Annotated in this window: 97 protein-coding genes and 2 pseudogenes (2 of these 99 cut by a window edge); 52 read left to right on the forward strand and 47 right to left on the reverse strand. The window is 70.7% G+C overall.

What is annotated here, in order from left to right; genetic code table 11:
• The 6 genes from G3I71_RS08415 to G3I71_RS08435 all read right to left on the reverse strand — a co-directional run.
• Positions 1-2,329, reverse strand: partial view of a caspase family protein gene (locus G3I71_RS08415; RefSeq protein WP_164313314.1) — the beginning only. The gene continues 2,756 nt to the left of window position 1, outside the view; the window shows 2,329 of its 5,085 coding nt (coding positions 1-2,329); the start codon lies at positions 2,327-2,329; its stop codon lies beyond the left edge, outside the window.
• Positions 2,330-2,392: 63 nt separating this feature from the next.
• Positions 2,393-3,055: a response regulator transcription factor gene (locus G3I71_RS08420; protein WP_164313315.1), complete on the reverse strand. Its 663-nt coding sequence runs from the start codon at positions 3,053-3,055 to the stop codon at positions 2,393-2,395.
• Positions 3,056-3,265: 210 nt separating this feature from the next.
• Complete coding sequence (locus G3I71_RS50970; RefSeq protein ID WP_239149022.1) at positions 3,266-3,685, reverse strand: sensor histidine kinase; 420 nt, start codon at positions 3,683-3,685, stop codon at positions 3,266-3,268.
• A complete protein-coding gene (locus tag G3I71_RS50975) occupies positions 3,658-4,275 on the reverse strand; it encodes a hypothetical protein (protein ID WP_239149023.1) in 618 nt (205 codons plus the stop codon). Before G3I71_RS50975 ends, G3I71_RS50970 begins: the two co-directional genes overlap by 28 nt.
• Before the next feature lie 122 nt (positions 4,276-4,397).
• Positions 4,398-5,141, reverse strand: coding sequence for an IclR family transcriptional regulator (locus G3I71_RS08430; protein WP_164313316.1), 744 nt, complete (start codon positions 5,139-5,141; stop codon positions 4,398-4,400).
• 433 nt (positions 5,142-5,574) lie between these two features.
• The gene (locus G3I71_RS08435) at positions 5,575-6,114 is read right to left on the reverse strand and encodes a MarR family winged helix-turn-helix transcriptional regulator (RefSeq protein ID WP_239149025.1); all 540 of its coding nucleotides are present in this window, start codon (positions 6,112-6,114) and stop codon (positions 5,575-5,577) included.
• A 96-nt stretch (positions 6,115-6,210) separates the two neighbouring features.
• Here G3I71_RS08435 and G3I71_RS08440 point away from each other — a divergent pair, with 96 nt between their 5' ends.
• The 4 genes from G3I71_RS08440 (at position 6,211) to G3I71_RS08455 (ending at position 10,104) form a co-directional block, all read left to right on the forward strand.
• Positions 6,211-7,128 carry an SDR family oxidoreductase gene (locus G3I71_RS08440; RefSeq protein WP_164313317.1) on the forward strand — a complete coding sequence of 306 codons (918 nt, stop codon included), beginning with the start codon at positions 6,211-6,213 and terminating at the stop codon, positions 7,126-7,128.
• Between the two features lie 2 nt (positions 7,129-7,130).
• Positions 7,131-8,015 carry an amidohydrolase family protein gene (locus tag G3I71_RS08445; RefSeq protein WP_164313318.1) on the forward strand — a complete coding sequence of 295 codons (885 nt, stop codon included), beginning with the start codon at positions 7,131-7,133 and terminating at the stop codon, positions 8,013-8,015.
• Between the two features lie 68 nt (positions 8,016-8,083).
• Positions 8,084-9,589 (forward strand): o-succinylbenzoate--CoA ligase, encoded by a 1,506-nt coding sequence (gene menE / locus G3I71_RS08450; RefSeq protein ID WP_164313319.1) that lies wholly within the window; start codon positions 8,084-8,086, stop codon positions 9,587-9,589.
• A gap of 59 nt (positions 9,590-9,648) precedes the next feature.
• Positions 9,649-10,104: a MaoC family dehydratase gene (locus tag G3I71_RS08455; protein WP_164313320.1), complete on the forward strand. Its 456-nt coding sequence runs from the start codon at positions 9,649-9,651 to the stop codon at positions 10,102-10,104.
• Here the strand turns inward: G3I71_RS08455 and G3I71_RS08460 are convergent.
• From G3I71_RS08460 to G3I71_RS08500, 9 genes and pseudogenes are all read right to left on the reverse strand, one after another.
• Positions 10,095-10,943, reverse strand: a pseudogene (locus G3I71_RS08460) (PaaX family transcriptional regulator C-terminal domain-containing protein). The gene G3I71_RS08455 and the pseudogene G3I71_RS08460 overlap by 10 nt on opposite strands.
• A 32-nt stretch (positions 10,944-10,975) precedes the next feature.
• Entirely contained in the window at positions 10,976-11,836 is an 861-nt protein-coding gene (locus tag G3I71_RS08465; RefSeq protein WP_164313321.1) for a hypothetical protein, read from the reverse strand.
• A gap of 3 nt (positions 11,837-11,839) precedes the next feature.
• On the reverse strand, positions 11,840-13,513 hold the full coding sequence (locus tag G3I71_RS08470) for a PHP domain-containing protein (protein WP_164313322.1): 1,674 nt from the start codon (positions 13,511-13,513) through the stop codon (positions 11,840-11,842).
• Positions 13,514-13,625: 112 nt separating this feature from the next.
• Positions 13,626-15,485, reverse strand: a complete 1,860-nt coding sequence (locus G3I71_RS08475; protein WP_164313323.1) for a LamG-like jellyroll fold domain-containing protein — start codon at positions 15,483-15,485, stop codon at positions 13,626-13,628.
• Between the two features lie 51 nt (positions 15,486-15,536).
• Positions 15,537-18,461: a glycoside hydrolase family 2 TIM barrel-domain containing protein gene (locus G3I71_RS08480; protein WP_164313324.1), complete on the reverse strand. Its 2,925-nt coding sequence runs from the start codon at positions 18,459-18,461 to the stop codon at positions 15,537-15,539.
• Positions 18,458-19,297, reverse strand: a complete 840-nt coding sequence (locus G3I71_RS08485) for a carbohydrate ABC transporter permease (protein ID WP_164313325.1) — start codon at positions 19,295-19,297, stop codon at positions 18,458-18,460. The genes G3I71_RS08480 and G3I71_RS08485 overlap by 4 nt, the downstream gene beginning before the upstream one ends.
• Before the next feature lie 14 nt (positions 19,298-19,311).
• Complete coding sequence (locus G3I71_RS08490) at positions 19,312-20,262, reverse strand: carbohydrate ABC transporter permease (RefSeq protein WP_164313326.1); 951 nt, start codon at positions 20,260-20,262, stop codon at positions 19,312-19,314.
• Positions 20,262-21,548: an extracellular solute-binding protein gene (locus G3I71_RS08495; RefSeq protein WP_164313327.1), complete on the reverse strand. Its 1,287-nt coding sequence runs from the start codon at positions 21,546-21,548 to the stop codon at positions 20,262-20,264. Before G3I71_RS08495 ends, G3I71_RS08490 begins: the two co-directional genes overlap by 1 nt.
• Before the next feature lie 84 nt (positions 21,549-21,632).
• On the reverse strand, positions 21,633-22,637 hold the full coding sequence (locus tag G3I71_RS08500; protein WP_164313328.1) for a carbohydrate kinase family protein: 1,005 nt from the start codon (positions 22,635-22,637) through the stop codon (positions 21,633-21,635).
• Between the two features lie 136 nt (positions 22,638-22,773).
• Between G3I71_RS08500 and G3I71_RS08505 the strand changes: the two genes are divergently transcribed.
• The 4 genes from G3I71_RS08505 to G3I71_RS08520 all read left to right on the forward strand — a co-directional run bounded on the left by G3I71_RS08505 (position 22,774) and on the right by G3I71_RS08520 (position 30,065).
• The gene (locus G3I71_RS08505) at positions 22,774-23,538 is read left to right on the forward strand and encodes a DeoR/GlpR family DNA-binding transcription regulator (protein ID WP_164313329.1); all 765 of its coding nucleotides are present in this window, start codon (positions 22,774-22,776) and stop codon (positions 23,536-23,538) included.
• Entirely contained in the window at positions 23,535-24,872 is a 1,338-nt protein-coding gene (locus G3I71_RS08510; RefSeq protein WP_164313330.1) for a 6-phospho-beta-glucosidase, read from the forward strand. Before G3I71_RS08505 ends, G3I71_RS08510 begins: the two co-directional genes overlap by 4 nt.
• Positions 24,873-24,981: 109 nt before the next feature.
• On the forward strand, positions 24,982-28,026 hold the full coding sequence (locus tag G3I71_RS08515) for a glycoside hydrolase family 38 C-terminal domain-containing protein (protein WP_164313331.1): 3,045 nt from the start codon (positions 24,982-24,984) through the stop codon (positions 28,024-28,026).
• A gap of 407 nt (positions 28,027-28,433) precedes the next feature.
• Positions 28,434-30,065, forward strand: coding sequence for an IS200/IS605 family accessory protein TnpB-related protein (locus G3I71_RS08520; RefSeq protein WP_343242889.1), 1,632 nt, complete (start codon positions 28,434-28,436; stop codon positions 30,063-30,065).
• A gap of 142 nt (positions 30,066-30,207) precedes the next feature.
• Here the strand turns inward: G3I71_RS08520 and G3I71_RS08525 are convergent, their stop codons facing one another.
• Entirely contained in the window at positions 30,208-31,365 is a 1,158-nt protein-coding gene (locus G3I71_RS08525; protein ID WP_164313332.1) for an ATP-grasp domain-containing protein, read from the reverse strand.
• Between the two features lie 366 nt (positions 31,366-31,731).
• Here G3I71_RS08525 and G3I71_RS08530 point away from each other — a divergent pair, with 366 nt between their 5' ends.
• Together G3I71_RS08530 and G3I71_RS08535 are read left to right on the forward strand one after the other, a co-directional pair.
• Positions 31,732-32,640: a metallophosphoesterase gene (locus G3I71_RS08530; RefSeq protein WP_164313333.1), complete on the forward strand. Its 909-nt coding sequence runs from the start codon at positions 31,732-31,734 to the stop codon at positions 32,638-32,640.
• Positions 32,588-33,316: a 4'-phosphopantetheinyl transferase superfamily protein gene (locus G3I71_RS08535; RefSeq protein ID WP_164313334.1), complete on the forward strand. Its 729-nt coding sequence runs from the start codon at positions 32,588-32,590 to the stop codon at positions 33,314-33,316. The genes G3I71_RS08530 and G3I71_RS08535 overlap by 53 nt, the downstream gene beginning before the upstream one ends.
• Here the strand turns inward: G3I71_RS08535 and G3I71_RS08540 are convergent.
• Positions 33,291-33,518: a hypothetical protein gene (locus G3I71_RS08540; protein WP_164313335.1), complete on the reverse strand. Its 228-nt coding sequence runs from the start codon at positions 33,516-33,518 to the stop codon at positions 33,291-33,293. The two genes, G3I71_RS08535 and G3I71_RS08540, sit on opposite strands and share 26 nt — an antisense overlap.
• A 215-nt stretch (positions 33,519-33,733) precedes the next feature.
• On the opposite strand from G3I71_RS08540, the gene G3I71_RS08545 reads away from it, so the two are divergent.
• Positions 33,734-34,744, forward strand: a complete 1,011-nt coding sequence (locus G3I71_RS08545) for an alpha/beta fold hydrolase (RefSeq protein WP_164313336.1) — start codon at positions 33,734-33,736, stop codon at positions 34,742-34,744.
• A 60-nt stretch (positions 34,745-34,804) separates the two neighbouring features.
• On the opposite strand, the gene G3I71_RS08550 is transcribed toward G3I71_RS08545, so the two are convergent.
• The 3 genes from G3I71_RS08550 to G3I71_RS08560 are packed head-to-tail and all read right to left on the reverse strand — an operon-like array spanning position 34,805 to position 37,228.
• Positions 34,805-35,998 (reverse strand): MAB_1171c family putative transporter, encoded by a 1,194-nt coding sequence (locus tag G3I71_RS08550; protein WP_164313337.1) that lies wholly within the window; start codon positions 35,996-35,998, stop codon positions 34,805-34,807.
• A 13-nt stretch (positions 35,999-36,011) separates the two neighbouring features.
• On the reverse strand, positions 36,012-36,539 hold the full coding sequence (locus G3I71_RS08555) for a toxin-antitoxin system, toxin component (RefSeq protein ID WP_164313489.1): 528 nt from the start codon (positions 36,537-36,539) through the stop codon (positions 36,012-36,014).
• A gap of 32 nt (positions 36,540-36,571) precedes the next feature.
• Entirely contained in the window at positions 36,572-37,228 is a 657-nt protein-coding gene (locus G3I71_RS08560) for a helix-turn-helix transcriptional regulator (protein ID WP_164313338.1), read from the reverse strand.
• A 267-nt stretch (positions 37,229-37,495) separates the two neighbouring features.
• Between G3I71_RS08560 and G3I71_RS08565 the strand changes: the two genes are divergently transcribed.
• The gene (locus G3I71_RS08565; protein ID WP_164313339.1) at positions 37,496-38,167 is read left to right on the forward strand and encodes a hypothetical protein; all 672 of its coding nucleotides are present in this window, start codon (positions 37,496-37,498) and stop codon (positions 38,165-38,167) included.
• 90 nt (positions 38,168-38,257) lie between these two features.
• On the opposite strand, the gene G3I71_RS08570 is transcribed toward G3I71_RS08565, so the two are convergent.
• From G3I71_RS08570 to G3I71_RS08595, 6 genes and pseudogenes are all read right to left on the reverse strand, one after another.
• On the reverse strand, positions 38,258-39,082 hold the full coding sequence (locus G3I71_RS08570) for an ABC transporter ATP-binding protein (protein ID WP_164313340.1): 825 nt from the start codon (positions 39,080-39,082) through the stop codon (positions 38,258-38,260).
• A 66-nt stretch (positions 39,083-39,148) separates the two neighbouring features.
• Positions 39,149-39,289: pseudogene (locus G3I71_RS08575) on the reverse strand (ABC transporter permease); the annotation flags it as partial.
• A gap of 85 nt (positions 39,290-39,374) precedes the next feature.
• Complete coding sequence (locus tag G3I71_RS08580) at positions 39,375-40,346, reverse strand: ABC transporter substrate-binding protein (protein ID WP_164313341.1); 972 nt, start codon at positions 40,344-40,346, stop codon at positions 39,375-39,377.
• Between the two features lie 209 nt (positions 40,347-40,555).
• A complete protein-coding gene (locus G3I71_RS08585) occupies positions 40,556-41,491 on the reverse strand; it encodes a PDR/VanB family oxidoreductase (protein WP_164313342.1) in 936 nt (311 codons plus the stop codon).
• On the reverse strand, positions 41,488-41,706 hold the full coding sequence (locus tag G3I71_RS08590) for a hypothetical protein (protein ID WP_164313268.1): 219 nt from the start codon (positions 41,704-41,706) through the stop codon (positions 41,488-41,490). Before G3I71_RS08590 ends, G3I71_RS08585 begins: the two co-directional genes overlap by 4 nt.
• The gene (locus G3I71_RS08595; RefSeq protein ID WP_164313343.1) at positions 41,703-42,767 is read right to left on the reverse strand and encodes an aromatic ring-hydroxylating dioxygenase subunit alpha; all 1,065 of its coding nucleotides are present in this window, start codon (positions 42,765-42,767) and stop codon (positions 41,703-41,705) included. Before G3I71_RS08595 ends, G3I71_RS08590 begins: the two co-directional genes overlap by 4 nt.
• Positions 42,768-43,117: 350 nt before the next feature.
• On the opposite strand from G3I71_RS08595, the gene G3I71_RS08600 reads away from it, so the two are divergent.
• Positions 43,118-45,172 (forward strand): phosphocholine-specific phospholipase C, encoded by a 2,055-nt coding sequence (locus tag G3I71_RS08600; RefSeq protein WP_164313344.1) that lies wholly within the window; start codon positions 43,118-43,120, stop codon positions 45,170-45,172.
• A 75-nt stretch (positions 45,173-45,247) separates the two neighbouring features.
• The gene (locus G3I71_RS08605) at positions 45,248-46,150 is read left to right on the forward strand and encodes a phospholipid scramblase-related protein (RefSeq protein ID WP_164313345.1); all 903 of its coding nucleotides are present in this window, start codon (positions 45,248-45,250) and stop codon (positions 46,148-46,150) included.
• A gap of 84 nt (positions 46,151-46,234) precedes the next feature.
• On the opposite strand, the gene G3I71_RS08610 is transcribed toward G3I71_RS08605, so the two are convergent.
• Together G3I71_RS08610 and G3I71_RS08615 are read right to left on the reverse strand one after the other, a co-directional pair.
• On the reverse strand, positions 46,235-47,269 hold the full coding sequence (locus tag G3I71_RS08610) for a hypothetical protein (RefSeq protein WP_164313346.1): 1,035 nt from the start codon (positions 47,267-47,269) through the stop codon (positions 46,235-46,237).
• The gene (locus tag G3I71_RS08615) at positions 47,266-48,063 is read right to left on the reverse strand and encodes a phosphatase PAP2 family protein (RefSeq protein ID WP_164313347.1); all 798 of its coding nucleotides are present in this window, start codon (positions 48,061-48,063) and stop codon (positions 47,266-47,268) included. The genes G3I71_RS08610 and G3I71_RS08615 overlap by 4 nt, the downstream gene beginning before the upstream one ends.
• A gap of 264 nt (positions 48,064-48,327) precedes the next feature.
• Between G3I71_RS08615 and G3I71_RS08620 the strand changes: the two genes are divergently transcribed.
• Positions 48,328-48,939, forward strand: coding sequence for a TetR/AcrR family transcriptional regulator (locus G3I71_RS08620; protein WP_164313348.1), 612 nt, complete (start codon positions 48,328-48,330; stop codon positions 48,937-48,939).
• Between the two features lie 164 nt (positions 48,940-49,103).
• On the opposite strand, the gene G3I71_RS08625 is transcribed toward G3I71_RS08620, so the two are convergent.
• Entirely contained in the window at positions 49,104-50,117 is a 1,014-nt protein-coding gene (locus G3I71_RS08625; RefSeq protein ID WP_164313349.1) for a DUF2510 domain-containing protein, read from the reverse strand.
• Between the two features lie 677 nt (positions 50,118-50,794).
• Between G3I71_RS08625 and G3I71_RS08630 the strand changes: the two genes are divergently transcribed.
• Positions 50,795-53,476: an AAA family ATPase gene (locus G3I71_RS08630; RefSeq protein ID WP_164313350.1), complete on the forward strand. Its 2,682-nt coding sequence runs from the start codon at positions 50,795-50,797 to the stop codon at positions 53,474-53,476.
• Between the two features lie 354 nt (positions 53,477-53,830).
• Here the strand turns inward: G3I71_RS08630 and pcaD are convergent, their stop codons facing one another.
• The 4 genes from pcaD to pcaH are packed head-to-tail and all read right to left on the reverse strand — an operon-like array spanning position 53,831 to position 57,676.
• Complete coding sequence (gene pcaD / locus G3I71_RS08635) at positions 53,831-54,958, reverse strand: 3-oxoadipate enol-lactonase (RefSeq protein WP_164313351.1); 1,128 nt, start codon at positions 54,956-54,958, stop codon at positions 53,831-53,833.
• Positions 54,955-56,316 (reverse strand): 3-carboxy-cis,cis-muconate cycloisomerase, encoded by a 1,362-nt coding sequence (gene pcaB / locus G3I71_RS08640; protein WP_164313352.1) that lies wholly within the window; start codon positions 56,314-56,316, stop codon positions 54,955-54,957. Before pcaB ends, pcaD begins: the two co-directional genes overlap by 4 nt.
• Positions 56,313-56,903 carry a protocatechuate 3,4-dioxygenase subunit alpha gene (gene pcaG, locus G3I71_RS08645; RefSeq protein WP_164313353.1) on the reverse strand — a complete coding sequence of 197 codons (591 nt, stop codon included), beginning with the start codon at positions 56,901-56,903 and terminating at the stop codon, positions 56,313-56,315. Before pcaG ends, pcaB begins: the two co-directional genes overlap by 4 nt.
• On the reverse strand, positions 56,903-57,676 hold the full coding sequence (gene pcaH / locus G3I71_RS08650; RefSeq protein ID WP_164313354.1) for a protocatechuate 3,4-dioxygenase subunit beta: 774 nt from the start codon (positions 57,674-57,676) through the stop codon (positions 56,903-56,905). The genes pcaG and pcaH overlap by 1 nt, the downstream gene beginning before the upstream one ends.
• Positions 57,677-57,898: 222 nt before the next feature.
• On the opposite strand from pcaH, the gene G3I71_RS08655 reads away from it, so the two are divergent.
• Positions 57,899-58,363 (forward strand): MarR family winged helix-turn-helix transcriptional regulator, encoded by a 465-nt coding sequence (locus tag G3I71_RS08655; protein WP_164313355.1) that lies wholly within the window; start codon positions 57,899-57,901, stop codon positions 58,361-58,363.
• Positions 58,364-58,472: 109 nt separating this feature from the next.
• Positions 58,473-59,258 (forward strand): IclR family transcriptional regulator, encoded by a 786-nt coding sequence (locus tag G3I71_RS08660; protein WP_239149026.1) that lies wholly within the window; start codon positions 58,473-58,475, stop codon positions 59,256-59,258.
• A gap of 418 nt (positions 59,259-59,676) precedes the next feature.
• Here the strand turns inward: G3I71_RS08660 and G3I71_RS08665 are convergent, their stop codons facing one another.
• Positions 59,677-60,675 carry a DUF3048 domain-containing protein gene (locus G3I71_RS08665; RefSeq protein ID WP_164313356.1) on the reverse strand — a complete coding sequence of 333 codons (999 nt, stop codon included), beginning with the start codon at positions 60,673-60,675 and terminating at the stop codon, positions 59,677-59,679.
• Positions 60,676-60,817: 142 nt separating this feature from the next.
• Complete coding sequence (locus G3I71_RS08670) at positions 60,818-61,888, reverse strand: ATP-dependent DNA ligase (RefSeq protein WP_164313357.1); 1,071 nt, start codon at positions 61,886-61,888, stop codon at positions 60,818-60,820.
• Between the two features lie 74 nt (positions 61,889-61,962).
• Between G3I71_RS08670 and ligD the strand changes: the two genes are divergently transcribed.
• Together ligD and G3I71_RS08680 are read left to right on the forward strand one after the other, a co-directional pair.
• Positions 61,963-62,973 (forward strand): non-homologous end-joining DNA ligase, encoded by a 1,011-nt coding sequence (ligD, locus tag G3I71_RS08675; RefSeq protein ID WP_164313358.1) that lies wholly within the window; start codon positions 61,963-61,965, stop codon positions 62,971-62,973.
• A gap of 198 nt (positions 62,974-63,171) precedes the next feature.
• Complete coding sequence (locus tag G3I71_RS08680) at positions 63,172-64,206, forward strand: LacI family DNA-binding transcriptional regulator (RefSeq protein WP_164313359.1); 1,035 nt, start codon at positions 63,172-63,174, stop codon at positions 64,204-64,206.
• A gap of 146 nt (positions 64,207-64,352) precedes the next feature.
• On the opposite strand, the gene G3I71_RS08685 is transcribed toward G3I71_RS08680, so the two are convergent.
• Entirely contained in the window at positions 64,353-65,144 is a 792-nt protein-coding gene (locus G3I71_RS08685) for a VOC family protein (protein WP_164313491.1), read from the reverse strand.
• Positions 65,145-65,462: 318 nt separating this feature from the next.
• Here G3I71_RS08685 and G3I71_RS08690 point away from each other — a divergent pair, with 318 nt between their 5' ends.
• The gene (locus G3I71_RS08690; protein WP_164313360.1) at positions 65,463-65,717 is read left to right on the forward strand and encodes a WhiB family transcriptional regulator; all 255 of its coding nucleotides are present in this window, start codon (positions 65,463-65,465) and stop codon (positions 65,715-65,717) included.
• A 57-nt stretch (positions 65,718-65,774) separates the two neighbouring features.
• A complete protein-coding gene (locus tag G3I71_RS08695; protein ID WP_164313361.1) occupies positions 65,775-69,134 on the forward strand; it encodes a hypothetical protein in 3,360 nt (1,119 codons plus the stop codon).
• Positions 69,135-69,151: 17 nt separating this feature from the next.
• On the opposite strand, the gene G3I71_RS08700 is transcribed toward G3I71_RS08695, so the two are convergent.
• From G3I71_RS08700 to G3I71_RS08715, 4 genes are all read right to left on the reverse strand, one after another.
• Positions 69,152-70,129 (reverse strand): acyl-ACP desaturase, encoded by a 978-nt coding sequence (locus G3I71_RS08700; RefSeq protein WP_164313362.1) that lies wholly within the window; start codon positions 70,127-70,129, stop codon positions 69,152-69,154.
• Positions 70,130-70,329: 200 nt separating this feature from the next.
• Positions 70,330-71,106, reverse strand: a complete 777-nt coding sequence (gene ddaH, locus G3I71_RS08705) for a dimethylargininase (protein ID WP_164313363.1) — start codon at positions 71,104-71,106, stop codon at positions 70,330-70,332.
• A gap of 105 nt (positions 71,107-71,211) precedes the next feature.
• Positions 71,212-72,828 (reverse strand): ABC-F family ATP-binding cassette domain-containing protein, encoded by a 1,617-nt coding sequence (locus tag G3I71_RS08710; RefSeq protein ID WP_164313364.1) that lies wholly within the window; start codon positions 72,826-72,828, stop codon positions 71,212-71,214.
• Positions 72,829-73,115: 287 nt separating this feature from the next.
• Entirely contained in the window at positions 73,116-73,532 is a 417-nt protein-coding gene (locus tag G3I71_RS08715) for an SsgA family sporulation/cell division regulator (RefSeq protein WP_164313365.1), read from the reverse strand.
• A 213-nt stretch (positions 73,533-73,745) separates the two neighbouring features.
• Here G3I71_RS08715 and G3I71_RS08720 point away from each other — a divergent pair, with 213 nt between their 5' ends.
• The 4 genes from G3I71_RS08720 to mmpA all read left to right on the forward strand — a co-directional run bounded on the left by G3I71_RS08720 (position 73,746) and on the right by mmpA (position 76,243).
• On the forward strand, positions 73,746-74,825 hold the full coding sequence (locus G3I71_RS08720) for an oxidoreductase (RefSeq protein ID WP_164313366.1): 1,080 nt from the start codon (positions 73,746-73,748) through the stop codon (positions 74,823-74,825).
• A 64-nt stretch (positions 74,826-74,889) separates the two neighbouring features.
• Positions 74,890-75,216, forward strand: a complete 327-nt coding sequence (locus G3I71_RS08725; protein ID WP_164313367.1) for a plasmid stabilization protein — start codon at positions 74,890-74,892, stop codon at positions 75,214-75,216.
• A gap of 58 nt (positions 75,217-75,274) precedes the next feature.
• On the forward strand, positions 75,275-75,973 hold the full coding sequence (locus tag G3I71_RS08730; protein ID WP_164313368.1) for an endonuclease V: 699 nt from the start codon (positions 75,275-75,277) through the stop codon (positions 75,971-75,973).
• 123 nt (positions 75,974-76,096) lie between these two features.
• Entirely contained in the window at positions 76,097-76,243 is a 147-nt protein-coding gene (gene mmpA / locus G3I71_RS50255; RefSeq protein ID WP_203729711.1) for a morphogenic membrane protein MmpA, read from the forward strand.
• Positions 76,244-76,282: 39 nt separating this feature from the next.
• Here mmpA and G3I71_RS08735 read toward each other — a convergent pair whose 3' ends face one another.
• Positions 76,283-77,470, reverse strand: coding sequence for a trans-acting enoyl reductase family protein (locus G3I71_RS08735; RefSeq protein WP_164313369.1), 1,188 nt, complete (start codon positions 77,468-77,470; stop codon positions 76,283-76,285).
• Between the two features lie 208 nt (positions 77,471-77,678).
• On the opposite strand from G3I71_RS08735, the gene G3I71_RS08740 reads away from it, so the two are divergent.
• The 3 genes from G3I71_RS08740 (at position 77,679) to G3I71_RS08750 (ending at position 82,371) form a co-directional block, all read left to right on the forward strand.
• The gene (locus tag G3I71_RS08740; protein WP_164313370.1) at positions 77,679-78,815 is read left to right on the forward strand and encodes a CaiB/BaiF CoA-transferase family protein; all 1,137 of its coding nucleotides are present in this window, start codon (positions 77,679-77,681) and stop codon (positions 78,813-78,815) included.
• A gap of 47 nt (positions 78,816-78,862) precedes the next feature.
• Positions 78,863-80,077 carry an acetyl-CoA C-acetyltransferase gene (locus tag G3I71_RS08745; RefSeq protein ID WP_164313371.1) on the forward strand — a complete coding sequence of 405 codons (1,215 nt, stop codon included), beginning with the start codon at positions 78,863-78,865 and terminating at the stop codon, positions 80,075-80,077.
• A 101-nt stretch (positions 80,078-80,178) separates the two neighbouring features.
• On the forward strand, positions 80,179-82,371 hold the full coding sequence (locus G3I71_RS08750; RefSeq protein WP_164313372.1) for a 3-hydroxyacyl-CoA dehydrogenase NAD-binding domain-containing protein: 2,193 nt from the start codon (positions 80,179-80,181) through the stop codon (positions 82,369-82,371).
• Positions 82,372-82,470: 99 nt separating this feature from the next.
• Here the strand turns inward: G3I71_RS08750 and G3I71_RS08755 are convergent, their stop codons facing one another.
• Positions 82,471-83,946 carry a M1 family metallopeptidase gene (locus G3I71_RS08755; protein ID WP_164313373.1) on the reverse strand — a complete coding sequence of 492 codons (1,476 nt, stop codon included), beginning with the start codon at positions 83,944-83,946 and terminating at the stop codon, positions 82,471-82,473.
• 239 nt (positions 83,947-84,185) lie between these two features.
• Here G3I71_RS08755 and G3I71_RS08760 point away from each other — a divergent pair, with 239 nt between their 5' ends.
• Positions 84,186-86,138, forward strand: a complete 1,953-nt coding sequence (locus G3I71_RS08760) for a Xaa-Pro dipeptidyl-peptidase (protein ID WP_164313374.1) — start codon at positions 84,186-84,188, stop codon at positions 86,136-86,138.
• A 112-nt stretch (positions 86,139-86,250) separates the two neighbouring features.
• Here G3I71_RS08760 and G3I71_RS08765 read toward each other — a convergent pair whose 3' ends face one another.
• Positions 86,251-87,216, reverse strand: coding sequence for an FAD-dependent oxidoreductase (locus G3I71_RS08765; protein WP_203729712.1), 966 nt, complete (start codon positions 87,214-87,216; stop codon positions 86,251-86,253).
• A 66-nt stretch (positions 87,217-87,282) separates the two neighbouring features.
• Between G3I71_RS08765 and G3I71_RS08770 the strand changes: the two genes are divergently transcribed.
• Positions 87,283-88,335 carry an oxidoreductase gene (locus G3I71_RS08770; RefSeq protein WP_164313375.1) on the forward strand — a complete coding sequence of 351 codons (1,053 nt, stop codon included), beginning with the start codon at positions 87,283-87,285 and terminating at the stop codon, positions 88,333-88,335.
• A 48-nt stretch (positions 88,336-88,383) separates the two neighbouring features.
• The gene (locus G3I71_RS08775; protein ID WP_164313376.1) at positions 88,384-90,027 is read left to right on the forward strand and encodes an ABC-F family ATP-binding cassette domain-containing protein; all 1,644 of its coding nucleotides are present in this window, start codon (positions 88,384-88,386) and stop codon (positions 90,025-90,027) included.
• Between the two features lie 147 nt (positions 90,028-90,174).
• Here the strand turns inward: G3I71_RS08775 and G3I71_RS08780 are convergent, their stop codons facing one another.
• Positions 90,175-92,550 (reverse strand): Tex family protein, encoded by a 2,376-nt coding sequence (locus G3I71_RS08780; protein WP_164313377.1) that lies wholly within the window; start codon positions 92,548-92,550, stop codon positions 90,175-90,177.
• A 194-nt stretch (positions 92,551-92,744) separates the two neighbouring features.
• Here G3I71_RS08780 and G3I71_RS08785 point away from each other — a divergent pair, with 194 nt between their 5' ends.
• Both G3I71_RS08785 and G3I71_RS08790 read left to right on the forward strand, forming a co-directional pair.
• A complete protein-coding gene (locus G3I71_RS08785) occupies positions 92,745-93,707 on the forward strand; it encodes a GlxA family transcriptional regulator (protein ID WP_164313378.1) in 963 nt (320 codons plus the stop codon).
• A gap of 15 nt (positions 93,708-93,722) precedes the next feature.
• Positions 93,723-94,358: a DJ-1/PfpI family protein gene (locus tag G3I71_RS08790; protein ID WP_164313379.1), complete on the forward strand. Its 636-nt coding sequence runs from the start codon at positions 93,723-93,725 to the stop codon at positions 94,356-94,358.
• On the opposite strand, the gene G3I71_RS08795 is transcribed toward G3I71_RS08790, so the two are convergent.
• The gene (locus G3I71_RS08795; protein WP_164313380.1) at positions 94,345-95,109 is read right to left on the reverse strand and encodes an enoyl-CoA hydratase/isomerase family protein; all 765 of its coding nucleotides are present in this window, start codon (positions 95,107-95,109) and stop codon (positions 94,345-94,347) included. The two genes, G3I71_RS08790 and G3I71_RS08795, sit on opposite strands and share 14 nt — an antisense overlap.
• 243 nt (positions 95,110-95,352) lie before the next feature.
• Here G3I71_RS08795 and G3I71_RS08800 point away from each other — a divergent pair, with 243 nt between their 5' ends.
• A complete protein-coding gene (locus tag G3I71_RS08800; RefSeq protein WP_164313493.1) occupies positions 95,353-95,862 on the forward strand; it encodes an ATP-binding protein in 510 nt (169 codons plus the stop codon).
• A gap of 106 nt (positions 95,863-95,968) precedes the next feature.
• On the opposite strand, the gene idi is transcribed toward G3I71_RS08800, so the two are convergent.
• Both idi and G3I71_RS08810 read right to left on the reverse strand, forming a co-directional pair.
• On the reverse strand, positions 95,969-96,565 hold the full coding sequence (gene idi, locus G3I71_RS08805; protein WP_164313381.1) for an isopentenyl-diphosphate Delta-isomerase: 597 nt from the start codon (positions 96,563-96,565) through the stop codon (positions 95,969-95,971).
• 231 nt (positions 96,566-96,796) lie between these two features.
• A complete protein-coding gene (locus tag G3I71_RS08810) occupies positions 96,797-97,735 on the reverse strand; it encodes a cation diffusion facilitator family transporter (RefSeq protein WP_164313382.1) in 939 nt (312 codons plus the stop codon).
• 434 nt (positions 97,736-98,169) lie between these two features.
• Here G3I71_RS08810 and G3I71_RS08815 point away from each other — a divergent pair, with 434 nt between their 5' ends.
• The 17 genes from G3I71_RS08815 to dxs form a co-directional block, all read left to right on the forward strand.
• Complete coding sequence (locus G3I71_RS08815; RefSeq protein WP_164313383.1) at positions 98,170-100,005, forward strand: DUF5941 domain-containing protein; 1,836 nt, start codon at positions 98,170-98,172, stop codon at positions 100,003-100,005.
• Positions 100,002-100,754: a sugar phosphate nucleotidyltransferase gene (locus G3I71_RS08820; protein WP_164313384.1), complete on the forward strand. Its 753-nt coding sequence runs from the start codon at positions 100,002-100,004 to the stop codon at positions 100,752-100,754. Before G3I71_RS08815 ends, G3I71_RS08820 begins: the two co-directional genes overlap by 4 nt.
• Positions 100,742-101,803: an iron-containing alcohol dehydrogenase family protein gene (locus G3I71_RS08825; RefSeq protein WP_164313385.1), complete on the forward strand. Its 1,062-nt coding sequence runs from the start codon at positions 100,742-100,744 to the stop codon at positions 101,801-101,803. The genes G3I71_RS08820 and G3I71_RS08825 overlap by 13 nt, the downstream gene beginning before the upstream one ends.
• Positions 101,781-102,563, forward strand: a complete 783-nt coding sequence (locus G3I71_RS08830; RefSeq protein WP_164313386.1) for a CDP-alcohol phosphatidyltransferase family protein — start codon at positions 101,781-101,783, stop codon at positions 102,561-102,563. Before G3I71_RS08825 ends, G3I71_RS08830 begins: the two co-directional genes overlap by 23 nt.
• The gene (locus G3I71_RS08835; RefSeq protein ID WP_164313387.1) at positions 102,560-103,444 is read left to right on the forward strand and encodes a glycosyltransferase family 2 protein; all 885 of its coding nucleotides are present in this window, start codon (positions 102,560-102,562) and stop codon (positions 103,442-103,444) included. Before G3I71_RS08830 ends, G3I71_RS08835 begins: the two co-directional genes overlap by 4 nt.
• 100 nt (positions 103,445-103,544) lie before the next feature.
• The gene (locus G3I71_RS08840) at positions 103,545-104,474 is read left to right on the forward strand and encodes an ABC transporter permease (protein WP_164313388.1); all 930 of its coding nucleotides are present in this window, start codon (positions 103,545-103,547) and stop codon (positions 104,472-104,474) included.
• Positions 104,467-105,246: an ABC transporter ATP-binding protein gene (locus tag G3I71_RS08845; RefSeq protein ID WP_164313389.1), complete on the forward strand. Its 780-nt coding sequence runs from the start codon at positions 104,467-104,469 to the stop codon at positions 105,244-105,246. Before G3I71_RS08840 ends, G3I71_RS08845 begins: the two co-directional genes overlap by 8 nt.
• Before the next feature lie 381 nt (positions 105,247-105,627).
• Positions 105,628-106,530, forward strand: coding sequence for a squalene synthase HpnC (gene hpnC / locus G3I71_RS08850; RefSeq protein WP_164313390.1), 903 nt, complete (start codon positions 105,628-105,630; stop codon positions 106,528-106,530).
• A complete protein-coding gene (gene hpnD, locus G3I71_RS08855) occupies positions 106,527-107,477 on the forward strand; it encodes a presqualene diphosphate synthase HpnD (RefSeq protein WP_164313391.1) in 951 nt (316 codons plus the stop codon). Before hpnC ends, hpnD begins: the two co-directional genes overlap by 4 nt.
• On the forward strand, positions 107,477-107,617 hold the full coding sequence (locus G3I71_RS50985) for a DUF6380 family protein (protein ID WP_239149028.1): 141 nt from the start codon (positions 107,477-107,479) through the stop codon (positions 107,615-107,617). The genes hpnD and G3I71_RS50985 overlap by 1 nt, the downstream gene beginning before the upstream one ends.
• The gene (gene hpnE / locus G3I71_RS08860; protein ID WP_164313392.1) at positions 107,614-109,050 is read left to right on the forward strand and encodes a hydroxysqualene dehydroxylase HpnE; all 1,437 of its coding nucleotides are present in this window, start codon (positions 107,614-107,616) and stop codon (positions 109,048-109,050) included. Before G3I71_RS50985 ends, hpnE begins: the two co-directional genes overlap by 4 nt.
• A gap of 62 nt (positions 109,051-109,112) precedes the next feature.
• The gene (locus G3I71_RS08865) at positions 109,113-110,180 is read left to right on the forward strand and encodes a polyprenyl synthetase family protein (RefSeq protein ID WP_164313393.1); all 1,068 of its coding nucleotides are present in this window, start codon (positions 109,113-109,115) and stop codon (positions 110,178-110,180) included.
• Positions 110,181-110,386: 206 nt separating this feature from the next.
• Positions 110,387-112,384, forward strand: a complete 1,998-nt coding sequence (gene shc, locus G3I71_RS08870; RefSeq protein WP_164313394.1) for a squalene--hopene cyclase — start codon at positions 110,387-110,389, stop codon at positions 112,382-112,384.
• Positions 112,384-113,019: a 1-hydroxy-2-methyl-2-butenyl 4-diphosphate reductase gene (locus tag G3I71_RS08875; protein ID WP_164313395.1), complete on the forward strand. Its 636-nt coding sequence runs from the start codon at positions 112,384-112,386 to the stop codon at positions 113,017-113,019. The genes shc and G3I71_RS08875 overlap by 1 nt, the downstream gene beginning before the upstream one ends.
• A gap of 5 nt (positions 113,020-113,024) precedes the next feature.
• On the forward strand, positions 113,025-114,047 hold the full coding sequence (gene hpnH, locus G3I71_RS08880; protein WP_164313396.1) for an adenosyl-hopene transferase HpnH: 1,023 nt from the start codon (positions 113,025-113,027) through the stop codon (positions 114,045-114,047).
• Between the two features lie 4 nt (positions 114,048-114,051).
• Positions 114,052-115,209, forward strand: coding sequence for a flavodoxin-dependent (E)-4-hydroxy-3-methylbut-2-enyl-diphosphate synthase (gene ispG, locus G3I71_RS08885; protein WP_164313397.1), 1,158 nt, complete (start codon positions 114,052-114,054; stop codon positions 115,207-115,209).
• Between the two features lie 42 nt (positions 115,210-115,251).
• On the forward strand, positions 115,252-115,343 hold the beginning of the coding sequence (gene dxs / locus G3I71_RS08890) for a 1-deoxy-D-xylulose-5-phosphate synthase (protein WP_164313398.1). It continues 1,831 nt past the right edge of the window; 92 of the gene's 1,923 nt are visible here — the first part of the coding sequence; its start codon is at positions 115,252-115,254; its stop codon lies off the right edge, out of view.

Consider the following 115,343-nt stretch of genomic DNA (forward strand, 5'->3'; position numbering starts at 1 on the left):
CGTCCACCTCGCGGGTCACCAGGGTGACCTCGTCGGCGATCATGAAGTAGCTGAGTACGCCGATGCCGAACCGGCTGTAGGGGTAGAGCTGAAGCTCGGAGTCCTCCTCCAGCCAGAGGGCCTGCTCCTGGCGGAACGCGCGGGTCTGGGAGAAGCGGCGTCCGGCCCGGCTGAACGTCTGCTCCAGCTGAGCCCGGCCCATGCCGACGCCGTTGTCGCGGCACTCGATGTAGGCGCGGCCTGGGTGGCCGTCCACGGACGGTTCGCGGCCCTGGGTGATACGGATCTCCGCGGTCCACTTGGAGGGGGCGCCGCCCTTGCGCTTCAGGTACTCCCACCTAAGCTCGCGGTAGCGGCAGGCGTCGGCGGCGTTCTGGTACAACTCCCGTACGGCCAGGGACCGGTCGCCGTACAGCTGATGACCCATCAGCAATTCGCGGATCTCGTCCTGGGCCAGCGCGAAGCGCAACAGTGGGGCGGAATAGACGCGTTCCTCGGAGTGTGGGCGCCGCGCGGGCCGCAGATCGCGGGTGGTGACCCGGCCTGGCAGCCGCTCCGGGAACTCGCCGCTCTGCTGTTCCCGGGCGGTGTGCAGGGCGCCCAGAACGGTGTCCGCACGCAGTACGAGGTCGGTGAGGCCCTCGTGGAGCGCGGGATGCGGGCAGAGCATCTTCAGGTGCAGGTCGTTGGCCGCGTTGGCCCATTCCAGCTGGTCGTGCAGCGTGCGCACGACATCGGCCGGCCGGACCGGGTCGGCCACGCCCACGTGATCGGGCAGAACATCGGGGAACTGCCGGATGTCGGCGGCGAGGAGACCGGCGAGCCGGACCAGCCCCAGCACGCTCCACAGCCGTACCGGGCACCGTTCCTCCGCGGTCGTGAGGGCCGTAGGCGCGTCCGCCAGATAGCGGTTGTACGAGGGCAGATCGACGGGGTCGTCGGCCAGGAACCGAATGCTCTTCGCCAACAGCCAGCGGACCTCGTCGAGTTGCTCCTGATGGTCCTGTCCCGGTCCGAGCAGCGCCCTCGCCAGTCGGCCGATCAGCTCCAGCCCACCGGAGTCGGGCGGGTCGACGAGCTGCTCGGCCACCCAGCGATGGGCCAGCCACGAGGCCAGAGCCCGGTGTGCCTCGGTCTCGCCCCGCCGGCCGTGGCCGCGGGCCTTCCGCAGCAGCTGTGGGTGGCTCTCGTGCACGTACTGCAGCTCGTTGCGCATTTTGGAGCGGTTCTCGTTTTGGCGTACCGGATCGAGGTCGAACGGGTCCACCTCGGAGAGCCTGCTGAGCTTGCGGGCCCACATGGCCTCACGGAGGAAGGGCAGCGCCACCAGAAGGCCGGTCTCGACCGGGGAACGGTCGGCGCCGCCGTGCAGCAGCTCCGGCATCACCCGGCGTACCGTCCGGGTCGGCAGCCCGGGGTCGTTCCACGGGTCGTCGAAGCGGCGCCGGTCCTTGAGCACGGAGACGGCGCACTCGCGGGCGAACTCGGCGATGCGCTCCCGCATGGGGGCGTCCGGGCCCTCCTCGCCCGGCCCGGTGATCCACAACGAGGCCTTCTCCACGTCCTCGCGCCAGCGCAGCGGGATCTCCGTGCCCTCGCACAGCTCGGGGAAGGCCGACAAGGGCTCGTCCGTGGGCGCGCAGCTCACCTGGGGGTGCTGCGCACCGGCCCGGCGCGCATAGTCCGTGGTGCGCTCCTTGGCCTGGCGGAACACCGCCGCGAGGGTGCGCTGAGGGGCGTACGGGTCCAGGGCCTCGGCGAGTGCGCGGGTGAAGCGGCTTCCGGTGGCGTCGTAGTGGCAGCGCTCCCCGTGATCGCAGCCGACCAGCAGCGCCAGCCGCTTCGACGGGGCGCGGACGGTGGTGGCGCCGAAGCCCGCTGAGTCGTCGTCGGGCGCGCTGTCACGGCACGCGTCGACGACGTAGACGACCGACTCCGCCCTGCACCCGGCCAGGTAGGACGTCATGTCGACGGGGAGGAGCGAGTCGAGCTGGGCCTTCGACCACTGCTGGCCGCGCGTGGGGGCGAGCGCGTTCCCGGGAACCAGGTAGTCGGTGCCTCCGACGTGCACTCCGTGCCCCGTGAAGTACACGAGCAGCAGCTCGCACTCCTCCTGGGTCGCCTGTTCCAGCGCGGTGGTGATGTCGTTCCGCTCTACCTGCCCGTCGTCGCCCTGCCCGAGGGTGTGGACGGAGTAGCCCGACGCGGCGAGCTGCGTACCCATCGCTTCGAGGTCCCGTGTCACCGGCTCCGCCAGGGAGCCGAACCTCGACGCGGCACGCGGAGTGTCGCCCACCCCGATGAGAAGAGCGGATCGTCTGATCGTCACGCGGGGACGGTAGCGCGACTTCGGCCCGCTGAGGGCAGGTTCGCGCTGATAAGTGAGTTGTCGTCAGGGCGTCCCCGGTGCCACCAACCCCGTCTCGTACGCGCAGATCACGGCCTGCACCCGGTCCCTCAGCCTCAGCTTGCTCAACACGTTGCTCACATGCGTCTTGACAGTGTGTTCGGTCACGAACAGGGTCGTGGCGATCTCCGCGTTGGACAGGCCGCGGGCCAGTGGTCGGAGTGTCTCCTCCTCGCGGCCGGTGAGGATCTCCAGGTGCTGCGGTACGGGCTCGGTGGCGGCCTTCTCGCGGCGGGTGCGGACGATGTCCGCGCCCAGGCGGCGCGTCACCGTGGAGGCCAGGAGGGAGTCGCCGGCCGCCACCACCCGTACCGCGTGGACCAGGTCGTCGCGGCAGACGTCCTTCAGGAGGAAGCCGCTGGCGCCCGCGTACAGGGCCTCGTACACGTATTCGTCGAGGTCGAAGGTGGTCGGCATGACGACCTTGCAGGTGGACTGCGCGCACACCCGGCGGGCCGCCTCCAGGCCGTCCATGCCGGGCATCCGGATGTCCAGGAGGACGACGGCGGGGGTGTGGCGGACGACCGCGGCGACGGCCGCGGCGCCGCGGCCGGCTTCCGCGACCACCTCGATGTCCTGCTGCGCCTCCAGGATCATGCTGAAGCCGCTGCGGACGAGTTCGTCGGCGACGACCACCCGGATGCTCATCGCCTCACCCCGGGGCTGTCTGCCGGTCCACGGCGGTCGGCAGGTGTACGACGACGCGGAAGCCGCCGTCGGGGCCGGGGCCCGCGGTCGCGCTGCCTCCGCACGCGGCGGCCCGCCCCCGGATGCCGATCAGACCGTGGCCGCCCTCACGCGCGTCCCGCTCCGGGCCTTGGCCTCGTCCATCACCGTCAGCTTCAACTCGTCCGCCCCTCAGTCGAGTTTGACCCGCGCGCTGGCAGCGTACGCGTGTCTCACCGTGTTGGTCAGGGCTTCCTGGACCACGCGGTAGGCGGCCACCTCCATCTCCGGGTGGAGGGGGCGGGGATCGCCCGTGCTGTGTACTTCGGCGTGCAGGCCGGTGGAGTTCCGTACCTGCTCCACCAGCGCGGTCAGGGAGGCGATGCCCGGTTGCGGGAGGTGGCGCGCGTCGCCGTTCAGGTTTCTTTGCTCCTCCGCTTCCTCCTTCAATGCCCCGAGAATGCGCCGCAGTTGCTGCATCGCGTCCCGTCCGGACCCGGCGATCGCGTCGAAGGCCGCCTCCGCCCGTTCCGGATCACTGGGTACGACGACCGGTCCGGCCTCCGCCTGTACGACCATCAGGCTCACCGCGTGGGCGAGGATGTCGTGCATGTCGCGGGCGGTCCGGGCCCGTTCCTGGGCCAGGGCGCGAGCGGTGTCGGCGGCCCTCTCCCGCTCCAGACGGCGGGCGCGGTCCTCCACCGGACGCGGTGTAGGCGCGCTGGGCCACGGGCGAGCACGCCGAGGCCGTACGCGAAGAACAGGCTCAGGAGCTGGAAGGCGTACGCGAAGGGCTCGGCGCCTTCCTTGTGCTGGATGGTGACGGAGACCCCGGCCAGCCAGCCGAGCAGCATGAACCGGCTCTGCCAGGGTCGTCCCTGGGCGGACATGGTGTAGATGATGACCAGCCCGCCGTACATCACGTCCGGTGGGGTTGCGTGGTGGATCACCATGACGGGGGTTGCCACGGACACCGCCATGGCGCAGGCGAAGGGGGCTCGGCGGCGCCACACCAGCGGGAGCGCTGTGGCGGCGGCCAGGAGCCAGCCCTGCCAGGTCAGTCGGTCGTCGCCCTCGTCGGGGAACATCCACTGGAGGGAGGCGGCGAAGAGGACCAGTATCGCCAGGGCGGCGTTTACGGCGTAGGGGTTCGCTGTTCGTAGGCGGGTCAGGGCTGATGAGGGCCAGGTGGGTGGAGGCATGTCGGCTTCTTCGGGGCAAGGGGCCGGTTCAGTATTACTAGGGGTGCGTGGGGGTGTCCTCACCGGTGCGAGGGATTTTGGCTGCCGGTTCTGTGGCTGGTCGCGCAGTTCCCCGCGCCCTTTCAGGGGCGCCAGCCCAGTGCCCTTGAGATGCCTCTTGCCGCCAGTCTTACCGCTGGCACCAACGCCGGTACCTGGGCGTCCGCCTGGGGCACCACGACCGACACCGCGGCGATCACCGCGCCGCCCGGACCATGCACCGGGGCCGCCACCGACAGGGCGTCGTCGGTGACCTGACGGCTGCTCACCGCCACACCTGTGCGCCGGACTTCGGCCAGGACGCGGCGCAACTGGGCCGGGTCGGTGATCGTGTGCGGGGTGAAGGCGGTCAACGGGCCCTCGCAGTAGTGCTGTTGGAGCGCCTGGTCTCCGTGGGCGAGCAGGGCGAGGCCGACGCCCGTGGCGTGCAGTGGCCAGCGGGCGCCGACCCGGATGTGCACCCCGACCGCCGAACGGCCCGACAGCCACTCGATGTAGACGACCTCGCCGCCGTCCCGTACCGCCAACTGCACGTTCTCGTGCGTCGCTTCGTACAGGTCCTCCAGATACGGCAGCGCGATCTGCCGCAGCGCCAGCCCGCGCGGGGCGAGCGCCGCGATCTCCCACAGTCTGAGGCCCACGTGGTAGACGCCGTCGTCGCCCCGCTCCAGGGCGCCCCAGTGGGCGAGGGCGCCCACGAGGCGGTGTGTGGTGGTGAGGGTCAGTCCGGCCCGGCGGCTGATGTCGGTGAGGGACAGTGCCGGGTGCTCGTGGTCGAAGGCGCTGAGCACGGACAGCAGCCGGTCGGGCGCGGAGAGGGTGGTCATGGGCGGGCAGCTCCCCGGGGTGTGGACGTCACGTCCCTGTATACGTCCCTGTACACCGCGGAGCGGTGCGGCACCCGCGTGCGGTCGATGCCCGTGTCCGGGACGGGAGTGCGGGAGTTCACGGGCGGATCCCTTCGGGGGCGGGGGTTTCCCGGGGGAGGGCCCGAGGAGTCGAGCGTGTCGGTGCAGGTCTCGGGCATCCACCACACGGTGACCGCGGTGATCGAAGCGCCGCCGCACAGCAGCAGCGACACGGGCGTACTGCCGCCGTCGGCCCAACGTCTCGCAGAACAGGGCGCCCGGTGGCCCGTAGGTCGCGGACTGGGCGATGCCGTGTGTCTCCGTCGTGGGGGATGTCACCGGTCGGGGGACCGTACCGGTGCCAGGGTGAAGTTAGGCACCAATCAAGCGACAGTCAAGAATGTGCACAGCATCAGTTCAGTCCGTCCTCCGTGAGCCGCTGGAGCAGGGTGTGCAGCGACTCCCGTTCGGCCGCGTCGAGCGGGCTCAGCAGTTCGTTGGTCACGCGCTGGCCGGCCTCGTCGGTGTCGCGGAGGAAGGTGCGGCCGTCCCCGGTCAGGGCGACGATCCGGCTGCGGCGGTCGTCGGGGGAGGGGTGGCGTTCGACGAAGCCGAGCTTCTCCAGGTCGTCCACCAGGCCGACGATCGCGCTCGGGTCGTATCCGAGCGAGGTGCTCAGCTCGCGCTGGAGTGCGCCCGTGGAGGTGGTCAGGAAGCGGAGCACCGCGTAGTGGCGCAGCCGTAGCCCCGACTCCTGGAGGAAGGTGTTGAACAGCTGGCCGGAACGCAGGCCCAGCCGGTACAGCAGGTAACCGGTGTCCGAGTGCAGGCCGCGCATCCAGGGCTCGTGCGTGTCGATCGGGGCTGGATTCTGGACGTCCTGCTGGCGGGCGATGGCGGGCTCCCTCGTCGAGGCCCCGGGCGGGGCGGCTCCATGTGCTGATTCCAGCATGGCGCACGCATCTGATGGCAACAACTATTGACGTCAACAATTATTGCTCTTAGCTTCGATCCCGTAGCGGATTCGTCTTGTGAAGGGACCCCCCTCGTGTCCAGCATCGATCTGACCGGCAAGGTCGCCGTCGTCACCGGCAGTGGCCGTGGCCTCGGCCTCGCCTACGCGCACGCTCTCGCCGCCGCCGGCGCCTCCGTTGTCGTCAACGACATCGACGAGACCGTGGCCGAGCAGGCCGTGAAGTCCATCACCGCGGCGGGCGGCACCGCCGTGGCCGAGGTGGTCCCGGTCGGCACGACAGAGGCCGCCGAGCGGCTCGTGAACCGCGCGGTGGAGGAGTTCGGCCGGCTCGACATCCTGGTCACCAACGCGGGCATCCTGCGCGACAAGGTGATGTGGAAGATGACCGACGACGACTTCGACGCGGTGATCACCACCCACCTCAAGGGCACCTTCACCTGCGCCCGCGCCGCCGCCGTACGCATGCGCGAGCAGGGTGAGGGCGGCACGCTGATCCTGGTCGGCTCCCCGGCCGGCCAGCGCGGCAACTTCGGGCAGACGAACTACGCCGCCGCCAAGGCCGGCATCGCCGCCTTCGCCCGCACCTGGTCGATGGAGCTGGGCCGGGCGAACATCACCGTCAACGCGATCGTGCCGGTGGCCGCCACCGCGATGACCGAGACGATCCCCGCCTTCGCCCCGTACATCGAGGCGCTGAAGAACGGCGAGCCGTTCCCGGCCTTCCTGCGCAAGGGCGAGGGCTTCGGCACCCCCGAGGACTGCGCCGCACTCGTCCCCTTCCTCGCCTCCGAGGCCGCCCGGGGCATCACCGGCCAGGCCATCGGCATCGGCGGCGACAAGGTGGCACTCTGGTCGCATCCGCAGGAGATCAGGGCGGCGTACGCGGACGGCGGCTGGACCCCCGAGACCCTGGCCGACGCGTGGCCCACCTCGGTCGGCGCAGAGCTCCAGTCGGTGGGCATCCCCGCCCCCAAGTTCCCGGAGGCGTAACCATGGCGCACCTCAACGTCGAGGAACTCGTCGCGATCGACGTCCACACCCACGCCGAGATCTCCTCCAAGGGCACCTCGTCCCTGGCCGACGACCTCCACGACGCCTCGTCGGCCTACTTCAAGGTCGAGGGCAAGCGGAAGCCGACCCTGGAGGAGACCGCCGCGTACTACCGCGAGCGGAAGATGGCCGCCGTGATCTTCACGGTGGACGCCGAGTCCGCGACCGGCACCGCGCCCGTCCCCAACGAGGAGGTCGCCGAGGCCGCCGCGGCCAACCCGGACGTGCTGATCCCCTTCGCCTCCATCGACCCCTTCCGGGGCCGGGCGGGCGTCAAGCAGGCCCGCCGCCTGGTCGAGGAGTACGGGGTCAGGGGCTTCAAGTTCCACCCCAGCATCCAGGGCTTCTTCCCCAACGACCGCTCGGTCGCGTACGAGCTGTACGAGGTGATCGAGGAGACCGGCACGATCGCGCTCTTCCACACCGGCCAGACCGGCATCGGGGCAGGGGTGCCCGGCGGCGGCGGAATCAGGCTCAAGTACAGCAATCCGCTGCACGTGGACGACGTATCCGCGGACTTCCCGGAGATGAAGATCATCCTGGCGCATCCGTCGTTCCCCTGGCAGGACGAGGCCCTCGCTGTCGCCACGCACAAGCCGGGTGTGCACATCGACCTGTCCGGCTGGTCACCGAAGTACTTCCCGCCGCAACTGGTGCAGTACGCCAACACACTGCTCAAGGACAAGGTCCTCTTCGGCTCGGACTACCCGGTGCTCACCCCCGACCGCTGGCTCGCCGACTTCGAGAAACTGCCGATCAAGGACGAGGTCAGGCCGAAGATCCTCAAGGAGAACGCGGCCCGGCTCCTCGGACTCACGAAGCCATAGGCCACAAGTCCCGTCGCATGTCTCGTAACTCATGTCTCGTAACTCGTAACTCGTAGAGGGGCGCAACGATGCGCAACGAGGGACTGGGGTCTTGGCCCGCCCGCCGGGCCCGCAAGACCCCCCAACGCACCGCCCTGATCCACGGTGACACCACGATCACCTACGCACAGCTGTACGAGCGCACCACCCGGCTCGCGCACGCCCTGCGTGACCGGGGTGTGCGGCGCGGCGACCGGATCGCCTACCTCGGCCCGAACCACCCCTCCTACCTGGAGACACTGTTCGCGGCAGGCACGCTCGGCGCGGTCTTCGTACCGCTCAACACCCGCCTCGCCGGCCCGGAGATCGCCTACCAGCTCGCCGACTCCGGCGCCAAGGCACTCGTCTACGGCACCTCGCACGCGGGTCTCGTCGCCGGACTGCCCGGCAACACGGACGTGCGGACGTTCGTCGAGGTCGGCGCCGAGTACGAGGAGGCGCTCGCCGGTGCCTCCGCCGAACCGGTCGACGCGCCGGTCACCGCCGACGACACCTGCATCATCATGTACACCTCGGGCACGACGGGCCGCCCCAAGGGCGCCATGCTCACGCACGGCAACCTGACCTGGAACGCCGTCAACGTGCTCGTCGACCAGGACGTCATCACGGACGAACGCGCCCTGGTCTCCGCCCCGTTGTTCCACACGGCCGGGCTGAACATGCTCACCCTGCCCGTGCTGCTCAAGGGCGGTGCCTGCGTCCTGGTCGAGTCCTTCGCGGCGGACGAGACCTTCGACCTGATCGAACAGCACCGGATCACCTTCATGTTCGGGGTGCCGACCATGTTCGACCAGGTGGCCAGACACCCGCGCTGGGCCGACGCCGACCTGTCGTCGCTGCGCATGCTCTCCTGCGGCGGCTCGCCGGTGCCGACCCCGCTCATCGCGCGCTTCCAGGAGCGCGGGCTCACCTTCCTCCAGGGCTACGGCATGACCGAGGCCTCGCCCGGCACTCTGTTCCTGGACGCCGAGCACGCGGTCAGCAAGGCCGGCTCGGCGGGCGTACCGCACTTCTTCAGCGACGTACGGGTGGTACGGCCGGACCTGACTCCCGCCGAGGTCGGCGAGCCGGGCGAGATCGTGGTCCGCGGGCCGCATGTCATGCCCGGTTACTGGGGCCTGCCCGAGGAGACGGCCGCCTCCTTCACGGACGGCTGGTTCCGCAGCGGGGATGCCGCCCGGATCGACGAGGACGGGTACGTCTTCATCGTCGACCGCATCAAGGACATGATCATCTCGGGCGGGGAGAACATCTACCCCGCCGAGATCGAGGACCTCCTCCTGGCGCACCCCGACATCGTCGAGTGCGCGGTCATCGGCGTCGCCGACGAGAAGTGGGGCGAGGTGCCGCGAGCGGTCGTCGTGTCCCGCGAGGGCGCGGCCCTGGACGCGGACGAGGTGCTCGCCTCGCTGTCCGGGCGGCTCGCCAAGTACAAGATCCCGAAGTCGGTCGTCATCGCGGACGAACTCCCGCGCACCGCCTCCGGAAAGCTCCTCAAGGCCCGGGTGCGCAAGGCCTTCGGCGCGGGTTCGTAGCCCCGCCGGACCCGCGCCCTCATCAACTACCAGCTCGACTCCCAGCTAAGGAACGCGATATGAGCATCACGGTCAACGGCATCGACGAACTCAAGAAGCTCGCCGGCGGCGACCTGGGCACCAGTGAGTGGATCGAGGTCACGCAGGAACGCATCAACACCTTCGCCGACGCGACCGGCGACCACCAGTGGATCCACGTGGACCCGGAGAAGGCCGCCGAGGGCCCCTTCGGCGCCCCGATCGCCCACGGATACCTCACCCTCTCCCTCTTCATCCCGCTCTTCACCGAGCTGCTGGACGTCCAGGGCGTCACCACGAAGGTCAATTACGGCCTCAACAAGGTGCGTTTCCCCTCGCCCGTGAAGGTCGGTGCGAAGATCCGGCTGGTCGGCAGGCTGGCAGACGTCGAGGAGGTGCCGGGCGGGGTGCAGATCACCGTCGACGGCACGATCGAGATCGAGGGCGCCCCGAAGCCGGCGGCCGTGCTGCAGAGCCTGTCCCGTTTCTACGCCTGATCCCTCTGGTCCAGCTGATCCTCGCGCGCGGGCACGAGGTCGAGAAGGCGTTCCGAGGCAACCTGGGCGAGCGGTGTGAGCCGTTCGTGCACCACCCGGAACGTCTTCTCGGCCCGTTCGGCCGGTCAGTCGCCCGGGAGATGCCCGACCGGGAGGCGCGGGTCGCGGCGGATGATCCCCAGCCACTCGGCCTGCAGGACGAGGCGCAGGGAGAGGGCGTCGTCCGCCGCCGGCAGCTCGGTCTCCCAGGGCGGCCACCGCCGTGCGAACACCCCATACCGCGCGGCCAGTTCGGGCAGTTCCCAGGTCTCCTCGATCATCGCGCCGATATCCATGCCCAGGTCGGCGTGCGCCCGGAACATCTTCACGTGGGTGGACAGGCCGAGTTCCGTCACCAGGGCGGAGACGTCGGCCTCGCCCGGCGCGATCCACACGCCGTTGAACAGCGGGCCGAAGCCGCTCCACGTCAACTGCGAGCGCAGATCGTGGCGTTGGCGCTGCCAGGACTCCGGAAGGGAGAAGCCGAGCAGGGTCCAGGTGCCGTCCCAGTGCCGGTTGACCGCCCCGGTGTGCCAGACGCGCCGCTCACCGTCCGCCAGCACGGCCGCCGAACGCCCGGTCAGCCCGAAGTACATCCGGCGGCCCTCGCGTTGGCGGCGCAGCAGACCGCGGCTCACCATCCGGGTCAGTGTCGAACGGGTCGCCTGCTCGCCGACGCCCACCCGCGCGAACACGTCGATCACACTGCCCGAGTACACACAGACCTCGCGCCCGAGCAGATGGTCACCCAGGAACGTCAGCATCAGGGACTGCGGCCGCGGCGACTCCTCGATGGTCACGCGGTCACGCTACGCCTCCTGCGAGCAGTCCGTCAGCCCGTGACCTGCTGGTACGAGTACACGGTGGTCGCCAGCGCGCAGATGCCCGGCTGGACGACCTCGGCGCGCAGGGTGCCGGTGCTCGTGTCGTAGTCGACGCCCTCCGCCTCGTACTCCGTCCCCGTGCAGGTGCTGCGCTGGGGGAGGGCGAACAGGCTCGTGACGTGGCCCGTGACCGTTTTGCCGTCCACCGCGCGCGCCAGATCGACCTGGAGCAGCGGGCGGATCTCCGGGAACAGGGTGCCCGATTCGTCGTCCGAGGCGCACAGCAGCCGGGTCGCGGTGACGAAGTCGCACCCCTGGATGTCCCGCACCGTCTTGTCCAGGCTGATCTGCCCGGCCTGCGCCAGCGCGCCGCCCGTGGCGGGGGTCGACGCGTTGAGGAGCGGGGCCGGGAAGACCTGGAGACGGGTCCGGTCGCCCCACTCGCCCGACACCAGCCACTGGTTGTCGGGCGAGACGGTGGCGAAGGAGTTGTTCAGCTTCTCGCCCGAGTCGAGCTGATGCACGTACTGGTAGCGCTGCCCCGCCGGGGTGGTGACCGCGAACATCTTGGACGTGGCCGTGTCCGAACCCTGATAGGCGTCGAACACGTACCCGTTCGCGATGTCCGGGTCACCGATGTGGTTCCAGCCGGCGATGCGCAGGTCCAGCGGGATGGAGGTGAGACCCCGGTACAGGAGCGTGCCGTCCGCGCGGGACGCCAGCCCCTGACCGCTGCCCAGCGAGTCGACCTGGGTCGCGCCGGTCTCCGTCCACTGCGCGTCGGCGGCGGACGCTGCTCCACCGCCGCCGAGCGAGAGCGCTCCGACAAGGCCCAAGAGCGCGGTCAGGGACAGGAGTTGACGCTTCATCAGTCAGCCACCCAGGACGTCGACGAATACCGGGTTCGAATAGAACCACGTATCGGCCCACGGGTCACCGTTTCCGGGCTCGTGAGTGATCGGCCCGTGCGGGTCGACCGAGGAGCCGAGGTATCCGGCGCCGTGCCGGTTGCCGTCGCTGCCCCGCAGCCGGACGTAGAACGACTCGTCGCCGGCGGTCAGCGGCACGCGCAGGGTGTAGGTCCCCGTGCGGCCCGTCACGTCCTTCGACTTCACGACCTTCGTGTCCGGCGCCTGCCAGGTGTCCCGGTCGGCGACCCGGCCGCGCACCGCGCCCCGGATCACGTCGACGTGCGCCAACTCGGGCAGGATTCCCTGGGGGTTGAGACGCGAGGCGCTGGTCACGGTGATGTTCAGCGTGAGCTTCTCGCCCTTGCGGACCCGGAGCCGGCCGCCCAGCGTGACACCCCGGCCGAAGTCGCAGTCACGCGTCAGCCGTACGTCGAGCCCGTCCAGCAGGTGGCCGTGGTCCAGCCAGACCCGGCCCGCGCGCATACCCGCCATCACCGAGCGGTAGCCGTAGCCGGTGACGCCCACGTGGGTGCGGCTGAACTGGCCGGGCCAGAAGTCGCTGCCGGGCTGCGGGCTGTCGGTGTTCACCGGGTCGGGCAGCTTGCCGGTGTTGTCGAAGTTCTGCCCGGCCGGCCAGTCACCGTTCTTCCAGGTGTCGAAGACGATCCGGTGCGCGTCGGAGTTCGTGGTGATCGAGAACAGGCTGCCTTCAGCCAGCATCGAGTCCCACAGCCCGCCGACCGTCGCGGTCGCCCAGTCGAAGCCGCCGTACGTCCGGTACCCGTCCGCCGGATAGCCCTGCCAGGACTGCGCCGAGGGCTTGTTCTCGTACTCGCCGCGGATCGAGTTGGCCCCGCGCCAGCCGGGAATGGCCGCGCCCTGGGCGCCGGGTGCGCCCTCCATGCCGATCATGATCTCGGGGGCCGCGTCACGCCAGTTGCGGATCTCGTGCGGGGAGTCGATGCCCAGGCGCATCGGGTGGTTGGCGAGGACCAGCACGTCGTCGACGTAACCGGTGCGGCGCTGCTCGGCCAGCCACTGGATGCCCTTGACTGCGTGCGCCTCGTTGCGGGCGGTGTCCGCGCCGCCGGCCGAACCGTCCGTGTAGCCGAGGAGCTTGCCGTCGTAGGCGCTCTCGAACTTGGTGAGCAGGTCGACCTCGTGGCGGCCGGGAGGTGAGAACACCGTGCAGTGCTCGGCACCCGGGATGTACCACTCCAGGCCCTGGAAGATCAGCTGACGCGGGTTCTCCGCCCGCGCCTTGAGGATCTCGGCGTGCTCCAGCGGGGCGCCGAACTGGGCGTGGCCGAAGTTGGAGTGCTCGGTGAACACCATCCAGTCGAGGCCGAACTTCTCGCCCGCCGCCGCCAGTTGGGAGAACGTGTACTTGGCGTCGTGGCTGTACACGGTGTGGATGTGATGGTCGCCGACGAGGTAGGCGAGGCGCGGGTCACTGCCGCCGAGCCGTCGCGGGCCGGCCGCGGCGGAGGCGGGCGTCGCCAGTGACCCGGCGGCGAAGGCGGCGCCGAACAGGCCCGCCCGGTGCAGGAGTTGGCGCCGGGAGACGCCCTGGGCGTCGAGGCCGGCGGGGGAGACGGCGGGGTCCGCCCAGGCAGGCAGCTGCTGCTCTGTCATGGTCTGTGGGTTCCTTGGGATCTGGTCGGATCTGGTCGGATCCGGAGAGCTGTGGAGTCCAGGAGGCTTGGCGGAGCCCGACGGGGTGTGCGTCAGTGGTTGACGGGGGGTGTCAGCGGTTCATGAACGCGCTGACGGGCAGCGCCCGTTCGACGATCCGTACGTCGCCCAGGCGGCCGTGCAGGATCTGGTCGATCTTCCCCGCGTACTCGTAGCCGCCGAGCAGCCAGGGCAGCCCGACCGAGGTGAGCCCGACCGCGGTGGCGTGCGGATTGCGGGCCACCGGGCAGCCCTGGACGTACAGCGTGGTGTGCCGGCCGTCGTTGACCACGGCCACGTGCCACCACACCTCCCGCGCGGTCTCGTCGCCCCAGTTGGTCGCGATGCCCTGCTGGTTGAGCGGCCGGACCGCCCACTGCGGGCCGGGCCCGTCGGAGAGCGACAGCGTCGCCAGCGGCTCGTCCGGGTCGTCCGCAGTCTTGCCCGCGGCCCCGCCCGTGCCGGTACGGCTGACCAGTCCGGCCCAGGCGTGGTGCGCGGGGTCCCAGTCGGCGGGCAGACGGTAGAACGCCTCGATGGTGTAACCCGCCTTGAAGGTGGCCGAGTTGAGGGGTGCGCCGTCGACCGTGCGCAGATACGCGCCCTTCAGGGGGGACTTGTAGCCCTGGAACTCCAGACTGCCGTGGCCCGGCTGGTCAGGGTGGTGGTCGGACGACCAGGTGAGGGCGGCCGCGCCGACTGTGACCAGGCTCAGGTCGTTGCCACGGCCCGACTGGTCGCGGACCGTGCCGGTCACGGCCGCGCCGTCCCGCTGTCCGTCGAAGCGCCAGTAGGCGACGGTCCCGGGAACCAGCATCTTCTTCACCGGCCGGGCCGGTCGCGGCGCCACCGGCGCGAAGCCCGAGAACCGCTGCTCGAAGTCGATGTCCACGGAGAAGCGGTCCGCGTCGCCGGACAGCTCCATCTCCTCGCGCTCCAGCTCGTTCAGCCCCTTGGCCGCCCGGCCCAGGATCCACGGCGAGACCGTCTCGACGTCGATGGTGTCGCGGTCGAGGTCGAAGTGGTAAAGGCGGATCATCGCCGCACCACCGTAGTAACGGTTCTGATAGTTCGTCAGATGCAGGTGGACGTCGTTCCCGGCCGCGTTCTTGCGGGTGGCGCGGGCGGCGGGCCAGTAGTGCCCGTTGAGGGTGAGGAAGATCTGGTCGTGGTTCTTGACCAGCTTGGCCCACAGCTGCTGCCCGTACGCGGAGAGCGTGTCGTCCTCGTACACCAGCTCGTGCGTGGTGAGGACGACCGGCAGGGTCGGGTGCTGGGCGATGACGCTCTCGGCCCAGGCGTACCCCTTGTCCGACAGCCGCCAGTCCAGGGCGAGGACGAGCCACTCGCGGTCGGCCGCCCTGAAGACGTGGAAGGTGTTGTAGCCGTCGGCCGAGGCACCGCCGAAGGTCCGCTTGGACCGGAAGCGCTCGGGACCGAAGACGTCCAGGTACGGGGTCGCCCCGCGCTGGTCGGTGGTGGACGAGCGGACATCGTGGTTGCCCGCGAGGACGCTGTAGCCCACCCCGCGCCGGTCGAGCAGCTCGAACGCCTTGCCCGCGGCGTCGACTTCGGCCTGGGCGCCGTTCTCCGTGATGTCGCCCAGATGCGTGAGGAAGACGATGTTCTCGTCCCGCCCGTGCTCCAGCAGATAGCGCAGCGAGGCCTCGATCGGCGCGGGGTTGATGCTCGGCCCGTCGAAGAGGTACTGGGTGTCGGGCATCACGGCGAGCGTGAACCGGCGGCTCTCGGTGTCGGGCCGCCACGATGAACGCGTCTGGTCCGTCAATGCCTCGGCGGCCGTCGGCAGGGCGACGGACGTGGTCGCCGCCGCCCCGATCAGCGCGGTCGCCCGCAGGAAGGTACGCCGTCCGGCGCCCGCCTGAGGTGCTTCAAGGGCAGGCTCGTGCCCGGACTCGTGCGAGGTGCACACAGCTGACTCCGTAAGAGGTTCTTTGAGGTGAGAGGAGGTGTGTGGGGGGAGCTAGAGCGTGCGGAGAGTCCAGGCCCAGTGGTGGGTGCCCGGCTGCAGGAGGTAGGAGGGGAAGGTGTCGGGGCCGCACGACGCCGTGCCGAGCCCCCGGTGTGCCGCGTCGATGTGGACCACGCAGCCGGGCCGGGGCGTCAGCTGGTCGTGGTGCGTGGCGGCGGCCAGATCCTCGGCGCGGAACCGGGTCACGGAGACCTGGCGCGGCCGGTCCAGCACGACCGAGAGACCGGTGGCGTCCGGCGCCGACAGCCTGAACTGCCGTACACCGTGCCGTCCGCCGCTCTCCTGCGGTCGCAGATAGGGGGTGAACAGGGAGTCCACGGAGGCCGAGTGATGCCCTACGGGCGCTCCGGCGGCGCGGTCCGGATAGGACTCCCAGGGGCCCTGCCCGAACCACTCCAGCAGGTCGAGCCCGGACACCGTCTCGAACACGGAACCGACCCGCGCCACATCGGCGTACGCGTCCGGCAGTTCGACGCTCTCCTCGACGCGGATACCGCCCTGGACCGGGGTGAACACCTGCTCGTGCCGGATCACGCCCGCGTTCGCGGCGTACTCGGCGAGCACGGTCACGCTCCCGCCGTCGCGCCGCACGTCGACGGCCTTGCGTACGAGGGTGTCGAGGCCCCAGTCCTGCCAGCGGGCCGCCATGCCGCCCAGCTCGTCGTTGTCGGTCGGGGCCCGCCACAGGGACAGCACGGGCGCGGAGGCCAGCAGCGGGTGGACCAGTAGTCCGTCCGTGTCGACCTTGACGGGCGGTCCCGTCACCGCCGCCTCCGACACGTCCGGCGCGGCCCGCAGCAGCAGCTGGGGCACGCAGACCTCGGTGCCGCGCGGCGCCCACGGCTCGTCGTCGGCCGTCGTCACCCGCAGGGTCACCCAGGCCTCACCGCCGTCAGCGGGCAGCTCGAAGGGGAGCGGCACGGCCGCCGTCTCGCCGGGGCGCAGATCCGGCAGTTCGGCGGGCGCGGTCAGCGTACGGCCGTCCGCGAGCGTCAGTTCCCAGGTGGCCGTGAGCCAGTCCAGGCCCCGGAAACTCTGGTGGTTGGCGACCACGAGCCCCTCGTGCCGGAAGGCCTCCAGGCGCACCGGAGCCGCGATCTCCCGGTGTTCGTACATGACGGGCTTGGGCGTGCGGTCGGGGAAGACGACACCGTCGGCGATGAAGGCGCCGTCGTGGATCGTCTCGCCGAAGTCGCCGCCGTACGCCCAGCGCAGGCCGGGGGCGGCGACACCGTTGTCATAGAGCCCGGCGCCTGAGCGTCCGAGAGGTCTGCCGCTGTTCACGCACTGAAGGATTCCGTGGTCCCAGAACTCCCAGATGAACCCGCCCTGAAGTCCCGGAGTTGACTCGATGGCGGCCCAGTGGTCCGCGAGCGTGCCGTTGCTGTTGCCCATGGCGTGCGAGTACTCGCACTGGATGAGCGGCTTGGTCTGCTCACCGGACAGCGCGTGCGCGACACAGTCCTCCAGCGGCGCGTACATCGGGCAGGCGATGTCGGAGGCGACCGCCGGATCGGCCCAGCCGAGCTTGGCCGCGCCCTCGTACTGGAGCGGCCGGGTCGGATCGTGCCGGCGCAGCCAGCCCGCCGCCGCGTCGTGGTTGGCGCCGTAGTCGGACTCGTTTCCGAGTGACCAGATGATGATCGACGGGTGGTTCTTGTCCCGCAGGACCATCCGCGAGACCCGGTCCACGAAGGCGTTCAGATAGCGCGGGTCGTCCGCGATCTCGTGCGCGTGGTCGTGCGACTCGATGTCGGCCTCGTCGACCACGTAGAAACCGAGCTCGTCCGCGAGGTCGTACAGCGTCGGGTCGTTGGGATAGTGCGCGGTGCGGATCGCGTTGAACCCGAACCGCTTCAGCAGTACGAGATCGGCGCGCATGTCGTCGTACGACACGGTCCGCCCGGTCAGCGGGTGGAAGTCGTGCCGGTTGACGCCCCTGATGTAGATCCGCTCGCCGTTGACCAGCAGGTCCCGTCCGACGATCTCGACGTCCCGGAAACCGATGCGCCGCCGTGAGGTGTCGGCGACCGTTCCGTCGGCGCGGTGCAGCCGGACGGTCAGGTCGTACAGCTCGGGTGTCTCGGCGTTCCAGGTGCGTACGTCGGACACGTGCGCGCCCAGCCGGGGTTCGCCGAGGAAGTCGGAGACGCGGTCGTCCTCGGCGTTGAGGCGGTCGAACTCGGCGTCCTGGAGGAGGAGTTGGCCGTCGATCTCGCCGGTGACGTACCAGCCCTCGGGCAGCGCGCCGCCCGCGTCCCGCACCCGGCAGTCGACGCGCAGTTCACCGGAGGCCGGTGCCCGCACGGTGATGTCCGCGAGGTGCAGCGGGTCCGTCGCGTACAGCAGCACCGAGCGGGTGATGCCGCCGTGCCACCACTGGTCCTGGTCCTCGATGTGGGTGGCGTCGGACCACTTGACGACCGTCAGCCGTACGGTCGCCGAACGGCCCGGCCGGACGACGTCGGAGAGGTCGAACTCGGCCGCCAGATGGGAGTCCTTGGAGATGCCGACCGGCCGCCCGTCGACGTGCACGAGCAGCACGCTCTCGGCGGCGCCGACCTGGAGCACGATCCGCCGGCCCGCCCACTCGGCCGGAACGTCGAACTCACGCTCGTACACCCCGGTCGGGTTGGCGGCGGGCGACGTGGGCGGGAAGTCGCCCCACGGCATCTGGACGTTCGTGTACCAGGGCAGATCGTCGGTGTCCTGGAGGGTCCAGGCGCCGGGGACCCGGGCCGAGGACCAGTCGTCGCCCACGGGGGCGGTGGGGTTGGGGAGGAGCTGGAAACGCCAGTCGCCGTCCAGGGAGGTTGCCCGCTCCCGCCGGTCGACGGCGTTCATGGGCAGTCGCCGCCAGGAGGTCACCTCGGGTGTCTCCCAGGGGCGCAGGGCGAGAAGGGGGTCGTCCGTCATCCTCGGACAGCTCCCTTCGCGAGGTCGCCGATGATCTGCTTGGCGCCGACCGCGAACACGATCAGCAGCGGGACGAGGGCGAGCAGGGCGCCGGTCATCACGATCCCGTAGTCGGTGGTGCCGTGGGTGCCGTTGAGCTGGGACAGCGCGACCTGGAGGGTCACGTTGTCGGGGTTGGTGAGGGAGATCAGGGGCCAGGCGAAGTCGTTCCACTGGCCCATGAAGGTGAAGATGCCGAGGAAGGCGAGACCGGGGCGGACCACGGGCAGCGCCACGTGCCAGTACTGGCGCAGGAAGTTCGCGCCGTCCAGCCTGGAGGCGTCGAGCAGCTCGTCGTGGATGGCCGTCTTCATGTACTGGCGCATCCAGAAGATGCCGAAGGCGTTGGCGGCGGCCGGCACGATCAGCGCGGTCATCGAGCCGATCCAGCCGATCTTCGCCATGACGACGAACTGCGGGATCACCGACAGCTGCGCCGGGACCATGAAGATGACCATGAGCAGCCCGAACAGCAGCCCCTTGCCGGGGAACTCGAACTTGGCGAAGACGAAGGCCGCCAGCGAGTCGAAGAGCAGGACCAGGAAGGTCACCGACACCGCGACCAGCAGCGAGTTCCACATCGACCCGAAGAAGTCGATGGCATCGAAGAGGTTGCGGACGTTCTCCAGGAAATGCGTGCCCGGCAGCAGCTTCGGCGGGTACGAGAAGATCTCCGTCGAGCTGTGCGTCGACATGATGACGGCCCAGTAGAACGGGAAGGCCGAGAGCAGCGTGCCGATGATCAGCGGTAGGTGCAGCGCGAGCCCTCGACGCCGGGACCCCTTGATGGATGCCATGATGCGGGCCCTTCCTAGTCGCCCCGGCGCTGCACGAGGCGCCAGTTGATGATCGAGAAGAGGACGACGACGAGGAAGATGCCCCACGCCACCGCGGCTCCGTACCCGAAGTCGTTGTTGTCGAAGGTCTGCTGGAAGAAGTAGAGGACCATCGTCTGGCCCGAGTGGCCCGGACCGCCCGCGAACGTCGAGTCGTTGGACGAGGTCTGGAGCAGGACCTGTGGTTCGGAGAAGCTCTGCAGGCCCGTGACCGTCGAGACGACGAGCACGAACAGCAGCGTGGGCCGCAGCAGCGGCAGCGTGATCCGGAAGAAGGTCTGGACGGGTCCTGCGCCGTCCATGCGCGCCGCCTCGTACAGCTCGCCCGGGACGGTCTGGAGACCGGCGAGGAAGATGATGGCGTTGTAGCCGGTCCACTGCCAGGTCATCAGGGCCGCGATGGTGACCTTGATGCCCCACGGGGTGTTCAGCCAGGCGATCTGGTCGATCCCCACCACGTTCAGGACGGCGTTCACCATGCCGGCGTTGGTGGAGAAGATCGAGCCGAAGACGATCGCGATGGCGACGACCGAGGTGATGCTCGGCAGGAAGTACGCGACGCGGTACAGGCTCTTGAACCGGACCGCCGAGTTGAGCATCACGGCCGTGACCATCGCCAGGAGGATCATGGGGAAGGTGGCCATCGCCCAGATGATGATCGTGTTGCCGATCGAGTTCCAGAAGTCGCTGTCGCTCAGCAGGTATTGGTACTGCGAGAGCCCGGCCCACTCCATCGAGCCGAGGCCGTCCCAGCGGTGGAAGGACAGGTAGAGCGAGAAGCCGACCGGGAACAGTCCGAAGCCGAGGAAGATCAGATAGAAGGGGGAGATCGCGGCGTAGAGGTGCCAGTACTTGCGCAGGCCCTTCTTCGGCCCGACCGCGGGGGGCCGTGTCACCACGGGTGATGTGCGCTCGATGACCGCCATCAGTAGCTCACCCCCAGGTGCTTCGCGATCCGACGGCACTTGCTCATGGCGTCACTCCAGGCCTTCTCCGGGTCCTTGCCGAGGACGCCTACGTTCTTGATCTCGTCCTTGATGGGCGTTCCGAGCGCGATGTCGTACGGGCTGTTGTAGGCGACCACGATCTTCTGCGCGGCGGGCCCGAAGATGTCCGTGGTGACCTGGCCGCCGAAGAAGGGGTCGGGCTCCCGCATCTGCTTCAGGCCGTACGAGGCGGGCGTGGAGGGGAAGAGGCCGGCGTCGACGTAACCCTGCGCCTGGTTGGCCGCGTCGAGGATCCAGGTGATGATCTTGAAGGCCTGCTCGGGCTCCCGGCACGCCTTGGTGATCGACAGGAACGAGCCGCCGTTGTTGGCGGGCCGCACGGGCATGTCGGCCACCCGCCACCTGCCCTTGGTCTTCGGCACACCGCTCTTGATGTCGAAGCTGGCCCAGGAGGCGTTCAACTGGCTCGGCAGCTTGCCGTCCTGGATGGCCGACAGCTGGTCCGGGGTGCCGCCCACCAGGTCGGAGACGATCTTCCGCCGCTTGGCCTCCACGGCCAGTGCCCAGGCCTGGCGCACGTGTTCCTGGTCGCCGATGAAGTGGCGGTCCTTGTCGACGTACCGCTTCGAACCCTGCTCCACGACGTTCCCGAAGACGGAGCTGATGTCGGTGAGCAGTTTCGCTCCCGGGACGCGCTTGCCGAGTTGCTCGCCCGCGTCGAAGAACCTCTCCCAGGTGTTCAGTTCGTTCGACACGTCGTCGGGCTCGTACGGCAGGCCCGCCTTGCGGAAGATCTCGTACTGGTAGTAGTGCGCGACCGGCCCGCAGTCGATCGGGAAGCCGACCATCGTGCCGTCGTCGGCGATGCCCTGGTCCCACTTCCAGGACAGGTACTGGCTCTTGTACTTCTCCGCGCCCAGTGTCCGCAGATCGATGAACTGGTCGGCGTTCGGCAGGTAGGCGGCCATGTCCTCGCCCTTGAGCCCCGCGATGTCGGGGATGTGGGCCTGGCCGGTGATGGTGGTGATGAGCTTGGAGCGGTACTGGCCGCCGATCTGGATGGCCCGGAGGTCCACCGAGCTGTCGTAGCGGGCCTTGGCGTTCTTGACGACGGTGTCGCTCAGGCCGCCGCTCCAGTACCACAGGACCATGTCGCGCCCGGTGGAGCCGGTCGGAACGGCGCAGCCGCTCGCCAGGCCCCCGAGCGCCGTGGCGGCCGTGCCGGCCAGGCCCGCGCGCAGGAGGCCTCTTCGTGAGAGCTGCACAGCTCCCACCGCCTTTCGGATCTGTTCGGTGCGTAAGTGCATCAGGGCGTGAGTGAGTAAGGGGGAGAGGGGGGAAGGGGGAAGTCAGGGTGTGACGGGCGCGAACCGCACCGGTGGCCCCGGATCGGCCGGCAGCCGGTCGGCCAGGAAGCCGTAGGCGCGCCGCAGTTCGGGGTCCTCCAGCGTGTGCCACCAGCGGTGGACGTGGTACCAGCCGGGCGCGGCCAGCGCCCCGCCGCGTTCCCGTACGGACAGGGAGGCGGCCAGTACGGCGAACCGCAGCCGCTCCTCCAGCGGCCAGCCGCCGAGCGAGGCGGCGACGAAACTGGCGCCGAACACGTCACCGGCGCCCGTCGGGTCCACGACGTCCACGGCCAGGGCCGGGACCGTGGCGTACTCGCCGGTCGTCTGGTCCACGGCGATCGCGCCGTCACCGCCACGGGTGACGACCGCCACCGGGACGAGTTCGCTGAGCGTGCCCAGCGCGGCGACCGCGGTGTCCGTACGGGTGTACGCCATCGCCTCGGTCTCGTTGGGGAGGAAGGCGTGGCACAGGGCGAGCTGGTCGAGCAGGTCCGAGGACCACACCTGGGTGGGGTCCCAGCCGACGTCCGCGTAGATCTGTGTGCCGTTCGCCGCCGCCTTGGCCAGCCACCGATGGGGCTCGGCCTCCAGGTGGACGAGGGCGGTGCGCGCCTCGGGCGGGTCGCCCAGCAGGGTGTCCTGGGAGTACGGGGGCGGCTGCCCGTGGGTGATCAGGGCGCGGTCGCCGTCGTAGGCGAGCGAGACGGTGACGGGGGTGTGCCAGTCGTCCGCTGTGCGCGAGAGTGAGAGGTCGACGCCCTCCTGGCCTGCGAGGACGTCGCGGCAGTGGGTGCCGTACGCGTCGTCGCCGAAGACCGTGGCCAGGGAGGTCCTCAGACCGTACCGGGAGGCGGCCACGGCGAGGTTCGCGATCCCGCCGGGGCTGGTGCCCATCCCCGACGTCCAGATCTCCTCGCCGGGCGTCGGGGGCTTGCCCAGGCCGGTGAGGACGAGGTCGAAGAAGAGCAGCCCGGTCAGCAGCACATCGGGCCGTTCGTCGTCCACGTGCGCATCCTCTCGTCAAAACTCGTCAGTTTGATGAGTTTGATGACCGGAATCGTGCGCGTCTTCAGAAGATTTGGCAAGAGTCGAGCAGAAGCAAGCATAGAAATGATTGAAGATGACGAGTACTGTTCACCGTGTGCTGGCAGAACGACGACATCAACTCATCCTGCGGGCCCTGCGTTCAGGGGGCCCCGCAGCCGTGACCGATCTCTCCGAGCAGCTGGGCGTGAGCCCCGCCACCGTCCGGCGTGACCTGGTCAGACTGGAGGAGGAGGGACTGCTCACACGTGTACACGGCGGTGCCGTGGTCGAGGAGGGCGACCAGCCCTTCGCCGAGGTCGCCGAGGTGCGCGTCGCCGAGAAGGACGCGATAGCCGCCAAGGCCGCCTCCCTCGTCGAGGACGGCTCCTCCGTGCTGCTCGACATCGGCACCACCGCCTACCGGCTGGCCCGGCAGCTGCACGGCCGCCGGCTCACCGTGATCACCAGCAACCTGGTGGTCTTCGAGGAGCTGCTGGACGACGAGGGCATCGAACTGGTGCTCCTCGGCGGCATGGTCCGGCGCGAGTACCGCTCCCTGGTCGGCTTCCTCACCGAGGACAACCTGCGCCAGCTGCACGCCGACTGGCTCTTCCTGGGCACCAGCGGCGTCCGGCCGGGCGGCCAGGTGATGGACACCACGGTGGTCGAGGTGCCGGTCAAGCGCGCCATGATCAAGTCCGCCGACCGGGTCGTCCTGCTCGCCGACCGGGCCAAGTTCCCCGGCACGGGCATGGCGAAGGTCTGCGGTCCCGAGGACCTGGACATGGTGGTGACGAACGCGCCGGTGGACCCGGCGACGCAGTCCTCTCTGCAGGAGGCCGGGGTGCAGGTCATCACGGCAGGAAAGGTGCAACCTTGAAGCTGACGATTCTGGGCGGCGGCGGATTCCGCGTACCGCTCGTGTACGGGGCGCTCCTGGGCGACCACGCCGAGGGCCGGGTGACCCATGTCGTCCTGCACGACCTGGACGCGGGCCGCCTCTCGGCGGTCACCCGGGTCCTGGCCGAGCAGGCGGCGGGGGTGCCCGACGCCCCCGAGGTGAGCGCCACGACCGACCTCGACGAGGCGCTCACCGGCGCCGACTTCGTCTTCTCCGCGATCCGCGTCGGCGGTCTGGAGGGCCGGGCCGACGACGAGCGGGTGGCGCTGGCCGAGGGCGTCCTCGGCCAGGAGACGGTCGGCGCGGGCGGCATCGCCTACGGCCTGCGCACGGTCCCGGTGGCCGAGGACATCGCGCGGCGCGTCGCACGGGTCGCCCCCGACGCCTGGGTCATCAACTTCACCAACCCGGCCGGTCTGGTCACCGAGGCCATGTCCCGCCACCTCGGCGACCGCGTCATCGGCATCTGCGACTCCCCGGTGGGCCTCGGCCGCCGTATCGCCCGGGTGCTCGGCGCCAACCCCGGTGAGGCGTGGATCGACTACGTCGGCCTCAACCACCTCGGCTGGGTACGCGGGCTGCGGGTCAACGGCCGCGACGAACTCCCGCGACTGCTCGCCGACCCCGACCTCCTCGGCTCCTTCGAGGAGGGCAAGCTCTTCGGCACCGACTGGCTCCAGTCCCTGGGCGCCATCCCGAACGAGTACCTGCACTACTACTACTTCAACCGCGAGGCCGTACGCGCCTACAGCCAGGCCGAGAAGACCCGCGGCGCCTTCCTGCGCGACCAGCAGGCCGGCTTCTACGACGAGATGAAGCAGCCGGGCACCGCCGCCCTCACCGCCTGGGACCGCACCCGCGCCGAACGCGAGGCGACCTACATGGCCGAGGCCCGCGAGACGGCGGGCGCGGGCGAACGCGACGCCGACGACCTCTCCGGGGGCTACGAGAAGGTCGCTCTGGCCCTGATGCGGGCCATCGCCCGCGACGAACGCACCACCCTGATCCTCAACGTGCGCAATCGCGGGACGCTCTCGGTGCTCGACGCCGAGGCCGTCATCGAGGTGCCCTGCCTGGTCGACGCCAACGGCGCCCACCCCGTCACCGTCGACCCGCTGCCCGACCACGCCTCCGGCCTGGTCTGCTCGGTCAAGGCCGTCGAGCGCGAGGTGCTCGCCGCCGCCGAGTCCGGCTCCCGCACGACGGCGGTCAAGGCGTTCGCGCTGCACCCGCTCGTCGACTCCGTGAACGTGGCCCGCAGACTGGTGGACGGATACACCGCGGTCCATCCCGGTCTGGCGTACCTTAAGTAAGCGCTTTCCCGCTCAAAACCGGCTGCTCGGATCCGGCTGCCCGTATCCGGTCTGCTCACATCCGGTCTGCTCACATCTGGTCTGCTCGAATCTGGTCTGGAGACTTCTCATGCACGACGAACGCCGGCGGATCGAGGAGCGCGTCCAGCGCCTCCACGACCAGCGGATCAAGGCGGCGATCTACGCCGCCACGGTTCCCTTCGAGGTCGAGGCCTGGCAGGCGCCGGGCGAGCCGGTCTCCTTCGAGGAGGCGGCGGCGGCGAAGTACGCGCCCTTCGCCATGGACACCCCCTGGGGCCCGCCCTGGGGCACCACCTGGTTCCGGATGCGCGGCCGGGTGCCCGCCGAGTGGGCCGGTCGGCGCGTCGAGGCGGTCATCGACCTCGGCTTCACCGGCGACTGGCCCGGCAACCAGGCCGAGGCCCTGGTCCACCTCACCGACGGCACCCCGCTGAAGGCGGTCAACCCGCTCAACCAGTACGTGCCGATCGCCAACCCGGCCACGGGCGGTGAGGAGATCGACTACCTCGTCGAGGCGGCCTCGAACCCGGACATCCTCGCCGACAACTTCTCCAAGATCACCCCCATGGGTGACATCCTCACGGCCGGCGACAAGCCGATCTACACCTTCCGGCACGCCGACCTCGCCATCCTCGACGAGGAGGTCTTCCACCTCGACCTCGACGTCCAGGTGCTGCGCGAGCTGATGCTGGAGCTGGGCGAGCACGACGCGCGCCGTCACGAGATCGCGCACGCCCTGGACCGCGCGCTCGACCTCCTCGACCTGGACGACGTGGCCGGTTCGGCGGCGGCGGTACGAGCGGCCCTGGCGCCCGCGCTGGCCAAGCCGGCCAACGCCAGCGCCCACAAGATCTCGGGTGTCGGCCACGCGCACATCGACTCGGCGTGGCTGTGGCCCATCCGCGAGACCAAGCGCAAGACGTCCCGCACCTTCTCCAACGTCACCTCGCTCGCCGACGAGTACGAGGACTTCATCTTCGCCTGCTCGCAGGCCCAGCAGTACGAGTGGGTGCGCGACAACTACCCCAAGGTGTGGGCCCGCATCCAGGAGTCGGTGAAGAAGGGCCAGTGGGCGCCGGTCGGCGGCATGTGGGTCGAGGCCGACGGCAACCTGCCCGGCGGCGAGGCGATGGCCCGCCAGCTCATCCACGGCAAGCGGTTCTTCATCGAGCACTTCGGCGTCGAGACCAAGGGCGTGTGGCTGCCGGACTCCTTCGGGTACACCGCGGCCTACCCTCAGCTCGCCAAGCTCGCCGGCAACGACTGGTTCCTCACCCAGAAGATCTCCTGGAACCAGACCAACAAGTTCCCCCACCACACCTTCTGGTGGGAGGGCATCGACGGCACCCGCATCTTCACGCACTTCCCGCCCGTCGACACCTACAACGCCCGCTTCAGCGGCGAGGAGATGGGCCGCGCGTCGCGCAACTACCAGGAGAAGGGCGTCGCGTCGCGTTCGCTGGCCCCCTTCGGCTGGGGCGACGGCGGCGGCGGCCCCACCCGCGAGATCATGGAACGGGCGCGCAGGCTGGCCGACCTGGAGGGCTCGGCGACGGTCGAGATCGAGCACCCCGACCAGTTCTTCGCCAAGGCGCGCGAGGAGTACCCCGACGCCCCGGTCTGGGTCGGCGAGCTGTACCTGGAGCTGCACAGGGCCACGTACACCTCCCAGGCCCGCACCAAGCAGGGTAACCGGCGCAGCGAACACAAGCTGCGCGAGGCCGAGTTGTGGGCGACGACGGCCGCGCTGCACGCGCCGGGCTACGCGTACCCGTACGAGCACCTGGACCGCCTCTGGAAGACGGTCCTGCTCCACCAGTTCCACGACATCCTGCCGGGCTCGTCCATCGCCTGGGTGCACCGCGAGGCGGAGGCCGAATACGCCCGTGTGGCCGAGGAGTTGGAGGCGATCACCGCCGAGGCCGTGGCCGCGCTCGGCGGCGGCGAGTCCCGTGCCTTCAACACCAGCCCGTACGACCGGTCCGAGGTGGTCCGCACCTCGACGGGCGTCCCCATGTACGTGGAGGTCGCGGCGAACGGCAGCGCCCCGCTGGCCGTCGCGGAACCCCCGCAGCCGGTGACGGTGACCGAGGGGCGCATCCTCGACAACGGTCTGGTACGCGTGGAGTTGGCGGCGGACGGCACGCTGGCCTCGGTCCGCGACCTGAAGGCGAACCGCGAAGTCCTCGCGGACAAGGGCAACTTGCTGCGCCTGCACACCGACCTCCCGAACTACTGGGACGCCTGGGACATCGACAAGCACTACCAGAACCGCTACACCGACCTGCTGGAGACGTCCTCCGTCACGGTGACCGACGAGGACCCGCTCCTCGGCGCCATCCGCGTGGAGCGCGACTTCGGCAAGGGCTCGAAGATCGTCCAGACGATCACCGTCCGGGCCGGCAGCCCCCGGATCGACTTCGAGACGGAGATCGACTGGCACGAGGTCGAGAAGATCCTCAAGGCGGCCTTCCCGGTGGACGTCCGCGCGGCCCACTCCAGCGCGGAGATCCAGTTCGGCCACGTCCAGCGGCCCACGCACACCAACACCACCTGGGAGTCGGCCCGCTTCGAGGTCTCCGGCCACCGCTGGGTGCACATCGCCGAGCCCGGCTACGGCGTCGCCGTCATCAACGACTCGACGTACGGCCACGACGTCTCCCGCACGGTCCGCGAGGACGGCGGTACGACGACCACGGTCCGTCTGTCGCTGGTGCGCGCCCCGCGCATCCCCGACCCCGGCGCCGACCAGGGCAAACACCGCTTCACGTATTCGCTGCTGCCCGGCGCGAGCATCGAGGACGCGGTCGCCGAGGGTTACTCCCTCAACCTCCCGCTGCGTGTCGCGGACGCCGCGGGCGCCCCGGAGCCGGTCGTCTGGGCGGACGGCGACGGTGTGACGATCGAGGCGGTGAAGCTCGCCGACGACGCGTCCGGCGACGTCGTCGTGCGCCTCTACGAGTCGCGCGGCGGCCGGGCGGAGGGTGTGCTGTGCACGGGGTTCCCGCTGGCCGGGGCCAAGATCACGGACCTGCTTGAGCGGCCCACCGGCGAGGCTGTCGTGGACGGTGACTCGGTGGCTGTGGCGCTGCGGCCGTTCGAGGTGCAGACGTTGCGGTTGACGCGCGGCTGAGGGGTCTTCGGCTGCGGGCCCGGTGGGGCTGGTCGCGCAGTTCCCCGCGCCCCTTGGGTGGGACGGGCGGGCCGTGTTCGATGCGGTCCGCCCGTCCCTGTCAACGCGGCCCGACTCGCTGGCGGAGCCGAGCAGGGCGAGCAGTCGGTGTCTGGTGAGTGTGAAGCGCACGCGATCTCCCTGAAGTGATGGGGGTTTGGAGCTGTTGCCGCTGGTGTGTGTTCAAGAGCGTTCTGGTGAGCGGGAGTGAGTGCGCGGGGTCTGTGTCGTTTCGCGTGCCTTGGCCGTGGGGCTGGTTCTCGGTGGGGAACTGACGTTCTTGTCTCGAATGCGTGACCTTCCCGGGTGGTGCTCGTTTCTCATGGCGACGGGATCTTCGGGGTGGGTGCGGGCAGGGGGGTGACAGGGTGGGTGAGCTGAGGAGCATTGCGGCGTCGTTCGTCGCGTCCGGTCCGTCCGGTGTGGCCGTCCGGACCCGCCTCAGGGACCTGACGCCGGGCGATGAGAAGGTGTTGCGTCTGGTGGGGGCGCATCTGGGGTCGCTGGCTTCGAAGGACCTCAAGGCGCGTTGTCGGGACGGTCTTTCGCATTCCGGTGAGGCGTGGGCGGTGCGTAAGCGTGAGCTGACGCCGGTCTCGTCGTCGCGGTGGGCGGGCAGTATCACCAAGGCCTCGCATGACCAGTGGGCGCTGGCCCGCCGCTGCCAGCTGGCGTACATCCAGAACCTGGAAGCCGGTATTCGCACCGTCGAGGGCCGGTTGTCGTTGCCGGTCGAGCAGAAGGGGACGAAGAAGGCACCCGGGGGTTACCGGTCCCAGCGGGAATGGCACGCCAAGTCGAGGCGGCTGCGGGTACTTCAGGACCGTCTGGCCGCCGCGCGGGCCGACCGCGAGGCCGGAGTGGTGCACGTCGTACGCGGCGGCAAACGGCTGGCCCGCACCCGCCACCACCTGGACGCCGCCCAGCTCACGGAGTCCGCATGGCGGGGGCGGTGGGAGGCGGAGCGCTGGTTCTGCCAGGCGGACGGCGAGTCCGGCAAGCGCTACGGCAACGAGACCATCCGTATCAGCCCGGACGGCGAGGTGAGCATCAAACTGCCCGCCCCACTCAGCCATCTGGCGAACGCCCCGCACGGCCGGTACGTCCTGGCCTGCCGGGTCGCGTTCGCGCACCGGGGCGGAGAGTGGGCGGACCGCGTCGTAGCCGACCGGGCGATCGCCTACCGCATCCACTACGACGCCGGCCGGGACCGCTGGTATGTGACTGCGTCCTGGCAGCTCCCGGCCACCCCCACCCTGCCCATCGAGGCCGCGCTCGCGCACGGGGTGATCGGTGTCGACATGAACGCCGATCACCTGGCCGCCTGGCGCCTCGACACCCACGGCAACCCCACCGGCAGCCCGCGCCACTTCCCCTACGCCCTGTCCGGCACCGCCGAACACCGTGACGCGCAGGTCCGCCACGCCCTCACCCGCCTCCTGCACTGGGCCCGCACGTGCGGCGTACGAGCAATCGCGGTGGAGGACCTGGACTTCGCCGCCGAGAAGACCCGGGAAAAGTACGGCCGCAGGAAACGCTTCCGGCAGCTGATCTCCGGCATGCCCACCGGGAAACTCCGCGCCCGACTGTCATCGATGGCCGACCAGACCGGTATCGCGGTCATCGCCGTGGACCCGGCCTACACCAGCCGCTGGGGCGCCCAGCACTGGCAGAAACCCCTCACCACCACAACCCGCACCACCACTCGCCACGATGCTGCCGCCGTGGCGATCGGAAGGCGCGCCCAGGGACACCCGATCCGGCGACGGACGACACCGCCCCCACACGACCGGAGTGATCGTGCGGGGCATCGGACCGTCCAGGCCGGACCAGGAGTCCCTGGGCGTGAGGAAACCCGCCCCCGCATCCCCGGACCACGGACACGATCCGTAGGCGCTGGGCACGGAGCGAACGCGGGCAACCAGAACGCCCAACACCGTCCGGGGCGTTCGACTGAGCATGGGTTCTGGCAACAGGACTCACTCCCGCTCAGTCTTTAGGAACGGTTTCCCGGGAGTGCAGAGATGCCCAAGGGGTGCGCAACAAAGTTGGTCTGGACCAGTCGAGCTGTCAAGGTGCTCAGCGTCAATTGGTCCAGACCGATGTGAATAAGCCCGGCAGGAGGGGCGGGAGGAGGGCTCTTTACGCGGTGGCCGCCGCCGGGGCCCCCGCGGACGTCTCGGCCGCCGATTCGGCGACCGGCTCCTCGACGGCTGCAGGCGCCGGCACGGCGGGCAGCGTGGACGCGTGCGCCGGGGCCTCGTCCGCGTGTGCCGACACCGCGCGCACCAGGCGCGGCGCGGAGATCACCGCGTAGTCCTGGCCGAGGAACGGCGGAACCAGATCGCCCGGGTCCTCGCCGAGCGCCAACTGCACTGCCGCCCAGGGGGCGTTGATACCGCACAGCTGGAGCTGGTGCAGGCCGCCGGCCGGACGGGTGTTGACGTCCATCAGGACCGGCCGGCCCTCGTACATCCGGAACTGGATGTTGCTCAGGTGGTGCAGACCGAAGCCCTCGGCGATGAGCCGTGCGGGCTGCAGCCAGGCCTCGTCGAGGGTGAAGCCGCGCCGCCGGCCGTTCTTGGTGCGGCCGATCGCCATCCGGATGCGCGAGTCGGGGCCGGTGAGGCAGTCGACCGACACCTCCGGCTGCTCCAGACGGGGCATCACCAGCCAGTCGACGTCCTCGTCGGTGTTCCGCAGCACGTCGAGGACCATGTCCAACTGGACGTAGGGCGTGGGGAACCCGTTGAGGTGCGACATCGAGAAGGGGGCGCGCGTGATCACGCGGAAGCCCACCCCGCCCGCGCCCGCCGCCGGCTTGAAGCACGCCTTGTGACCGTCGGCCTCCAACTGCTCGACGGCGACGATGAGTTCGTCGGCGCTGCGCACCCGCCACCATGGCGGCGTCGGAACACCGACCGCCTCGACGGCCAGGTACGCGGTCGCCTTGTCCTGGAAGACGGCCACTGCTTCGGGCGTCGGTGCGAGCAGTTTGGTGCCCACGGCCTCGAAGTCCGCGCGGTGCTCGACGATCGCGTCCTGGTGCAGACGCGGCACGAACACGTCGATCTCGCGGCGGTCGCACTGGTCGAGCGCGTACTCCACGTACGCGGCGGGGGACAGGCCCTCGGGCTCCATGGCGGCGGTGTCGGCGGCGGCCAGGACGGGGGAGTCGGCGTCCCCGTGGGTGGCGTGGATCTCGACCGCGCGGTCGCTGGGATTTCTCCGCAGCTGTTCCATGAAGAACACGTTCTCCGCGTACGTGCGGTTGAGCCAGACGCGTACGCGAGAGACCATGCAGGGCCACCTTTCAGGGTTCACGGGCACGGCGGAGCAAGGCCGAGCCCGGCCAGGGGAGAGTTGGGAACACGACAAGCCACCCGGGTGCGAACCGGGTTTTGGCGGAAGTGTTGAGGCGATCATAAGGCTCCGCAGACCCTGTTACTGCTACGCGCGTGTTACGGAATCGTCAGCAGTACCCCGTGTGTTCTCCTGTGCACCACCAGTGGCCACCTGTAATGATCTTCGGCCCGCCCGGTGAGCTGCGCCGGGAGGGCGTCCGGAGGGCGGGCAGCGGTACTTGTCCGGCTGTCGGGGATGTGTTCTTGTGGATCCGAACGTGCGCCCGCGGGGGCGGAGTTATCGGATGCGGAAGGGGCTGGGGTGGAGACGACGGTCGGCGGTGCCGGACAGCTGCTGGCGATCAGTGATCTGCACATCGGCTACCCGGAGAACCGTGCCCTGGTCGAACAGATGCGCCCGGAGACGGACGACGACTGGCTTCTGGTCGCCGGCGACGTGTCGGAGTCGGTGGCCGACATCCGCTGGGTCCTCGAAACCCTCGCCGGCCGGTTCCGCAAGGTGATCTGGGCACCCGGCAACCACGAGCTGTGGACCCACCCCAAGGACCCGGTCACCCTGCGTGGAGTCGCCCGCTACGAACACCTGGTCGAGCTGTGCCGCGAGCTGGGTGTGACGACGCCCGAGGACCCGTACCCCGTGTGGGAGGGCCCCGGCGGCCCCGTCGCCGTCGCGCCGCTCTTCCTCCTCTACGACTACTCCTTCCTGCCGCAGAGCTGCGCGACCAAGGAGGAAGGGCTCGCGTACGCGGAGAGCACGGGCATCGTCTGCACCGACGAGTACCTCCTGCACCCCGACCCCTATCCGACCCGTGAGGCCTGGTGCCGGGCCCGGGTGGCCCACACCGAGCGGCGGCTCGCCGAGCTGCCCGAGGACCTGCCGACGGTGCTCGTCAACCACTATCCGCTGGACCGGCATCCGACGGACGTGCTGTGGCACCCCGAGTTCGCGATGTGGTGCGGCACCACGCTGACCGCCGACTGGCACCGCCGGTTCCGCGTCACGACCATGGTCTACGGCCATCTGCACATCCCTCGGACCACCTGGCACGAGGGCGTCCGCTTCGAAGAAGTGTCCGTGGGCTACCCCCGCGAATGGCAGAAGCGCCCGGGAGACCCGGGAAGGCTGCGCCGCATACTGCCGATGGAGGTCGGATCCGGTGATCGAGGAGCTGCTTCCGGCCACGGTGGTGGCCGTGGAAACGTACGGTGACGAGCCGGCCGACGGCACATACGGCGCCGGTGGGCCCGGGGGCGCGACGCTGTACCCCGAGGAACAGGCGCTCGTGACGCGTGCGGTGCCCAAGCGCGTCCGCGAGTTCACCCTCGTCCGCGCGTGTGCCCGCCGGGCCATGGAGAAGCTCGGCGTGCCACCGCAGCCCGTGCTGCCCGGCGAGCGGGGAGCCCCGCAGTGGCCGGCCGGCCTGGTCGGCAGCATGACCCACTGCGAGGGCTACTGCGCCGCCGCACTGGTCCGCGCCACCGACCTGGCCTCCGTCGGCATCGACGCCGAACCCCACCAGTCGCTGCCCGAAGGCGTCCTGGCTTCCGTGGCCCTGCCCACGGAAGTGGCGCACCTGCGCGCACTGACGGCGGACGGCCCCGGCGCGCACGGAAACCGCGTGCACTGGGACCGGCTGTTGTTCAGCGCCAAGGAAGCGGTCTACAAGGCGTGGTTCCCGCTCACCGGCAAGTGGCTGGACTTCAGCGAGGCCGACATCGAGTTCACGGCCGCCGCCGGCCCGCACCCGTACGGCACCTTCCGGGCCCGGCTGCTGGTGCCCGGACCGGTCGTCGACGGCCGGGAACTCGGTTCCTTCGACGGACACTGGACCGTGCGGCACGGGCTCCTGGCGACGGCCGTCAGCGTGCCGCGCCGGCCTGTCTGAGCAACCGGAAGAACCTCTCCTCGTTGCCCGTCAGACCCGCCTCAGCCAGGGCCGCCTCCGCCTCCGCGAGGACGGCCGGCGGCACGACGGGTGGCCGGTGGCTCCCCGGCGGTACGTCGAAGGCTGCGCGGACGGTGTGCAGCAACCGCAAGTAGGCCTGTACGGCGGTGCGCTCACGGTCGGTCAGTACGGCGGTCGGCATCGGACGGCTCTCCCCATGTCGGCGTCAGCTCTGCTCATCCCTGCACCTCCCAGCTTGCCGCCCGCCACTGACAATCCCGTTTCCGCACACGTCGGTTCGCTCGGTTAGCGGAGGCGAAACCTCCTCGAAACGCCTGGTGAGAATGGGGTTCTACGCTGAGGGGAAAGGGTTTTCGGCAAGGAGCTCAGGGCATTGGAAGCGGGGAGGTGAGCGGCGTGACGGACATTCCGCGCCACGGACCGGCACGCGCCGTACGGCTGCGACCGGTCGGCGACGACGAACTCGAACTGCGGTACCGCGTCGTGCACGGGTACCGCCGGGCCTTCCGCATGGCCGGCGAGGGTCCCGCACTCGTCCTGATCCACGGCATCGGGGACTCCTCGGCGACCTGGGCCGAGCTGATCCCCGACCTCGCCCGCAGCCACACCGTGATCGCCCCCGACCTGCTCGGCCACGGCGCCTCCGACAAGCCGCGCGCCGACTACTCGGTGGCCGCCTACGCCAACGGTGTGCGCGATCTGCTCACCACCCTCGGCATCGAGTCCGCGACACTCGTCGGACACTCCCTCGGCGGCGGGGTGGCCATGCAGTTCGCCTACCAGTTCCCCGAGCGCACCGAGCGGCTCATCCTCGTCAGCGCGGGCGGCGTGGGCCGCGAGGTCAACCCGGTCCTGCGGGCGGTCTCACTGCCGGGCGCCCATCTCGCGCTCTCTGCGCTGCGGTTGCCAGGAATGCGGCTCCAAGTGGGCCTCGTCGTACGGCTGATGAAGCTGCTCGACACCGATCTGGGGCGGGACGCGCCCGAGTTGCTGACTCTCGTGGACGCATTGCCCGACGAGACCTCGCGCAACGCCTTCATCCGTACGTTGCGTGCCGTGGTCGACTGGCGCGGGCAGGTCGTGACGATGCTCGACCGCTGCTATCTCACCGAGGGCATGCCGACGATGTTGCTGTGGGGGGACCGGGACAGCGTGGTGCCGGTGCGGCACGCCTACGGGGCGCACGAGGCGATGCCGGGGAGCCGGCTGGAGATATTCGAGGGGGCGGGCCATTTCCCGTTCCACAGTGATCCGGCGCGGTTCGTGGCGCTTGTCGAGGAGTTCACCGGGGGGAGTGCGCCGGCTGACTGGAGTCGGGAGCACTGGCGGGAGCTGTTGGTCGACGGGCGGCCCGCACAGGTGATGGAACAGGGCTTGCGGGAAGTGAGTGAGCGCAGTGCGACGTAGTTCTCCGGGTGCGGACCGCATGTGGCTGGTCGCGCCCACGCGGCGGAGCCGCAAATTGACCTAGCCCTGCGCCCCTTGAAAGCCCCGCCCCTCCCGTACCTCTGCGACTACCGGGGACCGGCGCAGGGCGTGGGACATGCCCACCAGGTCACGGGGGCCCTCGGTTGCCGGCGGCGGGCCGTCGTTCTCTGTTGCCGCCGCGCTGATCACCGTGCCCTCAGGGTCCGCCGCCCGGGCCCGTAAGGCGGCCGTCACCATCGCCGCGTCCGCCTCGGCCCGGGCGGCGTCGGGGGAGGAGCCCGCGGTGCGGGCGGCTTCGTAGGCCCGGGTGCGGACGGTGGGGTCGAAGTACGGGTACAGGCTGAGCATGCCGTCGTGGATGTCGGACTCCCGCTGGGTGACCTGGAGTTCGGCCGGGGACCACCAGGCGATCCGGACCGCGCGCTCGCCGTGGTCCGACAGGGGTGCGAGCTCCCGCCACAGCGGGCTCAGGCGGCGGTACGTCGACCAGCTGCTCCACACGTCCCCGACGCGCTGGAAGGCCAGCGGGATGCAGAAGCCGGCCGCGGTGACGACCTCCGAGGCGGCGGCCATCGCGGGTGCGACGTACGTGCTCAGGTAGTCGAGATTCCCGCCGTTCCAGCGGGCGACGACGGCCGTCAGCTTGGTGGCCGCGAAGGCGATGTTGCAGAAGAAGCCGGCCACGATGACGAGCAGCCCCACCCGCAGCCAGCCGTGCACCTGCAGCGCCCACCGCCAGCACACCAGGTTCATCGCGATGTTCGAGACCGTGAGCGCGACGAGGTACAGCACGATCATCTCGCGGATGAACGGCGTGTCGGCGTAGTGCGTGTCGAAGTCGCGCAGGCGCTGCTCGGGCGCGTCCCCGAGGGCGAACAGGGCGGCCGTGGCCATGATCACCACCGCGTAGCCGGCGATCCAGCGGCGCGAGGCGCGCCGGGTGGCCTCGGGCGGGCCACCGCGCCAGTTGATGATCAGCACCAGACAGGAGGCGCTGAAGGCGCTCAGCAGGCAGTACACGAGCGGCGCCGAGAAGTTCGGGACGGCGGTGACGCGGTTGACCCACGAGATGGTCGGCGGGGCCGCGAAGAGGAACACCAGCACGGACAGCAGGAGCAGCGCGTACACCGAGCGCAGCAGCGGGTCGCGCCAGGCGCGCAGCACCGCCCGGCCCTTGAGGAGGAGGACGATCACCATCGCGGCGGACGGCACGTAGTAGCTGGAGTCGTTCACGCCGGGCGCCGCCTCAGCTCTGTGGCCCGCGATAGCCCAGGGAGGCCTCGATCCGGCCCGCGAGCTGGTCGCGCCTCACCGGCCGGCGCGCCGAACCGGCGAGCCACGTACGGCACTTGCTGGCCAGCAGCAGGCCGAAGCTCTCGGCGTCCTGTTCGTCGGCGAGGTCGGAGCGGGTGCGGGCGGCCACCTTGCGGACCGTGTCCTGGAGGTCCGCTGTGTCGCTGAGCAGCCGGGCGGCGACCGCCGCGCCCTCGACGTGGTGGCCGCAGTGCCCGGCCTGCATGTGCCACAGCTCATGGCCAAGGATCACCAACTGGTGGTCGGGCGCGGTGCGTTCCTCGACCACGATGAGGTCCTGGTCGGCCATGTCGAGCCACAGTCCGCTGGCCGTACCGGGTGGGAAGGGGGCCGCGCGGAACACGACGGGACGGCCGCGGCGTCTGCTCATGGCGTCGCACAGCGCGGCGTAGAGGTCGGCGGGCTCGGCCGGTGCCGGGAGCCTCAGCTCGGTCACCAACTCGCCGCACAGGCGGCGCATTTCCTTGCCGATGTTCACAGTCATCCCTCGGATCACGACTCCGGCCGCTTGACGCTCTCCAGAAGCATGTCCAGCCATTCGGCGACCTTGTCGCGATGCTGGTCGGAGGGCAGCTGCGCGGCCCGCCAGGCGATTCCGCGGACGCCGTGGTCCTGCAGCAGCCGCTCCAGCGGGTCGCTGGTGGCTTTCGCCGCCCGGCGCTCACGGTCGGCGAGCTGCTGGAGAAGCTCCTGTTCGGAGCGCTGGAGGGCGCCCGCGAGCGCCTCGGGATCCTCCGCGGTGAGGAAACCGGCGTGCACTCTGAAGAAGCGCTGGATGGCGTCGCAGTGCTCCATGGTGGGGCGCCGGTCGCCGTTGATCAGGGCGCCCGCCTGCTGGCGCGACATGCCGGCGCCGTCGGCGATCTCCTGCTGCGTGTACTTGCGGCCGTTCGGCTTGAGGCGGGTGCGGCGCAGCAGGCCCAGACGCTGCAGGAAACGGGCCTGGAGATCGGGTTCGCCGGCGCTCTGTCCACTCAGCAGGGCCTTGACGACGCTCTCCGGAACGCCGGACGCGGCGGAGAGCCGCCCGGTGTGGAAGACCTCGGTGTGCGACACACCGAGCCGGTCTGCGAGCGCGGTGACCCGGACCACGACGGCGGACAGCAGAACCGTCGCCGTGGCGCCCGGAACCTCGTAGCCATCCGTCACCGACAGGTCTCCTACCGTCTTTTGGGTCTTTGTGTCTCTGTGTGTGTCATCCACGACGTGTACGTCATCCAGGACTTCGTCGGGCTCCGTGAACTGCCCGGAGAGTGTAGCGGGTTGTTCGAACTCACATCCAGCTCTCGCCACATCTGTGGCCAGATTCAGCCGTCAACGGGCATGAAATGCCACGATAGTTGACACGGCTCATCCCAGGGCATCAGGATCAGGGCGCCGCGTGAAGGCCGCATAGGCAAGAGGGGTGACCTCCCGATGGCATTTCAGGCAGGAGGGCAGCGGCCGGCGCCGCGGCCCGTCCCCGAGGGGCCCGAGGCCCAGGCGTATCTGCGGGACTACGCCACGCTTCTGGAGGCCCTGGCCTTTCCGTCCGTCGTCCTCGACCACCGCTGGGACGTGGTCCTCTCCAACACCGCGTTCGAGACACTTTTCCGCACCGTCGGCCCGCATCCCACGGCCATGCCCGGCGACAACTTCCTCCGTTTCGTCCTCTTCCACCCGGACGCGGGCACGGTCCTCGGCGAGCACGAGTCCAGCTGGTGCCTGCCGATGCTCGCCCACTTCGCCGCCGCCGTGGAGGTGCACGCCCAGGACCGCGGCCTCCAGGCCATCCGCCGGGACATCGCACAGGACCCGATCATGGAGGCCGCCTACCGGCAGGGCCTGCCGCACTGGATCCGGGCGGTAGGCGCTGAGGCCGTCCAGCACGACGGGGCCGTACGGCCGCTGCTGCACCCCGACCCGCGCTGGGGCGCCACCGAGTGCCGCGTCGTGGGCGAGACCCCCAAGTCCCTCGAGGACATGGGCTATACGAGGCTGACGCTGGTGCTCCGCGAGACGCGGCGCGCGGCGGACGCCCCACGCGGACCACGCCGCCCGCGGCGCTCGGCGAGCCACCTGAGCGTGGTGCCGGCCCCGGAGGCGTGAGACGGGACCTGGCCCCGGAACCGTCGGCGTTCAGGTCGTCGACGGCACCGGGGCCACCGCCCGTTCACCTCACCGGCTCAGGTCCTGTCCTTACGTCCTGTCCTCGGTCCTGTCCGCCGGACCCGGTGACGGTGACGGTGTTGCGCGCTTGGCCGCCTGGATCTGCTCGTAGACATGCGTACGGAGTTGGGCGAAGCGCGGGGCGACCCTGGTGTGCAACTGGTCGCGCTCGTCCGGCAGATCGATCTTCAGTTCCTCTCTGACGACGGTCGGGGACGCGGACAGGACGATCACCCGCTGACCGAGATACACGGCCTCGTCGATGTCGTGGGTGACGAACAGGATCGTGATCCCGCGCTCCCGCCACAGCCCCCGTACGAGATCCTCCAGATCGGCGCGCGTCTGGGCGTCGACCGCCGCGAACGGCTCGTCCATCAACAGCACTTCGGGCTCGTAGGCGAGCGCGCGGGCGATCGCGACCCGCTGCTGCATACCGCCGGACAGCTGCCAGGGGTAGGCCCCGGCGGCGTCCGCGAGGCCCACCGAGTGCAGCGCGTCCGCGACCAGCTCGCGGCGCCTGGCCTTGGGCAGGTTCTTCTGCCTGAGGGGGAGTCCGACGTTGTCGCCGACACGCATCCAGGGGAACAGACTGCGGCCGTACTCCTGGAAGACGAAGGCCATTCCGGGCGGCGGCCCGCTCACCGGCCGCCCCGCGAGCGTCACTTGGCCCGCCGTCGGTGCCAGCAGCCCGCCCACGCACTTCAGCAGCGTCGTCTTGCCGCACCCCGACGGGCCGACCAGACACACGAGTTCACCCGCCTCGACGCCGAAGGTGAGGTCCCGCACAGCCTCGACCCGGCGCCCGGAACCGTCGTAGACCTTGTTCAGGCCGGTGACATCGAGAAGCGCGCCCACTGGATCGCCCTTTCACGTTCACGAGGTTCACGGCGACCGCCGGGCCGAGGCGCGCGGGCCGTGGTATCAGCCGAGCACGCGTCGCTCGACCGGCTGGAAGACGACGGAGAGGACAGAGAGGAAGAAGCCGGGCAGACCCAGGACGAGGATCCCCGTCCACATGTCCGGTACGGCGAAGCCGCGTTGGAACTGCACGACGGTGAAACCCTGACGAGACCGAGCCACGGCACCGCCTCGCCCAGGGCGAGGAGGACCGCGAGCCCGGTCGCGCCGAGCAAGGCGTTCGTTCCCCTCACGGCAACAGCTTGTCCAGGTCGGGGGACTGCTTGAAGAGACCGTCCGCCTCGCCCAGCTTCTCCAGCGCCTCGATCGAGGCACGGTTCGCCTCGGCCGGCCACTTCGGCAGGGTCACCTTCGCCAGCACGTCCGCCGGGATCTTGGTGTACGTCGTGACGGCCTGGCGGGCCTCGTCCGGGTGGGCGTCGGCGTACGCGAGGGACTCGGCGGTCGCCTCCTGGAACTTCTTCACCAACTCCGGGTTCTTCTGGGCGTACTGGGTCGAGGTGAAGTACATCGCGACGGTGCAGTTCGGCGCGACGTCCACCAGCGGCCAGGCGATCTCACGGCCGCCCTGGCTCTTGACCGTCGCGAGGGCGGGCTCGACGACCTGGGCCGCGTCGATCTGGCCACCGTCGAGGGCGGCGGGCATCTGGTCGAAGGCAAGCTCGACGAACGTCACCTTGTCCGGGTCGCCGCCGGCCTTGCGCACCGACTCGCGCACCGAGGTCTCGTTGATGTTCTTGAGGGTGTTGACGGCGACCTTCTTGCCCTCCAGGTCCTTCGCGGACTTGATCGGGCTGTCCTTCTTCACGGTGATGGCGCTGAAGTCCTTGCCCTGCACACCGGTCGATGCGATGCCGTTGGCGACGGCCTTGACGGGCACGCTGTTGGCCTGGGCGATCATCAGTGACGTCACGTTGCTGAAGCCGAACTGGAACTGACCGCTGACGACACCCGGCACGATCGCCGCGCCGCCCTGCGCGAGGGTCATGGACAGCTTGAGCCCGCGCTCGCTGAAGAAGCCCTTCTGCTGACCGAGATAGAGGGGCGCGACATCGACGATGGGGATGATGCCGACCTTGAGAGTGGTGGTGCCGCCGGACGGCGAGGTGCCGTCCGGCGAACCGGAACCGTCCGACGACCCACAGGCCGTCGCGGTGACCAGGAGCGTGACGGCCGTGAGACCGGTGAACAGACGACGCAAGACTCCTCCTGTGGGACCGATCGTGGTGCTCCGACAGGTTGTGCCAGGTGGTGGCGAGTTGTGCGCGGACAGCACTGACGTGCTCAGTCGTTCGCAGTCGTGCTCAGGCGTTCTCAGCGGGAACGTAAAGCCCCGGGTGAAGCAGGGTCAATGCCTTTGCCGTGTGAGTCGCCGCCCCGGTGCGGGACCGGGGCGGCGGGACGGTGGCTCTAGAGGTCGAGGACGAGCCGCGGGCCACGGCACCGGGACACACAGATGAGCATCGTCTCGCCCGCCTCCCGCTCCTCGTCCGAGAGCACCGAGTCCCGGTGGTCCGGGGTGCCTTCGAGCACGTCCGTCTCACACGTGCCGCAGGTGCCCTCGGTGCACGAGAAGAGCACCTCGACCCCGGCGCCGCGCACCGCGTCCAGCACGGACACCTCGACGGGCACGGTCAGCGTGCGACCGCTGCGCTGCAGGACGACCTCGAACTCACTGTCTGCGCCGCCCTGTTGGGCCTTGGGCGCGAACCGCTCGACGTGCAGCGCACCGGCCGGGCAGACCGACTCCACCGCGTCGAGGAGGGCACCGGGGCCGCAGCAGTAGACAAGGGTGCCTTCCGGCAGCCGCCCGATCTCCGAGTCGAGGTCCAGGAGCCCGGCCTCGTCCTGCGGAGCGAACGTGACCTTGTCCCCGTACCGCCCCAACTCCTCTGTGAACGCCATGGAGTCGCGGGTGCGCCCGCCGTACAGCAGCGTCCACTCGGCGCCCGCGGCCTCGGCGGCGGCGAGCATCGGCAGGATCGGGGTGATGCCGATACCGCCGGCGACGAAGCGGTATCGGGGCGCCGGCTTGAGGGCGAAGTGGTTACGGGGGCCGCGTACCCGCACCTTGTCGCCGAGCCCCAACTGCCCGTGCACATAAGCGGATCCACCGCGCCCGTCCGGCTCGCGCAGCACCGCGATCCGCCACGTCGACCGGTCGGCGGGGTCGCCGCACAGCGAGTACTGCCGCTCCAGCTCCGGCCCGAGCACGACATCGACATGCGCGCCCGGCTCCCAGTCCGGCAGCTCCTCACCCAGCGGATGGCGCAGGGTGAGCGCCAGCACGCCGTCGGCGGCCGACTCCCGCCGCTCGACGACGAGTTCGGCCTCGTACACGTTCATGAGCTGTTTCCCTGTGGCTGGTCCGCCTGCGGCTGATGTCCCTGCGGATGGGCGAGCATCCACTCCCACATCTCGATGGGGTCCTGCGAGTTGTACTCACGGCCGCAGTGACAGGTGCCGTGCAGGACGTCCGTGCCCGGCAGCCAGGCGATGCGGTAGATCTCGCGCGGTATTTCGGAAACGCGCGGTGTTTCGGAGAGGGGTCCGCCGCTCACAGGACCTTCTCCACCGGCTTGTCGCCCTCCTCGACCAGCCGGGCGAGGATACGGCGGGCGGCGAGACCGCCGGTGTCGATGTTGATGCTCAGCTCCTGGTACCCGGACCGTTCCGAACCCAGCGTCCGCTGAAGGAGGTTGAGCGCGTCGACGTCCTGCATGACCACGGTGTGGTTGTTGCCCCGCAGGAACTCGGTGACCTCGTCGTCGTCCGTGGCCCAGTCGCGCGAGACCATCCAGAAGTCGTACACCTTCCCGTCGGCCGACGGCGTGATCGCGTACGTGATCTCGGTGTGGAAACCGTTCGGGTCGCTGCCGTCGGCCTCGGGCAGGACACCCACCGGTGCGATCCGGCTGTGCAGCAGATACAGGCACGGCGCGTGGTACTCGATGTCCTGCCAGCGCGTGATCCGCCCCTCGATGCCGGTCGACCTGGCGTAGAACGGCGGGCACTCGGCGTCGTCCATGTGCCGGCTGACCCGGACGATGCCCGCGCCCTCGTCGACCTCCGTGTTGATCGGCGTCTCGGCGACCTCGGGTGTGCCGATGTAGCCGCCGTGCAGATAGGTCTCGTGGGAGAGGTCGAGCAGGTTGTCGACGAGCAGTCCGTAGTCGGCGTCGATGGGCTCCATGCCCTTGACGGTGACCCAGCCGGGGGAGTCCAGGTGCCGGGCCCGCGGAATCGTGTCGGCGTCGGCGAGGGCCGGGTCGCCGATCCACACCCAGATCAGGGCGTCCTGCTCGACCACCGGGTAGGAGGCGACGCGGGCGGTGCGCGGGATGCGTTTCTGCCCGGGCACGTACACACACGTACCCGTGGTGTCGTAGGTGAAGCCGTGATATCCGCACACGATCCGGTCGCCGTCGAGTCCGCTCTCGGAGAGCGGGTAACGCCGGTGCACACAGCGGTCGTGCAGGGCGACGGGCGTCCCCTCGCCCTCGGTCCGGTAGAAGACGAGGGGCTCACCGAGAATCGTGCGGCCGAGCAGTTCCCGGCCCACCTCGTGGCTGTAGGCGGCGACGTACCACTGGTTCCTGGCGAAACTGGTCGTGTGCGGCATGGGTGCGACTCCCGTCGGTCTGCGGTGGTGTCATCGTCGGGAAGGGCGTCACAGCCCCGCAACAGCTCTTCCGCCTCACGGAAGGGATTCCCTGTGGAGCCCGGGCCCCGCTGCGGTGTCCGGCAGCTACCTGAACGGCATCAGCGGTATCGGCGCCGCCAACCGCGTGGACATCGTCATGGGGGTTTCTTGGGCCGGCCTTGGCCCGCCCCACATCTCACGTACCGATGACCTTCACGCGGATGCCACCGGACCCTTCCGTGCCGTTCGGTACCCCTGGGAAACTCCAGACGCGCGCATTCCGTCACGTTCCACCCAATGCCGTCAGCAGGACGAGAGGCTCCTCCCCCATGCCCGAAGTCAACCGGCGCCACTTCCTCCAACTCGCGGGCGCGACCACGGCGTTCACCGCGCTCTCCAGCAGCATCGAGCGCGCTGCCGCCCTTCCCGCGCACCACCGCACCGGGACGATCGAGGACGTCGAGCACATCGTCGTCCTCATGCAGGAGAACCGGTCCTTCGACCACTACTTCGGTTCACTGCGAGGAGTCCGGGGCTTCGGCGACCCGCATCCGGTCACCCAGGCGAACGGCAAGTCGGTGTGGCACCAGTCGGACGGCACCAAGGACGTACTGCCCTTCCGCCCGGACGCGGACGACCTGGGGCTGGCCTTCATCCAGGACCTCCCGCACAGCTGGAGCGACGGGCACGTCGCCTTCAACAACGGCAAGTACGACAAGTGGATCCAGGCCAAGTCCTCGACGACCATGGCCTACCTGAACCGCAAGGACATCCCGTTCCACTACGCGCTGGCCGACTCCTTCACCATCTGCGACGCGTACCACTGCTCGTTCATCGGCTCCACCGACCCCAACCGCTACTACATGTGGACGGGCTACACGGGCAACGACGGCAAGGGCGGCGGCCCCGTCCTCGGCAACGACGAGGTGGGGTACAGCTGGACGACGTACCCGGAGCGTCTCGAAAAGGCGGGCGTGTCCTGGAAGGTCTACCAGGACGTCGGCGACGGGCTCGACGCGGCCGGTTCCTGGGGCTGGATCCAGGACGCCTACCGGGGCAACTACGGTGACAACTCGCTCCTCTACTTCAACCAGTACCGCGACGCCAAGCCCGGCGACCCCCTCTACGACAAGGCCCGCACCGGCACCGACGCCCGCAAGGGCGAGGGCTTCTTCGACCAGCTCAAGGCCGACGTGTCAGGGGGCAGGCTGCCGCAGATCTCCTGGATCGTCGCCCCCGAGGCCTTCACCGAGCACCCCAACTGGCCCGCGAACTACGGCGCCTGGTACATCGCCCAGGTCCTGGACGCGCTCACCTCCGACCCCGAGGTGTGGGCGAAGACCGCGCTGTTCATCACGTACGACGAGAACGACGGCTTCTTCGACCACCTCGTGCCGCCGTTCCCGCCCCAGTCGGACGCGCAGGGCAGATCGACGGTCGACGTCGGCCCGGACCTGTTCAAGGGCGACAGCCGGCACGCGGCCGGTACCTACGGGCTCGGGCAGCGGGTGCCGATGCTGGTCGTCTCGCCCTGGAGCAAGGGCGGGTTCGTCTGCTCGGAGACGCTCGACCACACGTCGGTCATCCGGTTCATGGAGAGCCGCTTCGGCGTGCACGAGCCCAACATCTCGCCCTGGCGGCGCGCGGTCTGCGGCGACCTGACGGCCGCCTTCGACTTCTCCCGCAAGGACACCAGGCCGGTGGCCCTCCCCGGCACCGACGGTTACCGGCCGCCGGACAAGGACCGCCACCCGGACTACGTCCCGGTCCCGCCCGCCAACCCGGTCCTGCCCCGGCAGGAACGCGGCCTGCGCCCGGCCCGTCCGCTCAAGTACGCCCCGTACGTGGACGGTTCGGCAGACCTGACGGCCGGAAAGTTCACGCTCGCCTTCGCCTCCGGCACCCACGCCGGCGCCTCCTTCCTCGTGACCTCCGGCAACCGCACCGACGGCCCGTGGGCGTACACCACCGGCGCCGGCGAGACCGTCTCCGACACCTGGAACTCGGCGTACTCGAAGGACGCCCACGACCTGACGGTGCATGGCCCGAACGGCTTCCTCCGGGTCTTCAAGGGCCGGGGCAAGGGCGCCGCCGGACCCGAGGTGACCGCACGGCACGTCGGGGACGACCTTGAGCTGACGATCGGCAACAAGAGCTCCAAGACAGTGGAGTTGAAGCTGAGCAGCGGATACGGGGGACACTCGCGCAAGATCAGGGTGCGGGCCGGGGCAACCGTGCGGCACCGGGTGGACCTGGGGGCCAGCAAGCGGTGGTACGACGTGACGGTCACCTCGGACGCCGACGCGTCGTTCCTGCGCCGGTTCGCCGGGCACGTGGAGAACGGCCGGGCGGGTGTGAGTGATCCGGCGATCGTGACCTGCTGAGAGGGCGAAGCGGGGCCCGGGGCGCTTTGACGGGGACATGGTTGTCATGCAGCCGCGTCACGGTACTGTGCCCCGGTGACCACGCAATCGAACATACCTGCAGGTTGGTACGCGGATCCCCAGGGAGCGGCCCAGACGCTCCGGTACTGGGACGGTTCCCAGTGGACCGACCACACCAACACCGACCAGCAGCAGGCCCAGCAGTCCCAGCCCCAGCAGCCGCAGGCGGCGCCGGTACAGCCGCCCCAGCAGGGATTCGGTCCGCCCCAGGGCCAGCCCCAGAAGGGGTTCGGCGCCCCGCAGCCCGCTGCCGGTGCCGATGCGCGGGTGCAGCGGCAGGTGCAGCAGCAGGCCGGGGTCGCGGCGGGGGCGGGCGGCGGCACGCTGTTCACCGAGCCGGTGCTGGTGGTCAACCAGAAGGCCAAGCTGATCGAGCTGACCAACGAGTACAAGGTCATGGACCAGCAGGGCCGTGAACTCGGCTCGGTCGTCCAGGTCGGCCAGAGCGCGCTGAAGAAGATCCTGCGCTTCGTCGCCAGCATCGACCAGTTCATGACGCACAAGCTGGAGATCCGGGACGCCCACGGGCAGCCGGTGCTGCTGCTGACGCGCCCCCGGAAGTTCATGAAGTCGCGGGTGATCGTACAGCGTCCGGACGGCTCGCCGGTCGGTGAGATCGTCCAGCAGAACATGATCGGGAAGATCAACTTCGCGATCAACGCGGGCGGCCAGCAGGTCGGCGCGATCAAGGCGGAGAACTGGCGGGCCTGGAACTTCGCGATCGTCGACCACGCGGAGAACGAGGTCGCCCGTATCACCAAGACCTGGGAAGGTCTGGCGAAGACGATGTTCACGACGGCGGACAACTACGTCCTGCAGATCCACTACCAGCTGCCCGAGCCCTTGCTGAGCCTCGTGGTGGCGACGGCGCTGACCGTCGACACGGCGCTGAAGCAGGATTCACGAGGCCTGGGCTGACAGGTCGGTTCACAGAGGACCGGTCGGTACACAGAGACCGACCGAGGCCCCTGTACACAGATGTGTTCACAGGGGCCGGTCGGTTCACAGTGACGTGAGGTGTCCCGGCTCCGACGGCTGCCGGGGCATCAACGACGGTTCGACAGGCGCCGAATGGGCCTCCAGCGCGAGAACCGACGCCACCGGATGCTCCTCGTCGGCCAGGACCGAAGCCGCTGCGGAAGCCGCTGCCGCTGCCGCTGCCGAAGACGGAATCACCACGCGCTCCGGAGACACCGGGACAGAAACCGGAACCGGGTCCGGCGTCGCCCGTGACAGCGTCACCACGCCCCATCCCGCGAGTCCCGCGCCCGCCAGCGCCAGGAGCAGGCCCGAGGCCCCGCCCTGGAGCCGCTCGCCGAGCAGCGTCAGGCCGATCACCGCCGCGGAGACCGGATTGGCCAGCGTCACCAGGGACAGCGGACCGCCGAGGCCGCCCCGGTAGGCGGTCTGGGACAGGATCAGGCCACTCGCCGCGAACGCCGCGACCAGCAGCGCCACCCCGATCACCTGCCAGCCGATCAGTGAACCCGAGCCGGCCGTCGCCGCGACGGTGACCGTCTGGGTGAGCGCCGAGGCCACCCCGGACGAGATACCGGAAGCGCTCGCGTGCCGCAGGCCGGGCCGGGCGCCGGGGCGGGCCAGTACCCCGATCAGGACCATCGTCGTACCCGCGACCGCCAGGGCCTCCGGGAGGCTCAGGACATCGTCGGGCGCCGGACCGGACGCCGTGACCAGGATCGCCGCCAGGCCGAGCAGCGTGAGGGCGGTACCGCGCCACTCCACCGCGCTGACCCGGCGCCCGGCGACCCGCGCGCCCAGCGGCACCGCGGCGACCAGTGTGAGCGCGCCCAGCGGCTGCACCACCGTGAGCGGGCCGTACTTGAGGGCGACCACGTGCAGCAGCGCGCCCCCCGCGTTGAGCAGCACGGAGCCCCACCAGGCACCGGTCGCCAGCAGCCGCCGTATCCCGGCGTCGGCGTTGCGGGAGGCGAGCCGTTCCTGGGCGACGGCCGCGGCGGCGTAGGCGACGGCGGAGAACAGGGAGAGGGTGACGGCGGCGAGAGTGGCGGCGTTCATCGGGTTGCTCCCAGGAGGACGGGCTCGTCGGCCGGGGCGAGCCTGCTGCCCTCGCCCGCCGTCGACTCGGTGCGGTGGGGTGCGTGGACGACCGCGAGGGCGATGCCCAGCAGGGCCGAGGCCACGATCGCGTCGAGCCAGTAGTGGTTCGCCGTACCGACGATCACCAGCAGCGTGACCAGCGGATGCAGCAGCCACAGCCAGCGCCAGCGGGAGCGGGTCGCGACGATCAGGCCGATCGCCACCATCAGGGCCCAGCCGAAGTGCAGCGACGGCATCGCCGCGAACTGGTTGGTCAGGGTGTCGGCCTCGGGCGAGGCGCCGTAGACCGTCGGCCCGAACACCTGGCCGGTGTCGATGAGGCCCGCCTCGCTCAGCAGGCGCGGCGGGGCCAGCGGGAAGGTGAGATGGATCACCAGGGCCGCCCCGGTGACCGCGGCCAGGACCCGGCGGGCCCAGACGTAGTGGGCGGGGCGTCGCAGGTAGAGCCAGACCAGGAAGGCGACGGTGGCCGGGAAGTGCACGGTCGCGTAGTAGGTGTTCGCGAAGTGGATCGCGGTGTCGCTGTGCAGCAGCGCCGACTGCACGGCGCCCTCGCCGGGGAGGTGCAGGGCGCGCTCCCAGTCCCAGACGCGGTGCGCGTTGCGGAAGGCCTCGGCGGTGTGCCCGGTCGCCAGCTGCCGGCCGAGTTTGTAGACGAGGAACAGCCCTGCTACCAGGAGGAGTTCACGGACGAGCGGCGGCCGTCGTATACCGGCGGGTTCCGCCTTGGCAGGCTCGGTGCTGGCTTTCATCCCCCGGCCCTTTCGCTGAGGTGGCGCGTGTGCGCACGTGGTGCGTGATGGGCGGGAACTCGTCTGTACGGGCGCTCGTCTCATCGATACGTTGGTGTACCGATACGAGAGTGTACCGAAACGAATCCGTACCGGTACACTGGCGTATCGATGGACTTACACCACACTGGAATCGGGAATAAGCCACAGAGCAGCCCGACAGGAACGACAGCAAGAGCGACAGCAGGCACGGCAACCGGAACTACAGGGACAGGGAGCGCAGTCATGACGTCGCAGGCCGCGGAGGAACCGGAACCGGTCGTCGCCTCGCGCCGCTCCAAGATCACGCCTGAGCGTGAGCAGGAGTACTTCGACGCCGTGCTCGTCCAGATCCGTGAGTGCGGATACGACGCGCTGACCATGGAGGGCGTCGCCGCCAGCGCGCGGTGCAGCAAGTCGACGCTCTACCGGCAGTGGAAGACGAAGCCGCAGTTCGTGGCCGCCGCGCTGCGCGCCAACCGGCGCGCCCGCTTCGCCGTCGACACGGGGTCCCTGGCCGGGGATCTGCGCGCGGCGGCGCGGGCGATCGGTGAGGCGTCGGGGCACGACACCCAGCTGCTGCAGGCCCTCGGCCATGCCGCCATGCAGGACCCGGAGCTCCAGAAGGCGCTGCGCGACGCGATCGTCGAACCGGAGCTGGCCGCGTTCCGCGAGATGATCCGCCGCGCGGTCGAGCGCGGCGAGGTTCCCGCCGACCATCCGGCGCTGGAGTACGTACCGGCGCAGATGATGGGCGTCCTGCGGGCCCGCCCGGTCCTGGAGGGGGAGTACGCCGACCCGGAGTACCTCGTCGGATTCGTGGAGGCCGCGGTGCTGCCCGCACTCGGCGTCACCTGAGACGCAGGCCGCCGTCCGTGACTCGTCCGGACGGTGACCTGTCCGCGCCGACCCGTGGGGACGGGGGCGGCGCGCACCCCTCGGCCGGGTGGGGTACCTCTTGAGCGGAGAGGCGCCCCACCCGGCCGATCCACCTCCGCCGGGCCGGGGTGCGGACCGGCGGATCAGACGTTCTGCCCGCTCCCGCCGGCCGAGGAGACCTTGATGCCGGCGGTTATCTGGTCGATCACCGACTGCTTCTGGTCGGCGTCGACGCCGAAGCGCACGACGACCATCTGCTGGGGATTCGAAGGTGCGGGGAAGGCCAGCGACTCGACGATGCCGTCGACGCCCTTGCTCGTGACCGCCTTCCAGCGGACCAGATAACCCTTCTGCCCGGCCACGGTCACCGCTTTGGAGGCCAGTACGTCGTGCGAGGTGATCTTCCCGTACGTCGTACCGCCGTACGAATCCTCGGCGTTCGCGGCGATGTCCGCCTTGGCGACCGCCTCGGCCGTGCTGCCCGACGTGCCCAGCGCCAGCGCGGGCGCCGAGTAGGCCCCGCCCTTGGTGCAGGTCTTCGTCGTGTCGCCCGGGCACTTGTACGAGCTGTCCGAGGACACCTGCCCGCCCACGGTGATCGACTGGCCGTACCAGCCGTCGGGGATCGGAATGCTGATCCCGTTGGTGGAGTCGGGCACGGAACCGCTGTCGATCTTCGGACTCTCCGAAGGCTCCGACTGCTGCGGGTCCGGCGTCTGGCCGCCCGAGCCGCCGCCGGTGCCACCCCCGGTGCCACCACCGGGACCGCCCTGACCGCCGCCGTCCTGACCGCCGGTTCCGCCCTGCCCACCGGTCCCGCCCTGGCCGCCCGGTACCTGCGAGCCCACGTTGCTGCCGCTGCCGCCGTCGTCCTTGGTCAGCGCGTACACACCGCCGCCTATGCCGACGAGGACGGCGATCGCCACCGCGACGGCTATGCCCGTGCGCAGTCCGCGCCGGGTGCTCGTCGGCGATTGGTCGGGATACGCCGGGTACGCCCCGCCGGCGGCCAGCACCGGTGGACCCCAGGCGGGGGCCGAGCCCTCGGGACGGGTCTGTTCCGTCCATGTCCTACCGTCCCACCAGCGCTCGGTGGCGGGGCCGTCACTTGTCTGCCCGGGGTCGGGATACCAGCCGGGAGGAGTCTCCTGCGTCATGCCCCCACCGTATGAGGCTCGCGTGAAAGGCGGATGAGAGGAGTCCCCTTTCCGCCGGGAAAGGCGCAGAAAGACGGTCCGAGATACCGAGATAGCGGGATACGGGAGGCGGGGCCCCCTCCACCACCGGCCGCACCGGCACCTCCTTTCTGCCGCCGACTGGCTGCGGCGGCCGACTGGAAATGGAACGCCAGTACGAGTGGCGCACATGTTTTCACCGACCTGTCGGCCTCGCCGCCCCTCTCCAGGGCGAAGCAACGGAGCCGGGATCACCGTCGCGAAGTCGCCATGGACACCGAACCCGCGCCGCTCGACGAAGTTCCCCACCGAGCCCGCGAACGGAGCCCTGCGGGAGTGGGCCGGCCGGAGGTTCGCAGGTCGGTGCCGTGCGTGGACGCATTCGCGGGGATGCCTTCCGGGGGCGCGGACAGGGCGGCCCGAGGGGGCGTGGTGCGGGCGGACGCGCACCCGCCGATGACGGAAAACCAGCCGCATTTCAGGGGCTGTTGACTGTCGACGACCTTCACGACGGCTGGTGGCGGGCCACGCCGCGTCGCCCTGCCGCACTCCCTGTCACTCGTCCCGGCAATACCTGTGCGGACCCGCCTCCACTTCGGCAGCCGGACGGCTAGTCTCGGGTTCTGTACGTCGTTCAGGCGACTTGGGGAGGTACCGGGATGACGGAGGAACGGCCAGGGACGGCCGGCTCTGCCGCCCTGTGGGAGCGCGACACACAAGTCGCCGCCGTGGAACGGGCGATCGACGCCTTACGCGTCGACAACTCCTCCTCGGGCAGTCTGCTGCTCTTCACCGGCGAGGCCGGTCTCGGCAAGACCGCGCTGATGGCCGAAACCCGGCGTATCGCCGACCGGCGCAACTGCACGGTGTGGTCGGTGCGCGGCGGCGAGACCCTCAAGTCCGTCCCCTTCAACGTCGTGCGCCAGTTGCTGCAGCCCGCGCTCCTGTCGCTGATGCCGGAAGAGGCCCGCGAATACCTCGGCGACTGGTACGACATCGCCGGCCCCGCCCTCGGCATCACGGAACCCGGCGACCGCCTGGCCGACCCGCAGGGCGTGTGCGACGGCCTGGTCGCGGCCGTACGGCGGCTCGCCAAGCGTGACTGGCCGCTCGTCCTGCTCATCGACGACGCCCACTGGGCCAACCAGGAGAGCCTGCGCTGGCTGGCCGCGTTCGCCGAGCGGCTCGACGACCTGTCCGTCCTCGTCGTGGTCGCCCGCAGGCCCGGCGAGGCCACCGGCGGCCGTGCCGACCACCTGGAGGCGATCGCCCGGGCGGCAGGCCCCGTCGCCACACTCGACGCCCTGACTCCGGCAGCCGCCGCCGGCCTCACCCGCACCACGCTCGGCCCGCACGCCGACGCCCCGTTCTGCCGCGAGGTGTGGGCGGTCACCGGCGGCAACCCGTACGAGACCGTCGAACTCCTCGCCAAGGTCCAGGACGCCGGACTGGCCCCGGTCGAGGCGTCCTGCGGCCGGCTGCGCGAACTCAACAACGCGGCACGCGGCGGCGGCCTCGTCGCCCGCCTGGAGGACCTGGGCGTCGAAGCCACTCGCTTCGCCTGGGCGGCGGCCATTCTCGGCACGGGTATCTCCGTGGACCTCGTCGCCCGGCTGGCCACCCTCAGCCACGACGAGGCCGACCACTGCGCCAACCTCCTGTGCACCGCCCGTATCCTCACCGAACCCCAGCTTGCTGCCGGTCAAGTCGCCCACAGCGAGCTGGAGTTCGTCCACCCGCTGATCGCCACCGCCGTCTACGACTCCATCCCGGACGGCATGCGCACCGCCATGCACGGCATCGCCGCCCAGGTCGTCACCGAGTCCGGGCGCGGCGCCGCCGCGGCCTCCCACCATCTGCTCCACGTGTATCCGGACGACGACGAGGAACTCGTCGACCAGCTGCGCGAGGCCGCCCGAGAGCACCAGGCGGTCGGCGCCCCGGACGCGGCCCGCCGCTGTCTGGAGCGCGCCCTGCTGGAACCGCCCCGGCCCGAGAGCCACGCGCACGTGCTCTTCGAACTGGGCTCTGCCACCCACCTCACCGCACCCGCGACCACCATCGGACATCTCCAGACCGCACTCGCGATGCCCGGCCTGGAAGGCGACCAGCGCGTCAACGCGATCGTCCGGCTGTCGCAAGCCCTGGTGCACAACGACCAGTTGGACGAGGCCGTCCGCACGGTCGAGACGGAGGCCGCCCGGCACGAGCCGGGTCCGGCACGGATGCGGCTGCAGGCCGTGCACTTCATGTGGGAGGGCCTCTACGGAGGAGACACGACGGCGCCCGGCCGCTCCGAACGTCTCGCCGACCTCGCCCGCCCCTGCACCGGCAGGGACAACTCCGAGCGCGCGCTGCTCATACTGCGCGGCTTCGAAGCCATGACCCACGGTGAGAACGCCGAGGAGGTCGTGGAGGTGTGCGACCGCGCCCTCGTCAACGGCCGCCTCGCTCCCGGTCTCGGCTGGACCGACCCCGAGTGGGGCATCGAGCTGCTGATGATGCTCGCCTGCGCGTACGTCTACACCGACCGTCTCGACCGCGCCGAGTCCCTCTACATGGATGCCCTGCGCGCCTACGAGACGGCGGGCTGGAGCGGCGGCCACCTCTCCCTCGCCCATGCGTACGTCGGTCTCGGGCACCGCAGGCGGGGCCGCCTCAGAGAGGCCGAGACGTCTCTGCGCGAGTCCCTGCGTCTGGCCGAACGCGTCGGGCGCGGCCTGCCTCTGTACTGGTCGGCGACCTGCAACCTCGTCGACACACTGCTCGCCCGTGGCCATGTCCAGGAGGCCTGGGCGATCGCCGGGCAGTACGGCTTCGCGCCGCCCTACCCCTCCACCATCGTGCTGCCCGAACCCCGCGCGGTGCGCGGCCGGTTGCTCATCGCCGTCGGCCGCCACAAGGAGGGCATCAACGAACTGGAGGCCGCGGAGAAGGCGGCGACCGGGCGGGGCTTCCACAACCCGGTGCTCGCCACCTGGGCCGTGGACCTCGCCCGCGCGCTGGCGGTGGAGGACCCCCTCCGGGCCGCCGCGCTGGTCGCCGACGCCCGCCGGTACGCCGAACGCTTCGGCACGGACACCGCCATCGGCGAGGCCCTGCGCTGCGCGGCGGCCCTGGAGACCGGCCAACGGGCGGTACGCCTGGCCGCCCAGGCGGTCGCCTATCTGGAGGCGTCACCCTGCCAGTACGAACACGCCGCCGCCCGCGTCGAGTACGGCATCGCCGCCCGCTCGGTCGCCGAGATCCAACGCGGTCTGACCCTGGCCAAGTCGTGCGGCGCCGACGGCCTGGTAGCCAAGGCACGGGAGGTGCTGGACAATGGACGGGGGCTGCGCTGAACTGCGGGGACGCCGGACTCCGAACGCAGGTGATCAGGCCCGGCATAACTGCTCCCTGGCCTTCTCCGTGGCCTGCTCCGGGTGTCCCGTAGCTGGTCGTCGCAGGTCTTCTCATATGACCGCGCCGGGCTCGTACCGTCGGCGGAGCCCGGTCGAAGTCACGGGGGTGCCTGGCCGGCCGAGCCGACGTGCGCGATCCGCGAGAGCGCACCCGCCCGCACCACCGGCAACGGGGCGCGGGTGGGGACGACCGGCGCGAGGGGGTGCCTGGTGAGCCGCAACTCCCGCCGGTCAAGGCTCAGTTCAGGGACGGAGTGACACGCGTGACGCCGTCGGGGCCCCGACCGCCACGGTTCACCCTTCCGAACCGTCCTCCTCCGCCAGTACGCGCTGGGCCGCCGCGAACGCCGAGTTGGCCGCCGGGACCCCGCAGTACACGGCCGTCTGGAGCAGCACCGCGCCGATCTCCTCAGGGGTGAGTCCGTTGCGGCGGGCCGCGCGGACGTGCATCGCCAGCTCGTCGTAGTGGCCGTGGGCGACCAGGGCGGTGAGCGTGATCATGCTGCGTTCGCGCCGGGTGAGTGTCGGGTCGGTCCAGATCTCGCCCCACGCGTAGCGCGAGATGAAGTCCTGGAAACGGGCCGTGAAGGGTGTCTGCCGCGCCTGCGCCCGGTCCACGTGCGTGTCGCCGAGCACCTGTCGGCGCACCTCCATGCCCCGCCGGGGAGCTGCCCCGAAGTGCGGGCGCAGCGCGGCCAGTACGGCCTCCGGGCACTGAGCGACCGCCAGGTGCGAGGCGCCGGGCAGTTCGACGAGCGTGGCACCCGGCACGGCGTCCGCGATCTCCCGCAGATGCGCCGGGGGAGTGGCCGGGTCCTGCCGCCCGGCGACGAGCAGCGTGGGCACGCCGATCCCGGCCAGCCCCTCACGCAGGTCGAAGGCGCCCAGCGCGTCGCAGCAGGCGGCGTACGCGTCCGGATCGGCGTTCCGGTGATCCGCGACCAGCTCCGGCACGGTGAACCCGGACGTGAACCAGCGCGCGTCGGCGCTCTCCGCGAGCCCGGCCAGCCCCTCGCTCCGCACCAGCGCGGCCCGCTCCTCCCACGGCTTGCTGCCGTTGAAGTGGGCCGAGGAGCACAGGACGCCGAGCGACGACACCCGCTCCGGGTGGTGGACGGCCAGATGCAGACCGACCGCGCCGCCCAACGACACGCCCGCGTAGGCGAATTGATCGATCCCGAGCGAGTCGGCGAGCGCCAGCACCAGCGCGGCCAGATCACCGACGGTGGCCCCGGGTCCGATCAGCCCGGGCGCCGAACCACCGTGCCCGGGCAGGTCCCAGCGGACCACCCGGTGGGTGACGGACAGCTCGGGCGCCACCTTGTCCCAGAGGGCGTACGACGTCCCGAGCGAGGGCCCGAGCAGCAGCGGCGGAGCGGTGGCGGAGCCCTCGACGCGATGGTGCAGCAGCTTGTCGGTCACGGTCGCTCCAGAGCACGGTCGGTGAGGGCGCCGGCGGAGCCGGTGTAACGGGCGGGGTCGGTCAGGTCGTCGAGAGACAGGTCCTTCAACTCCGGCTCCTCGGCAAGGAGTTCGGCGAGCGATCGACCCTCGGTGTAGGTACGGGCGGCCACTTCGGTGAGCAGGGACTTCGCGCGGGCCCGGCCCAGCACCGGCGCGAGTTCCGCGGCCAGCCGCTCGGAGACGATCAACCCGTGGGTGAGACCCAGGTGTTGGCGCATGGTGTCCGCGTGCACCCGCAGCCCCTCGGTCAGCTCGGCGGCGTCCCGGGCGGCGCCCCCGGTCACCCGGAGCAGCTCCCTGAGCGGCTCCCACTCGGCATGCCAGGCACCGGCCGGCCGCTCGTCCTCGGCGACCAGTGCCCCGTACAGGGTGGCCGCCAACTGCGGTGCGCGCCGGGCCGCGGCGGCGATCAGCGTCGACCGTACGGGATTGGCCTTGTGCGGCATCGCCGACGAACCGCCGCCGCTGCCCTCGGACACCTCGGCGATCTCGGTACGGGCGAGCGTCAGCACATCGGCGGCGATCTTCCCGAGGGCCCCGGCCGTGAAGGCGAGCGCCCCGGCGAGATCCGCGACCGGGGTACGCAGGGTGTGCCAGGGCAACACCGGCTCGGCGAGGCCGAGTTCACGGGCGTAGGCGGCGATCAGGGCCCGGGTGTCGACAGTGCCCCCGGTCGGGCCGAACACGGTGAACGCGGCCAAGGTGCCTGCGGCGCCCCCGAGTTGGGCGGGGAGACTGTGGCGTACGGCCGTCAGGCGGTCCCGGGCGTCGAGGACCAGGGAGCGCCAGCCCGCCGCCTTCAGCCCGAAGGTCGTCGGCACGGCGTGCTGGGTGAGCGTGCGGCCCGGCATCGCGGTGTCACGATGGTCGGCGGCGAGCCGGGCGAGGGCCCGGGCGGCGCGTTCGAGGTCCGCGAGCACCAGGTCCAGGGTGCGGGCGGCGACCAGCATCGTCGCCGTGTCGAGAATGTCCTGGCTGGTCGCTCCCCGGTGGACGTAGGGCCCGTACTCCGCGCCGACCGCCGCCGTCAGGTCCGCGACCAGCGGGATCACCGGGTTGCCGCCGGCCCGGGCGCGCAGCGCGATCGACCGCACGTCGAAGGCGGCGGCCTCGCCGGCTGCGGAGTCGACCGCCGTGGCCGCTGCCTCCGGCGCCAGCCCCAGCCCGGCCTGCGCGCGGGTCAACGCGGCCTCCGCGGCGAGCAGCGCCCGCAGATACGCGGTGTCACTGGTCGCGGAGGCCGCCGGGGAACCGGCCCACCCGGGGGAGAGCAGGCCGGTGTCGGCGTCGGACCGGGCATCGGCAGGTGGTGTCACTCGAACTCCAGGAAGACCGTTTCGCCCTCGCCCTGAAGGCGGATGTCGAAACGGTACGTGCGCCGCTCGCCCTCGACGGCGACCAGCGTGGCGCGTCGCTCGGTCGGCAGGGAGTCGAGCAGCGGATCGGCGCCGTCCGTCAGATACGCGCGCGTGTACAGGTGGGTCAGCAGACCGCGCGCGAACACGCACACGCTGATGTACGGCAGCCCGGCGTTGCCCGGGGGCAGCGTGTACAGCGCGTAGTGCCCGTCTGCGTCGGTGGCGACCCGCCCGAAGCCCGTGAAGTCGGTGCCGTTGCGCCCCAGATAGCCGCCGGTCACCGGGTCGCGGCGCAGTGATCCGGGGGCACCGGCCAGGGACCCGTCGGGCGCCGCCTGCCAGAACTCGAGCAGGGCGTCCGGGATCGGGTTGCCCTCGCCGTCCAGGACGTACCCGTGGAGGGTGATCGTGTCCGGGTGGCCCTTGGGCGCGACCTGCTCACCCTCGGGGAAGGGGAGCGCGTAGCCGTAGAAGGGGCCGACGGTGTGGGACGGGGTGGGGAGGAGGTTTTCCGGGGACTCCGGGGATTTCTGGGAGACGCTCATCAGTCGCGGCCTTCTTCGATCCAGGTGGCGGAGGGACCGTCGAGGACGATGTCCCACTCGTAGCCGAGCGAGAACTCGGGCTGGGACAGGTCGTGGTTGTACTCGGCGACCAGACGGCTTCGGGCGGCCTCGTCCGTCACCGAGCGCAGGATCGGGTCGTAACGGAAGAGCGGGTCGTTCGGGAAGTACATCTGCGTCACGAGCCGCTGGGTGAACGCCGTACCGAAGACCGAGAAGTGAATGTGCGCGGGCCGCCAGGCATTGGTGTGGTTGCGCCACGGGTACGCGCCCGGCTTGATCGTGGTGAACCGGTACAGTCCCTGATCATCCGTCAGGACCCGCCCCACACCGGTGAAGTTGGGGTCGAGCGGCGCCGGGTGCTGGTCCCGCAGATGCGCGTACCGGCCGGAGGCGTTGGCCTGCCACAGCTCGATCAGCTGACCCCGCACGGGCCGCCCGTCCCGGTCGAGGAGCCGTCCGGAGACGGTGATGCGCTCGCCGAGCGGCTCGCCCTGGTGCTGGATCGTGAGGTCGCTGTCGATGTCGGTGATGTCGGTGACCCCGAACACCGGCCCCGACAGCTCGACCGTCTCCGGGTCCCCGCCGCTCACCGCGACCAGCGGCTGCTTCGGGTACCGCAGCACGGAACTGCGGTACGGGGCGTAGTCGCGCGGCGGATGGTTCTGTACGGGGGCGCCTTCGGCGACCGCCTTGTCGTAGGCGTCCTGGAGGTCGCCGACCTCGACGTCGATGTCCGACTGGGTGAGAGCCATGAGGAGTTCCCTAAGTCTCTTCCGAGCCCAATTACTCAGGGCACTGAGTATTTCAGCAAGGTTTTCCTCACGCTGTCACTCGCCGGTCTGGTCGTCAAGAGTAGCGATAAAGTGGCAGGTGGAGGCCGTGTTGCTCAGCTGGAGACACGGTGGTCGTTGGGCTGTATCGTCAGTACACCAACGAAATTCTGAACTCTGAAGAAGACGACCCCAGGAGCGGACATGGCCGCGGTGGACCTCTCCACGCACCCCGGGCACCTCGCCCGGCGACTCCAGCAGGCGCACTACCTGCTGTGGAACGCGATGGTCTCCGAGGAGATCACCTCGCCGCAGTTCGCGGTCCTGAACGCGCTGGTCGCCGAACCGGGCCTCGACCAGCGCACGGTCGGGGAGCGGGTGGGCCTCGACCGGTCCACGGTCGCCGAGGTCGTCAGCAGGCTCGGTCGCCGTGACCTGATCGACAAGGTGCGCGACCCGGAGGACGGCCGCCGCTCCCTGCTGCGCGCCACCGACGACGGGGTGCGCGCGCACCGCAGGCTGACCGTGCGGACGGCCCGGATGAACCAGGTCTTCCTGGCCCCGCTCTCCGCCGACGAGCAGACCGTCTTCCTCGACCTCATCCAGCGCGTCGCCGACGCGGCGGAGGGGCTGCGCAACCCGGCGGAACCACTCGCCGCCCCGCGCTGAGCGCACTTCCGCAGCAGCCGGGTCCGCCCAGCGGACCGGCAGCGGATACCGTGCGGGGCGAGACCGCCGCCCGGACCACTGGGCGGTCCGGAGCCGAGGAGGAACAGGGATGGCAGCCGGAGAGGCCGGGGCAGGGACCGGCGGCGAGGCCGAATCCGCGGGGATGCGTACCGTCCAGCGGGCCATCGACGTTCTCGGGCTGTTCGACGAGGTCAGGCCCGCGCTGTCCCTGCGCGAGATCGTCAGGGACTCCGGGCTGCCGAAGACCACCGTGCTGAGACTGCTCCAGACCCTGCGGCTCAACGGACTGCTCTGGGTCGACGAGCACGGCCGCTACCTCGCGGGCCCCGCGCTGCTGCGCTGGTCCCGGCTCGCCGAACAGGCCTGGCGACTGCCGCCCGCGGCCCGGGCGCTGCTGCGCGACCTCGCCGCCGAGCACAAGGAGACGGTGCACCTGTATGTGCGCCGGGACATCCACCGTGTCTGCATCGCCCAGGAAGAGGGCCCGCAGGCGCTGCGCCAGGTCGTGCGGGTGGGCGACGAACTCCCGCTGTGGGCGGGCGGCGTGGCCAAGGCGCTGCTGCTGGACGCCTCGGACGGGCTGCTGCTTCGGGTCGCGGAGGCCTCGCCGCAAGGCGCCGGACATCTGACGACCCTGAGAACCTGGATCGAGGAGGCCCGCGACCACGGGTACGCCGTGAGCCACGGCGAGCGCGAGGAGGGGCTGTCGGCGGTGGCCGTGCCGGTGCGGGGGAGGAGCGGGGCCGTGCTCGCCGCGCTGTCCTTCGGCGGGCCGAGTACGCGGTTCACGCCGGAGCGGGTGACACGGTTCGCGGCGGCGCTGCGCGGGGCGGCGGGCGAACTGGCGCGCGCGGGGCTGCCGTTCGAGGCGTAGGCGCTCCGCTGGATGCGTGATGCGGCGATCGTGGGCCCGGTGTGGCTGGTCGTGCCTCGCGGTTTGCGGTGGCGTTGCGTGGGGCGACGGCGGAACTGGCGCGGGCGGGGCTGCTGTTCGAGGCGTGGCGCTCCGCTGGCCGCGTGATGCGGTCATCGTGGGCCCGGGGCGGCTGGTCGTGCTTCGAGGCGGCGGGCGGGACTGGCGTGGGCGGGGCTGCTGTTCGAGGCGGTGCGGTGCGATCACCGCGGGTCCGCTGTGGCCGGTTGCGCCCGCGCGGCGGAGCCGCCTGTGTCGCTGCCCCGCGCCCGTCGTGGAGCCGGGGCGCGGTACTCGGCGCCGCCCGGCCCGACTTGGAGGCGCGGACGGGACGTCGTACCGGGCACCGCGCCGCGCATCGGACGTCAGGTCATAGGCCTCACGCCGTCGCGAACACCACCCACACCTGCCCCTTCGCGAAGTTCACCGGCGTGCCGTCGGCCGTTGTGAAGTCCGTCCCCTCCGTGGCGGACCCGCGACGCCAGTCCACGTCGAACGCCCGCCCGTCGCGCAGCACTTGAGCCCGGCCCGAGCCCACGGACGGGGTGTACGGCGAGTTGTTGCCGAGGACGTCGTGGAACCGTGACTCGCGCACCTTCACGTACTGCACGACGACCGTCGCGGCGGCGATCCGCGCGCCGTCGGTCGCGACGGTCGGGGTGCCGTCCATCGACACCAGCCAGCCGTGCCGGTCAGCGGACCAGGTGAACGTGAAGCGCGCCGACGGGAAGCGGACGGTGCGCGACTTCGCAGGGGTTCCGCCCTCGGGAGCGGCGCCGTAACGGAAGCCGGTCGTCAGCGCCTCCGCTCCCGGCGCGGCGCCGATCAGCCGCCGCGGCCTCAGGTACAGGTTGTGCGGCGCCGCCTTGTCCGTGCCCCGGTAGTAGGCGCCGGAAGCCGCCGACTCCGGGGACTCGGCGGTCAGCGGTGCCCGGTCGATCAGCGGCAGCAGCTTGCGCTGGGCGCCGGAGAAGGCGAGCGTCGGCTCGTCGAACTGACGTAGTAGCTCCAGGTCGGACTCACGCGCGCTGCGCACCGGCCCGACGGTCTCCGGCAGTCGGGTCGCGTACACCGCCATCAGCCGGCTCAGACCACCCTCGACCTGCTCGGCGTACACGATGTCCGCCGCGTCCAGGCCCGTCTGGGGGCGGGCCGCGCGGACGTTGTCGATCTTCACGGCGAGGACCGGGCCGACGCTCTTCGGATCGGGCGATTCGCGTTGGCCGGGTTCCTGGCTCCGGCTGCGGGTCTGCCCGCGCCCGTCGTCGGAGGGGCGGTCGTCCGTCGTGCAGCCGGCCATCAGAGAGGCCGTCACGGCGCCGGCCACCAGCGCCGCCGTGGCCGTTCCGCGCCGCCGCGCCCGTGTCGTTCGCGCCATCTGTCGCATGCCCACCGTCGCCACCACATCCGTATCTACGATTGTGCGCTTATCGGATCATTGGTGGCCATACCCGATCGGTTCTGTTCGCGCACATCGAAGGGGCCGAACAGCCCACGGAGGGGATGCCCGAAGGGTGACCTCAGCCCTGCGGGCCGAGGATCTCCCCGAGGTCGTACCCCACCGGCTCGTCCAGCTGGTCGTACGTACAGCTGTCCGCCGTACGGTCCGGGCGCCAGCGGCGGAAACGGGCGGTGTGCCGGAAGCGCACCCCGTTCTCCATGTGGTCGTACGCCACCTCGGCCACCAGTTCGGGCCGCAGCGGAATCCACGAGAGGTCCTTCTTCGCCGACCAGCGGCTCGGCGCCCCCGGCAGCCTCGCCGCCTCGTGGGCCGCCTCGTCCGCCCAGGCGGCCCACGGATGCTCGCGCACGTCCGCGAGCCGCAGCGGCTCCAGCTCCTCGACGAGTTCGGCGCGCCGCTTCATCGGAAACGCCGCGCTCACCCCGACATGCTGGAGGGTGCCCCGGGCGTCGTACAGCCCGAGCAGCAGCGAGCCCACGATCGGTCCGCTCTTGTGCAGCCGGTACCCGGCGACCACGGCATCCGCCGTCCGCTCGTGCTTGATCTTGAACATCACCCGCTCGTCCGGCCGGTAGCGCAGGGTGAGCGGCTTGGCGATGACACCGTCGAGGCCCGCACCCTCGTACTGCTCGAACCACCGTCGCGCCACCTCGATGTCGGTGGTCGCCGGCGCCACGTGCACGGGCGGGGTCACGTCGGACAACGCCATGGTGAGCAGTGCGCGCCGGTCGGTCAGCGGGACGTCGAGGAGCGACTCGTCACCCAGCGCCAGCAGGTCGAACGCGACGAACGAGGCGGGATTCCGCTCGGCCAGCGTCCGCACCCGGGACTCGGCGGGGTGAATGCGCTCGGTGAGCGCGTCGAAGTCGAGACGTCCACCATGCGCGATCACGACCTCGCCGTCCACCACGCAACGCTGGGGCAGCCGCTCCCGCAGCGCCGCCACCAGCTCGGGAAAGTACCTGGTCAGCGACTTGCCGGTGCGACTGCCGACCTCGATCTCGGCGCCGTCACGGAACACGATGGCCCGAAAGCCGTCCCACTTCGCCTCGTACTGCATGTCCGGGGGGATCTTGGCCACGGACTTGGCGAGCATGGGTTTCACGGGGGGCATGACCGGTAGATCCATGATTCGATTCTGCGCGTCCACGGTCGCAATCGCCCGGTGTGCGAGCTGTGCGCGGTGCGCCTACCGTGGCTCGCATGGGCGAAGCGGTGGAGCTGGAGGCGTTCGGTCGGACGGTGCGGCTGTCCAGCCCGGGCAAGGTCTTCTTTCCGGAGTGCGGGTTCACCAAGCTCGACCTCGCCCAGTACTACCTCGCGGTCGGCCCCGGCATCCTGCGTGCGCTGCGTGACCGGCCCACCACTCTGGAACGCTATCCGGACGGGGTGGCCGGCGAGAACTTCTTCCAGAAGCGGGCGCCCAAGAACATGCCCGACTGGATTCCGACCGCCCACATCACCTTTCCCAGCGGTCGCAGCGCCGACGAGATGTGCCCGACCGAGGTCGCCGCCGTGCTGTGGGCCGCCCAGTTCGGGACCCTCACCTTTCATCCCTGGCCGGTGCGCCGCGCCGACGTCGACCACCCCGACGAACTGCGCATCGACCTCGACCCGCAGCCCGGTACGGACTATGGGGACGCGGTGCGCGCCGCGCACGAACTGCGCGCCGTGCTCGACGAGTTCGGCGGTCTGCGCGGCTGGCCCAAGACCTCCGGCGGACGGGGGCTGCATGTCTTCGTGCCGATCGAACCGCGCTGGACGTTCACGCAGGTGCGGCGGGCGGCGATCGCCGTCGGGCGGGAACTCGAGCGGCGGATGCCGGAACAGGTGACCACCAAGTGGTGGAAGGAGGAACGCGGGGAGCGGATCTTCGTCGACTACAACCAGACCGCACGAGATCGCACCATCGCGTCCGCCTACTCCGTACGGCCCCACCCGCACGCTCCCGTCTCGGCGCCGCTGAAGTGGGAGGAGGTCGCCGACGCGCGGCCCCGTGACTTCGACCTCGCGACCATGCCCGGCCGGTTCGCCCGACTCGGCGACGTCCACGCGGACATGGACGACCACGCCTTCTCCCTCGACGCCCTGCTCGAACTCGCCACCCGCGACGAACACGAGCACGGACTCGGTGACCTGCCGTATCCCCCGGAGTACCCGAAGATGCCGGGCGAGCCCAAACGCGTACAGCCGAGCCGGGCCCGCAAGGACTGACTTGGGTGGGTGGCGGGCTTCGTGGGTGTTCCGGGCGCGGACCGAACTCCTTCGGCTGCCAGATGATCGTGGGGGAGGGGGTCGGGCGGACGGGAGAGCCGCGGCTGTCGCACGAGCACCGACGGGATCCGAGAGCGCTCTCATCCGGTGCCGGGCCGGGACTATCCTGATCGGTAACCGCCGATGAGGAGCCCCGAAGTGACCGAGACCGCGTCGCGTCCCACCCTGGAGGCCGTGGCCGCGAGGGCGGGGGTCTCCCGGGCCACCGCGTCACGCGTCGTGAACGGCGGGGACGGTGTGCGCGAACCCCTCGTGGAACGGGTCAGGCAGGCTGTCGAGGAACTCGGTTACGTGCCCAACCAGGCGGCCCGCTCCCTCGTGACGAAACGGCACGACGCCATCGCCGTCGTCATCGCCGAACCGGAGACCAGGGTCTTCGCCGACCCTTTCTTCGCGCTCCAACTCCGTGGGATCAGCAAGGAGTTGACCGCCCACGACTCCCAACTCGTGCTGCTGCTCACCGAGGGGCGCGACGACCACTCCCGCGTCGGCAGGTATCTCGCCGGCGGGCATGTCGACGGCGCCCTCGTCTTCTCCCTGCACCTCGACGACCCGCTGCCCGGCCTGGTCCAGCGCGCCGGCGTGCCCACCGTGTTCGGCGGCCGGCCCGGCTGGAGCGACGGCAACCGGGACGCCGTGTACGTCGACAGCGACAACCGGGGCGGTGCCCGCGCGGCCGTACGGCACCTCGTCGCCCTGGGGCGGACGCGGATCGCGCACATCACGGGCCCCCTCGACCAGACCTCGGGGGCGGACCGGCTCGACGGGTTCCGGGACGTCATGCCCGCCGCCGACCCGCGACTGATCGCCGAGAGCGACTTCACCCCGGCGGGCGGGGAACGCGCGATGCGTGAACTCCTGGACCGGTGCCCGGACCTGGACGCCGTGTTCGCCGCCAACGACCTCACCGCCTCGGGCGCCCTGCGCGTCCTGCGCGAACGCGGAAGGCGCGTGCCCGAGGACGTCGCCGTGGTCGGCTTCGACGACATGCTGCCGGTCGCCGAACAGACCGACCCGCCGCTCACCACGGTCCGCCAGGACATCGAGGAGATGGGCAGGCTGATGGCCCGCCTGCTGCTGAGCGACCTCGACCCCGCCGGCACGCCCGGCCCGACGGGCACGCCGTCCGGCCTGGTGCTGCCTACGACGCTGGTCCGCCGGGCCTCGGCGTAGCTCCCCGCGGTAGGCGGTAGGCGGTAGGCGGTTCGCGGGGTAGTCGGTTCGTCGGCTGCGGGCCCGGCGGGGCTGGTCGCGCCTCGCGGCGGAGCCGCAAATCGACACAGCCCCGTGCCTCTCCTGGGCACCTGTCGCCCCCATCCCTACATCTGTGCCGGCGCGCTCTTGATCACCGCGAAGCGTGCCCCGAACGGGTCGGTGAGCCGGGCGATGCGGCCGACGCCCTCCAGGTCCGTGGCCGGCATCCGGACCTGACCGCCGTGTTCCTGGGCCGTGGCGACCGTCGCGTCGGTGTCGGCGACCTCGAAGTACGGCAGCCAGTACGGAGTGGTCTCGATGCCCGTCGGGTCGTCGTCCACATCGACGACTCCGCCGAACATCCCGTCGTCCCCGGTACCCGCCGGGTTCACGCACGTGTACGAGCCGCCCGGGAACGGCACCGCCGAGGTCTCCAGGCCCAGCACCGCGCCGTAGAACGCGGCGACCTTGGGGACGTCCGTCGTGTAGAGCTCGACCCAGCACAGGGAGCCGGTCTCGCCGGCGATGTCGAGGCCCTTGATCCGGCCGGGCTGCCAGAGGCCGAAGACGGCGCCGGTGGTGTCGGTGAGGATGGCCATCCGGCCCGCGTCCATGACATCCATGGGCGGCGCCGGGACGCCGCCCCCGGCCTGCTCGGCGGCCTTGGCGGTGGCGTCGACGTCCGAGGTCTGGAAGGACACCGTCCAGGACGGCGGCCCCTGGCCCTCGCCGCTCTGCATGCCGCCCGCGACGGTCCGCCCGCCCAGCTGGAAGAAGCCGTATCCGCCGCCTTCGGGGCCCGCCGACCGGAAGTCCCAGCCGAAGAGCGCCCGGTAGAAGGAGGTGGCACCCTCGATGTCGGGGGTGCCGAGGTCGATCCAGTTCGGAGCGCCGGTCACGAAACGGGTGGTGAGCATCATTGCCCTCCTCTGTGGGCCCGCCCTCTGTGAGGGACCCGTTGCCTGTTCTGCCGAGTCTTGCACCGCCCACTGACAATCGCTGCCGGAGTGCTTCCGCGGACCCGAACACCGGTTGCGGTCACCCTGGGTGAGGGGGAGGGTGCGGGTTGTTCCAGAAGGCTCCGCGCGCCGCCGTGCGCTCGCGCATCCGGTGGGAGCATCATCGGGCGAACCGGCGACTAGCGAGACGCCCGGGCCGTTCGATGAGCGGGCCCGTAGGCCGCCGTTGATCGGACGTTGAGCGAACGTTTTTCACCACCCGGCACGATCTCGTGCATGCACTACGAGACGATCACCCCGATGGACAGCGCCTGGCAGGCGCAGGCCCTGTGTGCGGAGACCGGGGCCGACTTCTTCTTTCCCGAGCCGGGCAGCTCGGTGCGCGAGGCGAAACGCATCTGCGGGATGTGCGAGATGCGCCCCGCCTGTCTGGAGTACGCACTCAGCAACGACGAACGGTTCGGCGTCTGGGGCGGCCTCTCCGAGAAGGAGCGACTCAACCTCAGGCGCACCTCACGCACCTCGCACTGACCTCTCTGACGGTAATTGCTGTACGCCGACCGGTTGTGAGCGGGCACAATCCAGTTCATGCTCCGCACCCCGCACCAGCAGGTCGACAGTCTGCTGAACGCTCTCGACCCGCTTCCGTATCCGCAGCGCATGCGTGAACTCGCCCTCCAAGCAAGGGAGTTCACGCCGTTGCGGCCGGTGTTGGCTGAACTGGAGGAACGCGGGTCGTACGGACGTGACCTCGCGGTCGTCGCGGCGGCGGTCGGGCGGGACGCCGCATGGATCGCGGACCGGATCGCCGACCCCGACTCCTTTGTGCGCGGCCACGCACTGCAAGTCGCCGACAGCCTCCAAGTGCCCGACTCCGCCTATGAGTCGGGCCTGGTCGACGCCTCCGAGGCGGTACGCCGGGACCTGCTGCGCGCGATCGTCTCGGGCCGGCGCACCGCACTCGCCGACCGGCTGCTGGACGGACTTCGGCAGGACTGGGGCGACACGGAAGCGGCACGACTGCTGCCCGGCTGCACGCCGGAGACGGTGACACGGCTGCTCCCCGAGCTGTTCCACGCCTTCGACGGCTGGCGGGCGCTCGCCCGACGCCACCCCGAGGTTCTGCTCGACGTGGCGGAACGGGAGTTGGCCGAACTGCCCACCGCGCTGTACGACACCTGGTGGGAGCGCTGCGCCGATGCCATGGCCGCCGTCGTTCCACATGATCCCCTGCGTGTCCTCGGCTTCCTGGAACAGCGGCCGCCTCGGGGGCTCCCTGATCAACTCCGCTGCCGTATGGGCGTGTTCGCTGCGGCTGCCCCCGAGCGCGTGCTGTGCCTGCTCGCCACGCCCGGCTGGGCCGCCCTGGGAGTCCGCTCGCTGAACGCCTCCGTACTGCGCAGGCTGGCCCGCATCGGGAGTCCCGAACTCATCTCCTACGGAAGGGTGTTGGCGGCCTCCGGAGAACTCCCGGAACTTCTGAACGCCATGCCTCCCGGCAAGCGCCACGCCTTCCTCGTGGCGGTGCGGGAAGGGCGGGGCGCGGCTTCCCTCGTCGCCGACCAGACGATCCTGTCGGCGCTGCCCCGCACCCACGCCCCCGACGAGGCCCGCCGGACGGCCGCCGCCGCCCGGGAACGGGGCGCCGACTGGCACCGCGTACTCCTGGTCGAATCGTTCCTGCCCGTCGACGAGGTGCGCGCCACGATCGTCGACGCCACCCGCCGCCCGGCCGCCGAAGACCGTGCCCTGGCCTGGCCGTTGCTGATCCGCAACGCCGCGCGCTCCGGCGACTCGGCCGCCGTCACCGCCGCTCTGGAGGAGATGGGGCGGCTGCGGAACGAGCAGGACCCCGTGCGCTCCGCCGCGTTGGGGGCGCTGGCCGCCGTCCGCCCCGCCCTGTTCACCGAGGACGCCGAACCGCACCTCGACCGCGTCGCCGGGGACGCCGTAGCGGCCCGCGACTCCTCCGCCCTCACCCGGCAGCGGCTCAGTGCCCTCGCCCTCGGGGTGCTGCGCGAGCACGCGGCGGGCGGACCACGGGAGTTGGTGAACTGGGCGCTGCGCACCCTGGTCCGCATCACCGGCCACACCGGCACCGCCGACCTCGGCCGCCTCGACCACACCCTCGCGCGCGGTCAGGAACACCGCGTGTACGAGGCACTGCGCCCCTGGATCGAGGCGGGCGCCGAGAAGGCCGACTACAGCCTCGTCTTCGCCCTCACCCGGGCCGTCGGACGACGTGCCGCCGGCATGGCCGAACTCCAGGACCTGCTCTGGCAGGCGATCCGGTACGGCGGCAAGGACTCGACCGTCCGCACAGCGGTCGACCTCTGGCTGGAACCACCCGCCACCCGCGACGAACGGGTCGCGCGCATCCTCGCCCACGAACCCTCCGCCGGAGCGCTGCCCGCGGTGTGGCACATCCTCGCCCGCCGCCGCACCGACCTGCTCGACCCGTTCCTGGCCGAGACTCCGCCGTACGGCCGCTTCCTGCCGAAGCGCGAGCCCTGGACCGCATGGGGCCACTACGACGTCCGGCGCTGGCTGCCCCGCCAACAGCGAGCGTTCATACGGCAGCTGACCGGTGTCGCCGCCGACTCCGCGCTGCCGCACCACCGGCGCGTCGGCGCGATCGAACAGGCCGCGCGCGTCCCGGAGTTCGGCAGCACGCTCGTACGGCAGTGGACCGGCTCCGGGGACGTCGTCCTCGCCGAGGCGGCCCTCGCCGCGCTCGCCCGCACCGACCGGCCCCAGGACGCGCTGCCCGAACTGCTCGCGCACGCGGGCGACGACCGGGCCCGCGTCGCCGTCTACGCGGCCACCGGGGCCTCCCGGCACGCACGGCCGTCGCTGCTGGCCGGGCAACTGGGGGAGATGCTGCGCGCGCCGGACACCAAGGTGACCAGCCGCAAGGAAGCGGTCCGCCTCGCAGCGACACGACTCCCGGCGCCGTCGGCCGCGACGCTGCTGAACGAGACGTACGGGCGTCCCGGCGCCCACCGTGATGTGCGTACCGCGTGTGTGGCCTTCGCGGGCGGGCTGGTCGCGCACGAGCCGGTCTGGGAGGTGCTGCGAGACGCCGCCGGCGCCGAGCCGGTACTGCGCCGGGCCGTGCTGCGGGTGCGGCCCCTCGACCTGCCCGAACCCCACCGTGAGCGCTACGCCCGTCTCGTGCACGACGTGTGCGCCACCGACGACCCGGAGACCGCGACCCTCGCCCTGGGCGCACTGCCCCAGTGGACGCCCTGGTCGCCCGACGCGCCCGCGGTGCTGGTCCGGGTCACGACGGATCTCGACGACCGGACGAACTGGCATGTGGCGGCCAAAGGGCTGGTGACCGTCGCGGAGGGCTCCCCGCAGGGCGCGCGCTGGCTCCTGGAGGCCCTGCGGATCCTCGTCGAGCCCCCGGCAGCGGACGCCGACGCGGACCTGGACGCGGGGCAGGGGCGTGACCGTCCCGCCCGCCGACGTGTCGAGTACATCGTCTCCTACCTGATCCAGCACGGCAGACCGGTCGCCGAAGCCGCCCGGCCCGCCGCCCTCGCCGCGAGCGACCTGCTCGCCGGGTACGACGCCCACGTACCGCAGGCCGCGACCCTGGCCGCGTACTACCTGGACCTCGATGCCAGGCAGCCCCGCCTCGAACAGCTGGCCGCGCTCACCGCCGGTCGCCCCGCCCTCGCCGTCCGCACCGCCGGTGAGCTCGGTGAACGGCTGGCGCGCCGGGATCAGGAGGGCGACCCCGGCGCACTGCTGGCCGAGGTCCGCCGTCTGACCGCCCATGGAGGCCATGCCGAAGGGCTGCTCGCGGTCGCCGTCACCGGAGCGCTGGGCGGCCGGACGGACTGGGCCGCGCCCTGGCGCGAGGAGCTGACAGCACTGCGCCGCCACCCCGTGGCCGACGTGCGGGACGCGGCGCTTGACGAGGTGACGGCGTACGAGTGAGCGGTGTCGCGGGTGGGTCAGCCGGCGGCGCGGGCCGCCATACGGGCCTTGCGGGCCGCGAGCTTCACGTCGAACTTGGAGGCTTCCGCGTCCAGGCCGCCCATGAACATGCCCAGTTCCTCCTGGGCCTGGAGACCCTCGGGGCCCAGGTCGCCCATGTCCATGACCTTCAGGTGGCGCAGGACGGGCTGAAGGACGTCGTCGTGGTGGATGCGCATGTTGTAGACCTCGCCGATCGCCATCTGCGCGGCGGCCCGCTCGAAGCCGGGCATGCCGTGACCGGGCATGCGGAAGTTGACGATCACGTCCCGGACCGCCTGCATGGTCAGGTCGGGCGCGAGTTCGAACGCGGCCTTCAGCAGGTTCCGGTAGAAGACCATGTGCAGGTTCTCGTCGGTCGCGATACGGGCCAGCATGCGGTCGCAGACCGGGTCGCCGGACTGGTGGCCGGTGTTGCGGTGCGAGACGCGGGTGGCCAGCTCCTGGAAGGCGACGTACGCCACCGAGTGCAGCATCGAGTGCCGGTTGTCCGACTCGAAGCCCTCGGCCATGTGCTGCATACGGAACGCTTCGAGCTGGTCCGGGTCGACCGCGCGGGAGGCGAGCAGGTAGTCGCGCATCACGATGCCGTGGCGACCCTCCTCGGCCGTCCAGCGGTGCACCCAGGTGCCCCAGGCGCCGTCGCGGCCGAACAGGCTGGCGATCTCGTGGTGGTAGCTGGGGAGGTTGTCCTCGGTGAGGAGGTTCACGACCAGGGCGATCCGGCCGAGCTCGGTGACCTTGGACTGCTCCTTGCCCCAGGCCTCGCCGTCCTCGAAGATGCCGGGGAAGTTGCGGGCGTCGCTCCACGGCACGTACTCGTGCGGCATCCAGTCCTTGGCGACCTTCAGGTGACGGTTGAGTTCCGTCTCGACCACTTCTTCCAGGGCGTACAGCAGCCGAGCGTCGGTCCATTCGCTGGACGGGCTGCCGAGGTGCGGGGAAGTGATCGTCATGAATGCTCCAGAATGACATTGCGAGCGGGTGAGCGGACTGCCGTTACTCAACCTACGACATCGTAGGCTACGTTCCCGTAGGTTACGCCACCGTAAGTTAAGAACGTTGTAAAGATCGCTGATCAGCGGGTTTGTCGCCAGGGCCCGGTATGGCTCCGGACTCGCAGGTCCGGGGCCGAACGAGTACCCCGATCGCCCGGCTAGATGTACAGCTCCCGCAGCCGGACCGAGAGGCAGGTCACACAGCCTTCGAGCTTCTCGAACTCGCTGATGTCGACGACCACCGGCTCGTGCCCGAGATCGGCGAGCAGTTCGGCCGTCTTCGGCGCGCTCGCCGCGATCAGCAGCTTCCCGCCGTCCAGCAGTACGACGTGCGCCCCGGACTCCTCCGGCACCGGCAGGAAACGCGGGAAGAGGGACGGGGTGTCCACCAGCGGCGCGTACCCGATGACGGTCCCGTCGGGCAGCGCGGTGACCGCCGACTTCAGATGCAGCACCTTGCTCACCGGCACGGCCACGACCCGGGCGCCGAGCGGTTCGAACACGGCCCTGAGCTGCTGCACCCCGGCGGCGTTGGTACGCCCGCCCCGCCCGACGTAGATGGTGTCGCCGACCTTGAGGACGTCACCGCCCTCCAGGGTGCCCGGCTCCCAGACCCAGTTCACCGAGCAGCCGAGGCGGGCCACCGCCTCCTCGACGCCGCCGGTCTCGTCGCGCCGGGACTCGGCGCCGGGCCGCGCGATCAGCGCGACGTTCCGGTAGACGACCACCGCGTCCTCGACGAACACCGAGTCCGGGCAGTCGTCCGCCGGATCCACCTCGACGGTCTCCCAGCCGTGCGTGCGCAGCGCCTCCGCGTACGCCTCCCACTGCCGGCCGGCGAGGCCGGCGTCGATCTCCTCGCGCTCGATGTGCGTGACGAGGCCCTCGGCCAGGCGCGGGCTCGGGCGGCGTATGAGGGCCTTCTTGCTGGGCACGAGGGAGCTCCGTATCGGAAGGGGGTGTCCGCGCACATCATGCAGGGTGGGACTGTGCGGACAAAAGCCCCGGAGGCCGGACCGGGTCCGGGACCCCTCAGCCGATCACCCCACCTCCTCCGGATCGATCTCCCTCAGCTCCCCGTCCAGCAGCAGCCACCGGGTGATCCCGATCGACTCCAGGAACGGCACGTCGTGGCTGGCGACGATCAGTGCTCCCTCGTACGAATCCAGAGCCGTCGTGAGCTGTCGCGCGCTCGCCAGGTCCAGGTTGTTGGTCGGCTCGTCCAGCATCAGGAGCTGGGGCGCGGGCTCCGCCAGCATCAGGGCGGCCAGAGCGGCGCGGAACCGCTCGCCGCCCGACAGGGTCGCCGCCGGCTGGTCGGCGCGGGCGCCCCGGAACAGGAAGCGGGCCAGCCGGGCGCGGACCCGGTTGTTGGTGGCGCCCGGGGCGAACCGGGCCACGTTCTGAGCGACGGTCAGCTCGTCGTCGAGGACATCGAGCCGCTGTGGCAGAAAGCGCAGCGGTACGTGTGTCTTCGTCTCCCCGGAGACCGGGGCCAGTTCCCCGGCGATCGTCCGCAGCAGGGTCGTCTTGCCCGACCCGTTGCGCCCGATCAGCGCGACCCGCTCGGGCCCGCGCAGATCGAAGGAGCCCGCGCTCGCTCCGTACGCCAACTCCAGGTCCAGGAACGTGAGTACGGTACGCCCGGGCGGTACGGCCGTGTACGGGAGGTCGACGCGGATCTCGTCGTCGTCCCGTACGGCGTCCACCGCCTCGTCGAGCCGCTCCTTCGCGCCGGCGAGCCGCTCCTCGTGCATGATGCGGTGCTTGCCCGCCGACTCCTGGGCGGACCGTTTGCGCGCCCCCATGACGATCTTCGGCTCGCGTTTCTGCTCCGCCATCTTCTGGCCGTACTTCTTGCGACGGGCCAACTTGAGCTGGGCGTCGGCCAGTTCGCGCTTCTGCTTCTTCAGGTCGGCCTCGGCCACGCGCACCATGCGCTCGGCCGCCTCCTGTTCGGTGGCGAGTGCCTCCTGGTACGCCGAGAAGGTGCCGCCGTACCAGGTGACCTCCCCGGAGCGCAGGTCGGCGATCTGGTCGACCAGGTCCAGGAGTTCACGGTCGTGGCTGACCACGATCATCACCCCGGGCCAGGAGGAGACGGCCGTGTGCAGCCGTCGGCGCGCGTACAGGTCCAGGTTGTTGGTCGGCTCGTCCAGCAGGAGGACGTCCGGACGGTCCAGCAGCAGCGCGGCAAGCCGCAGGAGAACCGCCTCGCCGCCCGAGACCTCTCCGACCGTACGGTCCAGGTCGATGTGCCCGAGCCCGAGTTCGCCGAGCGTGACCAGGGCGCGTTCCTCTACGTCCCAGTCGTCGCCGACCGTCTCGAAGTGCCCCTCGGCCACGTCACCCGCCTCGATGGCGTGCAGCGCGGCCCGCTGGGCGGAGATACCGAGCACCTCCTCGACGCGCAGCGCGGTGTCGAGGATGACGGTCTGCGGGAGGTAGCCGACGTCGCCCGCGACCCGGACGGTGCCGTCGGCGGGCCGCAGTTGCCCGGCGATGAGCTTCAACAGGGTTGATTTCCCTGATCCGTTGACGCCGACGAGCCCGGTGCGGCCGGGGCCGACGGCGACGTCGAGACCGTCGAAGACGGCGGTGCCGTCGGGCCAGGCGAAGGACAGGGAGGTGACGGCGACGGAAGTGGTGGCTGACATGTGGCCTCGCGGTTGCTTGAGTCGGTCGGGGCAAACGCGTGTCGAGACATCGACGGGCGGCGGGAGAGGCCTGACGGCACGAGAAAAGCCCTGCTCCGGAGGGAGGCACGGACGGCTCGAACACCGAGGTCGCACGCTACGCAAACACACCACTGGAGGGTGTGGGGCGCGGTGTCTCAGGACCTCAGTAGAGCAACGTCCTTCTCCAATTCGACGGCAACAGGACCGCTGCAAGCGTAGGAAGAGGCGTTTCAAGCTGTCAAAGCATTAAACGGGGGCAGAGGCTGTCACAGGGCGTCGCGCATCAGCTCCGCGAGGTCGCGGTCCAGGTCCGTCTGGAGATGCTCCAGGCCGACGGGTACCAGCTCGGTGGTGGCCGCCAGGAAGTGCCGCAGCTCGCCCGAGCGGACATGCACGACCGCGGTCCCCTCGGGGGCGTGGAACTCCAGCACCGTACGGTCGTAGCCGTACGGCCGCACTCGTACGTCGCCGTGGCCCTGCGGCTCCCGCATGCCGTCGGCGAGGAGTTCGCGGGCGAAGGTCCAGCAGACCTCCACGCCCTCCAGCGTGGCCGGCGCGGGGAAGGTCATCCGGACCGCGAACGGGTCGCTCCGGTCGTAGGTGAGCGTTGCGGGAATGCTCGTCATCCGCGGTGCGGCGGCGACGAGACGGGCATCTACGAGCTGCTCGATGACGGTGAACAACGCCTTGCTCCCTTGTGACGGTTGGCCGGACTCCGGGATGGAACGGTCCGCACACTGAGAGAGACGCTGGAACGAGCCAATCAGTGCACCTGAAATTCGAGTGACCTCTGTCACCGAGTTCATTCACTGCTACGTTCGCCGGCCATGAGGATCATGAGAATCATGGGGATACAGCGACAGAACAGGCGCACGAGTCGGACGAGGCGAACGGTGATGGCAGGCGCGTACGCGGCGGCGCTCGCCGCCGTGGCCGCCGGACCGGCCGTACCCGCGCAGGCGTACGAGGGGACGAGTGCCGTGTGGGGAGCCGGGCACCGGGCGCCGCACTGGGCGCCGAAGGACAGCGGCACCACCGACGTCCGCTTCCGTGGACTGTCCGCCGTCAGCCGGAGCACCGCCTGGCTCGCCGGCACCCAGGGCACCGTCCTGCGCACCACCGACGGCGGAACGAGCTGGCGAAACGTCTCTCCGCCGGGTGCGGCCGAGCTCCAGTTCCGGGACATCGAGGCGTTCGACGCGCGGCGCGCCGTGGTCCTCGCCATCGGCGAGGGTGAGGCCTCCCGGGTCTACCGCACCGACGACGGCGGCGAGACCTGGACCGAGTCCTTCCGCAACACCGACGCCAGGGCCTTCTACGACTGCCTCACCTTCTTCGACAGCCGCCACGGCCTCGCGATGAGCGACCCGGTGGACGGGAAGTTCCGCATCCTGTCCACCAGCGACGGCGGACGTTCCTGGACCGTGCTCCCCAGCGCCGGCATGCCGGCCGCGCTGGAGGGCGAGGCGGGCTTCGCGGCGAGCGGACAGTGCCTGGTGAGTTCGGGGCCGCGTGACGTGTGGCTGGCCACGGGCGGAGGTGCACGCGCGCGTGTGCTGCACTCCGCCGACCGCGGGCTCACCTGGACGGCCACCGACACCCCGATACCGGCGGGCGACCCGGCCCGCGGCGTCTTCGCGCTCGCCTTCCGCGACCGCACGCACGGACTGGCCGTCGGCGGCGACTACCGCGCCGACCAGGCCTCCCCGCGCGCGGGGGCGGTCACCGCGAACGGCGGTCGCACCTGGACGACGGCGACCGCACCGCCGCCCGCCTACCGCTCCGGCGTCGCCTGGCTCCCGTACGGCCGCACTGCGGCGCTCGCGGTCGGCCCGACCGGCACCGACCTCACCACGGACGCGGGGCGCACCTGGAAGACCGTCGACACGGGCTCGTACGACACCGTGGACTGCACCCCCGACCTGGGCTGCTGGGCCGCCGGCGAGAAGGGCCGGGTGGCACGGCTCGAATCCTGAGGCCCGGGTACCCGTTCACCGGAACGGCACGAGAAGGCAGCGCGAGCCGAGGGAGTGAACGGCCATGCCACGTGGTGCGAGCCCCAAGCGGGAGCGCCAGTACGAACACAGCAAGGACAGCGCGCTGGACCGGGGCGAGAGCGGGAAGCGCGCCGAGGAGATCGCCGCGCGGACCGTCAACAAGGAACGCGCCCGGTCCGGCGAGTCCAGGACCGCCGGCCGTACGTCCACCGAGGACATGTCGTCCGCCGAGCGCGGCGGACAGCGCTCGCACAAGGGTGCCCAGGGACCCACCTACGACCAACTGTACGAGGAGGCCAAGAAGCGGAACGTGAACGGCCGCTCGGGCATGAACAAGGCGCAGCTGAAGAAGGCCCTCGGCGACAAGTGAGGCGGCGGGAGGCCTGTGGCGGGTAGCCGGTCGCCCGGCCCGTACCCTCGTCGTCACCATGGTGATGACGACGACCGTACCCATCCCGGCGGGCTGGCCCGCGACCGAGGAACGGGCCCGCGAGGTCCAGGACGAGCTGTGCCTGCGGGTGGTCCTGGACGAGCCGGGACCGCCGGCCGGGACCGGGCACGTCACGGGCGTCGACGTCGCCTACGACGACGAGCGGGACCTCGTCGTGGCCGCCGCGGTCGTCCTGGACGCGGCGAGCCTCGACGTCGTCGCCGAGGCCACGGCCACCGGGCGGGTCCCCTTCCCGTACGTGCCCGGCCTGCTCGCGTTCCGCGAGATCCCGGCCGTCCTGGCCGCTCTGGACGCGCTGCCCGTCCCGCCCGGCCTCGTCGTCTGCGACGGCTACGGCCTGGCCCACCCGCGCCGTTTCGGCCTCGCCAGCCACCTGGGTGTCCTCACCGGCCTGCCCACGATCGGCGTCGCGAAGAACCCGTTCACCTTCGCCTACGAGGAGCCGGGGCCCCGGCGCGGGTCGGCGTCCCCGCTTCTGGCGGGCACCGAGGAGGTCGGCCGCGCCCTGCGCACCCGGGACGCGGTCAAACCGGTGTTCGTCTCGGTCGGCCACCGCACGTCCCTCGACACGGCCTGCGCCCACACCCTGGCGCTCACCCCGGCCTACCGCCTCCCGGAGACGACCCGCCGGGCGGACGCCCTGTGCAGACGGGCCCTGAAGGAAGCCACCGCCTGACGGAGGCGACCGTCCGAGGCAATCAGGCAATCAGGCAATCAGGTGATCCGGTGATCATCTGAGTACGTGTTCTGAGTACTTGTACGGATGTCGGCGGCCCTGAGCTGTCGGCAGGCTGTGTGCATGACCACGCACCGAGCCCCGAAGCCCCTCGCCAGCCCGGCCCAGCCCGTCGAGCGCGCCGTCACGGCCGCACTGATCGTCGCCGTACTGGCGGGACTCGCCTGGATCGGCGGCATGATCTACACGGTCACCGGCTGGGCCCAGTAAGCCGCAGAAGAGCTTCTTGAGCTCTGACGGCCCGGCCGGTCACCTGCTGGCCGCGACCCGGAACGTGATCCCCGCCTTGCGCAGGCGTTCGATCAGCGCGTCGCCCATCGCCACGGCGGTGGTGACCTGACCGGCCGTCGCCGGGAGATCGTCGAAGGCCAGGGAGAGCGCGGACTCGGCGAACATCTTCGCCGTCTCGTCGTAGCCGGGGTCGCCTCCCGACACCTCCGTGAACACCCGCTGTCCGCCGCCCTCACCCACGAACCGCACCGAGAACCAGCTCTTCGCCCGCCGCTCCGCGCTCGGCCCGTCACCAGGCTGCAGCCGTCCGGACAGCCAGCGCCGTGCGGGCGGCAGCTGGGCCGCCGCGAACACCGCACCGGCGGCGGCGACTCCGCCCACCGCGAAGGGCAGCCGCCGTACCGCCGCGTAGTGGCGGTAACGGAAATCGGGGCCGTACCGTTCCAGCGCGCGTGCCGAGCGCACCACGACCTGCGGGTCGATGGTGGGCAGCGGCAGCGCCCAGGCGCCGACCTCCCCGGCGTACCGGGGTACGCCCGCGGGTGCGGTCGCCCGGCGGCCCAGCAGCCGCGGCTCGTGGCGTCGGCGGTCGCGTGCGGCGGCCAGCATCCGGGGTCCCCGGGAGAACTGGTTGAGCGCCGAGGCGAAGGTGCCGCCCGAGAACATCGCCTCGGTGCGCACGAACCCGTCCACGGTCAGCGGCACCCCCTCGGGCAGCTGCGCGACGGTGAAGTACGCGCCCAGGTCGTGCGGGACGGAGTCGAAACCGCAGGCGTGCACCAGTCGGGCGCCGGTCTCCCGCGCGCGTGTGTCGTGCCGGACGTACATCAGGTCGACGAACTCGGGCTCACCGCTGAGGTCGAGGTAGTCGGTGCCGGCGTCCGCGCAGGCGGCGACCAGTTCCTCGCCGTACGTCAGATAGGGGCCGACCGTCGTGGCCAGCACGCGCGCGTGGCCGGCGAGTTCGCGCAGCGAGGCCGGATCGGACACGTCCGCCACCAGCACCCCGGCCTCGGCGGCCCCGCCGATGCCCGTGAGGCGCTCCCGCAGCCGCTCCAGCTTGTCCAGGTCGCGGCCGGCGACCGCCCAGCGCAGATCCTCGGGCGCGTGCGCGGCGAGGTATTCGGCGGTGAGCGCGCCGACGAAGCCAGTGGCTCCGAACAACACGATGTCGTACGGGCGTTCCGCCCTGCTCGGCCTGTTCATGACACCCCTTGCTGTGCATCCCGCGCCGTTGTCGGTGGTCGAGGCTAGCGTGAGGTGGATCGATCTCGCGCGGCCGGTCGTTGTCCGGAAGGAAGCGGCTTGGCCAAGCGCTTGCTTAATCAACGTCCTGCGAAGCCTTGTGCGGAGCGGAACGCGTTCCTAGCATCGCTGGTGTCACATCGGTTCGTGTCACGGGAGTGGGGGCTCGATGTCAGTCGCGGGGACCACGGGAAGCGGCCCGCTCGCCGGGGTGCGGGTGGTCGAGCTGGCGGGCATCGGGCCCGGCCCGTTCGCCGCCATGCTCCTCGCCGACCTGGGCGCCGACGTGGTGCGGGTGGACCGGCCCGGGGGCAGCGGACTCGCCGTCAACCCCGAGTACGACGTGACGAACCGCAACAAGCGGTCGGTGATCGTCGACCTGAAGGCGGCCGACGGACCCTCCCGCGTCCTGGACCTGGCCACCCGCGCCGACATCCTGGTCGAGGGCTACCGCCCGGGCGTCGCCGAGCGCCTCGGCATCGGACCCGAGACCTGCCACGCCCGCAACCCGAGGCTCGTCTACGGCCGGATGACGGGCTGGGGCCAGGAGGGCCCGCTCGCCCGCCGCGCCGGGCACGACATCGCCTACCTCGCCCCGACCGGCACCCTCGGCCTGATCGGCAGCCCGCACGAACCGCCGCCCGCCCCGGCCAACCTCCTCGGCGACTACGCGGGCGGCTCCCTCTACCTCGTCGTCGGCGTCCTCGCCGCCCTCCATCACGCGCGCGCGACAGGCACCGGTCAGGTCGTGGACGCCGCGATCGTCGACGGTGCCGCCCACCTCGCCACGATGATCCACGGCATGCTCGCGGCAGGCGGCTGGCAGGACCGGCGCGGCGCCAACCTCCTCGACGGCGGCTGCCCGTACTACGGGACCTACGAGACCGCCGACGGCCGGTACATGGCGGTCGGCGCCCTGGAACCGCAGTTCTACGCGGAGTTCCTCGACCTGCTCGGCCTCCCGGAGCACTCCGGCGCCCGCAAGGACATCGCCCGCTGGAACGACCTGCGCGAGGCCGTCACGGCCCGCTTCAGAACCCGTACGAGGGACGAGTGGACGGCCGTCTTCGAGGGTTCCGACGCCTGTGTGGCGCCCGTCCTCTCGCTGCGCGAGGCCCCGCACCACCCGCACCTGGCCGCCCGCGGCACCTTCACCGACCACGGCGGCATCACCCAGCCCGCCCCCGCGCCCCGCTTCTCCGTCACCCACACGTCGATCCACAGCGGCCCCGCCCAGCCCGGCGCCGACACGGAGGACGTGGCGCGCGACTGGGACGTGCCCCGACTCCTGCGGGACGGCGGCTGACCCCCTGCCTGCCCCGCTCGCCCAACCCACCCCCGAAAGGCCCACCAGTGAGCACCGAAGCGTATGTGTACGACGCGATCCGCACCCCGCGCGGACGCGGCAAGGCGAGCGGGGCCCTGCACGGCACCAAGCCCGTCGATCTCGTCGTCGGCCTCATCCACGAGATCAGGAACCGCTTCCCGGACCTCGACCCGGCCGCGATCGACGACATCGTGCTGGGCGTCGTCGGACCGGTCGGCGACCAGGGTTCCGACATCGCGCGGGTCGCCGCGGTCGTCGCCGGACTGCCGGACACGGTGGCCGGCGTCCAGGAGAACCGCTTCTGCGCGTCGGGTCTGGAGGCCGTCAACATGGCCGCCGCCAAGGTGCGTTCGGGCTGGGAGGACCTCGTTCTCGCGGGCGGGGTCGAGTCGATGTCACGGGTGCCGATGGGCTCGGACGGCGGCGCCTGGTTCAACGACCCGATGACCAACCTGGCCGTCAACTTCGTGCCGCAGGGCATCGGCGCCGACCTCATCGCCACCGTCGAGGGCTTCTCGCGGCGCGACGTCGACGAGTACGCGGCCCTGTCCCAGGAGCGGGCGGCGACGGCGACGAAGGAAGGCCGCTTCGAACGGTCCCTCGTCCCGGTGAAGGACCGCAACGGCCTCGTCGTCCTCGACCACGACGAACACCTGCGCCCCGGCACCACGGCCGACTCCCTGGCCCGGCTGAAGCCGTCGTTCGCGGACATCGGCGACCTGGGCGGCTTCGACGCCGTGGCGCTCCAGAAGTACCACTGGGTCGAGAGGATCGACCACGTCCACCACGCGGGCAACTCCTCCGGCATCGTGGACGGCGCCTCGCTGGTCGCCATCGGTTCCCGGGAGGTCGGCGAGCGTTACGGGCTGCGTCCGCGCGCGCGGATCGTCTCCGCCGCCGTGTCCGGCTCGGAGCCCACCATCATGCTCACCGGTCCGGCGCCCGCCACCCGCAAGGCGCTCGCCAAGGCCGGGCTGACCATCGACGACATCGACCTCGTCGAGATCAACGAGGCGTTCGCGGCCGTCGTCCTGCGCTTCGCACGGGACATGGGTCTGCCCCTCGACAGGATCAACGTCAACGGTGGCGCCATCGCGCTCGGCCACCCGCTCGGCGCCACCGGCGCGATGATCCTCGGCACGCTCATCGACGAACTGGAGCGCCAGGACAAGCGGTACGGCCTCGCCACCCTGTGCGTGGGCGGCGGCATGGGCATCGCGACGATCGTCGAACGGATCTGAACTCCCGGCGGAACCGGCCGAATCGGCGGAGCCGGCGCATGAGTGGTTCAGCCGACCCAGCGGCATCAAGAGACTTCTGAGCTTCTACGGAGATTCCCGTCATGACACAGAGCACCACCATCCGCTGGGAACAGGACCGCACCGGTCTCGTCACCCTCGTCCTCGACGACCCGGCCCAGTCCGCGAACACCATGAACCAGGCGTTCCGGGACTCCCTCGCGGTGGTCACCGACCGTCTGGAGGCCGAGAAGGACACGATCCGCGGCATCATCCTCACCTCCGCCAAGAAGACGTTCTTCGCGGGCGGCGACCTGCGCGACCTGATCCGGGTCACCTCCGACACGGCCCAGGAACTGTTCGAGGGCGGCCTCGCCATCAAGCGCGACCTGCGTCGTATCGAGACCCTGGGCGTGCCGGTGGTCGCGGCGATGAACGGCGCAGCCCTGGGCGGCGGTTACGAGCTCGCGCTGGCCTGCCACCACCGGGTCGCGCTCGACGCGCCGGGTACGAAGATCGGCTGTCCCGAGGTCACCCTCGGCCTGCTCCCCGGAGGCGGCGGGGTCGTCCGTACGGTACGCCTGCTGGGCATCGCCGACGCGCTGCTGAAGGTGCTGCTCCAGGGCACCCAGTACAGCCCCCAGCGCGCCCTGAAGAACGGCCTGATCGACGAAGTGGCCGCCACGCAGGACGAGTTGATGGCCAAGGCCCGCGCCTTCATCGACGCCAACCCCGAGTCGCGGCAACCCTGGGACAGGCCCGGCTACCGTATTCCGGGCGGCACCCCGGCCAGCCCCCGGTTCGCGGCGAACCTGCCCGCCTTCCCCGCCAACCTGCGCAAGCAGACGAACGGCGCGCCCTACCCGGCCCCGCGCGGCATCCTCGCGGCGGCCGTCGAGGGCGCCCAGGTCGACTTCGAGACCGCGCAGGTCATCGAGGCCCGCTACTTCGTGGAACTGGCCGCCGGACAGACCTCGAAGAACATGATCCAGGCGTTCTTCTTCGACCTCCAGGCCGTCAACTCGGGCGCCAACCGCCCCAAGGGCGTCGAACCGCGCCCGGTCCGCAGGGTGGCGGTCCTCGGCGCCGGGATGATGGGCGCGGGCATCGCCTACTCGTGCGCCCGCGCGGGCATCGAGGTCGTCCTCAAGGACGTCTCCGCGGAAGCCGCGGCCCGGGGGAAGAACTACTCCGAGAAGCTGTGCGCGAAGGCGGTCTCCCGGGGACGCACGACCCAGGAGAAGGCGGACGAGCTGCTGGCCCGGATCACGCCGACCGCGGATCCGCAGGACGTGGCGGGCTGCGACGCGGTGATCGAGGCGGTCTTCGAGGACCCGGCCCTGAAGCACAAGGTGTTCCAGGAGATCCAGCACCTCGTCGCACCGGACGCGCTGCTCTGTTCCAACACCTCGACGCTGCCCATCAGCGCCCTCGCCGAAGGGGTCGAACGGCAGGGCGACTTCGTCGGACTGCACTTCTTCTCGCCGGTCGACAAGATGCCGCTCGTCGAGATCATCAAGGGCGAGCGGACGGGGGAGGAGGCGCTGGCGCGGGCCTTCGACCTGGTCCGCCAGATCAGGAAGACCCCGATCGTCGTCAACGACTCGCGCGGCTTCTTCACCTCACGGGTCATCGGTCACTTCATCAACGAGGGCGTGGCGATGGTCGGCGAGGGCATCGAGCCCGCGTCGGTCGAACAGGCGGCGGCGCAGGCCGGTTACCCGGCGAAGGTGCTGTCCCTCATGGACGAACTGACGCTGACCCTGCCGCGCAAGATCCGGGCGGAGTCCAGGCGGGCGGTGGAGGAGGCGGGCGGTACATGGGTGACGCATCCCGCCGAGGCGGTGATCGACCGCATGGTGGACGAGTTCGGCCGTACCGGGCGGAGCGGGGGCGGAGGCTTCTACGAGTACGGGGAGGACGGCAAGCGGGCGGGGCTGTGGCCGGGACTGCGGGAGCACTTCGCGCGTGAAGGCGGGGAGGGCGGGGAGGGTACGCGGATCCCGTTCAAGGACATGCAGGAACGGATGCTGTTCTCGGAGGCGCTGGACACGGTGAGGCTGCTGGAGGAGGGCGTGCTCACGTCGGTCGCCGACGCCAACATCGGCTCGATCTTCGGGATCGGGTTCCCGGGATGGACGGGCGGTGTCCTCCAGTACATCAACGGTTACGAGGGCGGCCTGCCGGGCTTCGTGGCGCGGTCGCGCGAGCTGGCGGAGCGGTACGGGGAGCGCTTCGCTCCGCCGGCGCTGCTGGTGGAGAAGGCGGCGAAGCGGGAGGGGTTCGGGGACGGGTAACGTCCCTGCCGCCCCCGTCCTGGGGGCGGCGCCTCCCCAGCCCTCGCCGATGATCGGACTGGAAACGGGTGGATGGGTGGCTGGGTGGGTGGGAAAAATTCAGTGCCCCTCGTGCACCGAGTTCGTCGCCGCGATCTCCCTCCAGGACTTCGGCGGCACCGGAACGACCGACGCCCGCGCCGCAGGCGCACCCGGCTTGGACGCCTGGAACAGCCAGGCGTCGAACAACGCCCCCAACGACTCGCCGGACACCTGTTCGGCGTACGCCCGAAAGTCGGCTACGGACGCGTTGCCGTACGCGAACTTCGTGGGCCACCCCTTCAGGATCGCGAAGAAGTCCGCGTCGCCGATCTCGTTGCGCAGCGCCTGGAGGGCCAGTGCGCCCCGGTCGTAGACGGCCAGGTCGAACTGGTTCTCGGGTCCCGGGTCGCCCGGCTTCACGGTCCAGAACGGGTCGTCGGCCGGGTGCAGGGCGTACACGTAGTCGGCGAGTTCCTGCGCCGTGCCCTCGTCCTCGTGTTCGGACCACAGCCACTGGGCGTACCGGGCGAAGCCCTCGTTGACCCAGATGTCCTTCCAGCCGGCGACGGACACGTCGTCGCCGTACCACTGGTGGGCCAGCTCATGGACGACGACGGAGACGTTCGTACCGTTCGCGAACTGGCGCGGGCTGTAGAAGGGCCGCGTCTGCGTCTCCAGCGCGTACCCCGTGTTCGTGTTCGGGACATACCCGCCGAGCGCGTTGAAGGGGTAGGGGCCGAAGTATCCCGCCAGCCAGTCCGCGACCTCGCCGGTCCGCTCGACGCTCGCCCGTGCGGCCCCGTAGTTGTCGCCGAGGTCCTTGCTGTAGGCGTTGACGACCGGGATGCCGCTCTCGGTCGTCCCGGTCGTGAGGTCGAACCGACCGACCGCGAGGGTGGCGAGATACGTGGCCTGCGGCTTGTTGGAGCGCCAGTTGTAGCGGGTCCAGCCGAGGCGTGAACTCGTCGACTGGAGCGTGCCGTTGGAGATCGCCTGCGAGCCGTCCGGGACGAGCACCGAGACGTCGTACGTGGCCTTGTCGAGCGGGTGGTCGTTGCTCGGGAACCACCACCAGGCCGACTCGGGCTCGTTCGCGCCGACGCCGCCGTCCGGGGTGCGGTGCCAGCTGGTGAAGCCGTACGCCTGCTTCGACGAGGGAACTCCGCTGTACCGCACGACGACGGTCACCGCCGAACCCTTGGGCAGAGGAGTGCGCGGAGTGATCTCCAGTTCGTGCTCGCCGGAGGTGGCGAAGACGGCCCGGACGCCGTTGACGCGGACCTCGTCGACTTCCAGCAGGAAGTCCAGATCGAACCGAGACAGATCCTGGGTCGTGGTCGCGAGGAGGGTCGCCGTGCCCTCCAACTCGTCCGTGGCGGGCTGGTACTTGAGCCGAAGGTCGTAGTGCGAGACGTCGTATCCGCCGTTGCCGTACGCCGGATAGTAGGGGTCGCCGATGCCCGGCGCCCCGGGGACGTAGCTCGCGGCCGATGCCGGGATCGCCAGCAGCAGGGCGGCCGTGAGCGTGCCGGGGGCGATGAGTCTGCGGTGCACGAGAGCTCCAAGTCGTAGAGGCAGTCGTAGCCGTGGGGGGAAGGTGAGTCTGTCCGGAGCCTATTCATTCACTGTGGCCCCACGCGTGTTCACAGCCACCGCTGTCACACGATCGCCATTCGGCCGCCACGTGCCGCCCACCGCACAGACCGTTCTCAGCCACCTCATGGCCACTTCAACCCCTCCTGCCCCTCAGCTGCCCTCTTCTGCGCGGGAGTTGACCGATGTACCGTCCGCGCATGCCGATACGCACGCGCCTCACGGCCTGGAGAACGCTCGCCATGGCGGCCACCGCCGCCCTCACGGCCGCCCTGCTCACCCCGGCCGTCGCCCACAGCGCCCCCCGGGAGAGCAGACCCGTCTACTCCTACGACAACGCGATCCGCGAGGCCGTCTGGGTGGACACCGGACTCGACGGCGACAGCGACGGGAAGAGCGACCGCGTCGCCGTCGACATCGTCCGGCCGAGTGAACCCGCCGCGCAGGGCCGCAAGATCCCCGTGATCATGGATGCCAGCCCCTACTACTCCTGCTGTGGACGCGGCAACGAGGGTCAGCGCAAGACGTACGACGCGAGCGGCAACGTTGTCCAGATGCCGCTGTTCTACGACAACTACTTCGTGCCACGCGGCTACGCCTTCGTCGGCGTCGACCTGGCAGGCACCAACCGCTCCGACGGTTGCGTCGACATCGGCGGACGCTCCGACATCCAGTCCGCGAAGGCCGTCGTCGACTGGCTGAACGGCCGAGCCAAGGGCTACACGAGCCGCACAGGCACCAGCCGCGCCAAGGCGTCCTGGACCAACGGCAGGACGGGCATGATCGGCAAGAGCTACGACGGCACGATCGCCAACGGCGTCGCCGCCACCGGGGTCAAGGGCCTCAAGACGATCGTCCCGATCAGCGCCATCTCCTCCTGGTACGACTACTACTTCGCCAAGGGCGCCCCCCTCTACGACTCCGGCCCCGAATGGCTGTCCGACTACGTCGAGAGCCCGGCCGCCCGCGCCAAGTGCGCCGCCGTACAGCAGAAGATCGTCGACGGGGCCCCACGCACCGGTGACCGGACGCCGTTCTGGACCGAGCGTGACTACGCGAAGGACGCCCGGAAGGTCAGGGCCAGCGTCTTCGTCATCCACGGTCAGCAGGACCTCAACGTCCGCCCCAAGCACTTCGGCCAGTGGTGGGACGCCCTCGCGAAGCACGGCGTCGAGCGCAAGATCTGGCTCTCCCAGACCGGCCACGTCGACCCCTTCGACTTCCGCCGCGCCACCTGGGTCGACACCCTGCACCGCTGGTTCGACCACGAACTGCTCGGCTACGACAACGGCATCGACGACGAGCCCATGGCCGACATCGAACGCCACCCCGACCAGTGGGTCACCTCGTCGGTCTGGCCGCCCCGCGCCCCGCACACGGTGAGCCTGCGCCCCGGCACCGGCGAACAGCCCGGCGTCGGCACCCTGGGTCTGCGGGGGCAGTCCGGCACGGCGACGTTCACCGACGACCCGAGCCTGAGCGAGACCGACTGGTCCGCGCAGATCGACAGCCCGACGCCCGGCAATGCCGGCTTCACCACCAAGCCGCTGACCAAGGCCCTGCGCGTGTCCGGCTCGTCCACGGTGACCGTGACGGCCACCCCGAGCACCTCGACGGCCCATCTGACCGCCGTCCTGGTCGACCTCGGCCCCGACACCATCCGGGACTACGCCGACGGTGCCGAAGGCATCACCACGCTCACCGACCGCACCTGCTGGGGCCCGAGCACCACCGGCGACAGCTCCTGCTTCCGCTCCACGCAGGCGAAGACGACACCCGTCGACTACACGATCTTCAGCCGGGGCTGGGCCGACCTGGGCAACCACGCCTCGGCCACCAAGGGCGTCCCGCTCACCCCGGGCAAGCGCTACACGATCACCCTCGACCTGCACGCGAGCGACCACGTCATCCCGGCGGGCCACCGCCTCGCCCTGATCGTCGCGGGCACGGACAAGGACCTCATCGACCCTCCGTCGACCACCCCGACCCTGACGCTCGATCTGTCCCGTACGACGGCCAGGGTCCCCCTCGTCGGCGGTGCGGGCGCGTTCGCGCGGGCCACGACCGGTACCGTCGCGGCCACCCCGGGCCCGTCCCTCCTCGACGGCGTCCGCGATCCGCGCGCCGCCCACCGCATCCCGGGAACCGTATGAAACCGCGCCCGACCGCGCTGATCGCCGCACCCCTGCCCTTCGTCCAGCGGGCGCCTTACCACCTGACGGCGGGCGAGCCGGGCACCGACTGCTGACCTGAGACGCGGCGGGGTTACGCCCGGGGCTGGTCCTCACCACCCCCGGCGAGCCTCGCCGCCTCCAGCGCGCATCCCCAGGCGACCGTGATCCCCGCGCCGCCGTGTCCGTAGTTGTGCACCAACACCTGCCCGCCGGATAGGAGTTCACGGTCCAGCCGCACCGCGTGGCGGGTGGGTCGCAGCCCGATCCGGTGGCCGAGCACCCGTGCCCCGGCGATCTCCGGCCGCACCGCCGCACAGCGCCGCACGATCTCCTGCGCCACCGCCGGATCGGGCACGAGCGACCATTCGTCCTCATCGGCCGTGCCGCCCAGGATCAGGCCGCCCGGCTGCGGAAAGAAGTACGTGGTCTTCGCGGCGCCGTGCCCCGCCGCCGTGAACCAGGTCGTGATCCCCGGGTTCTCCACGACGACCAACTGCCCCCGAACGGGACGCACCGCCGGATCGGGCACGAGCTCGCGTGCTCCGAGCCCCGTGCAGTTGACGACGACGTCCGCCCCGCCGGCCCCCGCGGCCTCGGCGAGGTCCTGGACGGACCGTTCCTCCACCACACCACCCGCCGCGAGGAACCGCTCCCGCAGCCACCCCAGATGCACCGGCATGTCGATCAACGGCAGCCGGGCCCAGAGCCCTTGGTCCGTCTCCCGCAGCTCCGGCACCCGAGCGGCCCACGGCCCCAGCCCGTCCAGCCGCTGCCCTTCCTGTACACCCTCGACCATGCGTACGCCCGTCTCCCCGGGCCGCTGCGCCAACTCCGCGTAGACGGACAGCGACGCGAGCGCCCACTCCCCGGCGGACTCCTCCGGCTCGATCCGGTACGGCCACCACAGCGCGCCCGCAACCGCCGAGGTGGTCAGCTCGGCGGGCTCCCGCGTCCACACCCGGACCCGGCTCCCGCGCTCGGCCAGCACCACCGCCGTCGTCAGCCCGATGACCCCGCCGCCGACCACGATCACTTCACCGCTCCGCCGCTTCTCCATCGAGGGACCGTAGCGGAATATGTCATGCCGTGCTCAGATCGGTCCCAGTCTGGGGATACTCACAACATGTCTGCCGACTACGCGACCTTCGGCCTGGCACCGGCGATGCGTGCCGGTGGAGTCCTCGCCAACGGTGACTACCAGGTCCACCGGGACTTCCTCGACTTCATCGTCGACGGCCGCCCCCTCCTCTACCAGCTGTCCGACCTCGACGCGGTCTCCCCGCTCGCCTCCGACATCCCGCCCGCGATCTTCACCGCGCAGGTCCGCGGCCTGCTCCTGGAGGCCGACGCCCCCCTGGCGGGCGGCCGGTACATCATCTACGGCTGTCCAGAGTGCGCCGACCTGGAGTGCGGCGCCGTGACGGCGGCCATCGAGAAGGACGGCGACGACTACGTGTGGCGCGACTTCGCCTGGCAGACGGACACCCACGCCGACCTGGAGCTCAACGGCTACCACGGCATCGGGCCCTTCCGCTTCCCGGGCGCCGAGTACCGGGACGCGCTCGGCTCCCTCCTCGACACCGCGGAGACCGCCGAGGCCGCGCACTCCGCCGAGTCCGGTGCGGCCCGCCGCCGGGTCCTGTTGATCGGCGCCCGCGTCGCCGTCCTCGCCAAGCTCGCCGCCGCGCTGCGCACCATCGGCATCGGCGCGGACATCACCCGGGACGCCACGGACGTGCCCGCCGACGAGCTGCGCGGCTATGGCGCCGTCGCCTTCGGCCGGGCGATCGACGAGGCGGAACGTGCCGCCGTACGCCGCTCCTTCGACCACGCGGGCGTCGAGGTGGCGTACGTCGACGGTCTCGCCCCGATCATCCCGCTCCTCGTCGCACAGATCGAACACGCTCTGGACCGCAGCCCGTTGGAACAACGCCGCCTCACCCACCTGGTCGCCGCCGACGGCGAGGCGGGCATAGAGGTCACCTCCACCTGTCGCGTCCACCTCACCGCGTACCGCCTGGACCGCCTGTACCGCACCCACACGCTCGACGTCTTCGACGGCATCCTCGAGCCCGGCCGGCACCGCATCGCCCTGGACGCGAAGGCGGTGAAGGGGGAGTCGTTCATCGTGGCGCGCACGTCGGGAACCGTGCTGGTGGAGCCGATGGCCCGGTGAAATCCCGGACGCGGGCCCCCGCCGTCGGGAGTTAGGATCGGCCTCCTGATGACTGCCACTCTCGTCGCCAAGAATCTCGCCGCCGGCCACGGCGACCGCTCCCTCTTCTCCGGGCTCGACCTCGTCGTCGCGCCCGGAGACGTGATCGGGCTCGTCGGTGCCAACGGCGCGGGCAAGTCCACGCTCCTGAAGATGCTGGCCGGGCTGCTCCCGCCCGAGCAGGGCGAACTGCGCCTCTCCCCGCCGAGCGCGAGCGTCGGCCATCTCCCGCAGGAGCCGGAGCGCCGGGAGGGCGAGACCGTCCGCGAGTTCCTCGCGCGCCGCACGGGCGTGGCCGAGGCCCAGCGGGTGATGGACGAGGCTACGCAGGCGCTGGTGGACGGCTCCCCGGGCGCGGACGACGCGTACTCGGTGAGCCTGGAGCGCTGGCTCGACCTCGGCGGCGCCGACCTCGACGAACGGGCGGAGGAGGTCACCGGCTCCCTGGCCCTGACCGTGGACCTGGACCAGCCGATGACGTCCCTGTCGGGCGGCCAGGCGGCAAGGGCGGGCCTCGCCTCCCTGCTCCTCTCCCGCTACGACGTCTTCCTCCTCGACGAGCCGACGAACGACCTGGACCTCGACGGCCTCGAACGCCTGGAACGCTTCGTCAAGGGCCTGCGCGCGGGCACGCTCGTGGTCAGCCACGACCGTGAGTTCCTCACCCGCACGGTCACCAAGGTCCTCGAACTCGACCTCGCCCAGCAGCAGATCAAGCTGTACGGCGGCGGCTACGAGGCCTATCTGGAGGAGCGGGACGTCGCCCGAAGGCACGCCCGCGACGACTTCGACGAGTACGCCGACAAGAAGTCCGCGCTTCAGGACCGGGCCCAGATGCAGCGCGGCTGGATGGACAAGGGCGTCAAGAACGCCCGGCGCAAGGCGAACAACGACAACGACAAGATCGGCCGCAAGTTCCGCAGCGAGGCCAGCGAGAAGCAGGCCGCGAAGGCCCGCCAGACCCAGCGCATGATCGAACGGCTGGACGTGGTCGAGGAGCCGCGCAAGGAGTGGGAACTGCGCATGGAGATCGCGGCGGCCCCGCGCTCCGGCTCGGTCGTCGCGACCCTGCGGGACGCGGAGGTGCGCCGCGCGGGCTTCACGCTCGGCCCGGTGACCGTACAGATCGACTGGGCGGACCGGATCGCGGTCACGGGCGCGAACGGCGCCGGAAAGTCGACCCTGCTGGGTGCCCTGCTGGGCCGCGTCCCCCTGGACGCGGGCCACGCGACGCTCGGCTCGGGTGTGGTGGTCGGCGAGGTGGACCAGGCCCGCAAGCTCTTCCTCGGCCCCGAGGCGCTGCTGGACGCGTTCTGTGAGGCGGTCCCCGACACGGAACCGGCGGAGGTCCGCACGCTCCTGGCCAAGTTCGGCCTGAAGGCGGAACACGTCCTGCGCCCGGCGGCGACCCTGTCCCCCGGCGAGCGCACGAGATCAGCCCTGGCACTGCTCCAGGGCCGGGGCGTGAACCTCCTGGTCCTGGACGAGCCGACCAACCACCTCGACCTCCCGGCCATCGAACAACTGGAACAGGCCCTCGACACCTACGAGGGCACCCTGCTCCTGGTGACCCACGACCGCAGAATGCTGGACGCGGTACAGGTGACCCGCCGCTTCGAGGTGGTGGACGGCAAGGTGTCGGAGCTGGCGTAGCCCCAAAGGGGCGCGGGGCTGTATCTTTCTGCGGCTCCGCCGCGGGGCGCGACCAACCCCCACCGGGCCCGCGCCGACGAACCGCACAGCACCAGCACCGGGTGCCCTCACAACAAGGGCACCCGGCAACACCCCCTCACCGCAAGCTCACCGCCGCTTGGGATCCACCAGCCCAGCCTTCCGCAACGCATCAGCCATCGCGCTGTTCCCCGGCGCAGGCGTCCCCTGCCGGGCCCCTCCACCCCCTTGCCCCTGACCCTGCCGCTGCTGCCGAGGCTGAGGCGGCCGGCCGCCACGCTGCTGAGGCCGCCCCCCGCCACCCTGCTGCTCCCCGGAGGCCACCGCCTCGTCGTCCAGCCGCAGCGTCAGCGAGATCCGCTTCCGCGGGATGTCGACGTCGAGCACCTTCACCTTGACGATGTCACCGGACTTCACGACATCGTGCGGGTCCTTGACGAACGTCTTGGACATCGCGGACACATGCACCAGGCCGTCCTGGTGGACGCCGACATCCACGAACGCTCCGAACGCCGCCACGTTCGTGACCACACCCTCCAGCACCATCCCGGAGGTCAGGTCGCCGATCTTCTCGACCCCTTCCTTGAACGTGGCCGTCGCGAAGGCGGGTCGCGGGTCGCGCCCGGGCTTCTCCAGCTCGCGCAGAATGTCCGTCACCGTCGGCAGACCGAACTTCTCGTCGACGAAGTCATCGGGCCGCAGCGACCGCAGCACCGCCGTGTTCCCGACCAGCGACGCCACCGCGCTGCCCGCCGACTTCACCATCCGCCGCACCACCGGATACGCCTCCGGGTGCACACTCGACGCGTCCAGCGGATCGTCCCCGCCCCGGATCCGCAGGAACCCCGCACACTGCTCGTACGCCTTCGGCCCGAGCCGCGCGACACTCTTCAGCTGGGATCGTGAGGTGAACGGCCCGTTGGCGTCACGGTGCGCCACGATGTTCTCCGCGAGCCCGGAGGAGATGCCGGAGACCCGCGAAAGCAGCGGCGTGGAAGCCGTGTTGACGTCGACACCCACACCGTTCACACAGTCCTCGACCACCGCGTCCAGCGACCGCGACAGCTTCATCTCGGACAGGTCGTGCTGGTACTGCCCGACCCCGATCGACTTCGGGTCGATCTTCACCAGCTCGGCCAGCGGGTCCTGCAGTCGCCGTGCGATCGACACAGCCCCGCGCAACGAGACGTCCATGCCAGGCAGTTCCTGCGAGGCGAACGCCGACGCCGAGTACACGGACGCGCCCGCCTCGGACACCATCACCTTGGTGAGCTTCAACTCCGGGTGCTTGGCGATGAGTTCACCGGCGAGCTTGTCCGTCTCGCGGGACGCGGTACCGTTGCCGATCGCGACCAGGTCGACCGAGTGTTCCTTGGCGAGCCGCGCCAGCTTGGCGACCGCCTCGTCCCACTTGTTCGCCGGTACGTGCGGATAGATCACGTCCGTGGCGACCGCCTTGCCCGTCGCGTCCACCACGGCCACCTTCACGCCCGTACGGAACCCGGGGTCCAGCCCCAGCGTCGAGCGGGTGCCGGCCGGGGCGGCCAGCAGCAGGTCGCGCAGGTTCGCCGCGAACACGTTGACCGCCTCGTCCTCCGCGACCGTACGCAGCCGCAGGCGCACGTCGATGCCGAGGTGCACCAGGATCCGGGTCCGCCAGGCCCAACGCACGGTGTCCTTCAGCCACTTGTCGCCGGGACGGCCGCGCTCGGCGATCCCGAAACGGTGGGCGATGATCCCCTCGTACGAGGAAGGGCCCTCCGTCGCCTCCTCCGGCTCCAGGACCAGGTCGAGGACGTCCTCCTTCTCGCCGCGCAGCATCGCGAGGATGCGGTGCGAGGGCAGGGCGGTGAAGGGCTCGGTGAAGTCGAAGTAGTCGGCGAACTTCGCGCCCGCCTCCTCCTTGCCCTCCTTCACCTTGGCGGCCAGCCGACCGCGCACCCACATGCGCTCGCGCACCTCGCCGATCAGGTCGGCGTCCTCCGAGAAGCGCTCGGTGAGGATCGAGCGGGCGCCGTCCAGCGCGGCCTGCGGATCGGCGACGCCCTTGTCGGCGTCGACGAAGGCCGCAGCCGCGGCGAGCGGGTCCACGGACGGGTCCCCGAGCAGCCCCTCGGCCAGTGGCGCCAGGCCCGCCTCGCGCGCGATCTGCGCCTTGGTCCGCCGCTTCGGCTTGAACGGCAGGTAGATGTCCTCCAGGCGCGCCTTCGTCTCGGCCCCGCGGATCTGCGCCTCGACCTCCGGCGTCAGCTTGTCCTGCTCGCGCACCGATTCGAGGATCGCGGCCCGCCGCTCCTCCAGCTCCCGCAGATAGCGCAGTCGTTCCTCCAACGTGCGCAGCTGCGCATCGTCGAGCATCTCGGTCGCTTCCTTGCGGTAGCGGGCGATGAAGGGCACCGTCGAACCACCGTCGAGCAACTCGACCGCGGCCCTCACCTGCCGCTCCCGTACGCCGAGTTCCTCGGCGATCCTGCCTTCGATGGACCCTACGAGGGGTGTCGTCACGATCCCGTACCGCCTTCTCCACTGAGGTTGCGCGGCAATTGTGGCAGGTGGCACCGACATCCGGGGCTCAGGGCGCCACACGGCTCGCGGGGACCGGGAGAGACCGGCCATCGGGCCACCGCACAACAGGTGTGGCAGGAAAGGTGGGAAATTCGTCATTGCAGCCATCACCCGCGTCCGCCAAGAATCGGGGCATGGCGCAGCGAACCGTTCTCGTCGTCCTCTTCGACGGCGTCCAGAGCCTTGATGTCACGGGCCCCGTCGAGGTGCTCGCGGGTGCCTCCACCGGGCATCCGGGCAGTTACCGCATCCGTACGGCTTCACTGACCGGCGAGCCGGTACGCGCCTCCGGCGGCCTCACCCTCGTACCGGACGGGACCCTCGCCGACGCCCCGGTGCCGCACACCCTCCTGGTCCCCGGCGGCCCGGGCACCCGCCCCGCCGACCCACGCCTGGTCGACTGGCTGCGCGTGCACGGGCCGTGCCCCGAACGGCTGGTGTCCGTCTGCACGGGAGCGCTCCTGCTCGCCGCCGCCGGCCTCCTGGACGGTCTGCGCGCGACCACTCACTGGGCGTACTGCGACCGACTCGCCCGCGACCACCCGGCCGTCGAGGTCGACCCCGAGCCCATCTACGTACGCGACGGCCGGGTGATGACATCCGCCGGAGTCACCGCCGGGATCGACCTCGCCCTCGCGATCGTGGAGGAGGACCTCGGCCGTGACACCGCGCTCGCCGTCGCCCGTCATCTGGTCGTCTTCCTGCGCCGGCCGGGAAACCAGGCCCAGTTCAGCGCCCAGCTCGCCGTACAGACCGCCCGGCGTGAGCCGCTGCGCGAGGTCCAGCACTGGATCTCCGAACACCCGGACGACGACCTGGGCGTCGAGTCCCTCGCCGCCCGCGCCCGTCTCTCACCCCGCCACTTCGCCCGCGTCTTCCGCACCGAGACCGGCATCACGCCGGGCCGGTACGTAGACCGGGTCCGTCTCGAACACGCCCGGCGCCTCCTGGAGGACACCTCCGACGGCATCGAGAGGATCTCGCGCGCCAGCGGTTACGGCACCCCGGAGGCCATGCGCCGCGCCTTCGTCAGAAGCCTCGGCACGGCCCCGGCGGAGTACCGCCGCCGCTTCCGCCCCGCACCCGCCGCCCACTGAAAGGCAGACCACACCATGCAGATCGCCCTGCTGCTCTTCGACCGCTTCACCGCCCTGGACGCGGTCGGCCCGTACGAGATCCTCAGCCGGCTCCCGGGCGCGGAGACCGTCTTCGTCGCCGAGGAGACCGGGCCCGTCCGCAACGACAGCGGCACCCTCGCGCTCACCGCCGACCGCGCCCTGGCCGACGTACCGAACCCCGACATCGTGGTCGTCGCCGGTGGGCCCGGCCAGTCCGCGCAGATGGACAACGAGGTGCTGCTCGGCTGGCTGCGCACCGCCGACGCGACCAGCACCTGGACGACCTCCGTGTGCACCGGCTCGCTGCTCCTGGCCGGCGCCGGCCTGCTCACCGGCCGCCGCGCGACCTCGCACTGGCTGGCCCTGGACGAACTCCCGAAGTACGGCGCCGAACCCACGGGCGAGCGGGTCGTGACCGACGGCAAGTACGTCACCTCCGCCGGGGTCTCCTCCGGCATCGACATGGCCCTCACCCTGAGCGGCCGGATCGCGGGCGACGAGCACGCCCGGACCGTACAGCTCGCGACGGAGTACGACCCGCAGCCGCCCTACGACGCCGGCGCCCCGCACAAGGCACCCGCACACCTGGTCGAACTGCTGCGCTCCCACAGCCGGTTCATCCTGAGGTAGGCGACGCCGGTCCCGCCCAGGTGAAGCCGGGGGGACGGCGCTCCAGGAACGCGGCGACGCCCTCCGCGGCCTCGCCGCTCTCCCGCGCCTGCTCGGCCCAGTACTCGTCCCGGTCGGTGCGCCCGTCCGCGAACTCCTTCGCCGCCGCCTGCGTGAGCCGCGAGCGCGAGACGAGGACACGGGTGAACTCCGCGACCCGCTTGTCGAGTTCACCCCCGGGCAGCACCTCGTCGAGGAACCCGGTGCGCAGCGCGTGCTCCGTGTCGATCAACTCGCCGGAGAACAGCAGGTACTTGGCCGTCGCCGGACCCACCAGAGCCGCCAACCGCCGCGTGGACGAAGCCGAGTACACCAGGCCCAGCTTCGCCGGAGTCACCCCGAACAGCGACCCCTCCTCGGCGAACCGCAGATCGCAGGCCGCCGCGAGCTGCGCCCCGCCGCCCACACAGTGCCCACGGATCGCCGCGAGCACCGGCTTCGGAAAGGCCGCGAGCGCGTCCTCCGCCAGCACCGCCAGCCGCTGCGCCTCCTCCGGGGAGCCCTGGAGCGTCGAGATGTCGGCCCCCGCGCAGAACGTGCCGCCCGCTCCCGTGAGCACCAGGACGTGGACGTCCGGATCGGCGGCCAGGGTGGCGAGCAGCGGCGGCAGCGCACGCCACATGCCGGCCGTCATGGCGTTGCGCTTGGCCGGGTGGCGGATGACGACGGTGGCGATCCCGTCGGCGGCACTGTGAGTCAGTTGCGGCTCCATGCGCCGGATCGTATCCGCCGGTGGCGGACGTCCCGACGAGGGCGGCACCAAACACGTACAACCCGAATAGTTCACGAAGTCGGCACGGCGTGACCAGGTCCAGTCGTATGCGGGCTCGCGTCGCACGCCATCTGTCAGAAGCGCTCGATTCGTGCTGACTTCTGTTCAGTTCTCCGGTGGGGACCCGTCGTTGCCAACACTCATCGTGTGGTGACAATCGAGCGCGAGGGCGGCGACCGAACGATGGACAACCCTGGGCGCGAGTCCGGCTCACGCCCAGCGGACGACGACGTACCCGTGGAGCGGAGACCTCCGGATCCGCTTCCCTACGAAGGGGTCTGGAGGTTCACCGCACCCGCTGTCGACGCGTCCGTCCCGCAGGCCCGGCACGCCGTCCGGGACCTGCTGTACCGGCAGGGTGTACCGGCCCCGCCGGACCTGGTGCAGGGACTGCTGCTGATCGTCTCGGAGCTGGCGACGAACGCCGTCCGGCATGCGGCGGTCCTGTCGCCGACACTCGCCGTGGAGGTCGCCGTCGGCGCCGAGTGGGTGCGGGTGTCCGTGGAGGACAACCACCCCTACCGCCCCACCGCCCTGGAGGCCGACCACGGCCGGACCGGCGGACGCGGTCTGCTCCTGGTCCGCGAGGTCACCAGGGAGGCGGGCGGAGTCTGCGACATCGAGCACACGGCGAGCGGCGGCAAGGTCGTCTGGGCGGCGCTGCCCCTCACCTCCGCACAGGGCCGGCCGTAGGGCCTGTCCGGAGTTCCCCCGCGGCGTCACGACGCCCGGCACGCCGATCGCACGCACCGAACGCCGCTCCTTGATCCACGGGGAAACTCCGGACAAGCCCTGGCCGTCACCAGCCGGCGGACGGGCCCGTCAGCTCCCGGACCGCAGGGCGCGCCGCGTCCAGAACGGTCATGAACCAGGCCGAGAACGGGTCCTTCGCATGCCGCTCCGCCAGCTCGGCCGGGGTCACGAAGGCCGTGTCCCCGACCTCCTCCGGGTCGGGCGCGAGCGGCGACTGCGCCACCCCGACGAACAGGTGGTTGTACTCCTGCTCCACCAGGCCCGACTCGGGGTCGGGGTGGTTGTAGCGGACCGTGCCCGCCTCGGCGAGCAGCGACGGGGAGGTCCCCAGCTCCTCGTACGTCCGCCGGGCCGCCGCCGCGAAGGGCGCCTCACCGGGGTAGGGGTGGCCGCAGCAGGTGTTGGACCAGACACCGGGGGAGTGGTACTTGCCCAGGGCGCGCTGCTGGAGGAGCAGTCGGCCCTGCTCGTCGAAGAGGAAGACGGAGAACGCCCGGTGCAGCCTGCCCGGTGGCTGGTGGGCGGAGAGCTTCTCGGCGGTGCCGATCGTCGTGCCGTTCTCGTCGACCAACTCGAGCAAGATCGCTTCTGCGGTGCCGTTCGACGAACTGTTGTGCGTCGCGGTGGCAGGTGTGATCGGCATACCCATCCTTCGCCTCGGTCTTCGAGCCCCAAGTCTGCCGTACGAATCCGGCACTCCCGGCACTTCGCGGCATCCCCCGCCGGTCCGGCGCGAAAGCGGCCCGACGGTGACCGGAAAGTCAATCGTGCCCTGTTCCCCTGCCCGGGAACCGCCCGCGAGGGGGGCTTGAAGAGGGAGACGACGGCGCGCGCCGGACGGCTGCGTTCCGTCTGTGACGCGCGCCGGACGGGCTCAGTGGCACAGCTTCGACTCGTGCTCCGCGTGCCCGCTCGGCTCCAGCTGGAAGGTGCAGTGCTCCACGTCGAAGTGGTCGCCCAGACAGCCCTGGAGCTCGTGCAGCATCTTCTCGTGCCCGATCCCGCTCAGCACGTCCGAACTGACGACCACGTGCGCCGACAGCACCGGCATCCCGGACGTGATCGTCCAGGCGTGCAGATCGTGTACGTCCTCCACGCCGGGCAGCGCCACTATGTGGGCTCGTACCTCCGCCATGTCGACGCCCCGGGGAGCCGCCTCCAGCAGCACGTTCAAGGTCTCGCGCAGCAGCTTCCAGGTACGCGGGACGATCATCAGACCGATGACGACCGAGGCGATGGGGTCGGCCCGCTGCCAGCCCGTCGTCATGATGACCACCGCCGAGACCAGCACCGCCGCCGAGCCCAGTGCGTCCGCGACGACCTCCAGGAAGGCCCCGCGCACGTTCAGGCTCTCCTTCTGGCCGCGCATCAGCAGCGTCAGCGAGATCATGTTCGCGACCAGGCCGATCAGACCGAAGACGACGGTCACCCCGCCCTCGGTCTCCGCGGGCGTGACGAACCGCTGGATCGCCTCGTACAGGACGTATCCGCCGACGCCGAGCAGCAGCAGACAGTTGGCGAGCGCGGCGAGGATCTCGGCGCGGGCGTACCCGAAGGTGCGGTTGCCGGTCGGCGGGCGGTTCGCGAAGTGGATCGCGAGCAACGCCATGCCGAGACCCAGCGCGTCCGTCGCCATGTGCGCAGCGTCCGCGATGAGCGCGAGCGAGTCGGCGACGATCCCGCCGACGATCTCGACGACCATGACGGTGAGCGTGATGGCCAGCGCGATACGCAGCCGCCCGCGGTGCGCCGCTGCCGCCGTACCCGTGGTCGGCGCGCCGTGCGCGTGTCCGTGATCGTGCCCAGCCCCCATGGAAGCCGCCTCCTGGTGTGCGTCCCGAGTCCCGTCCTGAGTCCCGTCCCGGGATCAGTGAACTACGGGTGGGGGGTATGTGGCAACGCGGCACTGAACACCGTTGTCATGTGCCCTGACCTGCGGAAACGAAGTGCAGGTCAGCGAGTGCGGAGATCGCCACGGTTCGACGGGTGGGGACATGACGGGGGAGGCCGCGGCGGTCCTTGACGCGGGTCACGGTTTGTGCGAGGCGTGCCGGGTCACTCATGATGATCCGGCCGAGGCGACCGCCGGTCCGCCGGAATCGGCCCCTGAACAGCCGGTGAACCATGGCGCGGCCCCATCCGATAGCCTCTGCCGACATGCTGCCCGGCCACCGTGGGTCAGGGTTCCCCCACCATCATGCAGAGGACCGGCGTGCACGCGCGTCGGTGTCCAGGGAGTGAGTTCGGTTGCCGACCGCCATCCTCACGGGTCAGCCGGTTCCCGGATCGTCGATCGAGGGCGATCTGCGGTCCCTGGGCTTCGACGTGCGGAGCGCGACCGACGTCGCCGACACCGAGACCCTTCTCGCCGAGGCGTCCTGTGACGAACGGGTCGCCTTCGTGGACGCCCGCTTCGTCGGCCACCTCCACGCGCTGCGCCTCGGCCTCACCGACCCCCGTTTCCCGCTGGCCGCCGTACCGGGCGCCGTGACGGCACAGCCGGGCGCCGGCCGCACCGCCCTGACCCGCGAACTGGCCCGTGAGATCTCCGCGTGCGACGACGCCCCGAACGACCCCGGCCAAGCCCTCTCCGCCGTCGCCGTGGACAGCCTCGCCGACCGCATCGCCCTCGCCCTGGACGCGGACGTCATCGGCGTCCACCGCCCCGAGCTGGGCAGCCTGACCGCCGCCGTCCCCGCCGACCCCGAGGCCCGCGACATCGCCCGGCAGGCCGTCGCCGCCGTCGACGACGAGGCCGTACGCCTGAAGTCGGCGGTGAAGTCCCGGGACGGCTTCTTCACCACCTTCTGCGTCAGCCCGTACTCCCGTTATCTGGCCCGCTGGTGCGCCCGCCGCGGCCTCACCCCGAACCAGGTCACCACCGCCTCGCTGCTCACCGCGCTGATCGCGGCCGGCTGCGCGGCCACCGGCACCCGAGGCGGCTTCGTCACGGCGGGCGTCCTCCTCCTGCTCTCCTTCGTCCTGGACTGCACCGACGGCCAGCTCGCCCGCTACTCCCTCCAGTACTCGACGCTCGGCGCCTGGCTGGACGCCACCTTCGACCGCGCCAAGGAGTACGCCTTCTACGCGGGCCTCGCACTGGGCGCGGCCCGAGGCGGCGACGACGTATGGGCACTGGCCCTAGGCGCAATGGTCCTGCAGACCTGCCGGCACGTCGTCGACTTCGCCTTCAACGAGGCCAATCACGACGCGACGGCGAACACCAGCCCCACGGCCGCCCTCTCCGACCGCCTCGACGGCGTCGGCTGGACGGTCTGGGTACGGCGGATGATCGTCCTGCCGATCGGCGAGCGCTGGGCCCTGATCGCCGTCCTCACGGCGCTCACCACCCCCCGGACCACCTTCACCGTCCTGCTCGTCGGCTGCGGCTTCGCGGCCACATACACCACGGCGGGCCGCGTCCTGCGCTCGTTCACCCGAAAGGCCCAGCGCACCGAACGGGCGACGCGAGCCTTGGCGGACCTCAAGGACAGCGGACCGCTCGCGGAGCTGATCGGGCGGGTCCCGGTGCGTACGCCGGGCAACTCGCGCTTCGTCCCGGCGCTGGAGAGCACCGTGCCGTTGGTCGTCGCGCTGTGGTTCTGCTCCTACGGCAGTTGGGTGCCCGTCGCCTTCGCCGCGCTGTACGTGCTCAGCGCGGGTGCCGCGGTCTCGATCCCTCTCACAGGACGCCTCGACTGGCTGGTCCCGCCGGTCTTCCGGGCCGCCGAATACGGCACAGTCCTCGTTCTCGCGGGCAAAGCGGAGGTAAACGGAGCACTTCCCGCGGCTTTCGGCCTCGTGGCCGCCGTCGCCTACCATCACTACGACACGGTGTACCGCATCCGTGGCAAGGCCGGAGCGCCCCCGCGCTGGCTGGTACGGGCGAGCGGAGGGCACGAGGGCCGGACACTGGTGGTCGTCGTACTGGCCGCTCTGCTCAGTGCCCCGCAGTTCGTGGTCGCGCTCACGGTCCTCGCCGTGGCCGTGGCCCTGCTGGTGCTCACCGAGAGCATCCGCTACTGGGTGACCGCCCACCAGGGCGGCGCGCCCGCCGTACACGACGAAGGAGTACCCGCATGATCGGCCTCGTGCTGGCGGCCGGCGCCGGACGGCGTCTGCGCCCCTACACCGACAGCCTGCCCAAGGCTCTCGTGCCGGTCGGCCCCGCGGGCGACGAGGACGGCCCCACCGTCCTCGACCTCACCCTCGCCAACTTCGCCGAGATCGGCCTCACCGAGGCCGCGATCATCGTCGGCTACCGCAAGGAAGCCGTGTACGAGCGGCAGACGGCCCTGGAGAAGAAGTACGGGCTGAAGGTCACGCTCATCGACAACGACCGCGCCGAGGAGTGGAACAACGCCTACTCCCTCTGGTGCGGCCGGGACGCCCTCGCCGACGGGGTGATCCTCGCCAACGGCGACACCGTGCACCCCGTCTCCGTCGAGCGGACGCTCCTCGCCGCGCGCGGCGACGGGAAGCGGATCATCCTGGCCCTCGACACGGTGAAGGATCTCGCCGACGAGGAGATGAAGGTGATCGTGGACCCGGAGCAGGGCGTACGGAGGATCACCAAGCTGATGGACCCGGCCGAGGCCACCGGCGAGTACATCGGCGTCACCCTCATCGAGGGCGCCGCCGCCGCGGATCTGACCGACGCCCTGAAGACCGTGTGGGAGACCGACCCCCAGCAGTTCTACGAGCACGGTTACCAGGAACTGGTCAACCGCGGCTTCCGGATCGACGTGGCGCCCATCGGCGAGGTTCCCTGGGTGGAGATAGACAACCACGACGATCTCGCCCGAGGACGGGAGATCGCGTGCCGGTACTGACGAGGCTGATCCCCTCGCCGGTCGTCGTCGACATCCGCCGGGGGGCCCTGAACGATCTGGCGGACGTGCTGTTCGACCAGCGGATCTCGCACTCCGGGAAGATCGCCGTCGCGATCAGCTCCGGCTCCGGCGCCAGGCTGCGCGAGCGGCTCGCCCCGGCGCTGCCCGGCGCGAGCTGGTACGAGGTCGCCGGCGGCACCATCGACGACGCGATCAAACTGGGCGACGCCATCAAGTCCGGCCACTACGACGCCGTGGTCGGCCTGGGCGGCGGCCGGATCATCGACTGCGCCAAGTTCGCCGCGGCCCGCGTCGGCCTGCCGCTGGTCGCCGTCGCCACCAACCTCGCGCACGACGGCCTGTGTTCCCCGGTCGCCACCCTCGACAACGACGCGGGACGCGGCTCGTACGGCGTACCGAACCCGATCGCCGTCGTCATCGACCTCGACGTGATCCGTGAGGCACCCGAGCGGTTCGTGCGCTCCGGGATCGGCGACGCCATGTCGAACATCTCCGCGGTCGCCGACTGGGAGCTGGCCTGTCAGGTCAACGGCGAGAAGATCGACGGCCTCGCCGCCGCGATGGCCCGCCAGGCCGGCGAAGCCGTACTGCGCCACCCCGGCGGGGTCGGCGACAACGCGTTCCTCCAGGTCCTGGCCGAGGCCCTCGTCCTCACCGGTATCGCCATGTCGGTGTCGGGCGACTCCCGCCCCTCCTCCGGCGCCTGTCACGAGATCAACCACGCCTTCGACCTGCTGTATCCCAAGCGTGCCGCGAGCCACGGCGAACAGTGCGGCCTGGGTGCCGCATTCGCCATGTTCCTGCGGGGCGCGCCCGAGGAGGCGGCCTACATGGCCGAGGTGCTGCGCCGGCACGGGCTGCCGGTGCTGCCGGAGGAGATCGGCTTCACCACCGACGAGTTCGTACGGGTCGTCGAGTACGCCCCGCAGACCAGACCCGGTCGCTACACGATCCTGGAACACCTCGACCTCACGAACGACCAGATCAAGGACACGTACGCGGACTATGTCAAGGCCATCGGTAGCTGAACTACGCCCCGTCGTCCACCCCGAAGGGGTGAAGGACCGGCGCAGCGGCGAGCACTGGGCGGGACGCCTCTACATGCGCGAGGTGTCCCTGCGGGTCGACCGCTACGTGGTCGACACCAGGATCACGCCCAACCAGCTCACGTACCTGATGGTCGTCGCGGGAGTTCTGGCCGGTGCGGCACTCCTGGTGCAGGGTCTCACCGGGGCGATCCTGGCCGCCCTGCTGATGCAGCTGTACCTGCTCCTCGACTGCGTCGACGGGGAGATCGCCCGTTGGCGGAACCAGACCTCGATCACCGGCGTGTACCTCGACCGCATCGGCCACTACCTGTCCGAGGCGGCCCTGCTGATCGGCTTCGGGCTGCGCGGCGCCGACCTGTGGGACGGCTCCGGGAGCCCCGAGTGGCTGTGGGCGTTCCTCGGCACCCTGGCCGCGCTCGGCGCGATCCTGATCAAGGCGGAGACCGACCTGGTGGACGTGGCCCGGTCCCGCAGCGGCCTGGCCGCCGCCAAGGACGAGCTGGCGGTGCCGCGCTCCGAGGGGCTCGCTCTGGCCCGCAAGGCTGCCGCCGCGCTCAAGTTCCACCGGCTGATCGGTGGCATCGAGGCGAGTCTGTTCATCCTCTTCGTCGCGGTCCTCGACCTCATCGGCGACGACCTGTTCTGGACCCGCCTGGGCATCGCCGTCCTGGCCGGCATCGCGATCCTGCAGACGGTGCTGCACCTCGTGTCCATCCTCGCGTCCAGCAGGCTGCGGTGAGTCCCGGGATGAGAGTCGGCGCGGTGATCATCACCATGGGCAACCGCCCCGACGAACTGCGTGCCCTGGTCGACTCGATCGCCAAACAGGAGGGCGAGCCGGTCCAGGTCGTCGTGGTAGGCAACGGCTCACCCGTCCCGGACCTGCCCGCGGGGGTACGGAGCGTCGAGCTGCCCGAGAACCTCGGCATCCCCGGCGGACGCAACGTCGGCATCGAGGCGTTCGGCCCGGCCGGCCGCGACGTCGACATCCTGATGTTCCTGGACGACGACGGCCTCCTCGGCCACCAGGACACCGCAGAACTGTGCCGCCAGGCCTTCACAGCCGACCCGGAACTGGGCATCATCAGCTTCCGCATCGCCGACCCCGACACCGGCCTCACCCAGCGCCGCCATGTGCCCCGCCCCGGCACCACGGACCCGATGCGCAGCTCCCGGGTCACCAGCTTCCTGGGCGGCGCCAACGCCGTCCGTACCAAGGTCTTCGCCCAAGTGGGCATCCTCCCCGAGGAGTTCTTCTACGCCCACGAGGAGACCGACCTCGCCTGGCGGGCCCTCGACGCGGGCTGGATGATCGACTACCGGGCCGACATGCTGCTCTACCACCCCGCGACCGCGCCCTCTCGGCACGCGGTCTACCACCGCATGGTCGCCCGCAACCGCGTCTGGCTGGCCCGCCGAAACCTTCCCGCCCCCCTGGTGCCCGTGTACCTGGGGGACTGGCTGCTCCTCACACTCCTCCGCCGACCCTCCCGCCCGGCGCTCAGAGCCTGGTGGGGCGGGTTCAAGGAGGGCCTGACCACCCCGTGCGGACCCCGCCGGCCCATCCGGTGGCGTACGGTGTGGCGGCTGACCCGACTGGGCCGTCCCCCAGTGATCTGACAAGCTCTCCCTGAGAGCCCCGCGGGCCGACAGCATCCCGATCCACGGCCCGCGCTCTGCCCCGTTCAGCTGCGCATATTGAAGACGAAAGTTTCCATTTGTGAGTGAGACAACGCATGACGGCGGTGTCGCGGTGAGCGACCGACCGTCACCCGACGACGGCCTCTCCGCGGCCGAACTCGCCGCGAAGTACGGACTCGCCGTGAGCGGCGCCCGTCCCCGACTCGTCGAGTACGTCCGCCAGCTCTGGGGACGGCGTCACTTCATCCTCGCCTTCTCGCAGGCGAAACTGACCGCTCAGTACAGCCAGGCCAAACTCGGCCAGCTGTGGCAGGTGGCCACACCGCTGCTCAACGCGGCCGTGTACTTCTTCATCTTCGGCGTGATCCTCAAGGCCGACCGCGGCATGCCCCGCGAGGTGTACATCCCCTTCCTCGTCACGGGCGTCTTCGTGTTCACCTTCACGCAGAACTCGGTGATGGCGGGCGTACGCGCGATCTCCGGCAACCTGGGCCTGGTGCGCGCCCTGCACTTCCCGCGTGCCGCCCTGCCGGTCTCCTTCGCGCTGCAACAGCTCCAGCAGCTGCTCTTCTCGATGATCGTGCTGTTCGTGGTGTCGATCGGCTTCGGCAGCTACCCCAAGGCGTCCTGGCTGCTGATCGTCCCGGCGCTGGCACTCCAGTTCCTCTTCAACACCGGCCTCGCGCTGATCATGGCCCGGTGGGGCGCGGCGACCCCGGACCTCGCCCAGCTGATGCCCTTCGTGATGCGTACGTGGATGTACGCGTCCGGCGTGATGTTCTCCATCCCGGTCATGCTCGCCGACAAACCCCGGTGGGTCGCCGACGTCCTCCAGTGGAACCCGGCCGCCATCTACATGGACCTGATGCGGTTCGCGCTCATCGACGGCTACGGCTCGGAGAACCTGCCGCCGCACGTCTGGGCGGTCGCGGCCGGCTGGGCCGCGCTCTTCGCCCTCGGCGGTTTCGTGCACTTCTGGAAGGCGGAGGAGAGGTACGGCCGTGGCTGACCCGATTCCCGGGGACAAGATCCCCACTGTCATCGCGGACGAGCTCCACATCGTCTACCGCGTCAACGGCGCCAAGACCGGCAAGGGCAGCGCCACCTCCGCCCTCAGTCGCATCATCAGGCGCGGCGAGTCACCCGGTGTCCGCAAGGTGCACGCCGTACGGGGCGTCTCCTTCGTCTCCTACCGCGGTGAGGCCGTCGGCCTGATCGGCTCCAACGGCTCCGGCAAGTCGACGCTGCTGCGCGCCATCGCCGGCCTGCTGCCCGCCGAGAGCGGCCATGTGTACACCGACGGGCAGCCCTCGCTCCTCGGCGTCAACGCGGCCCTGATGAACGACCTCACGGGCGAACGTAACGTCATATTGGGCGGCCTCGCGATGGGTATGTCCCGCGAGGAGATCAGGGAGCGCTACCAGCAGATCGTCGACTTCTCCGGCATCAACGAGAAGGGCGACTTCATCACCCTGCCGATGCGCACCTACTCCTCCGGCATGGCGGCGCGGCTGCGGTTCTCCATCGCCGCCGCCAAGGACCATGACGTACTGATGATCGACGAGGCCCTGGCGACCGGCGACCGGTCCTTCCAGAAGCGCTCCGAGGACCGCATCCGCGAACTGCGCAAGCACGCGGGAACGGTGTTCCTCGTCAGCCACAACAACAAGTCCATCCGCGACACCTGCGACCGCGTCCTGTGGCTGGAACGCGGCGAACTGCGCATGGACGGGCCGACGGACGAGGTCCTCAAGGAGTACGAGAAGTTCACCGGCAAGTAGCCGGGCAGTGCACCGGTGGTCGACCGGGCGAATCGGGGCCCCGCCGGAACTGTTCCGGCGGGGCCCCGCGTCTGCAAAGGAAACGTCAACTCCGTGGCGTGCTAGGAATCTTGACGCCAATCGGTGCGTTCTTGTGATGCGCAGGACACCCCGACGGACCAAGGCGCGTTGTACAACGTAAGCTGTACCAGTGCTGAATCGCGGCAAGTAGGGCGATAACACGCGACACCCGGCATCCGGCCGCCGCGTGGACGGCTGGGCGGCGTGTCCGAAATAGTGCCCATTGGGTCAGCAGTGTAGAACGGGAGATGTGACGGCGATGGCTACGGAAACTCCCCAGCTCCCCACAGTGTGTGCCGTCCCCGCCCCGGGCAGTGACCGGTGACGGCAACCGGCCACGCGCGCACCGACGACCCGGAGCGCGGCACGCTCGACAAGGCCGCGGAAGAGAACTTCCCCGTGGCACCGTTCTTCCTCCCCAGGGCCTGGCGCACCGACCTCATGGCCGTCTACGGCTTCGCGCGCCTCGTCGACGACATCGGTGACGGCGACCTGGCCCCCGGCGGCGCCGACGCCCGTCTGCTGGGCGTCGCCCCCGAAGAGGCCGACGACCGGCTCGTCCTCCTCGACGCCTTCGAGGCCGACCTGCACAGGGTCTTCGACGGCACCCCGCACCACCCCCTGCTCCGCCGGCTCCAGCCGACCGTCCGTCACCGCGCACTCACCCCCGAGCCGTTCCTCGGCCTGATCGCCGCCAACCGCCAGGACCAGCTGGTCAAGCGGTACGAGACGTACGACGACCTCCTCGCCTACTGCGAGCTGTCCGCCAACCCCGTCGGCCGCCTCGTCCTCGCCGTCACCGGCACCGCGACGCCCGAGCGGGTCCGCCTCTCCGACGCCGTCTGTACGGCCCTCCAGATCGTCGAGCACCTCCAGGACGTCGCGGAGGACCTCGGCCGCGACCGCATCTATCTCCCCGCCCAGGACATGAAGCGCTTTCAGGTCCAGGAGGCGGATCTCGCCGCCCCCACCGCGGGCGCCTCGGTGCGCGCACTGATCGCATACGAAGCGGAACGCGCACAGGGCCTGCTGAATGAAGGCACCCCCCTCGTGGGTAGCGTCCACGGCAGGCTGAAGCTGCTGCTCGCGGGTTTCGTGGCGGGGGGAAAGGCGGCGGTCCGAGCGATCGGCGCCGCCGAATACGACGTACTTCCCGGCCCGCCCAAGCCCGGCAGGATCCAGTTGCTGCGCGAGGTGGGCACAACCCTGCGAGGAAAGGGGTGATCCGGAGCGTGGAGTCGGAACCGCACGTGTCCGCACCGGTACTCGCCGCCTACAGCTACTGCGAGTCCGTCACCGGGCAGCAGGCCCGCAACTTCGCGTACGGCATCAGACTGCTGCCGACGTCGAAGCGGCGCGCGATGTCGGTCCTGTACGCGTTCTCGCGCCGCGTCGACGACATCGGTGACGGCACGCTGGCGCCCGAGGTCAAGGCGGCGCGGCTGGAGGACACCAGAGCGCTGCTCACCCGGGTGCGCGAGGGCGAGGTCGACGAGGACGACACCGACCCGGTCGCAGTCGCCCTCAGCCATGCGGGGACCCACTTCCCGATCCCGCTCGGCGGCCTCGACGAACTCATCGACGGCGTGGTGATGGACGTACGCGGTGAGACGTACGAGACCTGGGACGACCTGAAGGTCTACTGCCGCTGTGTGGCCGGAGCCATCGGGCGGCTCTCGCTGGGCGTGTTCGGTACGGAGAGGGGCGCGCGCGGTTCGGAACGCGCCTCCGAGTACGCCGACACGCTGGGGCTCGCACTCCAGCTCACCAACATCCTGCGGGACGTCCGCGAGGACGCTGAGGACGGGCGGACCTATCTGCCCGCCGACGACCTCGCCAAGTTCGGCTGCTCGGCCGGATTCAGCGGACCGAACCCGCCGGAGGGCTCCGACTTCGCGGGCCTCGTCCACTTCGAAGTGCGGCGCGCCCGCGCCCTGTTCGCCGAGGGCTACCGGCTGCTGCCCATGCTCGACCGGCGCAGCGGCGCCTGTGTCGCCGCCATGGCCGGCATCTACCGACGGCTCCTCGACCGCATCGAGCGCGAGCCGGAGGCCGTGCTGCGCGGCCGGGTCTCGCTGCCCGGACGCGAGAAGGCGTATGTCGCGGTGCGCGGTCTGTCCGGTCTGGACGCCCGGCATGTCTCCCGGCGGACCGTCAGGAGGCGCGCCTGATGGACAATTCGGTGCAAGGTGATGTGCCCCCGGCGAAACGGCGCGCAACCCTCCGGTCACGGACGGCGTCCCTGACTTCAACGACCTGCCGTGCGGCGTTCATCCGGCGCGGCGGGTGCACAGGGGGGAGTGCGCGATGAGCGAGGGTACGCAGCCCGGGGAACGCCCGGGCCACCACGGTGAGAAGAGCGCCGTGGTGGTCGGCGGCGGGCTGGCCGGCATCACCGCGGCGCTCTCGCTCGCCGACGCCGGTGTCCGCGTCACGCTGCTCGAAGGCCGGCCGCGGCTCGGTGGGCTCGCCTTCTCCTTCCAGCGCGACGGACTCACCGTCGACAACGGCCAGCACGTGTACCTGCGTTGCTGCACCGCTTACCGCTGGTTCCTCGACCGCATCGACGCCGCCGAACTCGCTCCGGTGCAGCCTCGTCTCGACGTACCGGTCGTCGACGTGGCGAAACCCGTCGGACGGCGGCTGGGCAGACTCCGGCGCGACGCGCTGCCCGTACCTCTGCATCTCGGGCGCAGCCTGGCCACGTATCCGCACCTCTCGCTCCTGGAGCGCGCCAGAGTAGGACGTGCCGCGCTCGCGCTCAAGGCGCTGGACCTCGCCGACCCGGCGCTGGACGCGCAGGACTTCGGCAGCTGGCTGGCCGCGCACGGTCAGTCCGAGCGTGCCGTCGAGGCACTGTGGGACCTGGTGGGGGTCGCCACCCTCAACGCGGTGGCCCGGGACTCGTCCCTGGGGCTCGCCGCGATGGTGTTCAAGACCGGTCTGCTGTCCGACCCGGGCGCGGCCGACATCGGCTGGGCGCGCGTCCCACTGGGCGAACTGCACGACACTCTGGCCCGCAAGGCGCTCGACTCCGCGGGCGTGCGTACCGAAGTCCGTACACGCGTCACCTCCATCCAAACCATCCAAACCATCGAACACAACGAGAACGGCCGCTGGACCGTATCGGTTCCCGGCGAGACCCTCGACGCGGACATCGTCGTGCTCGCCGTGGCCCAGCGCGAGGCGCACGATCTGCTGCCGGCGGGTGCGCTCGACGCCCCCGAACGACTGCTGGAGATCGGCACCGCACCCATCCTCAACGTGCATGTGGTGTACGACCGGAAGGTGCTGAGCACGCCGTTCCTCGCGGCGCTCGGCAGTCCCGTGCAGTGGGTCTTCGACCGGACCGAGGCGTCCGGGCTCGGCGGCGACGGCCAGTATCTGGCGCTGTCGCAGTCGGCCGCGCACGACGAGATCGACGAGCCCGTCGCGGCGCTGCGCGAGCGGTATCTGCCGGAGCTGGAGCGGCTGTTGCCCCGCGCGCGGGGCGCCGGAGTCCGGGACTTCTTCGTCACCCGGGAGCGGACAGCGACGTTCGCCCCCACCCCCGGCGTCGGTCGGCTGCGGCCCGGCGCCCGTACCAGAACACCCGGCCTGTACCTGGCCGGCTCGTGGACCGCCACCGGGTGGCCCGCGACCATGGAGAGTGCGGTCCGCAGCGGAGTCGGCGCGGCCGGTGCCGCGCTGGGCGCCCTGGGCCGGCCTCGCCACCACCTCTTCGACGTGGAGGAGGCAGCCTGATGCTCGATCATCAGCACGCGGCAGGTCCTCGCACCCCCAGCACCGCAACAAGAGGAGAGACTGTGCCCACTGTGCCCCCGGCCCCGAAAGTCGCCGACGCGGTGGAAGTGACCGCGCTCCTGGAGCGCGGCCGGACCCTGGCCACCCCGGTACTGCGGGCGGCGATCGCCCGTCTCGCGGCGCCCATGGACACCGTCTCCGCCTACCACTTCGGCTGGATCGACGCCCAGGGTCGGCCCGCGGCCGGCGACGGCGGCAAGGCTGTACGCCCCGCCCTCGCCGTTCTGTCCGCCGAGGTCACCGGCGCAGCCCCCGAGGTCGGCATCCCCGGCGCGGTCGCCGTCGAGCTGGTGCACAACTTCTCGTTGCTGCACGACGACCTGATGGACGGCGACGAACAGCGCCGCCACCGCGACACCGTATGGAAGGTGCACGGCCCCGCCCAGGCCATCCTGGTCGGCGACGCGTTGTTCGCGCTGGCCAACGAGATCCTCCTGGAGCTCGGCACCGTCGAGGCCGGCCGCGCCACCCGCCGCCTCACCACCGCGACCCGCGCCCTCATCGACGGCCAGGCCCAGGACATCTCCTACGAGCACCGCGACCGCGTCAGCGTCGAGGAGTGTCTGGAGATGGAGGGCAACAAGACCGGCGCCCTCCTCGCCTGCGCCAGTTCCATCGGCGCGGTCCTCGGCGGCGCGGACGCCCGAACCGCCGACACCCTGGAGAAGTACGGCTACCACCTCGGGCTGGCCTTCCAGGCCGTCGACGACCTCCTCGGCATCTGGGGCGACCCGGAGGCCACCGGCAAGCAGACCTGGAGCGACCTGCGCCAGCGCAAGAAGTCCCTGCCCGTCGTCGCCGCCCTCGCGGCCAGCGGCCCGGCGGCCGAGCGGCTCGGTGAACTCCTCGCCGCCGACGCGAAGAGCAGCGACTTCGAGAACTTCTCCGAGGAGGAGTTCGCCGCCCGCGCCGCCCTGATCGAACAGGCGGGCGGTCGCGAGTGGACCGCCGAGGAGGCGCGCCGGCAGCACACCATCGCCGTCGACGCACTGAGCGCCATCGACATGCCCGACCGGGTGCGTGCGCAGTTCACGGCGCTCGCCGACTTCGTCGTCGTACGAAAGAGATGATCACTATCGGTCGAATAAGCCTCGCGTAGTCGCCGGCCGGCGCCGCGTTCACTCGGGTTTCCCTCGCAGTGTTCGCGCCGCTCACACCCGCTGAGCTGTCTGTCTGCTGGGGGTCCGGGGGTTATCCCCCGGAAAGATGCAGCCAGCGGCGCACCGGCCGACGGCGGACCCACAGCAGAGACATGCCACTGCACGAAGGGGAAGCCATGACAGCGACGACCGACGGAAGCACCGGGGCACTCCCGCCTCCCGCTGCCTCGGCCAGCGAAACCGACACCGACACCAACACCCCAGCGGCGGCAGGGGTTCAGGATGCCGCCGAGCGTGCCATGAGGCGCGCCGCGGATTCCCTGCTCGCGAGGCAGGACGCCCAGGGCTGGTGGAAGGGCGACCTGGAAACCAACGTCACGATGGACGCGGAGGATCTGCTGCTCCGCCAGTTCCTGGGCATCCGCGACGAACAGACCACCCAGGCAGCCGCGTTGTTCATCCGCGGTGAGCAGCGCGACGACGGCACCTGGGCCACCTTCTTCGGCGGACCCGCCGACCTCTCCGCCACCGTCGAGGCGTACGTCGCCCTGCGGATGGCCGGGGACGCACCCGAAGCGCCGCACATGGCGAAGGCGTCCGCCTTCGTCCGCGACCGGGGAGGCATCGCCGCCGCCCGGGTCTTCACCCGGATCTGGCTGGCCCTGTTCGGCTGGTGGAAGTGGGACGACCTCCCCGAACTCCCGCCGGAACTCATCTACTTCCCGAAGTGGATGCCGCTCAACATCTACGACTTCGGCTGCTGGGCCCGGCAGACGATCGTGCCGCTCACCATCGTCAGCGCGAAGCGCCCGGTCCGCCCGGCACCCTTCCCGCTCGACGAGCTGCACATCGACCCCGACTTGCCGAACCCGGGCAAGTCCTTTGCCCCGCTGGCCAGTTGGGACGGCGCCTTCCAGCGTCTCGACCGGGTCCTGCACGGCTACCGCAAGGTGGCGGTGCGCCGGCTGCGGAAAGCGGCCATGAACGCCGCCGCCCGCTGGATCATCGAGCGACAGGAGAACGACGGCTGCTGGGGAGGCATCCAGCCGCCCGCCGTCTACTCGGTGATCGCGCTGCACCTGCTCGGCTACGACCTCGAACACCCGGTCATGCGGGCCGGGTTGGAGTCCCTGGACCGCTTCGCGGTGTGGCGCGAGGACGGCGCCCGGATGATCGAGGCCTGCCAGTCGCCGGTGTGGGACACCTGCCTCGCCGTCATCGCCCTCGCGGACGCGGGGCTGCCCGCCGACCACCCCCAACTGGTCAAGGCCGCCGACTGGATGCTGGGCGAGCAGGTGGTCCGGCCCGGCGACTGGTCCGTACGCAGACCCGAACTGCCCCCGGGCGGCTGGGCGTTCGAGTTCCACAACGACAACTACCCCGACATGGACGACACCGCCGAGGTGGTCCTCGCGTTGCGCCGCGTCCGGCACCACGACCCGGAGCGGGTCGAGAAGGCCATCGGGCGCGGGGTGCGCTGGAACCTCGGGATGCAGTCGAAGAACGGTGCCTGGGGCGCCTTCGACGTCGACAACACCAGCACGCTTCCCAACAAGCTGCCGTTCTGCGACTTCGGTGAGGTCATCGACCCGCCGTCCGCCGACGTCACCGCGCACGTCGTGGAGATGCTCGCCGTCGAGGGCATGTCCCACGATCCGCGCACCCGGCGCGGCATCGAGTGGCTGCTCGCCGAACAGGAGCCGGGCGGCGCGTGGTTCGGCCGCTGGGGCGTCAACTACGTCTACGGCACCGGCTCGGTGGTGCCCGCGCTGACCGCCGCCGGTCTGCCCACCGTGCACCCGGCGATCCGGCGAGCGGTGGGCTGGCTGGAGAAGGTCCAGAACGACGACGGCGGCTGGGGCGAGGACCTGCGCTCCTACGAGGACAGCGCGGTCTGGAGCGGCCGGGGCGCCTCGACCGCCTCCCAGACGGCCTGGGCGCTGCTCGCCCTGCTGGCCGCCGGGGAGCACGACTCCAAGGCCGTCGAACGCGGAGTCGAGTGGCTCGCGGCGACCCAGCTGCCGGACGGCTCCTGGGACGAGCCGTACTTCACCGGCACCGGCTTCCCCTGGGACTTCTCGATCAACTACCACCTCTACCGCCAGGTCTTCCCCCTCACCGCGCTCGGCCGGTATGTCAACGGCGAGCCCTTCGCCGAGGCCAAGGAGGGCTGATGGACAGGCAGCCCGAGTCGGCCCCGCTGCTGATCGCCTGCGCGCTCGGCATCGAACGGCTCGCCCTGCGCCGGGGCGGGCGCGGCGACGGATCCGTCACCGTGCTGCGTACGGGGATGGGGCCCGTGGCCGCCGAGGAGGCCGTCACCCGGGCCCTCGCCGACCCTGCGCTGAGCGACGCCGCCGTACTGGCCACCGGTTTCTGCGCGGGACTCGCCCCCGGTATGCACCCCGGCGACCTGGTGGTCGCCGAGGAGACCCGGGACCCGCGGGGCAGCACGCGTTGCGTCGGCACCGAACTGCTTGTCAAGGAACTGGTGCGTGCCGTGCCCGGACGCACCGTTCACACCGGCCCCCTCGCCGGCTCCGATCACGTCGTACGCGGTCATGAACGGTCGGACCTGCTCGCGACCGGCGCGATCGCGGTAGACATGGAGTCGGCGGCCACGCTCCACAGCGCCGGGCGCACGGGCGTGCGCCCGGTTGCGGCCGTACGGGTGGTCGTGGACGCTCCAGAACATGAACTCGTCCGGATCGGCACACTTCGCGGTGGAATATCGGCCTTCCGCGTTCTTCGCTCGGTCCTTCCCGCTTTTGTCGAATGGCACCGTTCCTTGCTGCTCCCCCGGAGGTGAGTCAGATGGCCATGCCGCTCCGTCAGTCCATCAAAATCGCTACGTACTTGGCCGAACAGAAAATCCGCAAGAGGGACAAGTTCCCGCTGATCGTCGAACTCGAACCCCTCTACGCCTGCAACCTGGCGTGCGAGGGCTGCGGGAAGATCCAGCACCCGGCCGGGGTGCTCAAGCAGCGCATGCCGGTCGCGCAGGCCGTCGGAGCGGTGCTCGAATCCGGTGCCCCGATGGTGTCCATCGCGGGCGGCGAGCCCCTGATGCACCCTCATATCGACGAGATCGTGCGGCAGTTGGTGGCGAAGAAGAAGTACGTCTTCCTCTGCACCAACGCCATGCTGCTGCGCAAGAAGATGGACAAGTTCACGCCGTCGCCCTACTTCGCGTTCGCCGTGCACATCGACGGCCTGCGTGAGCGGCACGACGAGTCCGTCGCGAAGGAGGGGGTGTTCGACGAGGCCGTGGCTGCCATCAAGGAGGCCAAGAAGCGCGGCTTCCGGGTCACCACCAACTCGACCTTCTTCAACACCGACACCCCGCAGACCATCATCGAGGTGCTCAACTTCCTCAACGACGATCTCCAGGTCGACGAGATGATGATCTCGCCCGCCTACGCCTACGAGAAGGCCCCCGACCAGGAGCACTTCCTCGGCGTCGAGCAGACCCGCGAGCTGTTCAAGAAGGCTTTCGGCGGCGGCAACCGGCGGCGCTGGCGGCTCAACCACTCCCCGCTCTTCCTGGACTTCCTGGAGGGCAAGGTCGACTTCCCGTGCACGGCGTGGGCGATCCCGAACTACTCGCTGTTCGGCTGGCAGAAGCCCTGCTATCTGATGAGTGACGGTTACGTGACGACGTACAAGGACCTCATCGAGAAGACCGACTGGGACTCCTACGGCCGCGGCAAGGACGACCGGTGCGCCAACTGCATGGCGCACTGCGGCTACGAGCCGACGGCCGTCCTGGCCACCATGGGGTCCCTCAAGGAGTCCCTGCGCGCCATGCGCGAGACCGTCGCCGGAAACCGGGAGTGACGTCGTGACCGCCGTCTCCTTGGGCGTTCCCGAGGTACCGGCCCGTCCGATCGCCGAGCGCCGGGTCTCCCGGCGCATCGAGGTCGGGCCGGTGGCGGTCGGGGGCGGGGCCCCGGTGTCGGTGCAGTCGATGACGACGACGCGTACGTCGGACATCGGGGCCACGCTCCAGCAGATCGCCGAACTCACCGCGTCCGGCTGCCAGATCGTCCGCGTCGCCTGCCCCACGCAGGACGACGCGGACGCGCTGGCGACCATCGCGAGCAAGTCGCAGATCCCGGTGATCGCCGACATCCACTTCCAGCCGAAGTACGTGTTCGCCGCGATCGAGGCCGGCTGTGCGGCCGTTCGCGTCAATCCCGGCAACATCAAGCAGTTCGACGACAAGGTGAAGGAGATCGCGCGGGCCGCCAAGGAGCACGGCACCCCGATCCGGATCGGGGTCAACGCCGGTTCGCTGGACCGGAGGTTGCTCCAGAAGTACGGGAAGGCGACGCCGGAGGCGCTCGTGGAGTCGGCGTTGTGGGAGGCGTCGCTCTTCGAGGAGCACGACTTCAGGGACATCAAGATCTCGGTCAAGCACAACGACCCGGTGATCATGGTCAACGCCTACCGGCTGCTCGCCGAACGGTGCGACTACCCATTGCACCTGGGTGTCACCGAGGCCGGTCCCGCCTTCCAGGGGACCATCAAGTCCGCTGTCGCCTTCGGGGCGTTGCTCAGCGAGGGCATCGGGGACACCATCCGCGTCTCGCTGTCCGCTCCGCCGGTCGAGGAGATCAAGGTCGGCATCCAGATCCTGGAATCGCTGAACCTGCGGCAACGGCGGCTGGAGATCGTTTCCTGTCCGTCCTGCGGGCGCGCCCAGGTCGACGTCTACAAGCTCGCCGACCAGGTCACGGCCGGGCTGGAGGGCATGGAAGTGCCGTTGCGCGTCGCGGTCATGGGGTGTGTGGTCAACGGCCCCGGCGAGGCGCGGGAGGCGGACCTCGGTGTCGCCTCAGGCAACGGGAAGGGGCAGATCTTCGTGAAGGGCGAGGTCATCAAGACCGTGCCCGAGTCGAAGATCGTCGAGACCTTGATCGAAGAGGCGATGAAGATCGCCGAACAGATGGAGCAGGACGGCGTCGCGTCGGGGGAACCGGCGGTCACCGTGAGCTGAACAGCACGGGCTGAAGCGTACGGAAGAAAAGGGGGCCCGAGCGTGACGATTCTGGAGAACATCCGGGGACCACGCGACCTGAAGGCGCTGTCCGAGGCGGAACTCGGTGAACTGTCCCACGAGATACGAGAGTT

It is taken from the genome of Streptomyces sp. SID12501, assembly GCF_010550245.1.
GTDB lineage: Bacteria > Actinomycetota > Actinomycetes > Streptomycetales > Streptomycetaceae > Streptomyces.

What these genes read in the sequence shown, in the direction of transcription:
- G3I71_RS08420 (WP_164313315.1), bottom strand. Translation starts at nt 3,055, where the DNA reads ATGAGCATCCGGGTGGTCGTCGCCGACGAACTCGTCCGCAGCGGCTTC.
- G3I71_RS50970 (WP_239149022.1), bottom strand. Translation starts at nt 3,685, where the DNA reads ATGCACGACATCCTCGCCCACGCGGTGAGCCTGATGGTCGTACAGGCG.
- G3I71_RS50975 (WP_239149023.1), bottom strand. Translation starts at nt 4,275, where the DNA reads ATGCCTCCACCCACCTGGCCCTCATCAGCCCTGACCCGCCTACGAACA.
- G3I71_RS08430 (WP_164313316.1), bottom strand. Translation starts at nt 5,141, where the DNA reads ATGACCACCCTCTCCGCGCCCGACCGGCTGCTGTCCGTGCTCAGCGCC.
- G3I71_RS08435 (WP_239149025.1), bottom strand. Translation starts at nt 6,114, where the DNA reads ATGCTGGAATCAGCACATGGAGCCGCCCCGCCCGGGGCCTCGACGAGG.
- G3I71_RS08445 (WP_164313318.1), top strand. Translation starts at nt 7,131, where the DNA reads ATGGCGCACCTCAACGTCGAGGAACTCGTCGCGATCGACGTCCACACC.
- menE (WP_164313319.1), top strand. Translation starts at nt 8,084, where the DNA reads ATGCGCAACGAGGGACTGGGGTCTTGGCCCGCCCGCCGGGCCCGCAAG.
- G3I71_RS08455 (WP_164313320.1), top strand. Translation starts at nt 9,649, where the DNA reads ATGAGCATCACGGTCAACGGCATCGACGAACTCAAGAAGCTCGCCGGC.
- G3I71_RS08465 (WP_164313321.1), bottom strand. Translation starts at nt 11,836, where the DNA reads ATGAAGCGTCAACTCCTGTCCCTGACCGCGCTCTTGGGCCTTGTCGGA.
- G3I71_RS08470 (WP_164313322.1), bottom strand. Translation starts at nt 13,513, where the DNA reads ATGACAGAGCAGCAGCTGCCTGCCTGGGCGGACCCCGCCGTCTCCCCC.
- G3I71_RS08480 (WP_164313324.1), bottom strand. Translation starts at nt 18,461, where the DNA reads ATGACGGACGACCCCCTTCTCGCCCTGCGCCCCTGGGAGACACCCGAG.
- G3I71_RS08485 (WP_164313325.1), bottom strand. Translation starts at nt 19,297, where the DNA reads ATGGCATCCATCAAGGGGTCCCGGCGTCGAGGGCTCGCGCTGCACCTA.
- G3I71_RS08490 (WP_164313326.1), bottom strand. Translation starts at nt 20,262, where the DNA reads ATGGCGGTCATCGAGCGCACATCACCCGTGGTGACACGGCCCCCCGCG.
- G3I71_RS08515 (WP_164313331.1), top strand. Translation starts at nt 24,982, where the DNA reads ATGCACGACGAACGCCGGCGGATCGAGGAGCGCGTCCAGCGCCTCCAC.
- G3I71_RS08525 (WP_164313332.1), bottom strand. Translation starts at nt 31,365, where the DNA reads ATGGTCTCTCGCGTACGCGTCTGGCTCAACCGCACGTACGCGGAGAAC.
- G3I71_RS08540 (WP_164313335.1), bottom strand. Translation starts at nt 33,518, where the DNA reads ATGCCGACCGCCGTACTGACCGACCGTGAGCGCACCGCCGTACAGGCC.
- G3I71_RS08555 (WP_164313489.1), bottom strand. Translation starts at nt 36,539, where the DNA reads ATGCGCCGCCTGTGCGGCGAGTTGGTGACCGAGCTGAGGCTCCCGGCA.
- G3I71_RS08565 (WP_164313339.1), top strand. Translation starts at nt 37,496, where the DNA reads ATGGCATTTCAGGCAGGAGGGCAGCGGCCGGCGCCGCGGCCCGTCCCC.
- G3I71_RS08585 (WP_164313342.1), bottom strand. Translation starts at nt 41,491, where the DNA reads ATGAACGTGTACGAGGCCGAACTCGTCGTCGAGCGGCGGGAGTCGGCC.
- G3I71_RS08595 (WP_164313343.1), bottom strand. Translation starts at nt 42,767, where the DNA reads ATGCCGCACACGACCAGTTTCGCCAGGAACCAGTGGTACGTCGCCGCC.
- G3I71_RS08600 (WP_164313344.1), top strand. Translation starts at nt 43,118, where the DNA reads ATGCCCGAAGTCAACCGGCGCCACTTCCTCCAACTCGCGGGCGCGACC.
- G3I71_RS08610 (WP_164313346.1), bottom strand. Translation starts at nt 47,269, where the DNA reads ATGAACGCCGCCACTCTCGCCGCCGTCACCCTCTCCCTGTTCTCCGCC.
- G3I71_RS08615 (WP_164313347.1), bottom strand. Translation starts at nt 48,063, where the DNA reads ATGAAAGCCAGCACCGAGCCTGCCAAGGCGGAACCCGCCGGTATACGA.
- G3I71_RS08620 (WP_164313348.1), top strand. Translation starts at nt 48,328, where the DNA reads ATGACGTCGCAGGCCGCGGAGGAACCGGAACCGGTCGTCGCCTCGCGC.
- G3I71_RS08625 (WP_164313349.1), bottom strand. Translation starts at nt 50,117, where the DNA reads ATGACGCAGGAGACTCCTCCCGGCTGGTATCCCGACCCCGGGCAGACA.
- G3I71_RS08630 (WP_164313350.1), top strand. Translation starts at nt 50,795, where the DNA reads ATGACGGAGGAACGGCCAGGGACGGCCGGCTCTGCCGCCCTGTGGGAG.
- pcaG (WP_164313353.1), bottom strand. Translation starts at nt 56,903, where the DNA reads ATGAGCGTCTCCCAGAAATCCCCGGAGTCCCCGGAAAACCTCCTCCCC.
- pcaH (WP_164313354.1), bottom strand. Translation starts at nt 57,676, where the DNA reads ATGGCTCTCACCCAGTCGGACATCGACGTCGAGGTCGGCGACCTCCAG.
- G3I71_RS08655 (WP_164313355.1), top strand. Translation starts at nt 57,899, where the DNA reads ATGGCCGCGGTGGACCTCTCCACGCACCCCGGGCACCTCGCCCGGCGA.
- G3I71_RS08660 (WP_239149026.1), top strand. Translation starts at nt 58,473, where the DNA reads ATGGCAGCCGGAGAGGCCGGGGCAGGGACCGGCGGCGAGGCCGAATCC.
- G3I71_RS08665 (WP_164313356.1), bottom strand. Translation starts at nt 60,675, where the DNA reads ATGGCGCGAACGACACGGGCGCGGCGGCGCGGAACGGCCACGGCGGCG.
- G3I71_RS08670 (WP_164313357.1), bottom strand. Translation starts at nt 61,888, where the DNA reads ATGGATCTACCGGTCATGCCCCCCGTGAAACCCATGCTCGCCAAGTCC.
- ligD (WP_164313358.1), top strand. Translation starts at nt 61,963, where the DNA reads ATGGGCGAAGCGGTGGAGCTGGAGGCGTTCGGTCGGACGGTGCGGCTG.
- G3I71_RS08685 (WP_164313491.1), bottom strand. Translation starts at nt 65,144, where the DNA reads ATGCTCACCACCCGTTTCGTGACCGGCGCTCCGAACTGGATCGACCTC.
- G3I71_RS08690 (WP_164313360.1), top strand. Translation starts at nt 65,463, where the DNA reads ATGCACTACGAGACGATCACCCCGATGGACAGCGCCTGGCAGGCGCAG.
- G3I71_RS08695 (WP_164313361.1), top strand. Translation starts at nt 65,775, where the DNA reads ATGCTCCGCACCCCGCACCAGCAGGTCGACAGTCTGCTGAACGCTCTC.
- G3I71_RS08700 (WP_164313362.1), bottom strand. Translation starts at nt 70,129, where the DNA reads ATGACGATCACTTCCCCGCACCTCGGCAGCCCGTCCAGCGAATGGACC.
- G3I71_RS08710 (WP_164313364.1), bottom strand. Translation starts at nt 72,828, where the DNA reads ATGTCAGCCACCACTTCCGTCGCCGTCACCTCCCTGTCCTTCGCCTGG.
- G3I71_RS08720 (WP_164313366.1), top strand. Translation starts at nt 73,746, where the DNA reads ATGGCAGGCGCGTACGCGGCGGCGCTCGCCGCCGTGGCCGCCGGACCG.
- G3I71_RS08725 (WP_164313367.1), top strand. Translation starts at nt 74,890, where the DNA reads ATGCCACGTGGTGCGAGCCCCAAGCGGGAGCGCCAGTACGAACACAGC.
- G3I71_RS08730 (WP_164313368.1), top strand. Translation starts at nt 75,275, where the DNA reads ATGGTGATGACGACGACCGTACCCATCCCGGCGGGCTGGCCCGCGACC.
- mmpA (WP_203729711.1), top strand. Translation starts at nt 76,097, where the DNA reads ATGACCACGCACCGAGCCCCGAAGCCCCTCGCCAGCCCGGCCCAGCCC.
- G3I71_RS08735 (WP_164313369.1), bottom strand. Translation starts at nt 77,470, where the DNA reads ATGAACAGGCCGAGCAGGGCGGAACGCCCGTACGACATCGTGTTGTTC.
- G3I71_RS08740 (WP_164313370.1), top strand. Translation starts at nt 77,679, where the DNA reads ATGTCAGTCGCGGGGACCACGGGAAGCGGCCCGCTCGCCGGGGTGCGG.
- G3I71_RS08750 (WP_164313372.1), top strand. Translation starts at nt 80,179, where the DNA reads ATGACACAGAGCACCACCATCCGCTGGGAACAGGACCGCACCGGTCTC.
- G3I71_RS08760 (WP_164313374.1), top strand. Translation starts at nt 84,186, where the DNA reads ATGCCGATACGCACGCGCCTCACGGCCTGGAGAACGCTCGCCATGGCG.
- G3I71_RS08765 (WP_203729712.1), bottom strand. Translation starts at nt 87,216, where the DNA reads ATGGAGAAGCGGCGGAGCGGTGAAGTGATCGTGGTCGGCGGCGGGGTC.
- G3I71_RS08770 (WP_164313375.1), top strand. Translation starts at nt 87,283, where the DNA reads ATGTCTGCCGACTACGCGACCTTCGGCCTGGCACCGGCGATGCGTGCC.
- G3I71_RS08775 (WP_164313376.1), top strand. Translation starts at nt 88,384, where the DNA reads ATGACTGCCACTCTCGTCGCCAAGAATCTCGCCGCCGGCCACGGCGAC.
- G3I71_RS08785 (WP_164313378.1), top strand. Translation starts at nt 92,745, where the DNA reads ATGGCGCAGCGAACCGTTCTCGTCGTCCTCTTCGACGGCGTCCAGAGC.
- G3I71_RS08790 (WP_164313379.1), top strand. Translation starts at nt 93,723, where the DNA reads ATGCAGATCGCCCTGCTGCTCTTCGACCGCTTCACCGCCCTGGACGCG.
- G3I71_RS08795 (WP_164313380.1), bottom strand. Translation starts at nt 95,109, where the DNA reads ATGGAGCCGCAACTGACTCACAGTGCCGCCGACGGGATCGCCACCGTC.
- G3I71_RS08800 (WP_164313493.1), top strand. Translation starts at nt 95,353, where the DNA reads ATGGACAACCCTGGGCGCGAGTCCGGCTCACGCCCAGCGGACGACGAC.
- idi (WP_164313381.1), bottom strand. Translation starts at nt 96,565, where the DNA reads ATGCCGATCACACCTGCCACCGCGACGCACAACAGTTCGTCGAACGGC.
- G3I71_RS08810 (WP_164313382.1), bottom strand. Translation starts at nt 97,735, where the DNA reads ATGGGGGCTGGGCACGATCACGGACACGCGCACGGCGCGCCGACCACG.
- G3I71_RS08820 (WP_164313384.1), top strand. Translation starts at nt 100,002, where the DNA reads ATGATCGGCCTCGTGCTGGCGGCCGGCGCCGGACGGCGTCTGCGCCCC.
- G3I71_RS08830 (WP_164313386.1), top strand. Translation starts at nt 101,781, where the DNA reads ATGTCAAGGCCATCGGTAGCTGAACTACGCCCCGTCGTCCACCCCGAA.
- G3I71_RS50985 (WP_239149028.1), top strand. Translation starts at nt 107,477, where the DNA reads ATGGACAATTCGGTGCAAGGTGATGTGCCCCCGGCGAAACGGCGCGCA.
- hpnE (WP_164313392.1), top strand. Translation starts at nt 107,614, where the DNA reads ATGAGCGAGGGTACGCAGCCCGGGGAACGCCCGGGCCACCACGGTGAG.
- shc (WP_164313394.1), top strand. Translation starts at nt 110,387, where the DNA reads ATGACAGCGACGACCGACGGAAGCACCGGGGCACTCCCGCCTCCCGCT.
- G3I71_RS08875 (WP_164313395.1), top strand. Translation starts at nt 112,384, where the DNA reads ATGGACAGGCAGCCCGAGTCGGCCCCGCTGCTGATCGCCTGCGCGCTC.
- hpnH (WP_164313396.1), top strand. Translation starts at nt 113,025, where the DNA reads ATGGCCATGCCGCTCCGTCAGTCCATCAAAATCGCTACGTACTTGGCC.